The sequence below is a fragment of the Amphritea balenae genome, assembly GCF_003858655.1.
GTDB lineage: Bacteria > Pseudomonadota > Gammaproteobacteria > Pseudomonadales > Balneatricaceae > Amphritea > Amphritea balenae.
On the sequence record NZ_RQXV01000005.1, the window covers coordinates 1 to 115,343 of the forward strand.

The following is a 115,343-nucleotide window of genomic DNA, read 5'->3' on the forward strand; positions in this document are numbered from 1 at the left end:
TGATAACACCATTGCTGTCCATGCTCAATCCGGTTGGCAAGCCCGCCGCACTGAAGCTCAGAGTATCTGCATCCAGATCTGAGAAATTACCGCTCACATCCAGGTTAATGCTGTCACCATCAAGGTCGTTCTGATCGTCAATCTCAACATCAACAACCGGTACTGGGTTAGTAACTGTCCAGTCGAAGGTATCGGTGACGACACCCCCTTCACCATCGTCGGCAGTCACTGTTACGGTGTATGGTGAACTCTGAGAACTATCCGCAGGCAGATCACCCGTGATAACACCATTGCTGTCCATGCTCAATCCGGTTGGCAAGCCCGCCGCACTGAAGCTCAGAGTATCTGCATCCAGATCTGAGAAATTACCGCTCACATCCAGGTTAATGCTGTCACCATCCTGATCCGCCTGATCAGCAATTTCAGCATTAACGACCGGTGCCACGTTAGTAATCGCCCAGTCGAAGGTATCGGTTGTGGTTCCACCCTGACCATCATCTGCAGTCACAGTAACGGTATATGGGCTACTCTGAGACGCTGAATTGTCCAACGTACCGCTGATCTCGCCAGTCGCGCTATCGATAGCCAGCCCTGCTGGCAGGCCAGTAGCACTGTAGCTCAGGGTATCGGCATCAACATCGCTAAAGCTGGCTGCCACATTGAGACTGATGACTTCAGCATCCTGTGAACTCTGATCAGCAATCTCAGTCGCTACAACTGGAGCCGGGTTAGTGACAACCCAGTCGAAGCTATCGCTAACAGTTGAACCGCCATCGGTCACCGATACGGTGACAGTATGTGGAGAACCGACGGAAGCATCTGCATCCAGTGTACCGCTGATCTCTCCGGTAGCACTATCGATAGACAATCCACCTGGAAGGCCGGTAGCGCTGTAAGTCAGGGTATCGCCATCCGGATCGGAGAAGCTGCCACTGATATCCACAGCGATCAGATCACCATCCTGATCCGCCTGATCGACGATTGCCAGATCCAGTACCGGAGGTGCATTGGTACCGGTCAGGGTGAAGGTATCGGAAATGGTACCGCCCTCACCATCATCTGCTGTAACAGTAATACTATAAGGAGGCTGCTCGGAGGCATCCGCCGGTATAGTACCGCTGATCACACCGGTATTCGTATCGATAGCGAAACCTGCAGGCATGCCTGTCGCGCTGTAGGTCAGGGTATCGGTATCAACATCGCTGAAGTGTGAAGTCACATCCAGGCTAAAGGCTTCGCCATCTACACCTGTCTGATCAACAATCTCAGTTGCAACAATTGGTGCAGGGTTAGTGACAACCCAATCGAAGCTATCGACTACCAGACCACCTTCGCCATCACTGACGGTAACCGTCACAATGTAAGGGCTGCTCTGAGAAGCATCTGTTGGCAGAGTACCAGTGATAACACCGTTACTATCCATGGTCAGGTCGGTTGGCAGGCCAACGGCACTGAAGCTCAATGTATCAGCATCCAGGTCGCTGAAGTTGCCTGAGATATCCAGGCTAATGCTGTCACCATCCTGATCCGCCTGATCGACGATCTCGGTATCGACAGCCGGTGCCGGGTTAGTGATGCTCCAGTCGAAGCTGTCGATTACCAGCCCACCATCTGCATCGGTAACAGTAACCGTCACGCTGTATACGCCGCTTGCTCCCGCTTGAGACGCTGAATTATCAATGGTACCGGAGATAATGCCGGTATCCGCATCGATATCCAGTCCCGCAGGCAGACCCGCAATACTGAAGCCAAGGCTGTCAGCATCCATGTCGTTGAAGTTGCCGCTGATATCCAGCGCGATGGTTTCACCATCTTCAGATGCCTGATCAACAACTTCAGTTGCAACAACTGGCACTACGTTAGTGATAGTCCAGTCGAAGCTATCGGTAATCGTACCGCCCTGTCCATCATCGGCAGTTACCGTAACAGTGTAAGGAGAAGCCGTTGACGCGCTTTTATCGAGCGTACCGCTAATCTCGCCAGTTGCACTATCGATATCCAGTCCTGCCGGCAGGCCGCTGGCGCTGTAAGTCAGGGTATCTGCATCAACATCGGCAAAGTTCGCTGCCACATTCAGGCTGATAACTTCGGCATCTTCAGAACTCTGATCGGCAATCTCTGTATCGACAACCGGAGCCGGGTTAGTGATTACCCAGTCGAAGCTGTCGCTGACATCGCTGCTACCGTCGTTTGCAGTTACCGTAATAGTGTACGGGCTGGTCTGGGAAGCATTCGCATCCAGATCACCGCTAATCAAACCGGTAGCACTATCGATTGTCAGACCGTTTGGCAGACCGCTGGCGGTGAAACTCAGGGTATCGCCATCCGGATCGTTAAAGTTAGAAGAAACATCCAGGCTGATAGCATCGCCATCGACATCGGCCTGATCCGGAATTTCAACCGCGACAACCGGAGGCGCATCGGTAGCATTCATATCGAATGTATCGCTGACTACACCACCTTCACCATCATCAACAGTGACTGTAACGGTGTAAGGAGCCGCTGTAGACGCATCAGCCGGTGCAGTACCACTGATGATGCCGGTACCAGAGTCAATGGTAATACCGGTTGGCAAACCCGTTGCACTGTAGGTCAGGCTATCAGTATCGCTGTCGGTAAAGTTACCGCTCACATCCAGGTTAAAGGCTTCGCCATCCACCAGACTCTGATCGGCAATCTCGGTGACCACCGGAGCTGGGTTAGTGACGGTCCAGTCAAAGCTGTCAGTAACGGTACCGCCATGTCCATCATCGACGGTTACTTCAACAGTAAATGGTGAGCTGACGGAAGCACTGTTATCCAGAGTCCCCGAAATTTCACCGCTGGCGCTGTCGATTGTCAGGCCGGTTGGCAATCCGGTCGCGCTATAAGTCAGGCTATCGCTGTCCAGATCACTGAAGTTAGCTGCTACATCCAGAGAGATAACCTCGGCATCTTCACTGGTCTGATCAGCAATCTCAGAATCCAGAACAGGCACAGGGTTAGTTACCGCCCATTCGAAGGTATCGGTTACTGTACCGCCCTCGCCATCATCGGCGGTTACCATCACCACGTAACGACCACCGCTACCGCCCTGGGACGCATCGTTTGGCAAGGTTCCGGTGATAATGCCGGTGTTGGCATCGATATCCAGTCCTGTCGGCAAACCGGACACACTGTAGGTTACGCTATCGCTGTCTATATCATTAAAGTTGCTGCTGACATCCAGACTGACGCTATCGCCATCCTCATCTGCCTGATCGGCAACCGGGGTTGCTACTACAGGGGCCGGGTTAGTGACGGCCCAGTCGAAGGTATCGGTTACACTGCCACCTTCACCATCATCAACGGTAATGGTTACGCTGTGCACTCCGGCTGTACCACCCTGGGAAGCATCCGCATCCAGCGTACCGGTGATTACACCAGTAACACTATTGATATCCAGACCTGCTGGCAGGCCGGACGCGCTGTAAGTCAGAGTATCGGAATCAGCATCGCTGAAGTTACCGCTAACATCCAGATTGACTGTATCGCCATCGCTGTCGCTCTGATCGGTTACCACCATCTCCACAACCGGAGCCGGGTTAGTCACAGTCCAGTCGAAGCTGTCGGTAACTATACCGCCTTCACCATCATCAGCCGTTACTGTAACGGTGAATGGCGAAGTAGCAGAAGCGCTGTTATCGATAGTACCGCTGACAACACCGGTCGCACTGTCGATTGTCAGGCCGGTTGGCAGACTATCGGCAGAGTAAGTCAGAGTATCTGCATCGATATCATCGAAGTTGGCTGAAACATTCAGACTGACTGAATCGCCATCGGCAGCGGTCTGATCGGCAATCTCGGTATCCACTACCGGCGCCGGGTTAGTGACTGTCCAGTCGAAGCTGTCGGTAACAACACCACCCTGGCCATCGTTAACAGTGACATCAACACTATAAACACCGGCTGTGCCACCTTGCGAAGCATTCGCAGCCAGATCACCGCTGATCACGCCTGTCGCGCTATCGATGGTCAGACCAGAAGGCAGACCGGTAACACTAAAGCTCAGGGTATCGTTATCGGCATCGCTGAAGTTACCGCTCAGATCCAGGCTGACGCTGTCACCATCGCTATCACTCTGATCAGGTACTTCCAGATCGACCACCGGTACAGCGTTCTCTACTGTCAGGGTGAAGGTATCCACTACGGTACCACCCTGGCCATCATTGGCAGTAACGATAACAGTGTACGGACCGCCCTGAGAGGCATCATCCGCCAGGGTTCCGCTTAGTACACCGGTAGCCGGGTTAAGGCTCAGACCTGCCGGCAGACCAGCAGCGCCGTAAGAGATACTGTCGGAATCGATATCACCGAAGTTACCGCTTAGGTCCAGATTAACCGTCGCACTGTCGCTAAAGGTCTGATCGGCGATCTCGGTAATCACATTCGGAGCCGGGTTGGCTACAGTCCAGCTGAAGGTATCAGTAGTAGAGCCGCCTTCCCCATCAACAACGGTGACTGTCAGGTTATAAACGCCTGAACCAGGAACAGTACCGCCCTGGGAGGCATCGCTTGGCAGGTCACCAGAAATCACGCCGGTCGCAGTATCAAGAGTCAGACCTGCTGGTAATCCGGTAATGCTGTAGGTCAGATCATCTGCATCAGCATCACTGAAGTTACCGCTCAGATCCAGACTGACGCTATCGCTATCATTGTTGGTCTGATCAGGTACCACCAGATCCACAACCGGAGCCGGGTTGGTGACTGTCAGATCAAATGTATCTGCAACCGTTCCGCCCTGTCCGTCATCCACTGTCACCGCAATAGTGTAAACACCGGCAGTTCCACCTTGTGAAGCACTATTATCGATAGTACCGCTGATCACACCGGTAGCGCTATTGATATCCAGACCTGTTGGCAAGCCTGTCGCACTGTAAGTCAGGTCATCGCTGTCACTGTCGGCAAAGTTGCCAGACAGATCCAGGCTGATCACTTCACCATCTTCGGCGCTTTGATCAACAATGGCACTGTCCACAACCGGAGCCGGGTTAGTGACAACCCAGTCAAAGGTATCGGTAACAATTCCACCCTGACCATCGTCTGCAGTGACCGTCACACTGAATGGAGAGCCAACAGAAGCGTTGGTAGCGATAGTACCGCTAATCACACCGGTAGCACTGTCGATAGATAAGCCGTTTGGCAGGCTGCTGGCGCTGTAGCTCAGGGTATCCGCATCGCTATCACTGAAGCTGGATGCCACACTCAGGCTGACAGACTCACCATCCACCGCGCTCTGATCATCAATAACAGTATCGACTACAGGTGCAGGGTTAGTGACTGTCCAGTCAAAGCTATCGGTGACTGTACCACCCTGACCATCGTTTACCGTTACTGTGACGGCGTAAACGCCGGCAGCACCACCTTGCGAAGCATCGTTCGGCAGGTTACCGCTGATCACACCGGTTACCGCATCAATCGTCAGTCCCGCAGGCAAACCTGCAACAGAGTAGCTCAGGGTATCGCTATCGATATCACTGAAGTTACCACTGATATCCAGGTTCACCGCATCACCATCGACATCGGTCTGATCCGGAACAATAATATCAACTGTAGGCGCCGGGTTGGCTACATCCCAGCTAAATGTATCGCTGACTGTACCACCCTGACCATCATTGGCGGTCACTACAACGGTATATGGAGACCCCTGAGAGGCATTGGCATCCAGGTCACCGCTGATGACACCGGTATTGGTATCGATTGTCAGGCCAGCAGGCAGGCCGCTGACACTGTAGGTCAGGGTATCGCTGTCGCTGTCACTGAAGTTGGGCGCAACATTCAGGCTGACGCTGTCACCATCGTTGGAGCTCTGATCGGCAACCGCTGTTGCTTCCGGAGCCGGGTTAGAAACAACCCAATCGAAGGTATCAGTTACCAGAGTATCGATACCGTCCTGAGCAGTCACAGTGATGCTATAAACACCCCCGTTAGTCTGGGACGCATTAGCATCGATATCACCGCTAATCTCACCAGTCGTTGTATTGATAGTCAGACCGGCAGGCAGACCTGCTGCGCTATAGGTCAGGGTATCGCCTTCCGGATCACTAAAGTGTGCAGAGGCATCAAAGTTAACGGTTTCGCCATCATCACCGGTACGGTCTGGAATGTAGCTGGCCAGACCCGGAATGTTATAAGCAACATCCATAGTGAGATTGACAGTCGCATCGGCTGTAGCACCATCGGCATCGGTTATACGGTAGGTAAAGCTATCCGCACCGCTGTAGCCGGCTCCCGGCGTATAGTCGAAGGTGCCGTCAGCATTCAGAGTCAGGCTACCGTTGCTGACATCACTGAGCAGGCTAACGGTAATGGTATCCGAATCCGGATCGATATCGGCGTTGTTTCCGTTATCCACCAGCACACTAGCGTTCACCAGCGGCATATCGATACCCAGATTAAAGATATCATCCTGAGCTTGGGGCGCCGGGTTAGTCACGGTCCAGTCGAAGCTATCGGTTATGGTACCGCCCTGACCATCGTTGGCTGTTACGGTCACGCTGTAAGGTGAGTTATCCGCCACATCATTCGGCAGGGTGCCACTGATCACCCCGGTTGCCGCATCGATACTCAGTCCCTCTGGCAGGCCAGCTGCACTGTAGGTCAGGGTATCGTTATCGGCATCGCTGAAGTTGCCCGACAGATCCAGATTGATCGCGGCACCTTCCAGGCTGGCCTGATCAGCGACTTCGGTGTCAACAACCGGAGTCGGGTTGGTCACATCCCAGCTAAAGGTATCGGTTACTACACCACCATCGCCATCATCGGCGGTAACAGTCACGGTATAAGGCGAACCATTAGAGGCTGTTGCATCCAGGGTACCGCTAATCACTCCGCTGTTGGTATCGATAGTCAGCCCGGCTGGCAGGCCAGCTGCGCTGTAGGTCAGGCTGTCATCGGTATCGCTGAAGTTAGCGGATACATCCAGACTCACCAGATCACTGTCATCATTAGACTGATCGGCAATCTCAGCATCAACCTGAGGCAGTGGGTTAGCAACAGTCCAGCTGAAGCTATCGGTAATAGTACCGCCCTCACCGTCATCGACAGTAACAGTCACGCTGTATGGCGAGCCGGAAGAAGCGCTGGTATCCAGAGTACCTGTGATAACACCGGTGCTGGCATTGATATCAAGACCTGCCGGCAGGCCGGAAACACTATAGGTCAGGCTATCGTTATCCACATCGCTGAAGCTGGTAGATACATCCAGACTGATCAGTTCGGCATCATCGCTGTTCTGGTCGGCAATAACCGTATCAACCACTGGTGCCGGGTTTGCAACAGTCCAGCTAAAGGTATCGGTTTCACTGCCACCCTGACTGTCATCTGCGGTCACGGTGATAGTGTAAATACCATCGGAGCCAGGACCGCCCTGAGAAGCATCAGGATCGATAGAACCGCTAATTTCACCAGTACCGCTATCGATCGTCAGGCCAGAAGGCAGACCGCTGGCGCTATAGGTAATAGTATCGCTGTCAGGATCACTGAAGTTAGCCGCAACATTGAGGCTGATATCATCACCATCGTCACCGCTCTGGTCAGCAATTTCTGCATCCAGATTAGGTACCGGGTTTGCTACCCCCCAGCTGAAGCTATCGTTTACCGCACCGCCATCGCTATCGGTAGCCGTCACTATCACTGTGTAAGGGCCACTCACCGAAGCGTTGGTCGCGATAGTACCGGATATCTCACCGGTACTGCTGTTAATACTCAAACCGGCAGGCAGACCACTAACGCTGTAAGTCAGGGTGTCGCCATCCGGGTCGTTAAAGTTAGCAGTGATGTTAAGGCTGACAATATCGCCATCATCGCTGTTTTGATCATCAATCTCTGTGACGACAACCGGCAGGGCATTATCCACTGCCAACTCAAAGATATCGCTGACTGAGCCACCCTCAGCATCGTTGACGGTTACCGTAATACTGTACGGTGCGCCATCTGAAGCATCAGTCGCCAGGGTACCGCTGATCTCACCGGTATTAGCATCGATGCTCAGTCCGGTTGGCAAACCGGTCGCACTGTAAGTCAGGTCATCGCTGTCCGGATCGCTGAAGTTAGCTGAGGTATCCAGGCTGAAGGCTGCACCATCGGTACTGGTCTGATCAGCAATCGCCAGATCTACGACCGGTACCGGGTTAGTCACCGCCAGTGCAAAGCTGTCGCTGACGCTACCCCCCTGAGCATCACTCAGGGTTACCGTTACGGTATAAGGTGAGCCGACAGAAGCACTGTTATCCACAGTACCGTTGATCACGCCGGTTGCCGCATCAATGCTCAGTCCGGTAGGCAGGCCTGTGGCGCTGTAAACCGGGCTATCATTGTCTGCGTCGGAGAAGTTAGCCGATACATCCAGGCTGAAGGCGTTACCATCAACTGCATTCTGGTCGGCAATTGCGCCATCCAGTTCTGGCGCGACGTTAGCCACACTCCAGCTAAAGGTATCGGTGACAGTGCCACCCTGCAGATCGTCAGCAGTCACGGTAACAGTGTAAACACCGTCCGTACCACCTTGAGATGCATTGGCGGCAACCGTTCCACTGATCACACCGGTAACCGCATTCATCGTCAGGCCAGCTGGCAGACCGCTGGCACTGAAGTTCAGGGTATCGGCATCCGGATCGGTAAAGGTCGAAGATACATCCAGGTTTACTGCATCGCCATCATTACCGGACTGATCAACAATCACACTGCCCACGACCGGTGCAGGGTTAGTGATGGTCCAGTCAAAGCTATCGCTGATACTGCCACCCTGGCCGTCATCGGCGGTGACAGTCACACTGTAAACACCGGCATCACCACCCAGAGAAGCATCGGTATTCACCGTACCGGTAATCACACCGGTACTGGTATTAAGCGTCAGACCATTCGGTAATCCGCTGGCACTGTAAGTCAGGGTATCCGCATCAGAATCACTGAAATTACCGGACAGATCCAGACTGATATCATCACCATCCACATCGGCCTGATCAGGTACCACCGCATTAACCGCAGGGGCCGGGTTAGTCACTGCCAGATCGAAGGTCTCGCTAACAGTACCACCCTTACCATCGTCCGCTGTTACGGTGATTGTGTAAGGCCCACTCTGGGACGCATCCGCGCCAAGAGATCCGGTAATCAGACCAGTACTGGTGATGGACAAACCATCAGGCAGACCGGTTGCAGAGTAGCTCAGCGGATCGCCATCGGGATCGCTGAAATTAGCCGCCAGATCCAGACTGATGTCATCGCCATCTTCGGCACTTTGATCTGTAACCGGTGTAGCCACCAGCGGTGCCGTATTGGTAATGGTCAGGCTGAAGGTATCAGTTACCGTCGCACCGTCAGTATCGGTTGCCGTTACTTCGATGCTGTAAGGTGAACCACTATTGGCATCCAACGCCAGCGTACCGGAGATCACTCCGCTAACACTGTCGATAGTAATACCTGTCGGCAGACCGGTAGCGCTGAAGACCAGGCTATCATCAACATCGCTGAAGCTGCCGGAGACATCCAGATTGATAATCGCGCCGCCTTCAGCTTCCTGATCGACAATGGCTGTATCAACCACAGGAGCCGGGTTAGATACCGTCAGGGTAAAGCTGTCAGAAACAGTACCGCCCTGACCATCATCAGCAGTCACTTCGATGCTGTAAACACCATCAGTTCCTCCCTGAGATGCCGAACTTCCCAGATCACCGGAGATAAAGCCGGTGGCGGAATCGATTGTAATACCGGTCGGTAGACCCGTAGCGCTGTAAGTCAGATCATCACTATCCAGATCACTGAAGTTAGGCGCGACATCAACGCTGAAGCTATCGCTATCCTCTGCAATTTTATCTTCCAGTGCCAGATCCAACTGCGGAGCTGGGTTACTGACAGCCCAGCTAAAGGTATCGGTAATTTCCGCACCATCAGCATCGGTTGCGGTTACAGTCACAGTATACGGACCGGATAGTGACGCATTCGCGGTCAGTGTTCCGGAGATAATACCGCTGTTGATATCCAGGCTCAGGCCTGCTGGCAGGCCGGTGGCACTGTAGCTCAGGCTATCGCTGTCAGCGTCGCTGAAGCTAGTGCTGATATCCAGATTGATATCATCACCGTCATTACCACTCTGATCGGCTATCTCAGTAGCAACCACAGGTGCTGTATTGGTTACCGTCCAGTCGAAGCTCTCTGTAACAGAACCACCCTGGCCGTCATCAACCGTAACATTCACGGTATAGACGCCGCTGCCAGGAATAGTACCGCCTTGCGAAGCACTGCTATCCACAGTACCGCTGATAACACCGCTCGCGCTGTCAATCGACAATCCACCCGGCAGGCCGGTTGCGCTGTAGCTCAGGGTATCGCTATCGACATCGGAGAAGTTAGCCGCGGTCGCCAGAGACACATCATCGCTGTCCAGATTACTCTGATCGGTCAATGCTGCATCGACTACCGGAGCCGGGTTGCTGACATCCAGGGTAAAGGTATCGCTGATGCTTCCACCTTCACCGTCATCGACTGTTACTTCAATGCTGTAAACACCATCGGTGCCGCCGGTAGAGGCATCTGCAGGCAGGGTACCGGTAATTTCACCGGTATTAGCATCAATACTCAAACCTGTTGGCAGGCCGGTGGCACTGTAAGTCAGGCTATCATCGTCGCTGTCGCTGAAGTTGGCCGCCATGCTCAGGTTGATATCATCACCATCATCGGCACTGAAGTCGGCGATCGGTGTCGCGACAACAGGCGCCGGATTGGTCACGGTCAACTCAAAAGTATCACTAACCGTATCGACGCCATCATTAACACTCACAGTAACGGTGTAAGGTGAACCGGTAGACGCATTCGCCGCCAGAGCACCGCTGATTACACCCGTAGCGCTATTGATAGTGACACCCGCTGGCAAGCCAGTCGCACTGTAGGCCAGGGTATCATTATCACTGTCGCTGAAGTTAACCGAGGTATCCAGGGTAAAGTCCGCTGCATCAACCGTGCTCTGATCGCTGATCAGACTGGCGACTTCAGGCGCCGCGTTGCTGACCGTCCAGCTGAAGCTGTCAGTCACAGTACCACCCTGACCATCATCGGCAGTAACGACCACGGTATAAGGGGAACCTTCTGAAGCATCCTTATCAATAGTACCGCTGATCAGGCCAGTGGCACTGTCAATCGTCAGACCACCCGGTAGCCCGGTCGCGCTGTAGCTCAGGGTATCCGAATCCGGATCACTGAAGTTAGCCGCCACATTAAGACTGATCACATCGGTATCAGCGCTGCCCTGATCGGCAACAGGACCGGCAACAATCGGCGCAGGGTTATTCACGGTCAGGGTAAAGGTATCGGTTACCGTACCTCCCTGGCCATCATCGGCAGTGACGGTCACTGTATAAGGAGAAGACAGCGACGCATTGGTTGGCAAAGTACCGGTTATTTCACCGCTGGCTATATCGATACTCAGGCCCGGAGGCAGGCCTTCAGCAGAGTAGCTGAGAATATCCGCATCACTGTCGGTGAAGCTGCCACTAACATCCAGACTGAAGGCATCGCCCTCATTAGCTGACTGATCGGTTACTTCGGTTACCACCTCAGGGGTGGTATTAGTCACGTTCCAGACAAAGGTATCGGTCGCCGTAGTACCGGCCTGATCGGTCGCGGTTACGGTAATAGTGTAAACACCATCGGAACCCGGACCTCCCTGGGAAGCATCCGCCGCCAGGTCACCGGAGATAATACCGGTATTGGAATCAATACTCAGTCCACCCGGCAGGGCATCAACACTGTAGGTCAGTACATCGGCATTGGTGGCAATATCGACATCGGCAAAGTTACCGGACAGGTCGACGTTAATAGCATCACTGTCGTTAAAGCTGGCATCAACCTGCTCAGTTTCCAGTGTTGGGGTATCGTTAATCGCCTCAACATTGAAGTGTAACTTAGATACCACACTGTTCTTTGTCTCAGGCAGCTGATCCGCCGCCCAGGCAAAGATATTACCAACCAGACGGTCATTTGCCGTAGTCACGCCCGGATCAGCATCGCCGCCACGGGTGAAGATCGCATCATTGGAGACAAACAGAATCTGTCCATCACCCACTTCACGCAATACCATGGTTGGATTCGCACCATTCTGGGTGCTCATCAGCACAGTATCTGTTTCCAGTACACCGGCGGAAAAGTGGCGCACATTAGGATCTGCTGTTACCAGATCACCGACTTCACCCACCTTACCAAATGGGCCATCCATAATGGCGTGATCGGTTGTATCAATCCGAAGAGTAGAACCCAGAGGGGTAACATAATTAACGGTCAGACCATAGGCAGTTGACAGTCCATCATAGCTCTCATTCCAGTTAGTTGAGATCAGAATACCGCCGTCCTGAACCCAGGCATCAATTGCAGCTAGCTCTGCTGAACTCCAGCTTGCCGAAGTCTGACGACCATCAAAGAAGATAGAAGCCTGGCTCAGATAAGCCGCATCAACCGTATCGGTTTCAGCAATAACGTTAAAGTCGGTATTAACCGTACCAGAGGGGCCAAACAGGTCCTCATTAAACAGGATATCGTTAGTGTTCTGCAGGCCTGAGACTTCGCCTTCCGGCTCCAGCGTCTGAGCACTGGTAATACCGCCCAGGATATTGGTCTGCAGCTCAATGGTATAACCAAAGTCCGCATAATCCAGACCGTTCTGGTTTTCTGCACTGCTGAATACCAACAGACCGGCTTCAATGTCCTCAGTACTGATAAACTGGCCGTTGGTCACATCACTGCCGTTCAGCTGCAGGGTTGCACCGGTCGGCAGGTTCAGTGAGGTAACAGTAATACCGCCGTAGGTCAGATCCGACTCAAAATCGGTTACCTGTACGACGTAATCGATATCCTCCTGAACACTCGCCTCGCCTTCGACCACCAGGGATACAGAAGAGCTGGTGCTGTCGGTACCATCGCTAACCGTATAACTAACCGGGTGGATACCACTCTGATCAGCTGCCGGGGTGAAGGTAACCGTGCCATCCCCATTCAGGGTTGCAGTGCCACTACCATCACTCAGGGTAATGGTTTCACCGCTGGTAATCGCCTGCTCATCGATATGGGTGATGGTCAGGGTATCGCCTTCCACATCACTGTCATTAGCCAGCAGATCAACAGTTACCGGGGTTTCCGAAGTGGTGATTGCTTCATCCAGCGCTACAACCGGTGCATCATTTACCGGTGTCACGTTGAATACAACATCGCTATCGATAGCAGCAGGGATACCTTTATCCTGCTGTTGCACCGCCCAGGCCATAATGTTAGCCGCCAGGACTTCATTGCTGTTATCTACTACACCATCGGTGCCCAGGTTCAGATTCATAAACTGGTTATAGTCGGCGCTAAGCAGAATATATCCCTCGCCTACCTGACGCAGGATCATATTCGGACGGTCAGGGTTATTACCCTGAGTCATAAGTACCGTATCAGTTTCCAGTACACCAGCACTGAAATAACCTGTATTCAGAGCTGCAACGCTGTCACCAACACTGCCGAACGCACCATCAATAATCGGGTGGCTAGCATGGGCAATAACTGAGATATCATTATTGGTGTGTGTATAAGTCAGGCCAAACTTCTGTGCTACTGCATCGTAGTTCGTATTAATATCCGTTGCGCCAATCAGGATACCGCCTTCATTGACCCAGGTTTCCAACGCAGTCAGCTCTGCCGCAGTCCAGACACTGTCAGCCACCAGGGTATCGATAAACACAGAGCCCTGTGCCAGGTAGTCAGCATTGATTGTGGTGGTTGCATCAATCAAATCGATATCATTACCTGCAATACCGGACTGACTGAAATTATCGCTATTGTTAATAATAGACCGGAAGCCCGTAGTGCCTGATCCCGGGTTAGTATTATCAACATTGTAGGAAGCACCGGCACTGTTACCCGCCAACACGCCAATGGAAGTATTCGGAGTTACCGTAAAGGTAGCACCGGCATAATCATCACCGTTTTCATTCGCTGCCGGCGTAAACATCAGTAAACCGGATTCAACCTGAGCCTTAGTCAGGGTATCACCGATATTAAGCACAACCCCGTCCAGACTCAGGCTGGCACCCGCGGGCAGATCCAGCGTCTTAACAGCAACGCTGGTATAGTCGGCATCACCGACAATATCGGCAGAGGTCAGGGCATAAGCAGTATCTTCAGGTGTTTCTACCTGCTCAGCTACCGCCACCGCCAGGATGGAGTCGGTGCTACCACCGCCATCTCCGACGCTGATTTCGATATAGTTAATACCGTTGTAATCAGGATCAGGCGTGTAGGTAACGCTCTGATCCGGGTTCAGGGTTACGGTACCGCTACCGTTGCTCAGGGTAACAGTTTCACCCGGATTAACGATCTGGCCGTCGACTTTAACTACCGACAGATCGCCGCCTTCCAGGTCTGTATCATTTTCCAGTACCGCAACGGTGACCGGTCCAGGACCGGATGTAGTAACGGTATCGGCAACCACGATCGGTGCATCATCCACCGGTGTGATATCAAAGATCACCTCGCCACTGACACTGGCCGGAGGATTCTTCAGCTGCGTATCCATCGCCCAGGCCATAATATTGGCCACCAGCTTCTCATTGGCGGTTTCATCCAGAGTGCTATCGCCATCACCAAAATTTTGGTGGAACTGATTACTGTCAGCACTGAACAACACCCAGCCTTCACCCACCTGACGCAATAGCATGGTGGCCTGAGTTGGCTCACCGGTGGTGGCCAGTACGATATCGCTCTCCAACACCCCGCTGAAGTAACCCGTGTTAGAGGTGTCAAAGGTATCGCCTTGTGCACCTACGGCTCCGTATGGGCCATCCATAATTGGATGGCTGGCATCCTCAATGGTCATGGTATCCACGTTGGTCTGCACAAAAGTCAGACCATAATGAGCCGGCAGGGCATTATATGCCGTACTATCGCTCTGGGTCAGCAGGATGCCGCCATCATTCACCCAGCTATCTACCAGGGCAACTTCCCCGGCGGTCCATGAAGTCGCAGCAACCACCGAGTCAAAGAAGATAGAGCCCTGACCAAGGTAAGCCTGATCGATAGTGTTCTGAGAGCCCACCAGATCAAGCCCAGCGGTATAACCAGAAGTTGAGAACTCAGTCTCACTGTTAGCGACTACGGCATTGAGCGGATCCAGATTGCCGGCACTGGTCGTAGTATCGTTAATACTCCAGAGGTTGGAAGAGGTAGTATGGCCATTCAGCAAACCCACGTCGTAACGCGGATTAACGCTGTAGGTAAAGCCAGCATAATCATCGCCAAATTCGTTTTCATCACCGCTGAAAGTCAGCTTGCCAGCATCGATATCCGCCTTAGTGATGGTATCGCCAACACTGACCGCAACCCCATCCAGCAACAGCTGACCACCTTCGGTCAGATCAACCGTGGAAACAGTAATCTCGGTATAATCCCGCTCACCAAATATTTCACTGCTGGTCAGCGTATAGGTAGTATCCTCGGCAAACTCCGCATGGTTTGCAACAGACACAACCATGGTCGCGACTTCGCTGTCCTGAGAACCATCATTAGCGGTGTAATCGATGTAGACAGGGCCACTGGTATCAGCACCCGGGGTGACGGTTACTGTACCGTTGGCATTCAGAGTGGCCGTACCGCTGCCATCGGTTAGTGTGATCGTTTCACCGCTGGCAATGGCCTGGCCATCGATTGTACTGATTGTCAGGCTGTTATTTTCAGCGTCACTGTCATTAGCCAGCGGCGCAATAGTCACCGCCGTTGCCACATCGGTACTGGCAAAATCACCCACCACAACCGGTGCTTCATTAGCAGGGTTGACATCGAAGATCAGCTGACTGGATACCGACGTCGCATGCTCGGTATAGCCCTGATCCACCGCCCAGGCAAACATATTAGCGACCAGTTTATCATTGGCCGTATCAATAACCCCGGCAGTACCTGCACCGTCACGGAACAGATGCACATCGGCAACAAACAGGACGTAACCTTCACCCTGCTGACGCAAAATGGCCGCCGGATTACCATTTTCAGTTTGTAAAATCACCTTATCGGTTTCTAGTACTCCGCTACTGAAGTACATGCCTTTATCGGTGACAATAGTTTCTCCCAACTCACCTGCACTACCAAAAGCACCATTAACAATTGCATTATCAGTATCCGAAATCTGATAACCGCTATCGACAACAGTACTTAAGCTCAAGCCGTAACGGGTCGCAACATTATCGTAACCTGCAGCGTTATTGGTGGAGATCAGTACGCCACCATCGTTAACCCAGAGCTCCAGCTCATCCAGCTCTGCCGCTGACCAGCTGGCATTTGATGTATATCCGCTAAATAATACATTGCCCTGGGCCAGGTACTCGGCATCCACGGTGGTTTGCGCACCAATCACGTTGATATCAGTCTGTACCGTGCCATCAGCGCCAAAGTTATCAGCGTCATGAATGATGGCCTGAGTATTGGCCATAGTGCTGCTGCTACCTTCCGGCAAGATCGACCAGCTAGTTGTGATAGTCGTACCGGTAAGAATATTCTGCGCATGGGCCAGCTGCAGATCAAAACTGATGTCGGCAAAATCATCGCCGCTGTTATCCGTTGCCGGGGTAAACACAACCTTGCCGGATTCGATATCCGCTTTGGTGATGACATCACCGTTATTAACCGCGACACCATTATTGGTCAGGGTTGAGCCCACTGGCAGGTTCAGGTCGGTGATGGTCAACTGGGTAAAGTCCGGATCAGCGGTAAAGTCACTGACCTGTACCCGGTAGAAGCTGTTTTCATCCAATTGCACTTCGGCCGGCACCGCAATCGCGATACTGGCATCGGCAGAGCCAGTGCCATCGCTGATCACATAATCAACATCGGTCGTACCGCTGAAACCGGTAGTCGGATCGAAGGTTACCGTATTGTCAGCGTTCAGGGTGACACTACCGCTGCCATCGGTCAGGGTTACTGTCTGACCGGTATTGATCGCCTGACCATCGATCATAGTGATGCTCAGGGTATCCCCTTCTGCATCACTGTCATTAGCCAGAATATCGATCACTTTCGCCGTATCCATTGGCGTCAGCGCTGTATCCAACTGCGCATCCGGCGCATCGTTCAGCGGTGTTACATCGATGGTGATCTGGCCTTCGATAGCATCCGGCTTAGCTTCAGTTGCCTGTTCGGCAGCCCAGGCCATAATATTGCCGGCCAGTATTTCATTAGCTGTTTCAGACAGGTTCGCATCACTATCTACGTTATACAACGTATGTAGATCAGGCGTGATCAGCACCCAGCCACTGCCTACCTGACGCAGGATGGTGCTTGGCAGGCCGTCACCGTTAGTAGTTAACACCAGATCGGTTTCCAGAACACCGTCACTAAAGCCAGGTACACTGGAAGAACTTGTAATAGTATCTCCCACAGCGCCAACGCTGCCGAACGGTCCGTTCATAATACTATGACCGGCATCCACGATTGTTGCCGTTTTCACAACACTGGCGGTAGACAGCGTCAAACCGTAGTAATCTGATATCGCATCCAGAGAAGCCGTTTCTGCCGTCGTAATTATCACGCCGCCATCATTAACCCAGGTATTCAGGTTATCCAGGTCGCTCGCAGACCATTCGGTATCTGTGATATAGCCATTAAACAGCACATCACCCTGCGCCAGATAAGCGGCATCAATCGTATCCTGGGCTGGAATAATGGTAATTTCATCCGTTACAACACCATCACTGCCAAAACCGTTCAGAACAGTGTTTTTCAGACCATTCATATTTCCGCCGGTCAGATCCCAGGCGTTGTCGTTACCCTCCAGCAGGTTAATGTTGTACTGCGGTTTCAGGCTGTAGGTGAAATCCGCATAACCCGTGCCGTTTTCATCATCAGCAGGGTTGAAGTGCAACTTACCGGCTTCGATATCTGCTTTAGTGATCAGTTGACCATCAGCTACGGCTACCCCGTCTAAGGTCAGACTGGCGCCTGCTGGCAACGTCTGGGTATCAACGGTTACCGAGATCCAGTCACCGCTCTGTGCAAAGTCAGATGCAGTAAGAACCTGAGTACTGTCCTCCACCATCGTCAGTGTCTTATCAACATTCACGACCGCGGTTGCATCATTCTGATCACTGCCGTTAGTCACGGTGTAATCTATATAGGCTGGACCTGTATGGCCATCGGCTGCAGCATAGGTAATAGTGCTGTTGGCATTTAACGTGGCGGTACCGCTGCCATCACTCAGATTAACCGTATCACCACTATTCACAGTCTGACCATCGATGTGGGTAATTGTCAGCGGTTGACCAGTCGCGTCACTGTCATTAGCCAGCACATCGATTATGACCGGCGTATCTGCAGTCGTACGTGCAGTGTCGCCCACCACAGTCGGTACATCATCCAATGGCAGAATGTTGAAGCTGATCTCGTTGGCAATGGTATCCGGCTTATCCGGACCACTCTCACCCGCCTGATCGGTAGCCCAGGCAAAGATATTACCAATCAGCTTCTCTTCCGGTGTGTCCACATCGGTATTCGCGGCTCCAGCCATAAAGGAGGCATAACCGGCTACAAACAGAACATGACCTTCGCCCACTTCACGAAGGATCATAGTCGGGTGGCCGTTTGTGTGCTCCATCAGCACAATATCGCCAGCCTGGACATCGGCGCTGTTAAAGTAGCCGGTGTTGGATGAAGTAAGGCTGTCACCTGCGACACCCACCTGGCCGAACGGACCATTGATAATGGCGTGATCAGCGCCATCTGCAGCGATCGTCTGAGTATCTAGAGTTGAGGTTGTCGCCGGCAGACCATAATAGGTAGAGATCGGGTCAAAACTCTGATGATAGTTATTAGAGATCAGTACTCCGCCATCTTTTACCCAGGTATCGATAGCCGTTTTCTCGGCGGCCGTCCAGGTAGTCTGGATACCGTCAAAGAACACCTCACCCTGAGCCAGATAAGCTTCGTTCACCGTACCGGTTTCAGGGACAATATTGATATCGTGGGATACGGTACCAGCAGGACCAAAGTTACTATCGTTTTGAATCAGGTAGTTAGTGACATCCAGCAGTCCAGTAGTGGCTGTGTTCTCAATGGTATAATTAACTGAGGTATTACCAGCCAGGATATTGACCGGATCTCCAGCACGATTCACATCAAACTCAAATGCCGCATAATCGTTGCCATACGCATTAGTCTTTGAATTGAATACCAGTTTACCGGCTTCGATATCTGCACGGCTGATGGTATCGCCGATATTTACGGCAACACCATCATTTGTCAGGCCATCATCTTCATTGAAATTGAGTGCGGTAACAGTAATGCCTGTGTATTCAACCCCCGTACTGACATCGGCACTAGCCACTACGTAGCCACGATCTTCATAGAAAGTAACTTCGGTAGATACACCCACCATAGCATGGGCTGAAGTGCTATCCACACCGTCGGTAGCAGTGTATTGAATATCCGCAATACCACTGAAATCAGTGGTTGGATCAAACGTAATAGTACTGTCGGCATTCAGTGTTGCACTACCGGAACCATCCGCCAAGACAACAGTGTCACCAACATTCACCGCCTGACCTTCAATCTCGGTAATTGTCAGGCTATCACCTTCCGGATCGTAGTCATTGCTCAAAACATTCAGAGTGACCGGGGTGTTCTGATCGGTATTAGCGGTATCACCACTCAATACCGGTGCGCCCACCTGGCCGGTGCCCAGAATAGTAGTGATCAACGAGCCTGAAGGGGCGCTTTCATTACCCGCAGCATCGCTGAAGGTTGCCGTCACATTGTGTACACCTGGCACCATCACATCGGTAGTAACCGACCAGCTGCCATCCGGTTGAACTTCACCGGTGCCCAGCACAGTAGTGCCATCCGTATCGTACAAGGTCACCGTATCACCCGGCGTACCACCGGTGCCGGTAAAGTCCGGGGTATTCACGCTGGTAATATAGTCACGGGCATCGGAGTCGGAGCCCGGATCAAGATCCAGGTTAGTTGGTGCAGACGGACCGGTGCTGTCAATGGTGATAACCAACGGATCAGATTCATCACTTGGGTTACCGGTCGGATCGGTATAAGTGGCCGTAATCGCCAACTCACCTTCTGCCAATGGTGTTGTAGGAGTAAAGCTCCAGTTACCGGAACCATCCACCAGGGCGGTGCCGATCTCCTGGCCATCGGCGTACAAGGTAACCGTATCACCTGGCGTACCGCCGCTGCCGGTCAGCTCCGGCGTATTATCAGCCGTTACATCATCGGTAGAGGAGTCGCCCAGATCAGAGCCTGCTGCCAGATCGACCGGCAGCGGCTTATTCGGCGCCTGAGTATCAACATTCAGATCCAGATTGTCGCCGGTGCCCAGGTTACCTGCAGCATCACTGAACAGATTATCGGCAACCGAGATCGCCATGGTCGGATCAGTGTTATCCACCGCAGGGGTATAGGTTGCGGTATAGACCTTCGGATCGACGGTAGCCGCCAGTCCGGTCAGGGTACCGGATTCAACCGTCACATCGGTAACATCAAAGCCGCTTGGCACCTCATCAAAGGTAAAGCTGATTGTCGCCGTTTCACCTATCGCCAGATCGGTCTGGTCGGCACTGATGGTCAGTGCCGGCAATTTAGTGTCAACAGCGATAGACACTTCATCGCCATTACCCGGATACGCCTCGTCATTGGTGTATACGCCATCGGCCACAGTGATGGTGACAGCACCATCTTCGGTAGCAACAGCAGGAGTGTAATTAGCAGTGAATACCAGCGGATCAGACGTTGCCGTAAAGGCATCCAACGAGCCGGACTCCAGTACCACATCGTTAAGACCAAACCCGTTTGGTGCCTCACTGAAAGTAAAGGTTACCTGAGTGCTCTCTCCGGCTTTCAATACTGCACTGTCAGTGGTGATGCTCAGCTGCGGTCCAAAGTAGACAACCGTGACCGTTTCAACCGGAGACAACGGACTTTCATTACCCGCAGGATCGGTAAAGCTCGCCTTCACCTGGTGGGCTTCGGCGGTCAGCGGATCGGTAGTCACCGACCAGTTACCATCCGGATCTACTGTACCGGTTCCAATCACAGTAGTGCCATCGGTATCGTATAGCGTGACAGTATCGCCCGGCGTACCACCGGTGCCTGTGAAGGTCGGGGTATCGTCTTCCGTGGTTTTATCCTGCGCACCGGTATCGGAGGCTGGATCAAGGGTGATATTCGCCGGCGCATCCGGCGCTGAGGTATCAACCGTCAGCGTGACCGGATCAGACGGATTACTCTCGTTACCCGCAGGATCGGTCGAAGTGGTGGTGATATCATGATCACCTTCACTCAGCGGTGTCGTCGGTGTTACGGACCAGTTACCGTCCGGATCAACCGTCGCAGTACCCAGTACTTCACCGCCATTACCGTAAACAGTAATCGTTTCTCCCGGTGTCGCGCCACTTCCGGTCAGTTCCGGTGTCGTGTCGTTGGTTTCACCATCGGTGCCAACATTGGTCAGATCAACCGGTGCTGGCTTATTCGGTGCCTCGGTATCAACATCCAGATTAATGCTGTGACCCAGGCCGTTATTGCCCGCAGCATCCTGATAAACACTGTCAGTAACGGCGATATTCATGGCGCCATCGGTAGTGTCAGCAGCAGGGGTGTAGGTTGCTGTATAAACCTTCGGATCACCCGTGATCGACAGGTTGCTGATGCTGCCAGACTCAACACTGATGTCCTCTGCAGCAAAGCCAACCGGTACCTCATCAAAGGTAAAGGTCAGGGTTGCGCTATCACCACCACTCAGGGTGCTGACATCGCTGCTGATCGCCAGGGTAGGAACCTTAGTATCCAGATCCAGCGCGTAGCTGTCGCCACGGCCATCTTCACCACCAGCGGTATACAGATCATCAGCAACACTGATGCTGACACCGGTGGTTTCTGTATCGATCGGTGGCGTATAGGTCGCGGTATAAACCTTCGGATCACCGGTGGCGGTCAGGCTACCCAGGGTACCGTTTTCAACCACTACATCAGCCAGCGCAAAGCCGGTTGGCGCCTCACTGAAGGTAAAGGTGATCTCGGCGGTATCACCGGCCAGGATCATATCCTTATCACTGGTGATATCCAGAGTCGGGCCGGTATACAGGATCTCTACCGAAGCGGTAGGTGATTGCGGCCCCTCATTACCGGCAGGGTCAGTAAAGCTGGCTTTAACCTGATACACACCGGCATCCAGACGATCTGCTGTCACAGCCCAGTTACCATCGCCATCAACAACCGCTGTACCGATCGGTGTTGTACCATCGGTATCGTACAAGGTCACCGTATGGCCTGGCTCACCGGTACCGGTAAAGGTTGGGGTATCATCTTCTGTTACACCATCCTGGTCACCGGTATCCGACGCTGGATCCAGAGTTATGCTGGAAGGCGCAGGCGGATTAGTCGTATCAACAGTTACCGTAACCGGAATCGGATCCGACGGATCACTTTCGTTGCCATCCGGGTCGGTAAAGGTTGCGGTCACACCATGATCACCTTCCCCTAGTGGAGTGGTCGGTGTCACTGACCAGGTGCCATCCGGATTTACCGTACCGGTTGCGATGACTTCACCGCCGTTACCGTAAACTTTTACGGTATCGCCCGGGTTACCGTCCGTGCCTGTAAAGGTTGGCGTGGTATCGTTAGTTTCACCATCGGTACCGATGTTACTCAGATCAAGTGGTGCTGGCTTCGTAGGCGCCTCAGTATCAACATCAAGGTTAAGACTGCTGACCGGGTTAGGGTTACCTGCGGCATCGGTGAAGGTGCTGTTGGCTACAGATACCAGCATTGCTGCATCGGTAGTCGTCTCTGCCGGTGTATAGGTGGCGGTATACACTTTTGCATCGCCAGTCACTGCCAGATTGCTGATCGTGCCGGACTCAACACTGATATCTTCAGCGGCAAAGCCAACCGGCAACTCATCGAAACTAAAGGTCAGGGTGGCGGTATCACCACCGGTGAGCTTACTCATATCACTGGTGATGGTCAGGTTCGGCAGTTTGGTATCAACGGCCAGATCGGCACTGTCACCGCTACCCAGATTACCCACCGCATCGGTGTACTTATCGTTAGCCACGGTGATGTTCGCCGCCGCCAGCTCGGTATTCGTGGTCGGCGTATAGGTGGCCGTAAACACCTTAGGATCACCGGTTGCGGTGAGAATACCCAGGGTGCCGGCTTCAACGTTGATATCCCCCTTCACGAAGCCACTTGGCACTTCACTGAAGGTAAAGGTGATCTCAGCGGTTTCACCCGCTTTCACTGCGCTGACATCGCTGGTTATAGCCAGAGTCGGTGTCGTAGTATCCAATACCAGCTCGCCGCTGGTGGTATCACCTATAGGATTACCGGCGCTATCGGTACTAGTGACAGCCACCTCGTTTGGACCATTCAGGTCTGGCGCAAAAGTACCGCTATCCGGTGTTGCTGTGGCGGTATCCAGGCTCCAGTTACCGTCGGGGTCCGGGGTAACGGAATACGTTGCGCCACCAACTTCTACGGTAACGGTGGTATCAGGATCAGCGGTACCGCTGATCACCGGCGTAGCATTGGCACTGCTGATCGGATTGACGGTCGGCGCATTCGGCGCTTCGGTATCGATCGACAAAGTATGATTGTCGCCGGTACCCAGATTAGCGGCCAGATCAAAGTACTTGTTGTTAGCCACGGTGATATTCATCGCCGCATCAGTGCGGTTAGCAGCCGGGGTATAAGTCGCAGTATAAGCGGTGTTATCCCCATTAGGCGTCAGATTACTCAGCGCCCCACTCTCCACAGAGACATCGGACAGAGTGAAGCCATCCACAGGTTCACTGAAACTGAAGGTTACGGTAGTGGTTTCACCCGCTTTCAGCTCGGCATCTGCACTGCTGATCTCCAGTGTTGGCTTGGTCAGATCATAGGTGAAGGTCAGCTCGTTACTGGCTGGGCTAACATTGCCCTTCGCATCGGTCTGACGTACCTGTACGTTGTTTTCACCCTCTGTTGCAGTGAAACTACTGGTCCAGGTGCTGCCACCATCGGTGCTGTACTCTACTGTGGTACCCGGCTCAATGCCGGTCAGGGAGATACGGCCATCTTTGGTTATCTTATCGCTGTTACTGCTGCCGGTATCGGCCGTTAGAGATACCACTGGCGGATTCGGAATATCGGTATCGACATCGATCGCATCAGTATTGGAGGTGCCCTGGTTACCCGCCAGATCGGTAAAGCTGCCGTTGGTTACCCGAATCACCATCGAACTGTCGGTAACATCAGTGTCAGGCGTATAAGTTGCGGTCCATACTTTCGGATCGCCAGTGGCCTGCAGGTCACTGATGGCACCTGAGTCCAGTGTAATATCCCCGGTTTCAAAGCCGTATGGATCTTCACTGAAGGTAAAGGTCACCTCTGTCGTTTCGCCGGCTTTCAGGGTCGTTGCCGCAGCATCGACTGTAACCGTCGGTACAGTGGTATCGTAATAAAAGTCTAGCGCGGCACTGGCCGGGCTGGTGTTGCCCTGCAAACTCTGACGCACGTAAACCGTATTATCGCTGTTTGCCACCGGCGTGAATGTACTGCTCCAGTTGCTGCCATCGGTGCTGTATTCAATGGTAGCCCCCGGTGCCAGGCCATTCAGTTGCAAAGTCGCATCTTTCGAAATCAAGTCTATCGCCGAGTCACCGGCATCATTGGCTAGCAGGACTTCCGGCGCTTCAGGAATCTTGGTATAGATCGACAGATCCAACACCCCGTCGACACCGGTATTACCATAACTATCGGTAAAGCCTGCGCCAGCCACACTGATATTCATTGCCGTATCGATATGTTCATCCTGCGGCGTGTAGGTCGCAGTGTATACTTTCGGATCAGTATCACTGACAGCAAAATTACTCAAACCACCAGATTCGATACTGATATCAGTCTCAGTAAAGTCCGTTGGCGCTTCACTGAAGGTAAAGGTCAGGGTGGCGGTTTCACCGGAGACCAGACCACTGTCATCGCTGGTGATGGCCACCGTTGGCGCTTTAGTATCCAGATCCAGATCAACCGTATCACCGGTGCCCAGGTTACCTGCCACATCGGTATACTTGTTATTTGCGACGGTAATCGCCGACGCTGCATTCTCAATATTATTTGCTGGGGTATATACTGCTGTGAAAACTAACGGATCAACCGTTGCTGCAATGCCATCGATAGAACCATTTTCCAGAGCAACATCAGCTGCAGTGAAGCCGTAAGGCACCTCATCAAAGGTGAAGGTTACATTGGTGGTTTCACCGGCCTTCAAAACGCTCTTATCGGTCGCAATGCTTAATACCGGTGCGGTACTGTCGACATTGATCGACAACGTTTCAGACGCGGCACTTTCGTTACCCGCCTTATCAAAGAACTTGACCGTCAGATCATGATTGCCATCGCTCAGCTCAGGCGTTGTTACCGCCCAATTGCCGCTACTGTTGATAACGTATTCGCCCAGATAGGTATCACCTTCATAAAGCTTGGCAATATCTCTGTATTTACCTCCGGTACCAAAGATTCTTGGCGTAGTATCGTTGGTAATATTATCGTCGGTATCAATACCGCTATCCGATGCATTCACCAGATCCGGCAGATTCGGCGTTTCAATAGTCGTATCAATCACCGCCGCAAAACGAGCTGACCAACCACCGACGTTGCCGGCAGGGTCGCTATATTTGGCGTAGAAGTACTGGGTGCCCTCAGGTACCTGGTCAGACGTCACACTCCAGTTACCATCAACATCGACATCAGCAGTGCCCAGCACCGTGGTTTTATCGTTCGCATAAAGGGTGATGGTATCACCTGCTACGCCGGTTCCAGCGAAGGTCGGTGTGTCATCATTGGTCAGATTATCGGTATCCAGATCGCCGCTATCAGAGCTGGCAACCAGATCCAGCACCGGCTTACCGATCACCGTATCCACGGTTACATCCAATGCTGCAGACGGTGTCGCACTCTCGTTACCCGCAGCATCGAAGAACTTAGCGGTCAGGCTGTGTGGGCCATGAGCCAGCGTTGAACTGGTTACCGACCAGTTGCCGTCGGCATCAACAGTACCGGTACCCAGCACTGTCGTACCGTTGGTCGCGTACAGTTTAACCGTATCCCCTTCGGTACCACCGTCACCATTAATGATCGGCGTGGTGGTCTTTGTCAGGTTATCGGTGTCGGAATCACCCGTATCAGATGGGCTATCCAGATCCAGGTTAGTTGGCACCGGAATAGTCAGATCCACGGTAACGGTCAGTGGGTCGGATGCCTCACTCTCATTACCCGCCGGATCACTGTATTTGGTGGTCAGATTGTGAACACCTTCCAGCAAAGTATCACTGGTAATGGTCCAGGTGCCATTTGAGGCAACGGTGGTACTGCCGATAGGCGTTACACCATCATCCGCGTACAAGGTGACGGTATCACCAAACTTACCTCCGGTACCGCTGATATCCGGGGTCTGAGTTTTGGTCAGGTCATCGGTATTCGACGTACCTGTATCCGATGCAGTCACCAGATTTGGTACCGGCGGTTTCAGTGCAACCGTATCAACCGTCACGGCCAGTACCGGTGATGCTGCACCTTCAGCACCTGCAGGTGAGGTAAATTTAGCGGTCAGGTTGTTCACGCCATCGGGCAGCTCAGAACTGGTAACCGTCCAGTTACCGGAAGCATCAACCAGTCCGGTTCCCAGCGCGACATTGCCCTTGTAAAGGGTAACTGTATCGCCTTCAACACCGCCGCCACCGCTAATTTCAGGGGTGTTATCGTTAGTCAGATCATCACTACCGGAATCACCGCTATCGGAGGTTACAACCAGATCCGGCAGCGGAGGCGCAGACGGAATCCGGGTATCAATATCAATAGTCAGCTCAGTCGAGGCTGCACTGGTATTACCTGCACGGTCAGTGTATTTGGCGGTCAGATCATGCTGTCCATCGGTCAGCACGGTACTGGTTACGGTCCAGTTACCGGCCGAGTTGACAGTGCCGGTACCCAGCACGGTAGTGCCATCGGTATCGTACAGGGTCACCGTATCCAGGTAGTTACCACCCGTACCGGTGATCAGCGGCGTATTGTCGCTGGTGTAGTCATCGGTATTAGAGTCGCCCTTATCTGAAGTCGCATGCAGATCAGGCGTCAGCGGCGCAGTCGCCGTGGTATCGACGGTGATATTCAGGCTGCGCGGTGTGGTACTTTCGTTACCCGCGATATCACTGTACTTAGCTTTTATGGTGTGATCACCTTCGCTCAGATCCGGCGTAGTGACACTCCAGGTACCATCGCCATTAACGGTACCAGTGCCCAGCAGGGTTGTACCATCGGTGTCGTACAGACTCACCGTATCACCCGGTACACCGTTGATGCCGGTGAAGGTCGGAGTGGTTATATTGGTGATGTTATCGGTGGCTGAGCTGCCAGAATCATCCGCAGCGATCAGATCGATATTCTGCGGTGTCGCAATGGTGACATCCAGAGTGACAGTCAGAGCATCAGATTTCTCACTGATATTACCCGCCGCATCTTTATAGGTGGCGGTCAGGTCATTGTCACCGCTAGTCAGGTTTCGGTTCAGATCCACCGACCAGTTACCATCGACATCGACGGTACCGGTACCCATATTGGTCGTACCTTTATAGAGGGTGACGATCTCACCTTCATTACCGCCACTGCCTGTAATCGTAGGGCGCAGTACATTAGTGATATCGTCATTATCGAAATCACCGGAGTCGGAGCCGGCTTCCAGATCAGGGGTTGCAGGCTTAACAATAGTGGTATCGATAGTAATATTCAGCGGATCAGACAGACCCGACTGGTTACCGGCATTATCACCGTAAGTGGCCTTAATGGTGTAATCACCGTCAGCCATCGGTTCAGTCGGGGTATAGGTCCAGACACCATTAGATGCCACAGTAGTGTGGCCCAGCAATGTTTCTCCATCATCGGTATACAGGTAAACAACGTCCTGATAGCGACCACCAGTACCGCGCAAGGTTGGCGTTGTATCGTTGGTCAGGTCATCGGAGTTAGAGCTACCGCTATCGGATGTTACATACAGATCCGGCACCGGAATACCGTTGGGCACCAAGGTAGTATCGATATTAACCGTGGTGAATTTCCAGGCACTGGTATTGCCTGCCACATCGGTATAGCGAGAGTACACCCGCTGACTGCCCTCGGCTAATTCAGAGGTTGCGGTAACTTCCCAGTTGCCATCGGCATCTACCACCGCAGAACCTATAGCGGTAGTCGCATCTTTCTTGTACAGAGTAACAGTATCGCCCGGCACACCGCCGGTTCCGGCGAATGTCGGGGTGGTATCGTTGGTCAGGTTATCGCTATCGGAGATACCCATATCGGAGCTGGCCAGCAGATCCATATCCGCCGGTGCTGCCGCCACGGTATCGATATTGATATCGATCGCCACAGATGCCGGGCTGACATTGCCTGCCGCATCGGAGAACTTAGCAGTCAGGGTATGCTCACCGTGAGTCAGTGCCGAGGTGGTCACAGACCAGGTACCATCGGCCGCAACAACAGCCGTACCTTTCGCAGTTACCCCATCGGTATCGTAAATAGTGACCTTATCGCCTTCTTCACCGCCATCACCACTAATGGTCGGAGTTGTATCTTTAGTCAGATCATCGGTATCAGAAGTACCGGTATCAGTGCTGGCTTCCAGATCCAGATTGGTTGGCGTAGGAATACTCAGATCAATATCCACTTCCAGCGCCGGTGACGGATCACTCACATTACCCGCTGCATCAGAGTACCGAATGGTCAGATCATGAACATCTTCAGTCAGCTCTGTAGAAGTGATACTCCAGGTCATGTTCGCCGCAAGCGTGGTAGTACCTAGTACTGTTGTGCCATCGGTGTCATACAAGGTAACAGTGTCGCCCGCCTTTCGGCCCGCACCGTTTGCAATACCACTCACCGTTGGTGTGGTATCTGTCGTAATATCATCGGTACTTGAAGTACCAGTATCAGAGGCTCCGGTTAAACCCGGTGCATTCGCCGTGGAAATCTTCGTATCAACAGTGACCACCAGCGCATCGGAAACCGGGCTGACACCACCGGCTGGGGATACATAACGGGCAGTTAAGTTATGTACTGCATCCGCCAGCAGGGCACTCTCAACTTCCCAACTGCCATCAGCCTGCACCAGCGCAGAGCCCAGGAAGACATTTGCGCGGTACAGTTTAACTGTATCGCCCTCGACACCACCGTTACCAATGATCAGAGGTGTATTATCGTTGGTCAGGTTATCGGTATCGGAATCACCGCTATCTGAGCTGGCAGCCAGATCTGGAGTAATCGGTTTATCCGGCACAAAGTCATCGATCGTTACCGTAATCGCCGGTGACGGATCGCTGACGTTACCCGCTTTATCGGTATAGGTCGCGGTCAGATCGTGACTACCATTGGCAAGTCGGGTTGTCGGGGTTGCAGCCCATGTACCATCTGCGGCAACAGTGGCTGTGGCGACAACAGTCGTACCATCATCACCATAGAGTTTAACGGTATCACCCGGCGTACCACCGCTACCTGTAATAGTAGGTGTAACATCAGACGTCAGATTATCGCTGTCATCAGCACCCAGGTCCGATGTGGTTTTAAGATCCAGCGCCGTCGGAGCAGCCATCGTGGTATCGATGGTTAGGTTCAATTCCCGTGGGGTTGCACTTTCGTTTCCAGCAATATCGCTATAAACCGCTTTAACCGTATGATCACCTTCTGCCATATCGGCAACAGTGATCGACCAGGTTTTGTCCGCCGCAATCACGTCGGTACCCAACACAGTCGTGCCATCGGTATCGTACAAAGTAACCGTATCACCCGGCACACCATTCACGCCGGTAAAGATCGGCGAAGTCACCTTGGTAATATTGTCAGTAGCAGAAGAACCCGAATCATCAACCGTAATAAGATCGATATTCTGCGGTGTTGTTATCGCACCATCGTAGGTTACCGTCAGTGCATCAGATGCATCACTGATATTACCCGCAATATCGGTATATTTAGCGGTCAGGTCATTGGCCCCGGTTGCCAGGTTAGCGGTCAGATCGACCGCCCAGTTACCGTCAACATCGACGGTACCGGTACCCATGACACTTGCCCCTTTATACAAGGTAACCGTATCGCCCTGGTTACCGCCGCTACCGGTCAGCTCCGGACGGATCTCGTTGGTAATATCATCGGTATCAGATACACCGGAATCGGAAGTTGCCGCAAGATCCGGGGTCGGTGGTGCAATAGAGGCCGTTGTATCGATGGTAATATTCAATTCATCGGATGCATTAGTCTCATTGCCGGCCTTATCGGAGTACTTAGCCGTCAGGGTATGCCCGCCTTCTGCCATCGGTGTGGTTGGCGTAATGGTCCACTTACCCGCAGAGTTAACTATTGAGGTCCCCAACACCGTCGTACCATCGGTATCATAAAGAGTCACATAATCCTGATACTTTCCGCCCCCACCGGTAATGGTCGGGGTATCGTCGAAGGTAATATCATCGGTATTTGAAGCGCCGCTATCGGAGTTAACATGCAGATCGATATTTGTCGGGCCTGTTTCTGTCATGGCCGTATCAACGGTAATAACAGCCCGGCCTGACCAGGCACCGGTATTTCCTGCAGGATCGGTATAGCGGGAGTAGAAGTAATTTGCACCATCATTAAGTTCAGAGGAGGTAACGCTCCAGTCACCGTTTTCATCAACGGTGGCACTGCCCAGCTGCACAGTACGGCCGTTATTCCACAGCTCTATAGTATCGCCCGGCACACCACCGCTGCCGCTGAAGGTCGGAGTATTGTCCTTGGTGATTTTGTCGGTATTGGAAATACCGGTATCGGAGGCCGGATCAAGCGCCAGAACCGGACGCCCTACAACCGTATCAACCGTCACCGAAACCGGCTCTGAAGAACCGCTCTGGTTACCCGCCGCATCGGAGAATTTTGCGGTCAGGTCATGGGTTCCGTTACCCAGCGCCGCACTGGTTACCGTCCAGGTGCCATCCGGTTGCACTGTACCGGTAGCCAGTACAGTAGTGCCGTTCGGGTGATAGAGTTTTACGGTATCACCCGGATTACCGCCGTCACCGGTTATAGTCGGCGTAGTATCCTTAGTAAGATCATCGCTATCGGAGGTACCGGTATCCGAAGCCGCTACCACATCAAGGTTTGTGGGTGGCGTCGGGATATCAGTATCCACAGCGATATTATGATCATCACCGCTACCCAGATTCAGGCTTGCATCAGTATAACTGTCATCCGCAACAGAAATGAGCATCGCGGCATCTTCAGTATCCACCGCCGGAGTATAGGTCGCAGTAAAGACTTTATTAGTGCCATCGGTTGGGGTGACATCGCTCAGTGTGCCGGATTCCAGGCTGACATCGCTGCTATCAAAGCCCGCTACCGATTCATTAAATGTGAATGTAACTGTGGTGGTTTCACCCGCTTTCAGTGAATTATCCGCAGTGGTGATGTTCAGAGTTGGACCAACGGTATCAACAATCACATTCAACGCCGTCGATGCAGCACTGATGTTTCCGGCAGGATCGGTATATTTCGCCGTCAGGCTGTTATTGCCTTCGGTCAGATCGATACCAGTAGGAATTGCCCAGTTACCATCGACATCGACCGTTGCGGTACCCAATACTGTATTGCCTTTGTACAGAGTAACCGTATCACCCGGAACACCCGTCGCCCCTTCGATGGTCGGACGTTTTTCCTGGGTACGGTTATCAGACAGATCACCGGTATTCGATGTATCCGCCAAACTTGGCTGTGGTGGCGCCGTCGGCACCGTACGGTCGATAGTAATATCCAGCGCTTCGGATGGCGCACTTTCGTTACCCGCTTTATCAGAGTAAGTGGCAACCATCTTATAATCGCCATCCGCCAGACCACCGGTTGTCACTGTCCAGTTACCACCCGCGCCTACGGTCCCGCTTTTCAGCAGTGTCAGGGTACCGTCAACATCTTTATACAGGCGTACAGTATCGCCCTGATCACCACCGGTACCATTGATGGTTGGCGTGTAATCTTTAGTGATGTTATCGCTGTCGCTGCTACCGGTATCCGATGCACTGATCAGGTCCGGCTTAATGGGTGTGGATACCGTTTTATCGATGGTGACATTAAGCGCTTTAGGTGCCGCACTCTCATTACCAGCAATATCGGTATATTTCACATAAACGGTGTGTACACCTTCTGGCAACGGCTCGGTTGGCGTCACTTCCCAGTAGGTATTGCGACCATCATTACCGCCCGGCCCCACTATATCGGTACCAAGAATCACATCTTCGGTACCGTTGTTGTAGTAAACAACCGCAGTATCGCCATTAGTTCCCAATCGCCCTCCAAAAGTAGGAGTATCGTCGTTGGTATAATTATCGGTAGCACTGGTTCCGGAATCAGACGGGGTGCGCAAATCGAAGTTCCATGGATTAGCGATAGTCCGATCCACTGTAACCGCCAACACATCAGAAGGCGCACTCACATTACCCGCTACATCAGTATATTTGGCAGTCAGGTTATTAACACCGTTGGCCAATGCGGTAGTCAGATCCAGCGACCAGCTGCCATCGGCACCGACAATACCGCTACCCATTTTGGTAGCACCTTTATAGATATCAACGTAGTCACCTTCATTACCGCCGCTACCACTGATGGTAGGCAGGTTCTCACGGGTGATCAGGTCGCTGTCAGAGGTACCAGTATCGTCCGCGCTATCTAGCGTCAGGCCCGCTGGCTTATCAGACGCCGCGGTATCAACAGTCACTGAAAGCTGATTAGACGCAGCACTGATATTGCCCGCCTTATCGAAGTATTTGGCGGTCAGGTTATGGTCACCATCACTCAGTGCTGAGGATGTTACAGACCAGGTGCCATTTGCTGCGACGGTAGCGGTACCAATATCCGTATCACCATCGAACAGCACTATAGAGTCGCCTGCTTTACCACCGGTACCGCTGATAGTCGGCGTGTTATCGTAGGTGATGTAATCGTCTTGAGAGCGGCCGGAATCAGAGGCATTAGCCAGATCGATAATCGGCGTTGGGATAGCTGTATCTACGGTAATGGCAATAGATTTCGCAGCACTCACAGCACCCGAATCGCTGACATAGCGCACTGATAAAGTATTCGCACCCTCTTCCAGTTCAACACCGGAGGTCAGTGACCAGGTGCCATCCGCGGCAACCGTGCCTTCAGCCAGCTCGGTACCATCAGAATGGAACAATTTAACAACCTGACCTGGCTCACCATCGGTGCCGGTCAGGGTTGGTGTTGTATCTTTGGTCAGTTTATCTGAACTGTTGCCCAGATCAGTACCGGCGCTGTTAATATCTTCATTAAAGGTATCCGAGGTGCTCGCCAGCAATACATTGGCAGGCGTTGCCGGTGCTGCGGTATTTACATCAACAAATAAGGTACCAGACAGAGAGCTGCTCTGGTTTCCTGCCGGATCAGTATACTGAGCTTTTAGTCGATGAGTACCATCACTTAAAGTACTTGTAGTTACACTCCAGTTACCATCAGCAGCCACCGTACCGGTACCCACAACGGTAGTACCATTACTATCAAAGATAGTAATGGTATCGCCTTCGGTACCGCCACTACCAGTCAAAGTCGGAGTAGAATCTGCCGTCAGGTTATCCCCTGCACTGTTACCCAAATCGGAATCCGGGCTCAGGTCCGGTATATCCGGTGTCGCGATGGTAGTATCGATAGTAATTTCCAGCGCCGGGGATGCGGCACTGACGTTACCGGCAGGATCACGGTATTTCGCAGTGATCCAGTGTTTCCCCTCGCTCAGGGTATAGGAGTTAACGGTCCAGGTTCCATTAGCAGCAACAACAGCATTACCAATACTGGTTACGCCATCGCTGTCATAGAGGAAGATCTCATCACCTGGGGTACCACCCACACCACTAAAGCTTGGTGCTGTAATTCGGGTAATATCATCGCTATCAGATACACCACTGTCCGTTGGAGAGGTCATATCCGGCATTGGCGGCACCAAGACACTGCTATCGATAGTGATATCCAATGGCGCTGATGCAGGTGAAACGTTGCCCGCCACATCAGAATAGATCGCTGTCAGAGTATGATCGCCATCAATCAGTTCGTCGGTGGTAATCTCCCATTTACCCTGTGCATCGACTACCGACGTACCAATAACGGTCGTACCGTTGGTATCGTAAAGGGTTACCACATCATCCTCTGCACCACCACTACCGGTAATCACCGGGGTATTCACACTGGTGATATTATCGATGTTGGACATACCGGTATCGGAGCTGGTTTTCAGATCCAGCTCGGTGGGTGTTGGAATGGTGGTATTAACGTTAATACTCAGCACCGGTGACGGATCACTCTCGTTACCTACCGGGTCAGAGTAGGTCACGGTCATATCGTGAATACCATCCGGTAACTTAGTCGAAGTGATCTCCCAGTTACCATCTGCATCCACCACACCGGTACCCCGTACCAGGGTACCATTGGTATCGTACAAGGTTACCGAATCACCCGGTGTACCCCCGCTACCACGCAGAGTTGGGGTATCATCATTAGTAATATCATCGGTATTGGAATCACCGCTATCGGACTCATCGATCAGATCAAATGCGTTCGGCGCATCCGGTGGCGTCAGGTCAAGGTCGATCACACCGGCTAGGCCTTCAGTACCGGTGTTACCGGCAGAATCTGTGGCCGTCGCGGTAATATTATGACTGCCGGCGGCTAGCTCTTCGGTTAACTCCAGAGCCCAGTTACCGTAGGTATCCGCGGTGGTGGTGCCCAGATGGGTGCCGCCCTCATAGACATCCACCTGAACCAGTGGCGTTGCTTCACCGGTAATTTCCGGCGTGCTGTCCCCGGTAACCAGATCATTCACTGTCGGTTTGCCCGGCATCCCGATCAGGAAGCTATCGGTGGCGGTTGCCTGACCATCATCAATAGTCACTTCGACGGTATAAGGGTTATTCCGGGCAGCCCCTGCTGCCGGAGTACCACTGATAATACCGGTATTCGAATCGATAGACAGACCACCCGGCAGACCCGCTGCGCTATAGGTCACGGTATCGTTATCCGGATCATCAAAGTTCGATGTAATATCCAGGCTAAAGGGCACATCCGGATTGGCGACCGTATCATCGATCTCAGTGGTAACTTCCGGTGCAATGTTGGTGACCGACCAATAGAAACTATCACTGATCGTCTGACCACCACTATCTGTAGCTGTTACCTCTACGGTATAAAAGCCGTCTGAATCTACGCCGCCCTTGGAGGCATCATGGACCAGAGTACCTTCTAACAGACCGGTCGCCGAGTTCAGGGTAATACCTTCCGGCAGCAAGCTGGTAGTCGAGTAGGTCAGCACATCGCTGCTACCCGGATCTCCGATATCGCCGTCAAAGAAGTGATCTTTCAAATCAATACTGATCACCTCAGCATCGACTGAATCCTGGTTTGGAATGGCCGCATCAACCACCGGAATATCATCGACCGGGGTAACATCGATGGTCAGGCTTGAGCTTACCGCGCCAGCATGATCATCAACTAACGAAAGCGGTGTACTGATCTGATAATCAAATTTAGCGTAGTCGTCGCCACTGCGGTTCGGCTCCGGCGTAAACACCAGTTTTCCAGCGGAAATATCGCTGTAACTGATGATATCGCCATCTTCTACATCAACACCATCCAGCTTCAGGCTAGCGCCATCAGGCTTGGTCTGATCCGTAATCACTATCTGTTCAAACGGCTTATCGGAGATATCGCTGGCACCCAGAGTCCAGCTCTGCTCTTCCAACAAGGTAAGAGTGCTATCTACACCAACGGCAGCGTAAACAGTATCGCTATCGCCTTCGGCATCGGTAACCGTATAGCCAACGTAAGCAGTACCGTTATAATCAGTCGATGGCGTGTAAGTAACATTACCCAGGCTGTTATTCAGCTTAACGGTACCCGAGCCATCGGCCAGAGTGACGATATCACCAACACTAACGGCCTGACCGTCAATCTGAGTAATGCTAAACGCCCCGGCTTCAGGATTGCTGTCGTTATCCAGCAGATTAAAGCTTACCGGGGTTTCCTGTGTAGTCGTCGCGGTTTCTGGTTCAAGTTCCAGCCCGGTGGTGGGTGCAGCAGCCAAATTAATCGTTGCTGTTACTGCGACGCTATCTTTGTCGCCATCGCTGACGCTCAGCGTAAAGGTACGGGCACCCACAGTAGGGCTGCCGGCAATATTTTCATACTTGATCGCGTGGATCAGCTCTTCCATCGCCTCTTTACCCAACGGCGTACCATCGGTCGGCGTAATGCGAATTTGATCGCCATCAGCATGAGGGTCTATCAGATAAGTTTTGCCTGCTACAGTGACTTCAACGTTATCCGTAGTATCCAGCGGTACCTGCGTACCACCGATAGTGAGTACTTCATCACTACCATCGACGATGCCGGTAACGGTCAGGTTAACCTCGGTAAAGGTGGTGCTGTCGACGTCTGTGATGAACACATCGGTATCAGCCAGTGCAATGGCCGGATCACCAAAGCTCACATCCTGATTGGTACCACCATCCGCGCTGCCGCGCAGTGAATTATCCGGGTCAAGATTCAGGGTTGGTGCCAGGTTAGCCGGGTCTGTTGATTCAGAAACCGGCGTCCCGGTCACTGTGATAGTCGAGGTTAACGGGATACTTTCTACCCCGTCCTTCTCCGCCACTATCGTAATATCACGATCACCGTTCACGGTTTTCGTAGGTGTGGTATCCAATTGATACTTAACCGATTCCAGCAGATCGCCAGCATCGGTTGGATCCATCACACTGCCATCAGGTTTTGTAATGGTTATATCTGTTCCGTCGTAATCCACATCAAAGGTAGTACCGCCGATAGTTACCTGACGGGTAGGATCAGGGGTACCATCCAGCTCGATCAATTCCTGATCTGGAGCAGTACCGATACGGATCTTTTCATCGCCGCCATTACCCGTTCCGGTCACAGTCAGAGTCAGCTTATCCGCACCTTCTACCTGAGGATCAGTACCGACAACAGGAATACCTTCGCTGCCCCCCGGGCCGGTAGTCGCGGTGAATTCTCCGTCATCCGCTCCGCCACCGGAGTTGGTTGGGTCCAGGTTGACTAGTGGACGCTGAACCACATCAACCTTAGCTGTTGCCAGGTTACTTTCCAGCTCACCATCGCTGACTTTGAAGGTAATGGTACGCTCACCTTCAGTCAGCGTTTCAGCGTTATGCTGGTAACCGATGGTTTCGATCAGTGTTTCAATATCTGCCAGCGACATTTCACCGCCAAGCTGATTGGTAACTGTGATTACACCCGGCTCTGCGGTTGGATCAATTCTAAACAGGGTTCCACCGATAAAGGGGTTCAATACCGTATCTGAAACTTCATCAGCCCCAACAAAAAGCGCCTCAGAAGCGCCGTCAACATTCCCGGCAAGTTCAATCTTCAGATAGGTTAACGTGCTGTCATCAACATCACTAACGGTGGTATCGGTATCGGCAAGCAGCAGCACACCATCGCTGGACAGGAAGGTGCGATCAGTGCCTTTATCGTCTGCACCGCCGAGGGAGTTATCGGTATCCAGGTTAACCACCGGCGCATCATTTACCGGGGTAACATCGATAAGCAGCTGACCTTCAACCGTCGCTGGATCGCTGCCGTCCGGCAGGTTCAGGGTCCAGACAAAATCAGCATAACCGGTGCCGGATTCATCCTGAACCGGGGTAAATTTCACGATACCGCTGTCGATCTCGGCTTTAGTTACGGTATCGCCAACATTCAAATCGGTACCGTTGCGGGTCAGCGTTGCACCCACTGGCAGGTTCAGACTATCGACTGTAATAGAATCCCAGTTACCACTCTGCTTGATATCTGCAGCCGTCACCGTGCGGACATCATCCTCAGCAATAGTGATGGTGTTATCCACCCCCACTGCAGCCGATGTTGTCGCTGTCTTTGCACCATCAGTCACGGTGTAATCGAAGATAGCCGGGCCGTGAAAACCGTTAACCGGGGTAAAAGTGACGGTCTGATCCGCATTCAGGGTAACGGTGCCTTCGCCACCGGCAAGGGTCACAGTTTCACCAACGGCAATCGCCTGGCCATCCACCTGAGTAATCGTTAACGGCAGGCCTTCGGGGTCTGAATCATTGGCCAGCAGATCGATAGTTTTGGCGGTATCTGCGCTGGTCGTTGCGGTTTCACTGATGACCGTTGGGGCCTCGTTCACAACCGATATAACAGACTTGGCAACATTACTTTCGATCAGGCCATCGCTAACCGTGAAATTAACGGTCCGGTCACCCTCGGTGGCCGCTGCGCTTTTGTTCTGATAGGTGATGGTTTCAATCAATGCTTCCAGATCAGCCTGCAGAATCGGGCTGCCATTAGCATTGCTTATTCGCATATATTCGGCCTCCGCGAACGGATCGACCAGAAAAGTGGTAGCGCCTACAGTCACCTGCACATCTTCGGTGGTGCCCAGCGGAATTTCAGTACCGGCAATGGCTAACACTTCATCGGCACCATCAAGGGTACCCTGTAACGATAGCTTCACGTATTCAAACGCGGTGTGGTCGGCATCGGTGATGCTGACATCGGTATCAGCCAGTGTCAGCGGACCATCGCCCGCAGCAAAGTTCCGTTCAGTACCTTTATCATCCAGACCTCCGAGAGAATTATCGGCGTCCAGATTAAGCACAGGAACAGCATTACCTATCGACTGAACATCAGGATTGGAAAAACCGTCGTTACCACCGGCAGCACCGGCGGTTGCTACCTGAGTGACTGAAAGAGTATCCGGGTTAATTTGAAAAACCGCGCCATCACTGTTTCTGGCACCATAAATATAACCATCATAATCGGCGAAAACAGCACCGTAGCCATTTCCGATACCAACATTACCCAGTTTTGTTGCCACACCCGCTTTGGTGATAGACCAGAAATCACTGTTGCCATCGATGGTATAGAATAGATCCCGGGTGGAGCTATAGGCCATATCCGCCTGACCCGTAATAGTGGTGCTCAGGGTGACGGTGCCGACGACAGAGACTGAGTTAACATCAATTTTATAAATCGTATCGGTTGATGACCTGGTCGCATACAAAATACCGTCACCGCCAAAGTCACCCACATTGAACGCAACACCACCAGGCAATCCGGCAACATAACCCAGATCGTCAGTCAGACCATTTGCACCGGTCCGGATAAGATGACCCATCATCCCACCAACGCCCATGCCATAGGCAAAATCGTCGATAGTGTTATAACCGGTAGCATTGTACCCAAACCCAGCAGGATCTCCGTAGAACGAAAAGCCACCATCCTCAACATCGATCTCGGCAACCTGCCCCAGCATCGCCCCTTCAGTCAACACCTGATAAAACTCGCCACCGATAGGAAAACGCTGGACGCTAGAAATCTCGATTGTTGAAGTCACCGGCGCACTGTCGCCAGTACCATCGTTGACAAAAAAATCAACCGTACGGGTGCCAAGCTTGACCTTATCATCGGTGGTATCCAGCTGATAAGCCACGCTCTGTAACAGAGTATTCAGATCATTAGTGGCCATCTTTCCGCCAGCCACTTTAGAGACGATAATATCGGTGCCATCGTAATTAATCGCGAAATCGGTCGTGCCAATCGTAAACTGACGTTCGGCATCGGCGCTGCCATCAATCTCAACCGCAAAGCGATCGCCGCCCTCGCCGAGCCAGATATTTTCATCTCCAGCATTGGCAAAGCCATTGAAACTAAGTGTCATGGTTTCGATTTCATGGCCCGGTTCAACCGTAACGGCGGCATCATCAGACACAATTGAGATACCCCTGCTGCCACCTGGTCCAGCGGTGGTGCTGAAGCCATCATCATCAGCGCCACCGCCTGAGTTATCGGCGTCCAGGGTCAGACTAATTGAATCATTAACCGGAATAACATCGACACTCATTGAACCGGAAACAGTCGCCGGATCACTGCCATCTGGCAGTGTCAGTGTCCAGCCAAAATCAGCATAATCTACGCCTGATTGATCGAGCGTCGGTGTAAACTTAACCACCCCGCTATCGATTTCGGCTTTGGTGACGGTATCACCCACCTGCAGATCAACAGCGTTCCGGGTCAGGGTTGTGCCCACCGGAAAATTCAGGCTATCAATGGTGATCGACTGCCAGTCGCCGGTTTGTTTAATATCTTCAGCCGTCAGGGTGCGGATATCATCTTCATAGATTTCAACGGCGAGATCGACCCCCACCGCGGCGGTTGCTGCCGCAGTTTTCGCACCATCACTAACGGTATAATCAAAAATAGCCGGGCCATTAAAGCCCTCTGCTGGGGTATATGTGACGGTCTGATCGGCATTCAGGGTTACAGTACCCTCGCCTCCGGTTAAGGTAACTGTTTCACCTACTGCGATAGCCTGACTATCAACTTCGGTTATCGATAAAGGCTGCCCTTCCGGGTCAGAGTCATTGGCCAGCAAATCAATATTTTTAGGAGTTTGCGCGGCGGTTGTCGTCGTTTCACCCACCGCCGTTGGCGCTGCATTGATAACCGAAACAGTCGATTTAGCAATATTACTTTCGGTTTTGCCATCGCTGATAGAGAAGTTGACCGTGCGATCACCCTCGGTAGCACCCGTTGCCTTATTCTGATAGGTGACGGTTTCGATTAACGCTTCCAGATCAGCCTGCAATATTGGATTGCCATTACTATTGGTGACTCGAAGGTATTCAGCCCCGGCATAAGGATCGACCAGATAAGTAGTCGCCCCGACCGTTATTTGAACATCTTCTGTCGCCCCTAAAGGTATCTCCGTGCCAGCAATGGCAAGCACTTCGTCGGCACCATCAACTGAACCTGCAATGGATATTTTCAACCACTCAAACGCAGTGTGATCGGCGTCAGAAATACTAACATCGCTATCTGCCAGAGTGACCGCTGCGCCACCAACATTGAAAGTACGCTCGGTGCCGTTATCATCAACTCCACCCAGCGAGTTATCCGCATCCAGATTCAGAGTTGGTTTGGCATTACCCATTTTCTGTACATCAGGGTTGGAAAAACCATCGTTCTGGCTTGCTTTACCGGCTGTACCTACCTGGACGACTTCAAGATTATCCGGGTTTAATCGCCAGACTTTTCCAGTGTTATTATCACAGGCGTAAACATAACCATCATAATCAGCAAACATCGCACCATATGCCCCTGCAGCGATCGGCTTGCCGAGATGAGTAACGTTGCCGGTTTTATCCATCGAGTAAAAATTACCCGTATAGTCAATGGTATAAAACAACCCACGGGTAGAGCTATACGCCATATCCGCATTAAGGAATATCTTCTCGGTGGCTACCAGTGTTTCCACCACAGTAGCGCTTGCAACATCGATCACATAGACTTCGTATATTCCACCATTTGTGACATACAACCGCCCATCGCCGCCAAAATCACCGACATTGTAGTTAGTCTTAGTGGGGCTGGGCAGTCCTTCGATCAAGCCAAGGTCATCGACCATACCATTGGCCCCGAGCCGAACTAAGTGCCCTCTGTAATCGCCAGCAGCGGCTGTACCAATACCGTAGGCGAAGTCATCAAAAACGTTGTAACCGGTCGCATTATAAGGAAATCCAGCCGGATCGCCGTAGTGAACATACCCACCATTTTCAAGATCCAGCTCGGCTACCTGACCACCGGCGGTATACACCTGATAGAACTCGCCACCGATATCAAAACGCTGGACATCCGAAATATTGACAATGCTGTTAACCGAAACGCTATCTGTTGCGCCATCGTTAACGGTAAATGAAACCGTACGGGTACCGGCCACCACCAACTCAGGCGTAGTGTCCAGATGATACGCGATAGTCCGCAGCAAACTGTTGAGATCATTGGTGGCCATCTTGCCACCGCCCACTTTACTTACAACAATATCGGTGCCGTCGTAGTTAATCGCAAAGTCGGTGGCACCAATGGTAAAGCTACGCTCAGCATCGGCGCTGCCGTCGATCTCGACCGCAAACCGATCTCCGCCCAACCCCAGCCAGATATTTTCATCACCCGCATTGGCAAAGCCATTAAAGCTAAGCTTCAAACTTTCAATATCATCGCCATCACCATCTGCGACAGCAGCCGCCAAAGGGTCGACCAAGCCTATGCCTCGGCTGCCGCCGGGGCCTGCCGTAATCTCATATCCTCCGTCATTGGCACCGCCACTGTTATTGGCAGGGTCAAGCGTGATGGTTGGCGGCGCCAGCGAACCTTCAAAACCGGCCACCTCGATCTCTTCAGCTTCGATTGTGCCGGTCTTAGCCTCCAGATCCCAGTCGGCGCCTTTATCTGCCGCACCGGTATCATCGGTGGATGCAGCAATATCCGCCTCGGTAATTTCACTCAGACGGGTGATCAGATCAAAACCGATCTGACCGGCTGCGATATCACAACCATAAAAGAGAATATCGCCGTTTTCAGTCAGGGTCTGACCGATCTCGGTCAGTTCGTCGGTATAGCTGGAGAGAGAGTCAGCATTCAGGTCTGCCGTGCCGAGCAGAACCGAACCTTCACTACCATGACCAATAACGTGAATCGCTGTAATATCTGAACGGTTTTCGAGTGTCTGTGCCATGACCTCTAAACCATCCTGATCAGATTCGATCAGTATCACTTCGACATTATCCCGCATCCCTGCAATCAGGGAATCAGCATCGCTTATCGACGCATCAACAAAAGCAACTTCAGTAGAAGACTGCTCAAAGTCGACGGCAGGCGGAACCATAGTGCTCACATCAAACTGATCCGCATCTACCTGCTCAAATTCAGCCGTCAGGGTTTCAGCATCGACCACTGTTTCAACAATGGCGTCGACCGCCGCACCATCAAACATGATGCGAGGTTCCAGCGCCATTGGCTGTGGGCCGCGACGGTTTTGATTGTGATTCTTAGGGTTCTGATTTTTTACTTTATTCTTAGGCACGATATATCTCTCTCTTACAACACCGATAAAACGATCTGGCTTACACTAACGACAGCAGGATCACTGCTGCGACAAGCCTTCCGGCGGCGTTAACAACACCCTGCCGCTCATGCCAGGCATAAGCTCAGGATTGGCACTTTCAATTACTGCTACAATTTTTACGGACTGACTAATCGGGTCGACTCGGGCACCAGTGCGGGACACTGCGGCCTTATACTCTTTACCCGTTTCATCAATCAGAACATCAAACTTATGGTCTTTCTTAAGCCAGGCCAGCCACTTGGACGGCACGATAAATTCAAGCTCCAACACAGAATCATCGAGAATATCCAGTAGCGGTTCACCCGCCTGTACATACTGCTGTTGACGGGCATACTGATCCGCCACACGCCCGTTAAAAGGGGCTTTAATAGAACATTTAGACAAAGTTGCCCTTACCAGCGTCAGCTCCGCTTCCGCCTTACGCATTGCCGCCCAGGCAGTATCTAACTCAAGCTTACCCACCGCATTCAGCTGCGACAGTCGCTTGTTGGCCGCGTAAACTTTCTTTGCACCTGCCAGGTCAGCATTGGCTTTTGACTTCATCGCCTGCTGCACTTCGCAATCTAGCTTTATTAAGAGATCGCCTTTCTTAAATGAGTCGCCCTCTCTAAGCGCTATATTGCCGATCTTAGCGCCGATCTCAGCTGCTAGCGTGGTGTAATCATGGGGCGTTAATTGCGCCCGAATATTACCGGTCGGCAACGCTACTGGGTAAAGCTGCGGCTCTGGAAACGACTCAGATTCCGCCTGCGCAAGCAGGGGGAATCCAAGTAATCCGATCAGAATCCATACGGATCTATTGATCATTTAGCGCACCTCTTCAGAGCGTATTTTCCAACCGTCATCCTGGCGTTGCAGTACAAACACCTTGGTGGTGTTATCGCCAAAACGATCGGAGCGATAGCGCTGTTTAACCTGCACAGCTACTGAATCCTCAGATACCAGCTGATAATCCTGGTATTTCAGTTTCACACTGATTCGGGAAGGTTGAGCCAGACGCTCTGCACGCTGCACTTTCCAGTCAGCCAGAGCCATGCCATTAGCTGGCACAAAGTCAGCAGCATAGTGCGACAGATAAGCAGTCAGATCTTTAGCCGCCCAATCAGCCGCCCAACTATCCAACTCTGCATTCAACTCACCACGAAGCGCATCATTAAGCTCCAGTTTGGCAGGTACTTCAGCTTCGACTGCAGCAGCCGGTGCTTCGATCATCTGCCAGTTTTCCTGCGCTTCCTTAACCTTCATAGTCAACTCACTCAGACCGATAAGATCCAGGCTTGCAACCTGAGGCTCAAGACCCAACGTTGCCTGAACCTGACCAGAAGCGGCATGCATATCAGCCAGAGCCTGGTAACGGCGTAATAGAGACAAGATGGTTGTAGTCTTAGATGCGATAAGGTTCAGACCACTTTGAGTCTGTGCATCCTGAGCGGCCAGGGTGATCTGTAACATACGATCATCAACACGCCAGATATTGTCGGCACGATCAAACTGTTGACGCGAACTGTCAAACTGCTGAGCAGAGATATGCACCTGAGCCAACAGGTTCATCTGCATCGCCATACGACGCTGCTCAGATAAAACCTCCAGGGATTCAGCACGCGCCTTAACCGCACCGTAGGAGAACAGGTTAATCAGATTTGCGTTAACACTCAGACTTGCATCCTGCCAGCTCTCTTCAACCAGAAAGTTATCGTTATCGTGCTTCAGTCCATAGCTGAATTTAATCCCCGGAAACAGCTTCACCATACTCTTACGGGTTTCTAAAACAGCGTTATCAACGTTGTAGTTTTCTTCGCGCAGATCGGCGTTATTGGCGATCGCCAGTGTTTCCATCTGACCTAAAGACAACTGTAAAGCCGCCAGCTTCGCTGCACCTTCAGGCTCGACCAGCGCATAATCAGACGCAACCGGCAGGTTAATCAGCGCATTCAGCTCCAACTTGGCAACCTTCAGCTCATCTTCAACCGCCTCAAGGGTACGCAGGTTCTCTAACAACGAACGCTGATAGCTCAGAGACTCCATCGGCGTCTTAATGCGTTCTTTCTCAACCTGTACCGCATCTTCCAGCGCTTTATCCGCTTCACGAATAGTCTTACGTACTTCTGCTCGCAGCTTTTGTGCTGCCATAGCGCGCCAATAGGTACCCTGCACTTTCTGTGTTAACTGATGCATCGCCTTACGACGACGTTCAGTTGCGATAAGCGTCTGGTTCGCCTGCTGCTTGGCGTTATAGTAACTCACACCGTAATCCAGCAAGCTCCAGGTCAGCCCCAGCTGACTGACTGTATGCTCCTGAGCGGTACTTACCGTTGAAGGATCAAAAACGCCGCCACCACTAAGGGATTCATTTCTCCGCAGGTTTGGCTCACTACGATTGGTGTAATCTGCTCCCAGATTCAGTTGTGGCAACAGATCAAATCGCGACTCTTCCAGCTGAGCTACCGAGTAGGTCTGCTCCAGCATCCGGGTGCGATGCTCCAGGTTATATTTCAGAGCTCGGGCAATCGCCTCTTCAAGGGTCAAAGCCCCCTGAAGTGCTGGCACATCGTTAGCGTTTTTCTCTTTATCCAGCGCAGCTACCTGAGCGACCTGCTCAGATGTCAGCGACTCAGGTAAAATACTGGCGCAGCCTGACAGCAGCAGAACCGCCGCTACGCCAGCGACAGGTAAACCCGCCTTTTTCAACAAACCTACTGACTTATTCGCCATTGGTGTTTCTCCTTACAAATCCATCCGGGCTGCAGTCCCATCCGGGCAATACTTCATCAACCAACAAAATTCAGGGTTTTCCAGCTCCTGAACTTCCCCTTTGTGTTCAACACTATTTCAAAATCTGGAGAGAAAGGTTTTGGCATAGCAGATAGCAAACCTACACAACCGTAAAACAAAACAAACAACCCACTTTTTTTTAAGTCTCGACTCGGCATTAATTTTCAAGCAATGCCAAAATATAAAATCAATTTAAGGCTCAAAAACCAACCACCTTAGAATTCAATTCAATCAGCACAACAAAACCAATAAAAACGCAAAACCAAAGAGACTTTCTCTCAATACCACTATGTATAAGATTTATTTAATATAGACAATCAGTTCTGTACCCATTATGTGTCCCTGATAACCAACAACGACAACACCTACAGAGCAAAGCCCCATCATTGCTGACATACAGAAAGTCAACGCAAAAATAAATAATATGTCACAGGCAAAGTCACACTTGTTTCCATTTTGGAAACAAATGTTTATAAAAACGAATAAATTGACATATATCAATTTTGACACATTAATAACGTGCCTCAAACATTTGTTTAAATTCGATCAATATCTAATCAATTAGTAGTAAAAAATAATCACATTACATCTCATTCAGATAGATAAAAACGAAAAAAAACGCGACTAAACAGCCTTCAAAAACAACCCAAAACTGTTAATTTTGTCACACACAAACACCCCAACCCAAGCTACCAAAAAAGCTACATTCACTCTCAAAAAAGTAAGAAAAACCATCAAAAGGAGACTGACCAGACCTGTTTTTTTCGTGCTATTGAGCGATTATCTGAGCCCTGAAACACCGGATAGACGGTGTAAATAACCACCTATCTTTTACCCCCCCTTCCAGCCCCAACCTGAAATGTATAATTCCAGCACACAACAACCCTGCCTGGATCGACTGCAAAGGCTGTATTTACAAGTAAACAAGCAAAAAAAAGCCTCCAAACGGAGGCTTTAATTAACAGAGGAGCAGAGCAATAATCAGAGATTATCTAAGCCCTGCTTCACCATATCGACAGCTTTAAAAATCGCCCGTCCTTTGTTCATGGTTTCTTTCCACTCCAGCCGCGGAATAGAGTCGGCAACAACACCAGCGCCGGCCTGAATATGCAGCACATTATCTTTAATCACCGCCGTACGTATGGCGATTGCAGTATCCATATTGCCGTTCCAGGAGAGATAACCTACAGCACCACCGTAGACCCCTCTTTTTACCGGTTCCATCTCATCGATAATTTCCATCGCCCGCACCTTAGGCGCACCACTCAGGGTGCCTGCAGGCAACGTCGCTCGCAAAACATCCATGGCTGATACATCAGGCTTAAGCTGACCATTAACGTTAGAGACGATATGCATCACATGGGAATACCGTTCCACCGCCATTTTAGCGGTTAGTTCGACCTTACCAATTTCTGCTACACGACCGACATCATTACGCCCCAGATCAATCAGCATCAGATGCTCAGCAATCTCTTTAGGATCCGCCAGCAGTTCTTTTTCCAGCGCCAGATCTTCCTCTTCGGTCACACCCCGACGACGGGTACCGGCAATAGGCCGCACACTCACCACACCATCCTCGACCCGCGCCAGAATCTCAGGGGAAGAACCCACTACATGATGATCCCCCAGATGCAGTACATACATATAGGGCGATGGATTCAGACAGCGTAACGCCCGATAGAGATCCAGCGGACTATTCTCAAACGGAATCGACATCCGCTGAGAGATAACCGTCTGCATCACATCACCTGAAAGAATATATTCTTTAATACGGTCAACTGAATCTTTAAACTGCTGCTCACCAAAGCTGGACTTAAACTCACTTTCATCCACCTCTCGGCACTGCTCTTGAGGCGTGTCCTGATGTGGGATAGAAAAACGTAACCGGCTTACCAGTTCATCGAGTTTCAATTTTGCCTGATCCAGAGCCCCCTCTTCGCCCGGATCGGCATGACTGATTAATACCAGTTTGCCACTGAGGTTATCAAACACTACAACCTCGTCAGATACCATTAACAGGATATCCGGCGTACCAATCACATCCTCAGGCACCCCTTCAGCTAACCGCTTTTCAACATACCTGACACAGTCATAACCAAAGTAGCCTACCAAGCCACCATTAAAGCGAGGCAGACCATCAAGCTCAGGGGCCCGATAGCGCGTCTGAAACTGCTCAACAAAATCCAATGGATCATCCACTGTCGCCTGCTCAACGATTTCACCATCTGTTTCTATACGAATCTTATGACCAAACACTTTAAGCACGGTCCGACAGGGCAAGCCGATGATTGAATAACGGCCCCATTTCTCGCCACCTTCGACCGATTCCAACAAATAACTGTAGGGCTGATTAGCAAGCTTCATATAGGTAGAAAGCGGTGTATCAAGGTCCGCCAGGACTTCGCGTACGACAGGGATACGATTGTAGTTCTGAGCAGCCAGCTCAGTGAATTGATCAGGAGTCATTATCTGTTCTCATTCTGCCCATAATTTTATTCAGGGCTTTGAAATAAAGTCCGACATAGATTTATGCCAGTAGCATGTTCTGAAAAGCAGGGTTCAGTGACGCCATCGCCATCGCTCACCAACATAAGGCGAGCGCAGGATTATCTCAATCTGGGGTACAAGTTCAGACACTATATTTCCAAAAACGTAGCAAATTATGCCTTAACCTTATAGCAGCCCAGCCCCCGAATCAAGCGGGCTGCAGTTATGTCAAAATAGAACTTTCAAACCGTCAGTTTTCTACTCCTTTTTTCTGCGCCAGCATGACCTCCATGCGGTTTCAACAGATAACAGCAGAGCCCACAAAACCGATAAGAATAACCATTATAAATTCAGTCAAACAACAGTTTTTCCAACAGCAGACTAACCAGTGGCTCTGGCGTTAACAGATTAAAAAGTCATCGTTAGAAGACGATATTGGCGAACTTTAAAAAAGGCATTGCCGACAGCGACTATTTTCCAGCAACAGACTCTTACCTGTGAATAACAAAGCGTTTTTTCATTGCCCTCAAGAATTAGCTTCGTGCAGACAAAAAAAACCCGGCCTTGGGAGCCGGGTGAATATTTGGATGAGAGTCCATATTTTCAAGACTGGAGGAGAGTCTTTAAACTTACTACCTAATTACATTTCTTACCTAGTTAAACTTCTAACCTAGCCAAACAACAGCTACACAATCTACTTAAAGCAAGGTCCACTTACTTAACACAACAACTAAACTTTTTATGCCTTATCTGACTTCAATATGAATCCTGTTGGGGAGGATTCGGGAAGTCATGACAAAGTCGATAAGGAACAGTATAGTCAGACAACAGTTAAATAAAATTCGTATTTTTTATATAAACAGTAAGTTTTTTACGATTATTTAATCATCAACAGAGAACCCTGATGAACTTCAAGCACTTGCGTTATTTTATGGCTGTTGCTCAGGAAGGCAGCATCAACAGAGCCTGCAAAAAACTACATCTCACCCCGCAAACCATTAGCGGACAGATAAAGTTATTAGAACAGGAGCTGGGCACGCCACTGTTCAAAAAACGTGGCCGCAACCTCAAACTCACCAAAGCGGGCCAGTATGCACTTAATTATGCAGAAGAAATTTTCCTGCTGGGTGACGAACTGAAACAGAGTATTCAGGATCCAACCAGCCTCAAACAACAACGCTTCAATATTGGCATTGCTGATGTATTACCTAAGCTGATCACCTATCGTTTACTGGAACCTGCACTAAAGCTGGCTGACGCCAGCCGTTTGATTTGTGAAGAGGGCCCTCTACCCAGCCTACTGGCCGATCTTGCCACTCAGAAACTCGACCTGGTACTCGCCGATCGTCCGCTTGATGCCAGCTTTCATATCCGGGGCTATAACCACCTGCTAGGCGAATGCGGACTCAGTTTTTTTGCGACCACACAAGACGCTCCAACTTACCGCACAGACTTCCCCCATTCACTTGAAGGTGCTCCGATGCTTATGCCTTCTGCCGAAACCGAGCGTGGCACCGGCCTGATGCGCTGGTTTGATCGGCACAAAATAACCCCCGACATTCAGGTTGAATGCGCTGATACCGCATTGATTGAAGCTTTCGGTCTGTCCGGCGCAGGCATATTCTGCGCCCCCACCGTCATAGAGCAGCAGATGACACAACAATACGGTGTTGAGGTGATTGGGCGCATGGATGATATTCGCGAGCGGTTCTATGCAATCTCTCTGGAACGAAGAGTTAGCCATCCCGGAGTACTCGCAGTATGCAACACCGCACGAAGGGCCCTCTTTGATGAGGATAATGAAGAAGGTAATGAAGAAGACTAACAAGAAGGAAATGAAGAGCCAGATAAGACAGAACTGTAAACAAATGCCGATAAAACTATTATTCAGAGCAGTTCTAGCAAATTATCCACAATAATATCGGGTGCATAATCAGCAACCGGCTCACCGTGGTTGTAACCATAAGTAACCGCAACGACAGGACAGCCTGCGGCTTGTGCGGCCCGAATATCGCTCTTTGAATCACCGACCATCAGCGTCATATCTGGCATACTAGAAAACTCATTCATAGCATGCTGTAACGGCAGCGGGTCAGGCTTTTTCTGCTCAAGGCTATCGCCACCCAGCACCAGCCCGAAATAACGGTCCAGATTAAAGGTTTCAAGCAGGGGTATAGTAAAGCGAATCGGCTTATTCGTCACTAGCCCCATCTTTACATCCCTACTCGACAACCAGTCCAGATATTCCAATACCCCAGGGTAAAGCTGACTACGCTCGGCGCTGCACTTACCGTAGCAATCCAGAAACAAGGTAAAGGCCCGCTCGAACAGATCCGGATCTATGCTGGAAATATCGGGATCCTGCTGACCGGTCAAGGCTCGCTGCACCAGGACCTGAGCGCCATTACCGACCCAGCTGCGCACTGCAGTTTCTCCGGCCGGCTCAAGCCGCAATGCCTGAAGCATCTGATCCGTCGCCAGGGCGAGATCCGGCACACTATCGAGCAGTGTGCCATCAAGATCAAACAGAACCAGTTCGGGCAGCTGCCCCCTGAACAACGATTGCATAAGCTTAGCTGTCAGCCTTTATGCTTTAGCCAGTTCAGCACGCATCTGATCGATAGTTGCCTTGTAATCATCGGTATTGAATATCGCCGAACCTGCAACAAAGGTATCCGCACCCGCAGCAGCAATCTCACCGATATTAGCGGTACCAACACCACCATCCACTTCCAGACGGATATCAAACCCGCTGTCATCGATGATTTTACGCGCCTGCTGTAGTTTTTTCAGTGTCGATGGCAAAAACTTCTGACCACCAAAACCCGGATTAACCGACATCAATAGAACCATATCCACTTTATCCAGCACATGCTCCAGATAGGTTAGTGGTGTAGCCGGGTTAAACACCAGACCTGACTTACAGCCGCCATCACGGATCATCTGCAATGAGCGGTCGATATGATCAGAGGCTTCAGGGTGAAAAGTAATAAATGAAGCACCGGCGTCAACAAACTCACCTATCATCCGATCAACCGGGGATACCATCAGATGCACATCGATTGGCGCTTCGATGCCATGCTTACGCAGCGCTTTACAGACCATAGGCCCGATCGTCAGGTTTGGCACATAGTGATTATCCATCACATCAAAGTGCACATAGTCAGCGCCCGCGGCTAACACGTTTTCAACCTCTTCACCCAGGCGGGCAAAATCTGCAGAAAGGATAGAAGGTGCAATCTTAAAATCAGCCATGGGGATTCACTCTGAAGGTGGTAAATAGATAATTGCGGCCATTGTACTTTGCCTTAGATTAAACTCAACCTGCTTTATCCTTGCTTATCCCGCTCTGCTCTTTAATAATCGAAGCATGAAATTGATTAAGCCACTGTTTTACAGCCTGTTATTACTTAGCTCTGCGTTACTTAATGCCGCAGAAGACAGTAACACCGAAACAGCACCGTCTACTGATACTGCCAGTAAACCCACCGCTCAGAACGAGCGGATCGAGCCGTCGCCAGAACAACAACGTCAAGCCGATCTTGCGCTGGCACAAAACAGTGAAACCGAAGTCATCTGGCTGGAAAAAGACGGAGAACAATGGCTGGCGCTTTATCAGTCAGCTGTCGCCGCCGAAGCCCATGGCAGCATTATCATCTTTCCGGACCAGGCCACCAGCGCAGACTGGCCAGGCCTGATTCACCCGCTAAGAACACAGCTGACTGAACATGGTTGGAATACTCTGGCCATTACATTACCGCAACCACCACAACGAGGTATCCCCGCCAGAACCTTGCCAACCTTACAAAACCGTAACCAGGTACAAGAAAGTGCAACACCCGCCTCAGAAACTGTAACGGGAACTGAGGCTGAAGCCAGCCAGAACAGTTCAAGCACAGTTAGTGACGCAAATACATCCACTGAAGCGGCGGATACTTACGCCCTCAAAGTGCTTGAATTAGCCGCATCAGCCAGTAATCAGCTAAAGGATAAAGGCAGCCAGTTTGAGGTTGTACTAGGCGTTGGTGAAGGTGCTAACTGGGCCGTTAGCTATTTTATGCAGGATGAAACCAGAGCCGACAGAGCCTTAATGATAATAAACCCAACCATAGCCTCCAGCACCAGTACACCGAACCTACTTTCAATGATTAGCGAATTGAAGACACCGGTACTGGATCTGTGGTCAGATCCAGATCTAAGCAACAGGTCCTATGCAAAACAAAGACTTCGAGCCGCCAAACGTAGCGGTAACAATGGCTACCGCCAGATCCGCCTGAATCAGCGCTTAAACGATCCTCGCAGAATGCCACTATGGTTAACTAAACAGGTACGGGGTATTTTAAAAACCAATATTCTGGACAGGAAACCTACTCCAGATATCGCTGCGGAGCCTGTTGAACTAACCCCTGGAAGCTAGCATGTTGCCCCAAACACTGATGCTAACATTGCTCCACTGCCATCAGAAAGCAGCCTATTGGCTAGCTTTTTTTCGCGCCTCTCGTACCAGATCATAAGCACCTTGAATTTCCTGGGTTTTCTCTTTCGCCAGCTGCATCATCTCTTCCGGCAGGCCTTTAGCAACTAATTTATCGGGATGGTGCTGACTCATCAGTCTTCGGTAAGCTTTCTTAAGCTCTGCATCAGTTACTGATTCATTAACACCTAATACTCCATAGGCCTCTTTCAGCATTTGCTGCTGCGAGACAAAGCCACCCTGATGGGATTGGTAGCTATGTTGCTGATACGAGAAGTGAGATTGCATTCTTGCCATCAGCGCTGCCATCTCAGCCTGAGACATCTGCAACAATCCACAGACCTCTCGAATAATAATAGTTTCTGCCTCACTGACCTGACCATCAGCCATTGCCGCCTGAAGCTGAATCTCAACAAACATCAGTTTCAGGGGTATCCGATAGCGAATTAGCGCACTCAGCGGGCGCATCACCTCAGTAATATCAAAGTCACTCTCTTTGCCTTGAGAGAACAAGTCCATCGCTTCACGCCGACGATCTTCACTCAGCCCCATACGATTCATCACTTCGCGAGCGTACTGAATCTCCTCTTCACTGACCCGGCCATCGGCCTTTGCCAACTTACCCATCACCGTAAAGGTTGCTTTAAAAAACGCATCCTGCGGATTCAACGCTTTACCGAGTGCAGACTTCAATGCATTCGATAACACGACACCGACACCTGCCCCTAATAACAGACCAAAAAGTCCGCCACTAAACAAACCAATCAGGCCACCAATAACTAGCGCAGTACGATTATTGCGAACAACCTGTCCAAGGCTAAAACCCGTTTTTTCACTATTAAATGACATCTACACGTCCTTTTTCCACATCGCTACTGACTTCACTCAACCTTTCAGGCGTACCTATATCACGCCAGTATCCCCGGAAATGTTCACCGCTGACCCTGTTACTTTGCATCGCAGCACGTAATAAAGGCGCCAGAGGAAATTTACCCGCAGAACAGCCTTCAAACAAGCGCGGCGAAAGTAGACTAATACCACTAAACGTTAACTTATCACTACCACTTTCAATAACCTGCCCTTCTTGCAGGGCAAAATCACCTTCTGGGTTATGCCCGGGATTATCCACCAGAATAAGGTGTGCCAAGCGATCCGCTTCCAGACCCAGACCAGCATTCAGATCAGTAACATGCTTAAACGGGTAATTTGTAAACAAATCGCCATTCACCAATAAAAAATCGTCACCCTCAGGGCTCAGATCAGGTAATGCTTTCAAAATACCACCACCGGTTTCAAGGGGCTCCTGCTCTGGGGACCAGATAATTCTGGCACCGAAACGCTGACCATCACCCATCTGATTTTCCAGCTGTTCTCCCAACCAGGCATGGTTAATAACCAGTTCTGTTATCCCCGCTGCCACCAAACGCTCAATGTGATATTGAATCAGTGGTTTTCCTGCGACTAACAACAAAGGTTTGGGTGTTGTCAGTGTCAATGGCCGCATCCGGGTTCCTAATCCCGCCGCCAGAATCATTGCCCGCATTAGCTAAACCACCGGTCCAGATGTTGATTTTCAAAATGTTCACTCGCATACATCGCTGGTACAACGACATCCTGCAACCATGCGGCAAATGTCAGCAGTGAATCGTAGCGCCCGGCTACCCGTATAATGTAATTAAGGGTACGGGGAATATCTTCCAGATAACCCGGTTTACCATCACGCAGATTTAATCGAGCAAAGATACCCGCGGCTTTCAGATGTCGCTGGGCACCCATCAGATCAAACCAGCGATAAAAGTCGGCTCGATCGTAGTGCTGAAGAAGCCCATCTTCTACCAACATTTCACCAAACTGATCAACCCAGCCATACACCTGCATATCCGGCCATTCTATATAACAGTCGCGTAGTAAAGAGACCAGATCATAGGTTACTGGCCCTATTACCGCATCCTGAAAATCGATCACTCCCGGCGTATCGTCGCCATCTACCAGTAGATTCCTGGAATGATAATCCCGATGCACACAGACTGCAGGCTGCTCTAATGCTGAACCAATTAAAAACTCAGACACTTCGGTAAACAGATGCATCACACCTGGCTTGAGTTCAATTTTAAGCAAATCACCAATCAGCCAGTCACGAAACAGGTCCATCTCTCGCTGCAACAGTGCCCGGTCATAATGGGGAAGTGGATGACCCGCAATATCCTGACATTGCTGCAAACGGGTCAGTGCACTGAAAGCCCGCCCATATAGTTCATCAGCATTTGTCTCCGTCAGCTTATCCAGATACAAATCATCCCCCAGATCAGATAACAGCATATAACCCTGTTCAAGATCGACCGCATGAACCACCGGCGCATGAATTTCCAATGGTTCCCAGGCTTTTGCGATACAAACAAAAGGATGGCTATTTTCCTTTTCCGGTGGAGCATCCATCAGAATCCAGCTCATGCCATGGCTTAATAACCGAAAATAGCGCCTGAAACTGGCATCTCCAGACACAGGAACGCACTGCCAGTCTTCTGCCAGTTCAATATTCAACTCAGTGAACGTCTGCTCCACCCAGCACTTTAATCCGGCCAGTCTTTGCCCCATATCTATCAATCCCCTAGCGTTGTTATAGCCGAATGTTTTATCATGCGGTGCTTTATAGCTATGTTACTCGATTCAAGGTTTACCGATAAAGGAAATCGAAGCTTTTTCTACGCTTCATACTGGACAATCTGAATGCCGTTCTCAAGACGCTCATCCTACACACTTACTTTGGCTGTTATTGCAGCGCTGTCTAATTCCACACAGGCGGCAGAAACAGCCCCTGTCGCTAAACATGCGCTCTGGACCTGCACCATGCAACAAGGCCAGAACTGGGATTGTGACAATCAAAAACAAGCGGCAGCAGAAGATCAGGCATCTGTAACAGAAGATAGCAATACCGGTTCTGATAATTCTGACAAATTTGAGAACACGACCAAAACAACAGCTGCAACTATAACTGAACAAAATATCAATGGTCGCTGGCAATGCGATGCTGGCACTAACGGTAGCTGGAACTGTACAGATACGCTTAATTTAGGTACACCAACCACACCAGTAGAGATAACTAAGAGCGGTATACCAGCTTCTCAAAACAAGATTAAACCGCAACAGGCCACCATCTCAAGTCAGCCGACACTAAACATCCCGGCGGCCGATCTGACAATAACTGATTACGCTCAACAAGACTGGTATCCCATTAGCGGTGCCAGCAAAGCCTGTCACGGGGTGTATATTGAACCTGATTATCAAACCACTTCAGATGCCGAAACAGGCAAGCTTCGCATCGATGCCGATCAGTCTGATACTCAGTTAGGTGGACTCACTCAGCTTAAAGGTAATGTAGAACTCCGTCAGTCTGGACATTACTTACGCAGTGACTCGGCTGAAGTTGATCAGGTCTCCAACCAGATTCGGCTAACCGGTAATATCCGATACCGGGAACCCGGCTTACTACTACTGGGCAGCGAAGCTCAGACCAATGCACTTAGCGGTGAAACGGTTGTATCCAATGCTAACTATGTTGTACATGAGCAATCATTACGGGGCAAAGCCAAACGAATAATCCGATTACAGGATGACCGGGTTAGGATGGAACAGAGTACTTATACTACCTGCGCCCCTTCTGACGAAAGCTGGAAGATAGCTGCAGACTCGCTGGTTCTGGATCCAAACAGGGGCTTTGGCACAGCCAAACATGCAACACTGAAAGTAGCTGATATACCGGTCTTTTACTTTCCTTACCTGGAATTCCCGATCGATGATCAGCGCCATTCCGGCTTTCTGTTTCCCTCTATTGGCTATTCAAAGTCTGATGGTTTAGAGCTCGGCATTCCTTACTACTTTAATCTGGCAGCTAACTACGATGACACTCTAACACCTAGACTCTTCACTGAACGGGGACTGCTGTTAGAAAATGAATTTCGTCACATGGACAGCTATGGCCAACAATCGCTTAGTACCGGCCTGCTTTTCAATGACAATAAGTTCAACAAAGATCGCTGGTTGCTCGGTGTCGATCACTTAGGCGGCTCAGGTAGCTGGAGCAGTGAGATAGACTTTAATGCTGTCAGCGATAGTGATTACTTTGATGACCTTGGCTCTAGCCTGGAAGTCGACCGCACGACCCACCTTGACCGTTTAGCAAAAGCTAGGTTTCAACAGCAAAACTGGAATGCCACATTACGGGTACATGATTACCAAACCATCGATTCCAGCAAGAGCCCGTATCAACGCTTACCGCAACTTCAGGTTCGTGGTCAGTATAATATCGTTAAAGGACAAGAGTTTGCCTTTAAATACCTGACTGATGCAACTCAATTCGACCGCGACACTGAAGGTTTAACCGGAATCGATCGGGTTACCGGCAGCCGGCTACATGTCCAGCCTTCTGCCAGCATGCCGATCATTAGCTCATGGGGTTATCTGAAACCCGAAATCAGCTACTGGATGACTCAGTATAACCTGAACGATCAAATTAGTGGACAGGATGACAGCATCAGTCGCACCGCTACTGTTTTCAGCATGGACTCCGGCCTGTATTTTGAACGAGAGACTGACAACTACACCCAATCGCTGGAGCCGCGTCTGTTTGCACTATACAGTTCTAAAGAAGAGCAACAAGGTATTCCAGACTTTGATACTTCGCTGGCTGACTTTAGCTACAAAAGCCTGTTCCGTAGTAATCGTTTCTTTGGTCTGGACAAAATTGGTGATAGCCAACAAGTATCACTGGGCTTAAGCTCCGCGTTCTATCGGGCTGACGGTAGTGAATTAAGCCGTTTCAGTCTGGGCCAGGCGTTTTACTTTGCCGACCGTACCGTTCAACTTAATGGCATCACAACCGTCGATACCGATGAACAATCCAACTTTGCCGCGCAAGCATCATGGAACCCTTTCCGTGATCTGAGGGTCACACTGGATACAGAACTGGACCGCGATAATGTTAACCTGGTAGCAACTAATGCAAAAATTCATTACACCCCCTCGATTAATAAAACGATCAGCTTTGGCTACCGTCAGCGGGACGGTCTAAGAAATCAGACAGACCTGTCCTTCATCTGGCCTCTGGCGCCAGAATGGAGCATGATGGGTCGCTGGCAGGAAGACCTAGAAAATAAACAAACACCTGAAGCGTTACTCGGTGTGGAATACGCCAGCTGCTGTTGGAAAGTCCGGCTTGCTGCACGCCAGTGGATAGAGGATGATAGCATTGGCCAAAAAGATAGTGCCATCTATCTGCAGTTCGTCCTGAAGGGATTAGGTGAGGTGGGGAACGGAGATTCCGCCCTGAAAGATATTATCGGTTTTAAAGAACGTGAAGAGAACAATGACTATTAAGCTCGTAAACAAACTGAAACCGGGCCTGACTGCCCTACTGATCACAGCAAGCCTCAGCGTTCCTGCTGCTCCCGTTACTCTGGACCAGATTGTTGCCATTGTTAACGACGATATCGTTTTGCAAAGTGAATTGAATGACACCGAGCAATCGATAAGAAGTCGACTCGCAGCTCAGGGCCGGGCCATACCTGATGATCAGATATTACAGCGTCAGATTCTGGACCGCCTGATTCTGGAAAACATTCAGCTACAACTGGGTGAACAACAGGGCATCCGGGTATCCGATTCTGAACTCAACTCAGCACTTGAACGAATCGCTTCCCGTTCAGGACTTAGTCTGGAACAGTTCAGAGAAACGCTGATTGCCGAAGGCCAGAACTACACCGAGGCCCGTCAACAGATCCGTACCGAAATGCTGATTCAAAAGATCCAACAACGCATCGTAAGCAGTCGTATTCGGGTATCCCAGCAGGAGATAGATAATTTTCTGACATCAGAACAGGGCCAGCAACAAAATGCGGCTAACTATCGCCTGTCACAGATTCTGATTGGCGTTCCTCTTCAAGCAACACCAGAGATGATTCAGAAAGCGGAACAGCAGGCCAAAGTGGTAGCTGAACAGCTCAACGCTGGTGTTGATTTTTCTGCCACAGCAATTGCTCAGTCTCAGGGACCCAATGCTCTTAAAGGCGGAGACATCGGCTGGCGCAAACTCAACGAAATCCCGGAACAGTTTGCAGCTGTCGTAAAAGACCTTAATCCCGGACAGTTCAGCACCCCGGTCAGAAGCCCGAGTGGTTTTCATATACTGAAGGTTAATGACAAACAGGGCAGTTCAGTACAACTAGTTGAGCAGGTTAAGGTGCGTCATATCCTGTTAAGCCCCAATGAAATACGTTCACCTGCACAAACCCGTCGTGAGATCGAAACACTCTACCAACGTCTTCGTAACGGTGTTCCGTTTGAAGAAATCGCCAAACAATACAGCGATGATGCAGGCAGCGGTTCCCAAGGCGGCTCTTTAGGCTGGGCTCAGCCAGGCCAGATGGTACCTGAGTTTGAACAGGTGATGTTTAATACTGACCCTGGTCAGACCAGCGCACCATTTGAATCCCGTTTCGGCTGGCACATTCTGAAGGTAGAAGATCGCCGCCAACAAGATATGGGCGAAGAGATGCAGGCCAACCAGGCGCGTTCATCCATCCGGCAGCGAAAATATAACGAAGAACTGCAAAACTGGCTGCGTGAGATTCGTTCTCAAGCCTACATTGAGCTCAAGTAACTTTATGAGTATCTATAGACTGGCCCTGACGCCGGGAGAGCCTGCCGGCATCGGGCCAGATCTTTGTATTCAGATTGCTCAACAAGGCCACCCTCATCAACTGGTCGCCATTGCCGATCCGAGGCTACTGGAAGCCCGAGCGCAACAGCTCAACCTGCCAATAAAATTGCTGAGCTATGAGCCGGACCAACCTATTACAGCAACCCCACCGGGTTGTTTATGGGTAGATACTGTGCCGATGAAGCATACTTCTATAGCCGGGCAGTTAGACAGTCGCAACGCCCAGTACGTACTCGACACCCTCAGTCGGGCGACATCAGGCTGCCTGAGCAATGAGTTTTCCGCGCTGGTAACGGCACCGGTACATAAAGGCATTATTAATGATGCAGGAATCCAGTTCAGCGGCCACACTGAGTTTCTCGAGCAGCTAACCGGATCAGACAAAGTCGTCATGATGCTGGCAACGAAAGGCTTGCGTGTCGCCCTGGCAACCACTCATTTGCCACTTTCAGAGGTGCCAAAAGCAATCACTCAACCGTTGCTAGAGCAGGTATTAGAAGTTCTGCACCGGGATCTGCAGCGTAGCTTTGGCCTGGACAATCCTCGAATATTAATCGCCGGCCTCAACCCTCATGCGGGCGAAGGTGGCCATATGGGTCACGAAGAGATAGACACCATACAACCGGTTATTAATCGGTTGCGTCAACAAGGCCTCAATCTGAGTGATCCCCTGCCAGCTGACACGCTATTCAATCAAAAATACCTGGAAAGCGCCGATGCAGTTCTGGCGATGTATCATGATCAGGGCTTACCTGTTTTGAAGTACAAAGGTTTTGGTCAGGCTGTCAATATTACGCTTGGCATGCCAATTATCCGCACATCAGTCGATCATGGCACCGCGTTGGACCTTACTGCAACAGGCCAGGCTGATAGTGGTAGCCTGCTGACGGCTATAAATTATGCCGCCTTTATGGCAGGCAATCGCAACAACCGGAATATCCAATGAGTAAAAAACCTGTAGGCCATAAGGCCCGCAAACGTTTTGGCCAGAACTTTCTTCAGGACCAGGGCATTATCCGTCGCATTATCCGGGCTATTGCACCGGGTGAAGAGCATCACCTGGTCGAGATCGGTCCGGGCCTCGGCGCCATCACGGAAGAGATACTTCCACTATGCCAACGCTTAGATGTTGTTGAGCTAGATCGCGACCTGATACCAATCTTGCGAACTAAGTTCTTTAGCTATGAAGATAAGTTCACTATTCACGAAGGCGATGCGCTGAAATTTGATTTTAGTAGTCTGCAACAAGCTGATGAGCAACTACGGGTTGTCGGTAACCTGCCCTACAACATCTCCACTCCGCTAATCTTTCATCTGTTAAGCCATGCAGATCTGATTGAAGATATGCACTTTATGCTACAAAAAGAAGTGGTCGATCGTTTAGCCGCTCAACCAGGTGAAAGTGCCTATGGCCGACTCGGCATTATGGCTCAGTATTTCTGTCAGGTAGAACCGCTGTTTTTAGTTCCACCTTATGCTTTTGACCCTGCACCAAAAGTTGATTCTGCAATTGTGCGTCTGGTACCGTATAAGCAACTTCCCCATAAAGCTAAAGACTATACTAAGCTAGAAGTCGTTGTGCGCACCGCCTTCGGTCAACGTCGTAAGACTCTGCGAAATAACCTCAAGCCCCTGTTAAGCGGCGATGAGATTAACGACCTTGGTATTGATCCAGGCCTGCGCCCAGAACGTTTAGCGCTGGAGGATTTCATTAAAATCAGTGACTACCTGAGTGATAAGCAGTGAGTAGCAGCCAGACCACCATGATCGAATCGTTCACACAACACGCTATTATAATTAATGTCGAAACCGCTTATCTGCCGGAACAGTCTGATCCGGACAAAAAGCGTTATGTGTTCTCTTATCACATCACCATCACCAACAACGATCAGCAGCCAGTACAACTTTTAAGACGGCGCTGGCTAATTACCGATGGCGATGAGCAGGTACAGGAGGTTGAAGGTGAAGGGGTTATCGGTGAACAACCGGTGATCGCCCCGCAGCAGAGCTTCAGCTATACCAGCGGTACAGTTATCTCCACCAAGGTTGGCTCCATGCAAGGCCACTATCAGATGCAGACCGATGATGGGCAAACATTCAATGCTGATATCGAGCCCTTTACCCTGGCTCAGCCTAACGCTCTACATTAAGGAAAGCAGTCTATGGCAACTTATGCTATCGGTGATATCCAGGGCTGTTTCGATGAGTTCATGGCACTTCTGGAACAGATTAACTTCAGCGCAGATGACAAGTTATGGATTGCCGGAGACCTGGTTAACCGCGGCCCCAAATCCTTAGAAACAGTCCGTTTCCTTCGCAATATGGGTGACCAGGTATCAGTTGTTCTGGGTAATCATGATCTGCATATGCTGGCTGTTCACAGCGGTGTAATAAAAGCCAAGCGCGGTGATACCTTTCAAGACCTGCTACAAGCCCCTGATGCTGAAGCGCTTATAAACTGGCTACGTCACCAGTCTCTATTGGTAACCGATAAAAAACTTGGCTATACCATGGTCCATGCCGGTATTCCACCTCAATGGTCGGTAAAAAAGGCTCATAAACGAGCCCGTGAAGTTGAAACTATTATCCAGAGCACACTGGCAAAAGAGTTTTACCGCCATATGTATGGCAACTTGCCGGCAACCTGGTCGGGTAAACTAGAAGGCTGGGATCGATTACGCGCCATTACCAACTATTTTACCCGTATGCGTTTTTGTGACAGTAGTGGCAAGCTGGATCTGGCAGTAAAGAGTGGCTTATCTTCGCAACCTGAAGGTTTTGCTCCCTGGTTCAGTCATCAGGGAAAAATACTCGACCACCACAAAATAATATTTGGTCACTGGGCAGCACTGGAAGGTATAGCCGACCGGGACAACGTTTTTGCACTGGATACCGGTTGTGTCTGGGGCGATCGCCTGACGGCACTTCGACTTGAAGACCAAACTCTATACTCAGTAAAAAGTAATAAAAGGTATGGCCGCTAATGGATAACTTTGAATGCATTAACATTAAACAGGCTGAGCAACTCATTGCCGACGGTGCTATCATCGCTGATATCCGTGATCAACAAAGTTATCAACAAAACCATATAACAGATGCTATTCACCTCTCCAACGAGAACCTGCACACCTTCATTCAGGAGGCAGACCTGGATGCTCCGTTAATCGTATGCTGCTATCACGGTTTTAGTAGTCAGTCTGCGGCTGGAATCCTGATTCAACAAGGCTTTGAGCAGGTATACAGTCTGGATGGTGGCTTCGAGATGTGGCAGGCCACCCGCCCGGACCAGTGCAGCAGTAGTTAGTAACCCATGGAAATCTATCTGGTAGGCGGCGCAGTCCGGGATACGTTACTCAACTATCCTGTTTATGATCGCGACTGGGTAGTTGTGGGGGCAACCCCTGAACAGATGCTGCAACAGGGTTATAAGCCAGTAGGTAAGGATTTTCCGGTCTTTATACACCCTGATAGCGGTGAAGAATATGCGTTAGCCAGAACAGAACGTAAGTCGGGCAAAGGCTATACCGGCTTTCAGTATCACGCCAGCCCTGATGTCACCCTGGAACAGGACCTAATTCGCCGCGATCTCACTATCAATGCCATGGCCATGGCTGCCGATAAAATGATTATCGACCCCTATGACGGCCAGACAGATCTACATCACAAGATTCTACGCCATGTTTCCCCCGCTTTCGCCGAAGACCCGCTACGGGTACTAAGAGTCGCCCGCTTTCTGGCCCGCTATCATGAGCTTGGTTTTACTATCGCGCCGGAAACACTCCAGCTAATGGCAAAGCTCTCTGACAGTGATGAGCTTGAGCACCTGACGTCGGAACGAATCTGGCAAGAATTCCAGCGCGCCATGACTGAAACTTCGCCGGATCAGTTCCTACTGAGTCTTGAACAATGCGGCGCTCTAAAGAAGTTATTCCCTGAGCTTGGACAAACAGTAAGTGATGCAAAAACCCTGACAGCTCTTCAGCAACCGAGCGGTGCAGAAATTCGCTTTGCTCTGCTGATGCACAGAACCTTTGCTGACAAGCCAGTTAGCGAACGGGCCTCTGCTGTCACCTCATTCTGCCGACAATATCGCACACCTAACTCCTTTCGAGATCTCGGTTTGCAGCTCAGTTGTCAGGCAGATCAGCTGATCGGGTTTGCCACACTCAGTGCCAGTCAGCGGTTACAACTACTAAAGGACCTGGACCTGATACGTCGCCCAGCTAAGCTCAGCCCTCTGATTCAGGCCTGCAAAATCCTTACCGGCAAAGCTCTTCCGGCTGAGACGATGATTCCTGAGTTACTTAAAGCCCTTCAAGCGATCAGCCCCAAAAAAATGATGTTAAAAGGCTATCAGGGAAAAGCCCTGGGTCAGGCCATTACTGAGGCTCAAACTGCCATATGCCAACAGCAGATAGACGGAGCTCTCTGATGACTGCACCTGTCGCATTAGTTACAGGCGCAGCCCGACGAATTGGCGCATCTATTGCCCGCCTGCTACATAAGCAGGGCTACCAGATTATTATTCATCACAATCGCTCAACCGAAGCGGCTAACCTATTAGTAACTGAACTCAACCAGATCAGAGCAACGAGTGCTATAAGCCTTCAGGCCGATCTGAATAACCACACAGAAGTACAACAACTGTCGGACCAGGCGCTGAACTGGCAGGGCAAAGTAGACTTACTGGTTAACAACGCCTCATCGTTTTACCCTACACCAGTGGAACAGAGCAGTGAAAATCAATGGGAAGATCTGCTGAACAGCAACCTTAAAGCAGCTTATTTCCTGTCAGCACGCTTATCTGCAAGCCTGAAACAACATCAGGGCTGCATTATTAATCTGATCGATATTCACGCTCAACGAGGCCTACCTGACTACCCTATTTACTCGATAGCTAAAGCAGGACTACAGATGATGACCCTAAGCCTGGCCAAAGAACTGGCACCGAGCGTAAGAGTTAATGGTGTTTCTCCCGGACCGATTCTGTGGCCGGAAGCAGAAGCTGCTATCAATAATAATGAAAAGAACGCCATCATTGAAAAGACGTTACTAAAACGAACAGGGTGCCCCGAAGACATAGCTGAGGCGGTACTTTTTCTGGCACAGCAACAATTTATTACCGGCCAGATCCTAGCGGTAGATGGTGGGAAATCATTGTTCAGTCATTAACAAGTCTATGGTCCTTTTTGAATAAACGATCTTTTAAAATTAACTGTGCTTTGAGTTAATTATCCAATCCGATTAACGGGCTTTCCATCACGGCGGCAATAGCAGTCAGTAACTCTCTTTCAACAGCAACAACTTTTCCATCATGCTGTACCAGTGCGATTAAGCCTCTTAACATTCGCTGCTTTACATAAGGTGTAGCAAGGGACAATTCAGATACCGCTCCGGAAAATGCGTCACGCTGACATTCAGCTTCTGGCAGCAATCTCAGGTTATATAACCCCGTCGTCCCAGCCCCCCGATTAAACGCTTTATCCGCAGCCACTTCATCATCACTACCGTAATGGGCAAGAGTAGACAGCACTATCTGATAAGCAGCGCTTAACTGTGACAGATCAGAATAACGATTTTCTCTGATACGGAGTAAGCCAAAATGAGCATCGCAGAAACGACTAACCAACTGATACAAAACCCACTCAAACAGATCAATCCGCTGATCCGCACGCACCACCTTTATCAACAGCCGTTTAAAGGCTTTATATTGAGTCTGGGATTGTGTTTTTAGCGCAGGTAGCGATAGTTCAATTAATGACAAATACTCCTCGCGAGGCAGCTCTGCTAAATGCTGGTCACAACGATCTAAGCGCTCAACCATCGTTTGATCCTGCTGCCGGATCATCGCCACTTGCCTGGATCTTATCTCTGGCTCAGAATCCAACAATAATCCCAGTAATAATATCCGTGCATCATAAGGGTCACGAGCCATATCGCTCAGAACAGTACCGCAGTAAAGAGCCTGATCCTCAGGCACTGCAGAGCCCGCCAGGTAATCCTTCTCAGTCAGCAACTCTGCGGTTGCCAACGTTCCGATAAGACTATCAATTATCTTTTGATCCGGCTTTTGATCAATTTCTGGCAATACCGGCGCCGATACCGGTTCAAGGTAAGCGCCATCCCAACGCGGATCGATACGACGAATTCTAATTTCAAGAGGCGGATGGGTAGACCACCAGCGGGCAGGAGATACAGCAGAAAAAAACAGATGACTGGCTTCCTCACTTCCGGGATGGTTTACATACCCCATAAACCGGGTACCACCTATCACCTTAAGGGCGTCGGCAATGCCTTCCGGGTTACGGGTAAACTGCACCGCCGAAGCATCGGCCAGAAATTCCCGCTGTCGGCTGACAGCCGCCTTAATCAGATTACCCAGTAATACACCACACCATCCGATGATGATTAACCCCAAACCCAGCAGTACTAACGAGCCCCGGCTCGAGCTTTTTGACTTAGTTCCATCAACCCACCAACTGGTCCGGCTGCTGGCAAAGCTGCGTCCTAATTCACCAAAAAAAATCATGCCGTGTAGAATGACTATCATCCGCATATTCAAACGCATGTCGCCATTTAGAATATGACTAAATTCGTGGGCGATAACGCCCTGCAACTGATCCCGACTGAGACCCTCAATTGCCCCCCGGGTGACACAGATTGCCGCGTCCTTTAATCCCAGACCAGCCGCAAACGCATTGATGCCTGCCTCACTGCGCATGACATAGACCGGCGGCACCGGCACACCAGCCGCCAACGACATCTCTTCAACAATGTTAAGCAGACGCCGCTCTGAATCGCGACTAGTACTATGCAAGATCTGATCACCGCCCATCAGCTCTGCAACCGCACCGCCGCCCTGCTTTACATCCTGCCACTTGAGCCAGGCAGCAAACAGCAACAGCACAGCAATACCCGCACCCACTGCGAATAAGCGCTGCCAGCTAAGATAATCAAGAAAGATACGGTCAGCCATCGCCAACGGATCGTCATTGACCCACAAGTACCAGGCAAACAACAGATTGATTAAAACAACCAGAGCGATATTCAGAATTAAAAAGAGCAATAGAAGAAGTTTACTGCTCTTTCTGGCCCGATCCTGAGCCGTGTAGAAGTTCATCGCAAGATTAGCCTCAGATACTAACCAGAAGCTTACTTAAAGCTGACCACAGGTGCAGCTTCAAGTGCTTCACGATCGGCAAATTCGAGCAATGATGCATCAATGCTATGACCAAATACACCCGCTAACATGACCGGAGGGAAGCTTTGCTTGTAACCGTTATATTCCGTTACCGCATCATTGAACCCCTGACGTGAAAACGCCACTCGATTCTCAGTTGAGGTCAACTCTTCACTTAACTGACGCATATTCGAATCAGCTTTTAGCTCCGGATAGTCTTCCACTACCAGACTCAGTTTACCCAAAGCCCCCTGCAGCCCACCTTCAGCCTGGGCTAGTTGCGCCATCGCCTGAGCACTGGCAGGGTTAGCCGATGCAGCTTTAAGTCCTGCCATCGCTTCATTTCTGGCAGCAATGACCGCTTCCAGCGTCTCTCGCTCATGACTCAGATAAGCTTTCGCTGTTTCAACCAGGTTGGGTATCAGGTCATAACGCCGCTTTAGTTGAACATCAATCTGAGCAAAGGCATTTTGATATCGATTCTTCAACGCCACCAGCCGGTTATACAACGCTACTACGTACAACAACAGCGCTATAATAACTACCACAAGAACGGTAGTGCCGATATCCATATTGTTACTCCTGCTTATCTAAAATTAAAAAGCTAAAACTAAAATATTGAAACTAAAAACTAAGGCCACTTGAAACGAAACACATCAGAAGCAACAACTACTTTCCATAGGAAAACTCGATTACGCAGATAGATCCCGTTCCTGCCATTCAAAAGCGATACGTTCCAACTGCTGCTTGTCTTTATCAAAATCTAACCACAACTGCTGATAGGTTTCCGCCAGAACCGGATGACGTTCCTTAGGCGCAAGGTCAGCCAACGGCTGTAAGACAAAGGCGTTTTCAGTAATTTCACCCCGTGGCAGCGTCACACCCTCGATTTCACCGATCAGTGCATCATATGTCAGAATATCAATATCGAGAGTACGACCACTGAATTTCGGATCTTTACGACAGCGCCCGTTATCGTCTTCAATCTTTTTAAGTGTCCGGCTTAACTCCCCCACTTCAAGATCTGTCTCGAATACCGCGACCAGATTAAAGAAGTTATCCCCGCTAAACCCTACCGCTTCACTCTCATAAACCGGTGATAATTCAAGCTTTTCAAAGCGTTGCTGCAGAGCATCCAGGCCACGCCCAATATAAACTTCACGATCTGTATTACTACCAATACTAACAAATACACGAGCCATCAGAAGCGCTCTCCCCGTTCAATGATTACACCTACGTCAGTTGCTGCAGGCACCGCACCGGGCTTACCCAGTTTTAGCTTTACCCAGCGCACCTCAAACTCATCAAGTACTATCTGAGCAATCTCTTCTGCCATAGTTTCGACCAGCTGAAACTCACTCTCTTCAATAAAACTGATTAATCGCTCTGAAACCGTCTGATAACTAACACAATTATCAATATCTTCAGTGGAGGCAGCCTGACGAATATCAGTCCCCATTTGAAGATCCAGACAAACCGTCTGTTTTATTTCGCGCTCCCAGTCGTAGATCCCGATAACGGTTTCTACCTGCATCCCCTCAATGTATACAATATCCACTACAAAACCTTTATAACATGAGTCAATATCGCCAGGAGAATAGAACCTGACAACTTAAAAACGTTCTTTTAATCTTCTGGCAGAACGGGTCCAGCCAGTTTTAATAATCATTGAGCCACTCAACTGAACCATCAGATAGCGACCATCCCGCTGCCATATAAGCCGTTTTGTTGAGCAATATTCTTTCTTAAGCCTGATAATTTTATTGCAGGTACGCTCACTGCGAACCCGCTTCGCTTCCCGCCCCCAGCTGGCATAAATAAGACTGATATCATCGCCCGCCGAAGCCAGGCTACCATCATCCAATCTGATGCCCGCACTACTGTTACCGCTGATCAATAACAGCCACAACAGCATACTACAGATTCTCATATCACAGTCCTTTGTTTTAGTTTCAGCTTTCATCCTGAGCCGAAGTACGCTATACAAATCAGTAAGTTGATAACAATAACTGATCAGCAACCGGATATCAGCATGCTCGGCACTGAAACGATTACAATTTTGTCAGCGGTAGCAGTCGCCTATCTGCTAGGCTCAGTACCCACTGCTATTCTGGTTTGTCACTCTATGGGGATAGCTGATCCTCGTCAACAAGGTTCTGGCAACCCTGGCACCACCAACGTACTTCGAGCAGGAAACCGCCTTGCCGCACTAATAACACTGGTTGGCGACCTAAGCAAAGGCGCACTGTCTATTGCCATTGCCAACTGGCTGGAACTCAGCATTTATGAACAGGGGTTCGCAGGAATAGCAGCACTTGTCGGACATATCTGGTCCATATTTATGCGTTTCACTGGCGGTAAAGGTGTTGCGACAATGCTGGGGGGCTGCTTGGTTCTGGACTACCAACTAGGCCTGATTCAATGCACTGTTTGGTGTGGCCTGCTAATCTTCCGGCGCATATCTTCATTAGCAGCCATCGGCATGGCCCTGCTAAGCCCGGCTCTCTGCTGGTTGATGGTACCGCAACTAATCATCCCGATTGGGATCATGTGCCTGATTATAATAGCGACCCACCACCAAAATATCCGCAAGCTGATGGCGGGCCATGAAAGCCCGCTATAAAAGCAGACTACAAATACGTTTTACGCTGCTGTTAACAAATCTCTAACCCTTGAGTTCAAGGCTTCGTAATCGGCTCCAGCGTGTCTAATGGCCAGCGAGGCTGACACTGAATAAACAAGTCACTACTCTGGCCCGCGGCGAGCCGCTGACAGCCTGCATAGGCAATCATTGCCCCATTATCCGTACAGAAACGAGGACGAGCATAAAATAACTGAGCGCGCTCTTTGCTGACCATCGCTTCCAGTTTGTCCCGCAAACGCTGATTTGCACTCACTCCACCGGCGATCACTAACTGCTTAAAGCCGGTTTGCTGCAGTGCCCGCTTACATTTGATGGCCAGCGTATCAACCACCGCATCTTCAAACGCTGCCGCGATATCACGCTGATCCTTTGCTGATAACTCACCATCAATACGCAGATCATTTGACGTATTCAGGGTATAAGTTTTCAGACCACTGAAACTCATATCCAACCCAGGGCGGTCTGTCATCGGCCGCGGAAAGCGAAAGCGAGAGCGGTCCCCTTGCTCCGCCAGACGAGCAATTTCTGGCCCTCCCGGATAACTCATACCCAACATTTTAGCCGCTTTATCAAAAGCTTCGCCTGCTGCATCATCAAGGGATTCGCCCAGCAAACTGTACTCCCCGATAGCATCAACCTGAACCAGCTGGGTATGCCCTCCGGATACCAACAGAGCCACAAAAGGAAACTCCGGAGGCTGCTCTTCTAACATTGGTGCCAGCAAGTGACCTTCCATATGATGAACACCTAATGCCGGAATCCCCCAAGCCAATGCCATCGCCCTCCCGGTAGAAGCCCCTACCATCAAAGCGCCGATCAAACCCGGACCCGCAGTATAAGCAACAGCATCCAACTGATCTGTCGTCGTATTAGCTTCAGCTAAAACCTCTTTTACCAATGGTAGTAACTTACGCACGTGATCCCTTGAGGCCAGCTCAGGAACAACCCCTCCGTATTCAGCGTGCACCGCAATCTGACTATAAAGGGCATCACCTAACAGACCCGCCTCGCTATCATAGATAGCAACACCGGTTTCATCACAAGAGGTTTCGATTCCTAATACACGCATCGGGCTTTTTTCTCATCACTCAAATTGATACTGTACCCACGTATAATCACGCCGGGGCTCAAACTCACATCATTATCCTGCAATTTAACAATCTTTTCATCGTATTTAGGCTTTACACCAAAGAATCATAAGAATAAAATACCGGCCCTTATATTGGCCAACTGAGTCTAAACTCAGTTAACAGACATAAAAATTTCTAAAGGAAAGGTATTCTATGCCAGCAGTTAAAGTTAAAGAAAACGAGCCATTTGACGTAGCTCTTCGTCGTTTCAAGCGTTCTTGCGAAAAAGCAGGTGTTCTGGCTGAAGTACGTCGTCGTGAATTCTACGAGAAGCCAACCTCTGTTCGTAAGCGTAAAGCTGCTGCCGCTGTAAAGCGTCACCTGAAGAAAGTTCAGCGCGAAAACCAGCGTCGCGTTCGTCTGTACTAAGATCTTCACTACGCATTAAACAGCCCTAACAGCCAGGAGAGCGGAATGTCAGAACTGAAGCAACGACTCAGTGATGAGATGAAAGCAGCAATGCGCGCAAAAGCAAAATTGCGCCTTGCCACTATCCGCATGATGCTGGCTGAGCTCAAACGCATCGAAGTTGATGAGCGTATTGAGCTGGATGATGCTCGCGTACTCGCGACGCTGGATAAAATGCAAAAGCAGCGCCGTGATTCGATCGCGCAGTATGAAGCTGCCGGTCGTGATGATCTGGCCGATATTGAGAAAGCTGAACTCCTTGTTATCAAGGAGTTCCTTCCTCAGCCGCTTAGCGAAGCCGAATTAGCCGCAATGGTTGATGCTGCTGTCAGCAACTCTGGAGCACAGGGTATGCAGGATATGGGCAAAGTCATGGCACTGGTTAAGCCACAAGCACAAGGCCGCGCCGACATGGGTGCGATCAGCCAACTCGTCAAAGCCCGCCTGACATAGACCGACTGACATATTCCGACTAAGCAGTTAAGATAACCGCTGACCCTCTTTTTTTTATCAGCAGGTAACTGTTCTTCATGGCCGGACGTATTCCGCAAGCCTTTATCGATGACCTTCTGGCACGTGTAAGCGTACTGGATATTGTTGATGCCCGCGTTAAATTAAAACGCACCGGCAAAAACCATTCCGGACTATGTCCGTTTCACAAAGAAAAATCCCCTTCGTTTACCGTCAATAACGAAAAACAATTTTACTACTGCTTCGGCTGCGGTGCCGGCGGAAACTCCCTTAGTTTTTTGATGGAACATGATCGACTAAGCTTCCCTGAAGCCGTCGAGGAGCTCGCCAAACTGGCTGGCGTTGATATGCCCAAACAAGAAGGGCCTGTAGACCATCAACGTGAACAGCGAATTAAAGATATTTATGCGCTACTTGAAGATGCATCAGCATACTATCAACAACAGCTACGCGAACACCCCAATAAAGCAACTGCAGTAAACTACCTTAAAGACCGCGGACTAACCGGGCAGATAGCAGCCCGATTCGGCATAGGCTATGCTCCTCCCGGATGGGACAACCTGCTAAAAAAACTTGCTAAAGACGACGCCACCAAACAACGCCTTGAACAAGCCGGCATGCTGATCAACAAAGAAGATACCGACCGATTTTACGACCGGTTCAGGGAACGTATTATGTTTCCGATCCGGGATAGCCGGGGCCGGGTAATCGCGTTTGGCGGCCGGGTTCTGGGTGATGAAAAACCCAAATACCTTAACTCCCCTGAAACAGATACTTTTCATAAAGGCCGTGAGCTATACGGACTGTATGAGGCCCGAAAATTCAATCAAAAACTCGATCGACTTATTATTGTCGAAGGCTACATGGATGTTGTTGGACTCGCGCAATACGGTATTAATTATGCCGTCGCCACCTTAGGCACTGCCACCAGCGCCCAACATCTGGATCGAATATTCCGTACCGTACAAGAAGTGATCTTCTGCTTTGACGGTGACGCTGCCGGCAGAAAGGCAGCCAAACGCGCCCTGGACACAACACTGCCTGTTATTACCGACGGTAAACAAGCCCGATTTCTGTTTCTGCCTGAAGGGGAAGACCCGGATAGCCTGGTTCGCATCGAAGGCAACGAAGCCTTTGAAAAACGCCTCAATGAAGCCCTACCCTTGTCTGACTTCTTCTTTAAGACATTAGAAGAGGGGGCCGACATGACTTCTCTCGACGGCCGGGCCCGCTATAGCAATCAGGCATTGCCTATGATTGATGAGATGCAGCCCGGCATTCTGAAACAGATGATGCAGGAAAAGATCTCAGACCTTACCGGCCTCAGTCTCGAACAACTTAGCAGCGTCAATAACCTGCAGGAAGCGACCGCCGTACCACCTGCTGCAACCCAAGGTTACTATCAAGAAACATCTGGCTATTCTGATGATAGCTATTCCGATTTTCAAAGCTCTGAGTATAAAAGTGCTGACTATCAGAACCATGACTACCAAGACCATGATTACCAGAACTATGACTATCAGAGCGGGGACTTTCAAAGCAAAGGCAATAAACGTAAGTCCAGCCGCAAATTTGGCAAAGACAAAAGAAAGCCCCGCCCGGCACCACCGGGCGGCTCAGCCGTACATATCAACCCCAGCAGCAGTGCAGTGTCGATACTATTGCACATGCCCTCCCTGGCCAATCAGTGCGGCGATCTGAGCTTCCTTAAAGACTCCGACAACAACACTGACCAGCTACTTCTTCATCTTAGTAGCCACATGCTAGAGCACCCCGGCGTGACCCCGGGAATTCTGGCTATTGACTGGCAGGACGAAGACCACTTGCGCCCTCTCATCCACCAACTGAACGAGATTGCACATCAAGAACCCATTATCGACTCTGGTAACGCTCAAAAAGTACTGCAGGACTGCCTTATTAGACTTCAGGAGCGTCACCTCGACCGTGAAATTCTTAAACTTAAATCTCAACCTCACCTGAGCAGCGACGACAAAACCCGCCTCAATCAGCTGATTATGCAGCAGGCGACCAGCCGGATAAGAAAACCCACAGAAAAATAACCACTATCTATTGAAAACCATCAACAAAGAACTACCCCATAGAAAAATAACTAAAATCTATTGAAAACCATCAACAAAGAACACCCCCTAGAAAAATAACCAACACCTATTGAAAACCATCTACATAGCCCCCATTTAAACAGCTACAGAGCAAACTTTGACATTTTTTTATGTTTTCAGGCTGCGGTTTTACAATTCTGCCCCAGCACATTGAAAAATAGTCTATTTTTTATACATGAAATATCCGTTTAGGGTTCTGCAATCTGTAGAATTTACACCTCGCTATCGATATAATGGCGGGCTAATTTTCCACTACTGTCATCACTGAAGGGCACTTATGTCAGACACCTCACAGCAGCAGTCACGCCTCAAGGAATTGATCGCACGAGGTAAGGAGCAAGGCTACCTTACTTACGCTGAAGTTAATGACCACCTGCCCGAAGATATTGCTGATCCGGATCAGGTAGAAGATATCATCCGAATGATCAACGATATGGGCATTTCGGTTTCTGAAGTTGCCCCGGATGCAGAAACATTGCTGATGACAGAAGGGGATTCAGCTGAAGAAGCCGACGAAGAAGCCGTCGCAGCACTGGCAGCAGTTGAGTCTGACGCTGGTCGTACTACCGATCCGGTACGTATGTATATGCGTGAAATGGGTACAGTAGAACTATTGACCCGTCAGGGCGAAATCGAAATCGCTAAGCGAATCGAGGAAGGCCTGCGTGAAGTCATGTCCGGACTGGCAGCATTCCCAGGTTCCGTTGATGCCATCCTGACCGCGTACGACAGCACCATCGAAGAAGAAGGCCGTCTAAGTGACATCTTCAGTGGTTATATCGACCCTGACGACAGCACTGAGCTACCGACTGCAGCACCGCCTGCCGCAGCCAGCGATGACGATGATGAAGAAGAGAAAGAGCGCGGACCAGATCCGGAAGAAGCTAAACGTCGTTTTGAACTGATACGTAGTAACTACACTATTTATCTAAAGGCAGTACAAAGCGATGGCCGTAGCAGCAAAACCGCCGCTAAAGCCTTCAAAGAACTGGCCGAAGTATTTTCTCCGATAAAACTGGCACCCCGCTATTACGATATGCTGGTTACTAACGTGCGCAGTGCTATCGAACGCATCCGTAAACAAGAGCGTTTGATCATGCAGATCTGCACCCAGCGTGCAAAAATGCCTCGTCGCCAGTTCATCAAAGAATTCCCGGGCAATGAAACCAACAGTGAATGGCTGGAAAACCTGCTGACTTCCGATACGGAATATGCACCGCGACTAAGACGCCATGATATTGAACTGAGACGCGCCCAGAAAAAACTGGTTCAGGTTGAGCAGGACATCATGCTAACCCTGAACGAGATGAAAGAAGTTAACCGTCGCATGTCGATCGGTGAGGCTCGTGCCCGCCGCGCCAAGAAAGAGATGGTTGAAGCCAACCTTCGACTGGTTATCTCTATCGCGAAAAAGTACACCAACCGTGGCCTACAGTTCCTTGATCTAATTCAGGAAGGTAACATCGGTCTGATGAAAGCCGTTGATAAGTTTGAATATCGCCGTGGTTATAAGTTCTCGACTTATGCAACCTGGTGGATTCGTCAGGCGATCACCCGCTCCATTGCCGACCAGGCGCGTACTATCCGTATTCCGGTTCACATGATCGAGACGATCAACAAGCTGAACCGTATCTCACGTCAGATGCTTCAGGAAATGGGCCGCGAGCCTTCTCCGGAAGAGCTGGCAGAGCGTATGGATATGCCAGAGGATAAAATCCGCAAGGTTCTGAAGATTGCCAAAGAGCCAATCTCCATGGAAACGCCAATCGGCGATGATGAAGATTCCAGCCTGGGTGATTTCATTGAAGATATTACCATCGACTCTCCGGTTGATTCTGCAACAGGTGAAGGCCTGCGCGAAGCAACTAAGGAAGTCCTGGCCGGCCTGACCGCTCGTGAAGCTAAAGTTTTGCGTATGCGTTTCGGCATCAACATGAACACCGACCATACACTTGAAGAGGTTGGTAAGCAGTTTGATGTAACCCGTGAACGTATTCGTCAGATCGAAGCTAAAGCGCTGCGTAAGCTGCGCCACCCTAGCCGCTCAGACCATCTGCGCAGCTTCCTCGACGAGCATTAAAATCTTTTAAATCAGACCGTTGCGCCCATCAAATCCTATGGTATGATGGGCGCCTCTCTCGAGAGGCTGGCTTTAAATCAGAAGACAACACCACTAGCTGGTATCTGAAACTTTAGCCGGAATCTATTGGGGGCCTTTAGCTCAGTTGGTTAGAGCGCTCGACTCATAATCGATCGGTCGCAGGTTCAAGTCCTGCAAGGCCCACCACCCCTTCTAAATAAAATCATTAAAGAAAGAACGCGACTCAGCTCTTTAATAGAGACGGATCAATCGCAGGTTCAAGTCCTGCAAGGCCCACCCCTTCTAAATAAAATCATTAAAGAAAGAACACGACTCAGCTCTTTAATAGAGACGGATCGGTCGCATGTTAAAGTCCTGCAGGGCCCACCCCTTCTAAACAAAATCATTAAAGAAAGAACACGACTCAGCTGTTTAATAGAGACGGATCAGTCGCAGGTTGAAGTCCTGCAAGGCCCACCCCTTCTAAACAAAATCATTAAAGAAAGAACACGACTCAGCTCTTTAATAGAGACGGATCGGTCGCAGGTTCAAGTCCTGCAAGGCCCACCACCCCTTCTAAATAAAATCATTAAAGAAAGAACACGACTCAGCTCTTTAATAGAGACGGATCGGTTGCAGGCTCAAGTCCTGCAAGGCCCACCACCCCTTCTAAATAAAATCATTAAAGAAAGAACACGACTCAGCTCTTTAATAGAGACGGATCGGTTGCAGGCTCAAGTCCTGCAAGGCCCACCCCTTCTAAATAAAATCATTAAAGAAAGAACACGACTCTGCTCTTTAATAGAGACGGATCGGTCGCAGATTCAAGTCCTGCAAGGCCCACCACCCCTTCTAAATAAAATCATTAAAGAAAGAACACGACTCAGCTCTTTAATAGAGACGGATCGGTCGCAGGCTCAAGTCCTGCAAGCCCCCCCCCCTTCTAAATAAAATCATAAAGAAAGAACACGACTCAGCTCTTTAATAGAGACGGATCGGTCGTAGGTTCAAGTCCTGCAAGGCCCACCCCCTCTAAATAAAATCATTAAAGAAAGAACACGACTCAGCTCTTTAATAAAGACGGATCGGTCTCAGGTGAATTTGTTAGATAAAGGAGCGTTAGTCTGGAACGGAATAATTTTAACGACTAGCCCTTTGGATCGTAGCCATTAACCGAAGCTAGCAATAACTCCTGTATCTCTTCGTGATTAAATGTATCCAACGCTATAGAAAGCTGGTGAATAATCACTTCCAGATCTCTCCAGTCCAGCATCTCCTCTTGTGCACGCATCACTTTTGGATGGTCAGTTTCAAGTACATCACCACCAATCAGCAATTCCTCATAGAGCTTTTCACCATCCCGTAGTCCGGTAAACCGAATCTCTATATCTCCGTCGCGGCACTGCCTGTCTCTTACAGAAAGGCCGGTTAGATTAACCATCTGCCTGGCAAGATCATAAATCTTTACCGGTTCACCCATATCCAGTACATAGACATCACCGGAACTGCCCATGGAGCCGGCCTGAATAACCAACGACGCCGCTTCTGGGATAGTCATAAAGTAACGGGTAATCTCCGGATCGGTTACCGTTACAGGGCCACCCGCTTTTATCTGCCGCCTGAACAATGGGATAACTGAACCGGACGAGCCTAATACATTGCCAAACCGAACCATTGCAAACCGGATACCTGAACGGTCTACTTCACGCTTACTCAAGCCCTGAAGAATCAACTCTGCAAAGCGTTTGCTCGCGCCCATTACATTTGTTGGCCGCACCGCCTTATCGGTTGAAATAAGCACGAAATTTTTAACGCTGCTTCTAACTGCTGATTGAGCGAGAGTTAGCGTACCTATAACATTGTTACGCAATCCGGCTACAGTATTATTCTCAACTAAAGGCACATGCTTATAGGCCGCCGCATGATAAATGGTGTCGACGTTATATTGAGCTAAAACCCTATCAATCAAAGCCTCATCCAGCACCGACCCAAGCACAGGAACAATTTGTAACTCAGACCTCTGTGCCTGAGCTTCAGACAACTCAATTTCTATACTGTACAAGGCAAACTCAGACTGATCCAACAGAATCAGAACAGACGGCTTCTGACAGATTATCTGACGACATAACTCCGAGCCAATTGAGCCCCCTGCGCCACTAACAAGTACCGCCTGATCTTTGATACAGGCATCTAGTAACGATTGCTGCGGCTGAACCTCCTCCCGCCCAAGCAGGTCTGCTATATCGACCTCTTTTATATCATCAATACTGACCCGGCCACCGGCGAGGTCTGAAACAACCGGCAGAGTAAGAACCCTCACCTGAACACCCGCTAGCGCATCTATTATCTGCTTTTTTCGATACCTTGAAGCAGAAGGCATTGCCAACAGGAGCGTATCAATATCAAACCTATCAATCAGATCAAAAAGCCTGTCTGATCTATACACCCCAAGATTATGGATATCCAGACCCGTTAACTCAGGGTTATCATCAATAAAGCCTACCGGTAAAAATTCTGATGATTGCTCTAACGCATTAGCAAGCTGACGGCCTGCTGCACCAGCACCATAGATAAGTACCCTTTCAGCATCCGCCTTAACTTTCTGGAGCTTCCCCCCTGGAAACTGCTGCAAAATAACCCAACGGGCCAACATCCGGCTTCCACCGATAGTAAATACCGCAATAAACCAGAAGATAAAAAAAACAGAACGGGGAATATAAACCTCAAGACCTAACTGATAACTGACTAAGGTCCAAACAAGGAGAAACAGGGTTACCGCTTTAAGAACCGTCCATTGCGCCTTGTAACCGATGTAACGGATAACCGCCCTATAAAGACCCAACCTTATAAAAAACGGAATCGCTATAACCGGCGCTAACAGGTAAGTGGGCCAGTGCGCAAAATCGCGAGCAGTCCAATCCTCATAGCGCAAAGCAAAGCTAAGCCAACAGCAGATTGGTAAAACCAAAACATCAAAGCAGAGAAACAACGCTTTCTTTGTATTTCTGGATGAGTTAAGTAATAAGTTTAGCAAGTCATCGCCCCGGATTACTTAATACGATCACCGGAACCTTGCCCCAGCACTGTTTTAATAAGATAAATGAAATAGTTCTTAACTGACATTTCATCAATCATCTTTCTATCCCATTCAGCCAGATACTCAGGCTGAGACATATCTATTCCGTTAACCTGAGCCAACCCGGTAATCCCAGGCAGCACGTCAAAAACACCTAGTGCTTCACGTGCGGTGATAAGCTCAGTCTGATTAGGCAAACAAGGTCTTGGGCCAACCAGACTCATCTCTCCTTTAAAAACATTGATCAGTTGGGGCAGTTCATCCAATTTACTCCTGCGTAAAAAACAACCAAACCTTGTAACTGATGAACTGCAAGCAAGGTGAGTAGCAACTGAGGCTGTATCCAACTTCATTGTTCTGAATTTAACTAAGGTAAAGGTTTTTCGACGTCGCCCTACCCTTTCCTGCCGAAAAACCGGTGAGCCTGTATCCAAAAAACCAATAAGCGTAAGCAATAGCAGTACCGGAAAGCCTAATACCAGCCCTAGCAATGAAAAAACAAAATCAAATGCACGAATCACATTAACACCTGTAATTTAAGAAGCTGTACATGTAATTATCTCTTGGTGAAACAACGTTTCAAACCCTCGCTAACAGAAATAGGCGGCTCCCAGTCAAGTAGATTACGAGTTTTGGTAATATCTACCTGCAAAGACCCTAGCAACCGTTGCGTAACCTCTTTTTTCCCAAGCAGCGTTCCAGCCAACATCAAGATAAATGATGGTACTGGAAGTAACCGGGAACTCTTACCCATAGCACTAGCAACACCGCGCAGCAGATTTGTAGTAGATAAATCATGCCCATCACTAACCAGAAACACCTGATTGGCGGCAGCTGGATGATCAATACAAGTAATAATCAGATCCACCAGGTTATCAACAGCCACCAGTGAGCGCTGATTATGAACAGCACCAAGGGGGAGCGGCACCCCCTTCGTCACCAGCTTGATCATACTAGCCAAGTTACCTTTCACACCCGCGCCATAAACCAGTGGAGGACGGATGATTACCACCTCCATACCGGTTTCAGTAGCCAATTGCTTGAGTCCTTCTTCGGCCTCCCATTTAGAAATACCGTAAGCACCATGCGGTGCGGGCGCATCATCAGCCATAAATGGCTGATCCAAAGGAGTCTGTTCACCATTAACTTTGATCGAACTGATAAAGATAAAGCGCTGTACCCCTGCTATCGCAGCCTGTTGAGCCAGATTAATTGTCCCCTCAACATTGAGTCGACGATATTCCGCCAACGGCTCAGCTACTTCATCCTTCATGATATGGGCACGGGCAGCAGCGTGAATTACAACATCACTGTTTGCAAGCGCCATATCGAGCACAAACGCGGGGTCTACCGTAGACTGATCACTGTATACATCAGAGCCCACAGACGCATTTTTAATGTCTGATAAATCGGTTAAATCACCCAGAAGCTTCGTAACACCATCAGGAATACAAATCACGTCGGTACGATGTAACGCATAACTCTCAACGCTTTGAGCAACCAAACGATCCAAAATAACGCCACCTACAAATCCTGACGAACCGGTCAAAAAAATACGCATAATTACTTTACTCTTCGCCGAGGATCAAGTCGCTTAAGAACGATATACAACTTATGCTCTAACCTACCAGGCAAAAACGAGCGAATAAAAGGCAAAAAAGCACCTAAGCCCTTCCAAATTGGTTGTTTTAACTGCCAGACTCCGTTAAAACCAATTAAACCCTGACGTAAAAGCATTATTCTAGACTGTCTAGAATGAGTTCCTTCTGTAAAACGATATTGCAATAGAACCAACGGGAGATTAGAAAAACGTGCATTCTGTAACCCGCAACGGAACCATAGATCATAATCTTGACGGCGAGCTAGTTTTTCATCATAGCCTCCTATCGAATCTATAAAAGACTTCTTATACATAACGCTTGGATGGATAAAAGGACAACAGAATAAGTTTTTATATATCGACTTATGTGCTAACGGCATCTCGCGAATCATTCCAAGAACATTATCGTCACTAAGATCTTGCGCGTAAGAACCTAAAATATCCAAATCAGGATACTCTCTAAAATACTCTACCAGCTTTTCAAAGCGAAACGGCACTGCCAGGTCATCCGTATCCATCCGTGCTACAAGTTCATAAGTGCATATCTTCAAGCCTTCATTTAGGGCTGCAGCCAAGCCTACATTATTCGCTAAGCAAACAGATACAATATTTAACTGAGAACGATATTTTTCAATCACCAAGCTCAAATCAGAGGTAATAACCCCGTCTTCTACCAGTACTACTTCATCAGCCATCAAAGTTTGCTCAGAAAGACTCTTTAAACATGCTTCTAAGTATTCAGGTCTCTCTTTGATATATACCGACATCAATACTGAAAAACACATTGTTTAGCCCCCGTACAAAATACCTCACCCCTTAGGATCACTTTATCCATATAACTTACAATATCAATGACATTTAGGCTAGCATACAACTATCCACAACAATGACTAAAGCCCATCAATTCGTATTGGAAAAATTTATCTATGGGCGACATACACAAATAAAAAGCCATGTAATAATTTACTTAAAATCCTACAAATAACCCAAAACCATAAAACCATAAAACGGGCATAACCAGTAAGCACGAACTGAGAATAAAGTTAAAGTAACCAACGCTTAAAACCATCTTTCAACCCTTTAAAAGCGTATTTAATGCGGTCTCTCTTATCATCTAACACCAGCACTATAAGAAAAAATTTAATAACGACACTTCTAATCATGAGCAACTTTATCTTTTTTTCAATATAATCTTTAGAAATGAGATAAACTAAATTTCTAACTTGGTAATAAGTCCTAAATGGCGATGAAACACCAAAACTTAACCCCATAAAAGTACCATAGCCTTCGCCGAGATTATGAATAAGTGAAACATGTGGGTCGACACATACTAATAAGCCTTCGTGGCGGACTCGATGACATAAGTCATTATCTACTTGATCAATAAAGAGCCATTCATCATTCCCTCCCAGCCTGTCGAAAAGCTCCCTGGAAATCAGACTACTCGACGATAACGTATTACTAACCTCTCGAATATGACTGTCGCTTATTGCTCTCGATGACCGTAGGCGCTTAGAGTTTATAGCTTTTGTGCGCTCATCATAATCAATTGCACTCAACAATCCTATTTTCCGCGTTCTCCGATCATCACCATTAAAAGCGCAATAATCATTTAACAGAACATCAGCCAAGTCTGGTTTTACAAGCGAGTCTTGATCAAAGAACAAAAGAAACTCACCCCGAGCATTTTCTGCACCAATATTTTGCGCCGCGGCAATCCCAAGGTTATTATTATTCTGAATAAATTTAACATTAGAATTAACATATTCAAGCGAGTATAAATCTTCCAGCGGAGAATTAGCGATAATCACGAACTCTAAAACGCTATCATCAAGAGGCCGAATTATCCTTTCAAAGAAATTTGATTCACACCGATAAGTAACAATAATCACAGAAATATTGTTCATTTCACTAAATTTCCGACTTTAACAAAGCAATTATATAATTACAGGCTACTCTAGCCTCTAGCATAAAATTCAAAGTTTTACTCAAAAACCAAAAATTAAGCATCAGTTTATTCTCCAAGTGAAGCTTAACAACATAACTGGGAATCCCTTTCAAAAACCAAGAAAATCCTTTACAAAGCTTGAAAAGCCAGAAGAAAACTTATGATACCTTCCATAAATAAGTTCGCGAACAAATATAAAGCGATTCCTTTTGCCTTCAACCCTTGATTTAAAGTGTGTTACTGCGTCACCAACAAGATTTGAAAAAACTTCATCTTCACCAGAATTAACCAAATAGTCCAATAAGATTTTACGATCCGAAATTAAGCCAATGAAATAATCTTCAGATCTAAACTTCAACCGCGCGATCAACCGTCCGAAAGTTGATATTTGATTTAACCCTATCTGATTACCATCATGCTGACGATACTTAACAAGACATTCAGGAATACAGTGTATAGGTCCACTTCTGACAACGTTTATCGCAATCCATGCGTCATGAACCCACGACTCAGGAAATTTCTGACATGATTGGACATAGCGTTTCTTAAAAGCAAATGCTGCGCCTGTTATAACATTCCGAGCCAGTAACACAGAAAAAGCAGAATAACCACCAGTAGCAAGAGCTTTAAACTCATCATTCTTAATTGATAAGCTTGACCATAAATTCCTACCCAGATAATTACCATCCTGATCTATCAAGGACGCATTAGAGTAAACACCAACTCGTGAATAATCCTCTTCAAAGGCTGACTTTATCTTTTCTAATCTATCTTCAACCCAGAGGTCATCCTGATCGCAAAGAACAACGACATCTCCTTCACTCAGTGAGATAGCCTTGCAGAAAGTAAGGGTTGAACCGATATTTTTACTGTTTAAATGCAATCTGACAGGAAACGACACCTCTTCTGAATAACGTTTTACAATATTAACAGAAGCATCCTTTGAACAATCATCAATTATAATAAGTTCATAAGGCCTAAAAGTTTGATCATTTATACTCTCAAGCTGCTCTTCTAAAAACCTTTCACCATTATACATGGCCATAACGATTGAAATTCTAATAGCATCACCACATTTAATTAAGGAAAATACAAACTAGCCAGAAATCCTGAAAAGATTATGAAGCTTCGCATATAAAGCTTTAAGAACCATCTTAAAATGATTAACACCTAGCAACTCATTCGATATAGAAATAATTTCTTCAAGATAAAGAACAGCAATTTTATTCTGGCCTCTATTGAGCCTGAGCGAATACAATGACATAAGAGTTTGCAATCTCATTTCGAGCTGATGAAGCCTATTTTTGGATGAATGAAGGCTCTGATTATGAACACGATACATAGAGGGATTAACTTCAGGCAAATACTTCCCCTTGCCATGATCACCAAGCAGACTCCACAGCGCAATATCACCATACTTTACATTATATAATTCTGGTGGCCATTCATTGATAAGGTTTCTAAAAAAAGCAGTCAAAGTATATATCGAAGTAGCTTTTTGCAGTTCAACAGCTGAAAGATCATCATGTGCACCCCCGAAATCCGTATTTAAAACCCCTTCATTATTAAAAGGAATAATATCAGTATAACAAATCACGTATTCAAGGTTATTATCAAGAAAGTCTTTTTGAACCTGAAGTTTACTAGCATCATTCCAGTAATCGTCACCATCGCACAATGCAATATATTTACCAACAGCCCTTGGAAAATTAAATGCTGGATTAATTCTTATATTTTTTGAATATTTATTTTCTATCTGAAAAATTGGCTTTATAATCGAAGGATATAACATTTGATATTTACGAATTATATCAGCCGTTGAATCTGAAGAAGCATCATCATGCACAAGAACCTCAAATGAAAAATTGGTTTTTTGTGATAAGAAACCTATCAAAGCGTCCTCTATATATAACTCATGGTTATAAGTAATACAGCAAATACTTACTAAAGGCTTCTTCACTGAGCCTTCCCATGATCTTATGATTTCACTTTCAGTTAGTAATTCTTTCATATTTCTACTTTTTAAGTTTAACTTCCAAAAAATCACATAGACTACTAAAAGCCTTTACATTAAAAAAAACAGCACCTGTAACATACAATAATAGCGAGAGCACTCCTAGAAGAAAAAGCTCTACTAAGGCAGGCAAAACGATCCATAACTGTAACAAGTATATGCAGTAAGAAACTAAAAACGCCAATAGCAGACTTGGCATAAAATCTTGCAGCTGCTCTTTTACGCTATAACCAATTAAATTATAAGCAAAATAACTATTAGGTATATACAATAAAACAGAACTAACGATCTGCCCAATCAAAATACCTACAACACCGTAACCGAAACTTACTAAAAAAATTAGAACGATCAATATTTTTCGCAATATTTCCAAACCTAAAAACAGATCTGAACGACCTTTTACACTTAATATATTAAGATTAATAGCATGGACAGGGTATAACAATGAAGCTAACATCATTAGCTGTAAGTATAACATAGCCTCATTCCATCTTTCGGGTAGCAATGCATCAAAAATTGGTTTAGTCAAAGCCACTACAAACAACATAGCTGGAAAAACAACAAAAGCCGTTATCGAAATAACTTCACGATAGCTTGACTTTAAGCGCTCATTATCATCTTGCAAAGTAGCTAGTGCGGGATAAGTAACTTTTTGAATTGACGACACCAACAGATTAATTATAAAGTCTTTTATCTTTTCCGAAAAAAAGTAAAGACCCGCTGTGTATGAGCTGATGTATTTTGCTATTACCAGCACATACATATTTTTGAATAAAGTATTTATAACTTCAGCAAGAAATAGCTTATAACCAAAAACGTACATCGTCTTTGCTTCATTGAAAGAGAATTCAAATGTTGGAATCCAGGGTTTTACCATCCAAAGAAAAATCGTGTTCGTAAAAGAGAACAATAACATTTGAATCACTAAGGCCCAAACACCCCAACCTTCATAAGCAACTAATACAGCCCCAGCGCCTGAAACAACTGCAGCAGGAAGGTTTACCATAAATTGAGTTTTAAAATTCAGCTCGCGATTTAACTTCGAAAATTGAACAATTTTAAAAGAATTAACCACTAAAATAATCCCAGCAATACGAATCAACTCAATCAGATCAGGCTGCTGATAAAACAAAGAAACGTATGGTGCGACAAAAAAGAGAAACACATAGGCTAAAATCCCGAACAAGATATTTAAATAAAACGCTGTATTATAATGAACCTGTTTTATTCCTTTAATTCGGATTAAGCTTTGTGACAATCCTGAGTCCATCATCAATGAGCCTAATGTTAGGAATACACTCATCATTGCAATTAGACCAAAATCTTCTGGCGCTAAGTAATACGCAAGTAGGAGTGTCACAGCTACACTGAGCCCTCTGCGCAATAGCTGCTCTGAAAAATCCCATAAAATGGCTAGAGCAGTTCTCTTAGTTAACGACATAAAAAATTATTACCTCGTAGCCATATTTATCAAATCATTAATTTCAATTAAACCTAAAAAAGCAAATCAAACCTTCGTGACAACATAAAGGACTGAACGCTTATGAATACCTGCCTGTAAAAACAAATCAGAACCAAAATCGTTTTCGCCATATTCTGAAACTATAAACCCCCCCTCCTCTAGTCTCATAATATACCCCTCTTTAGAATACCTTCTTATATGATCCTCTTGGCCATAATACTTTAAACATAATTGAGGATTTTTTTTGATATGATTATCTTCTTTAATATCTTTAAAACCTAATGTTATTGGCACCATCAAAATTGCATAGCCTCTTTGCTTTAGAACACGATATAATTCTGAAATCGCTTTCATGTCATTCTCGACATGTTCCAAAACATGAGAACAAATAATCACATCAAACTTTTCATCCTCATAAATATCCATATTTGTTATATCTATTTTATCATCTACTTCTTCCATATACAGATCTGCAGAACGGTAGCTAATATATGATTTACTCTTGATAAAATCAGCCAGAGGCTTAGATGGAGCTATTTCCAGCATAGAGACATACCCATTTAATTCATTAAATAGCATATCCAAGTACAGGGTATAAAGCCTATCCCTGTCCGTAGCACCACACTCAGGGCATGTATACTGAGATATATTCAAAGTTTCAGCGTTAAAAACTGCATCAACAGCTTGAACATCAAACAACCTTTGCAGATTAATCATAGGAAAAGGAATGAAGTTTTCGACACGAGCCTTACAGCAAGGGCAGTAATAACTAATAAGAGAATGACTATTCTTCCTACCTTTAATTAATGATGAAATTGCTTTCCAAATAAAAGGAGGCATAACCTCCCTTAACAAATATTTAAATCCCATACCACCTCTAGAATTACACATTCATTTATTTAGATAATCAAATCTTAAGCATGACACATGATTTTATTAACAGCATAAAAACACACCAATCAAAATCAACAAGTTCACACTCATATTAAATCACTTTAAATCAGCACACCACAAATAAAAACTTCTTTCATTTCAATCACAAACATTAACATCACGCCCATAAATAGAAGAGAAATAAATAATAAAAACAATATCAATACTCAAATTCAAAAATAATTTTATTATATCCCAAAGATGACTTAACTCTATCTAACACTTCATTTACCCTAAAATATTACAATAGCATTTTCTTCAAAATTGTTTAGCTTTTGATAATACATAAAGCCCCTTACTTAATATTACTCAACAAAAACAAAGGCCGATTAAGAAACTCACCCAAATCATCAACACGCTCCCACCCTCCAACTTCTATGTCAACATAGGCGTTATGTTTTTTATCGTAAACAGCAATTTTTTCAATCTTAAACACTTCTTTGCAACACTGTTCAACAAATTCAACAATATCTTTCTTATATCCATTTTCAAACAAAGGAAAATCCACATCCCCCTTCCAATTAAATCCAATTTGAAACCACATCTTTCTACAAACATTTGACATAGACCTTAGGGAATCGCATATATTATTTTTTGCTTTCATAATATCAACAGAAGGATCTCCAAAATCATCACCTAAATGATGCAATACATTAAGGCACAAAGCCAAATCATAAAAACAAACCTTACTTCCAAAGAAATCATAATACTCATTACGAACAACCAGGATATCTTCAAAACCTAAAGCATTAGCAGCTATTTCAATGAATTTAGCATGTTCCTTATTTCCTTCAACACTAACAACCCTTACACTTCCTCCCTCTATAGCGGCAAAAGTAAAGTAACCAGTGTTTGCACCCACATCCAGTACACTTTTATTCTTATATGAAGTATGTTTCTGAATATAGTCATTTCTAAGCGATTCATTTTTACCTGCAGCCTTGTGTCCAGAACCTATGTAATCTTTCAGAAGTGGATGGACCTCTTGATAGTCACTATGCTTACTTTTCATTTCAATCAAGCTTATTAAGTCAGTCTTATTGCTTCTCATTCAAACACCTTCTTTAATAAAGCCCATGCAACTCTATGGTATCAGACTTAAAATATACGTCATTCTTCTTAAGAAGCTCTTCAATTTCATCTAGTGGAAGCTCCATTAACTCAGGATACTTCTTTATATTCTCTCCCCGAGATCCAAAATACCATGAGTACAATCCACCGTCATAGTTAATCTCTCTATTAACATTTAAATTTGGAACCTCATCAAACCCTAAGTCTTCAAGAAAAAGCTTTAATACTTCAGGATAAAAATCCACGCATAGTTGTAACGGCCCCCAAAAACGGGGATTAATTTCAACAAAATATAAATTATTACTCTCGCCCTTAATTACTTCCATCATAAAAGGTCCAAAGTACCCTTCTTCATATATATTTTGAAATAGTTTGTTTACATTAACCCCCGGATTTTTACCTATTTTGGCAAACACGATCGACTTTCCATCTGGCTGTTGCATTAAGTTAGTTTGCCAATAGCTTTTAAAAAAACCACTCCTAGATAAATAACCACATAAATAATAGCTTTGCCCATTTACATACGTCTCAACAAACCAGTCTTCTTTATTTATACTTTGACATACATCCTTAGCCTCACTTTCAGAGAAGCAAATACGTGGATATAAAACAACACCATCAATAATATTTTTTTTAGGCTTAAAAACACAAGGAGTATTTATTTTTTTAAAATCCATAACTTCAGGAAAAGAAAGCCCTAAAATAGAATCAATTATCCTTCTGCTAGACTCTTTATTAGTAAGTTTCATATAACCATCAACATCTGGCATAAAGCTATTTATACCAATAAAACTAAGCTCACTACTACTCCCTAACAAGTACTGATTTAAATATTCAGAAGTTTGACAAATTATCAACTCGTCAGGACTGGATATATTACTCGCAAGCCTTATACTCTTAAACAAACCAATATCAAGCTTCCTATCCACTCTACATATGACAACCCTATCAGACCAGTCTGTTTTAAATATCAGGTCTTCTCTCCCACTTGCCACAATCACAAAAGGAATATCACACTGAGAAAAATAGCGACACAAAGCAATAACAGCTCGATCATTATGCCCTGAAAAAAGCACCAACACTCTATTTCTCATATAAACAACCAGAAAATGTAAAAAAACAAATCACTTTATAATATCTGTAATTTTTGACTGAATATTCTCTTCTAAGTCGGCATAGATAGGGACACAAAGTATTCGCCTAGAAATATCTCTTGATACTTTACAACATTGATTATCCCCCAAGTACTTCAACATATCTAAACTTGGATAAAAATACCGTCTTGAAGTAATATTTTTTTCTTTTAGCGCCATCTCTACATCAATCAATTTAGATTCTTTTTCAAATAATAAAGGCGCATAAGCATAGTTTTCGTTACAATCAGGGTTCCAAATCTGAAAATCCACTAAGCCTGTTAATTCGCTTAAATATTTCTGCCACACCCTCGACCGCTGCTTATCAAGATCGTAAATGTCATCTAGTACGCATAATCCAACCGCAGCTTGAAGCTCATTCATTTTTGCGTTAATGCCAAGCAATTCAATACTCTCTGGTCCCGTTATTCCAAAATTGATCATCTTTTTAGCACATTCAAGATCCTCTTTTCTCTTAAATGCAATCGCACCACCCTCTGCTGTATGAAACAGTTTAGTCGCATGAAAGCTTAGAGTGGCGGCATCTCCATAGTTAAGCAAACTCTCACCTTTATATTCAACGCCAAAGGCATGAGAAGCATCATAGATAACTTTTAGATCATGTTTATGCGCTATTGCATTTATTGCATCAATGTCACAGGCGTTACCAAACACATGTACTGGCACAATTGCTCGTGTATTTGGAGTAATTGCCGCTTCAATATTTTTGGGATCAAGGCACCAGGTATCAGGATCAATATCGGTAAATACTGGCACTACACCATCCCATTTCAGTGAACTGGCTGTTGCTACAAAAGTAAAAGGGGTTGTGACAGCTTCTGGCTTAAGATCAGATTCGATACCACTGACACCAAGAACTCGATATGCTATCTGCAAGGCTAGGGTACCATTGGCTACTAAAAGCAGATTTTCTACACCCAGATATTCTTCAAGACGACGAGTTAGTTCTTGGACCAACTGTCCATTATTAGTAAACCACTGACGCTCATATATACCATCTATATATTTATTCAGCTTTTCCCGATCCGGCAAATAAGGCTTGGTTACAGGTATCATTCAATAATACTCTTTCAATTCTGCAAGTGCCTGCTCAAAACTTTGTGCTGTTCTATCTTTTTCTGATATCAGCAAGTTATCAGCATCAGTTACACCCCAGTCGATTTTTAAGCCTGGATCATTCCAATGAATCGATCGATCATTTTCAGGTGAATAAAAATCCGTACACTTATACTGAAAATCTGCAGTCTCTGAAGTAACGAGAAATCCATGTCCAAAGCCGGATGGTATCCACAGCATGCGATGATTATCTTCAGAAAGATGTTCACCCACCCATTGCCCAAAGGTTGGCGACTTTGGACGCAGATCGACAGCCACATCAAAGACTTCACCTTGGGTAACACGTACTAATTTTCCCTGAGGGTTCGTTATCTGGTAGTGAAGACCACGTAATGTCTTCTTAGCAGAGCGACTATGATTATCCTGAACGAAATAAGCATTAATGCCAACTTCACGGAAAGACTGTTCGTTCCAGGTTTCCATAAAAAAACCTCGTTCATCGCTAAATACAGTCGGCTCAATAAGTTTTACATCGGGTATTTGAGTCTCAATAATTTTCATAGCTACTTCTTATTTTGTGCTTTTCGCTAGTTTCATCAAATATTCACCATAGCTATTTTTTTTGAGTTTATCTGCTTCAACCAATAGTTGATCTTTATTTATGAACCCCATTCGGAACGCAATTTCCTCAAGACAGGCAATTTTTAAACCCTGCCGTTTCTCAAGAGTTTCGATAAAACTGGCCGCATCCTGCAGCGAGTCAATAGTTCCTGTATCCAGCCAGGCAAAACCACGACCTAACAGCTCTACATTCAGATCTCCTCTTTCAAGATAGGCCTGGTTCACTGTTGTAATTTCCAACTCACCCCGGTCTGAAGGCTTTACTTTTTTGGCAATTTCTACGACGTCGTTGTCATAGAAGTAAAGACCTGTCACTGCAAAATCAGATTTTGGAGTGGCTGGTTTTTCTTCAATAGAGACCGCTCTCTGATCATCATTAAATTCAACCACACCAAAACGTTCAGGATCAGTCACCTGATAACCAAATACAGTTGCCCCTTCTCCCCTTGCCGCTGCCGCTTGAAGAAGCTTACTCAACCCTTGCCCATAATAGATGTTATCACCCAGTACCAGGCAAACGTTATCATCGCCAATAAAATCTTCACCAATAATAAAGGCTTGTGCCAGACCATCAGGGTTTGGCTGAACAGCGTAGCTAAGATTAATACCCCACTGGTCACCTTCTCCCATAAGTCGTTTAAAGCCATCAATATCTTCAGGTGTAGTAATAACCAAAACATCCTTAATCCCTGCCAACATAAGAATAGAGAGTGGGTAGTAAATCATTGGTTTATCATAAACAGGTAAGAGTTGTTTCGATATACCACGAGTTATAGGGTACAAGCGAGTGCCGGATCCTCCGGCCAGGATAATGCCTTTCATAATTATTTCTCCAGATATTCATTTAGCGTCAACTCAAGTTGACTCTGCCAGGTTGGAAGTTGAATACTAAGAGCCTGCTCCAACTTACACACAGCAAGTCTTGAGTTAAGCGGTCTGGTTGCAATCGTTGGATAATCTACTGTAAGAACAGGACACACTTTTTCTGGGTTAATAGTAAGCTTAACGCCTGCTTCTTTAGCTTTACTGAAGATCAAAGCTGCGAAGCCACACCAGCTTACTTCACCTTTTGGTGATAAATGATAAAGCCCTTTCACTAACCGACTATGTATAGCCAGTGAAGTTATCTGAGCTATCAGACGTGCAGGTGTTGGTGCTCCTATCTGATCCGCAACAATATTCAGTTCAGACTTATTTTCAGCCAACCTAAACATTGTTTTCATAAAATTATTGCCACGAGCACTGTAGACCCAACTTGTTCGAAATATAAGATAGTCAGCACCACTATTCTCGATAGCCTGATCACCAGCAAGTTTGGTTTTACCATAATAGTTCTTAGGCCCCGGAGGACTTTCTTCATGCCAAGGTTGTTCTCCATTCCCTGGATACACGTAATCACTACTGTAATGAATTAGACGAGCGTCATTCTTCGCTGCATAATCGGCTAATTGTGCCGGCAAGCCTGAATTAAGGCGTTCACTGTCTTTTTGCTTTTCTTCTGCAGCGTCTACGGCTGTCCATGCAGCTGCATTTACAATTATATCCGGCTTGTTTTCTGCTAAATAACCACTAACAGCCTCTTCGCCCATCAAGTCCAATTTATTACGATCTGGTGATAAAACAGAACCTAATGCTGCTAACGTCCGCTGAAGTTCAAAGCCCACCTGACCACTTCCACCTAAAAGCAAGATGTTCATTGAGCCACACCCAATCGCTCCCGCTGGTAGCTACCATCCTGTACCCTTTGACACCAATCGATATTATTCAGATACCACTCCACTGTTTGACGTATACCTGTTTCAAAGGACTCTTCCGGAACCCAGCCCAGCTCTTTCTGAATTTTACTTGCATCTATTGCGTATCGCAGATCATGTCCCGGGCGATCTTCAACATATGTAATCAGGTCAGAATACCTTTTAGATTGCGGACGAAGCTCCTGAAGAATATCGCAAACAGTCTGAACTACTTCGATATTCATTTTTTCGTTATGCCCACCGATGTTATAGGTTTCTCCCGGAGCTCCTTCTGTAACAACTTTATATAGCGCCCGGACATGGTCTTCTACATACAGCCAGTCTCTAACCTGCTCACCCGTTCCATATACAGGTAATGATTTATTATCCAAAGCATTCAGGATTATCAATGGAATCAGCTTTTCCGGAAAATGGTATGGCCCATAATTATTTGAACAATTTGTAATTAAAGTAGGTAAACCATAGGTTCTCATCCAGGCTCGCACCAGATGATCAGAACTCGCTTTGCTCGCAGAATATGGTGAGCTGGGAGCATATGGCGTTGTTTCTGTAAAAAGCTCATCAGGCCCCCCCAGATCACCATACACTTCATCCGTTGATATATGATGAAATCGAAAACCAGCCTGTTTCTTTTCAGATAAACTGCTCCAGTATTTCCGGGCGACTTCAAGTAATGTATAAGTCCCTACTATATTCGTTTGAATAAAATCAGTTGGCCCATCGATAGAGCGGTCGACATGACTTTCCGCTGCTAAGTGCATGACGACATCCGGCTTATATTTTACAAACAATTTCTCTAACTTCGCACTATTACAAATATCAACCAACTCAAAATTGTATCGTTCACTAGCCTCTATAGACGATAAGGATTCCAGGTTGCCCGCATAGGTCAGCTTATCTACATTTACTACACTATTTTCTGTATTTTCAATAATATAGCGAACAACCGCTGAGCCTATAAAACCAGCACCACCTGTAATCAAAAACTTCATTCATCTCACCTTTAAAATTTTTTACTACAATCTGACTATCAACCAGCTACCATACTAACTCGTTTCATGTAGTGTAAGCACAGATCTAGTGTAATACATATATTACCCCTCTCAATCTCAGTATAATTTCATATAAATCCATCAATTATCACCACTATGACTAACTTAAAATGGGAATTCGATACTCCCATCTCTCCTCAGTTCGATGACTACTACTTCTCATCAGATGATGGCTTAGCTGAGTCCGAGTATGTCTATATCCAGGGCAACAACCTACAAGAGTGCTTTCATTCCTTAACTAGCCCAAGCTTTACCATTGCTGAAACGGGCTTTGGTACTGGCCTTAACTTCCTGACAACCTGGCAGCTATGGAAAAATTCGGCAACTGCCGACAAGACTCTTCATTTCATCAGTGTTGAAAAATACCCTATTAGCAAACAAGATCTTACCAGAGCACTTTCAGCCTGGCCGCAGCTTAAAGACGAGGCTGATCAGCTATTAGAAAAATACCCTCAACTCACCCCAGGCTTTCATAAGCTTACCTTTGATAGCGGGCAAGTAGAGCTGACCTTAATGCTGGGTGACGTGATAGATTGTTATAATCAATTAACCGTTAAAGCTGATTCATGGTTCTTAGATGGCTTCGCACCAGCCAAGAACCCGGACATGTGGACACCCGAGCTGTTTCAGCTAATGGCACGACTTAGTAAACCTGATACCACCTTTGCGACATTTACCTGTGCCCGAGTCGTCAGAGACGGGCTTAAGCAGGCAGGATTCAACATCCAGAAAAGAACGGGCTTTGGACTTAAGCGCGAGATGCTCTATGGGTCATTCACATGCACACCGGATAAAGCGACAGAACAAACAGTGACTTCTAAAAAAGACCATAAGGTGGATCTCGCCTGGTTTCGCCTTCCAGAAAAACATTCAGGCCCCAAGACAGCGCTCATCATTGGCGCTGGTATCGCCGGCTGCTCAACCGCCCGATCACTGGCTGAACGTGGTTGGCAGGTGACGTTAATCGATCGTCGACCGGAGATCGCGTCTGAAGGCTCAGGTAATCGCCAAGGGGCGCTGTATGCCAAGCTACCGGTCGAGCCAATTCCAGCTAGCCGCTTCCATCTGTCTGGTTTTCTCTTTAGCAGCCAATATTTGAAACAACACTTATCTGATGCTACAGATATCTGGTCACCTTGTGGACTTCTGCAAATTGCCTGCAGCGATAAAGAAAAGCAAAAACACAAAAAGCTTGCCGATTCTGACAACTACCCTGCTACGGTGGTGCGGTATGTCGATCAACAAGAAGCATCAGAGATTGCAGGCACAGCTGTTTCAAATTGCGGACTATTTTTCCCCGATGCCGGCTGGGTTACGCCACCTTTATTCTGCAAATGGTTGGTAGATCACCCCAACATCAGCATAAAAACTGATACTGAGATCACTCAACTAAGCCACATTCAAGACAATAGCCAATGCCAGTGGCAAGCGGAGTCCGCTGATAAACAACAATTTACTGCTGCAATAGCTGTTGTGGCATCCGCTGCTGAAAGCACTTTGTTTGAACAACTTAAGCATCTACCTACTCAGAAAATTCGCGGTCAGGTTTCATTGACCGAATCAAGCAGTGCTATTGATGAGACCGAAGCCAATATTCAGTTAGAATGCGACCTTAAAACCGTGTTATGCGGCGAAGGCTATATTTCGCCGCCAAAACAGGGGCAATACTGTTTTGGCGCTACGTTTGATCTTAAAGATGAAGCCTCCGATATTCGTGAATCCGGGCATCAGCACAACCTGACTAAGGTTAGCGAAATGGCTCCTGAAATAGGCGATAAGTTATCTGGCTACCATAGTAATACTGGTTTGACTGGCCGGGTCGGTTTCCGCTGCGCTTCACCTGATAAATTACCCATTATTGGCCCCGTTCCGGTCTATGATCAATTTTGTACTGACTATGCAGCACTGCGCCATGATGCAAAAATAAAGATCAATACAACTCCAACACATCACAATGGCTTGTTTGCCAATCTTGCACACGGATCAAAAGGGCTAATCAGTGGTCCAATTAGTGGTGAAATCATTGCAGCAATGTTAGAAGGCGAACCTCTTCCTCTTGAAAAAGAGCTAATAGAAAAGCTAAATCCTGCACGATTTATTATCAAGAATCTGATCCGTCGGACGATATAATACCAATAGATTCTATAGGGTTAGTGATATACAGATATGGCATTAGTTATTTACGATCAGGGATATCGTATTAAAACTCCCGTCAAGACATTGTTTACTCCAGGCGGAGTAGAACAGATGTCGAAACCTGCACATACGGCAGAGGCTGGAACCGAACAAGATCATGACAAGGATACGGTCAACCAGTTACTTGGTAAAGATTCCGGTTCATCCAGTCAGGGCCGTGCGCGTCAGGCCGCATCCGCTTACCAGAAAACTGGCGGAAGCAACCCTGTGCTTGAGCAACCCCGCTCCTATATTCCAGCGTCACTCATCATGTCTCATCCGGTCCAGTCGGTGTTACAGGGAACTAAAATTCAGGCAGCCCTGTACAAGATGAAACAGTTTGATATCAGCCATCTATTGGTACTCTCTAACTCAGGACGAATGATGGGGATTGTGACGGAGAAACTACTGCTTCAATATTTAAGTTCACAGGGTATTCAACCTCACTCTGTTGAAGACACCATTGAAGCCTGCTATTCAAATAAAGTGGTGACGGCAACACCGGATACCAATATCCGTCAACTTGCGGTGAGCTGCGTAGAAAATCAGCTTAGCTGTATCCCGATAGTACAAGAGAATGGCAACCTGACCGGTATCATCACCCGAACAGATCTGTTGCAGTCGTTGATTAACAATGAATGGCTGGACAGCCGCTCGCTCTGATTACACAGTCATATCGATTTACAAAGCACTAGTGTCAGCTAGTGCTTATTACCAGGTAGCGCCTTATCAGATTTAAGATCGATAGGGTCACTCTGTTTGCCGAACAGCCCTGCCAGAAAAGCGAATACTTTTTTCACGCCGCGCCAGATCTTCGGTAGCAACCAAACCACCAATGCAATAAACAGAGCCAAGCCAATTAGAAATGCGATTGGATAGTTGAGCGCAGCCCAAAGACCACCCACCACAGCAATATCCTCAGTCACCGATGCGGTCCAGTTTGTCACAGGCTCAGGCGAGGTGTTAATCATCACCCTACCACCCGCTTTCAAAGCATGGCTGGTAGCTGAAAGCGAACCACCGACTAATGCGGCAGCCAGCACTACCGCTTCATTCATATCACCGACAGCCCCTGCTGCCAGCGCAGCACCCGCGGGAATACGAATAAAGGTATGCAGGGTATCCCAGCCGGTATCAACACCTGGAATTTTATCTGCAAAGAACTCTACACAGTACATAAAGCCCGCCGCCATCAGCACCATGGGATCTCCCACGATATCAAGCCCGGCAGGTAATTCCAGATGCCCCATATTGGACATCAGGCCCAGCATAAGAATGGTGGCATACAGGTTAATACCACTGGCCCATCCCACGCCCATGGTCAGAGCAATAATAGCTGAAACTTGTTCTAACTGATCCATAACAATACCCTCTGGCAACTATAGATAAATTGCTGCCTTTACAAACTGTTACGGGATACTATATTGCAATGGCCTGTACTCTGGCTGAACAAAATTACAGCTTCACCCGTACGTAATAGATGTCTAACCTGCTCAACTTTCGTCTCCAGTCCCATCTCGATATCACCATAATCAGTACCATCGCGGGTCACATATTCTTCGAGCATACAGGTTAGCGTGTCCGCTTGTAGTTCATGCCAGGGGATGATCATTTAATCTTATGTCCCACTCTTTACTTTCAGGCTTAATTAACAAGCCTAGTCAATTCAACCAATAAGCTCATTACCAGGGCCAACGGAAAAAACTACCCGCTCGTTCCCTGATATTTGGACAGTATTTGAGGTCAGCCCGATACTGACGTGCCAGCTTATCTACAGCTTCACCCTGACGTTCTAATAATAGATTAGGGTAGTATTCCAGTCGATAGTATCCACCATGGCCAATCCGTGAAGCGATATAGAGTTGACCTGCCTGATCCATCGTCAGCACATTTCTATCGGTAGCCGTTTCTGCATGCCAGCCGATAAAATCTAATGCGGTCTCTATCTCTGATACCGAACCAGACCAGTTTTCACTCGCCAGACGGTACTCTTCCCAGTCACTATTGACCGGACGAATATATTCGGCAGCATCGGTGCCTATAGGCATATTCAGCTCAGCCAGAGAGATATGAATAGGCACTCCCCAGCGGTTTTCTGTATCTACCGCCGCATCGAGCCAGTCATTATGTTGATACAGAGCCCTGCAGAAAGGGTTATCCGGTGTGATCAAAAAGTCCGGCAGTACAGGCTTTGCTGTACTACAACCTTGTAGCATCGATATTAAACATAAGGTTACTACTGGAAATTTCATCGCCTGATATTCTCCCTAACTCAGTTGCTGTAATCAGCCACCAAATTCTGTGAGCAGCTCCAGTAACTGTGATTCATCCATTACCGGTATATCCAACTCTTCGGCTTTCTGTAGTTTAGAGCCTGCCCCCGGGCCTGCCACAACAGTATGGGTATTTTTTGATACACTACCGGCTACTTTAGCACCCAGTGCCTGCAACTGCTTCTTAGCCTCACTACGGGCCATCTGTTCTAAGGTTCCGGTTAATACCCAGGTCTGTCCCGCAAGAGGTTGCTGATCTACTTTAACCTCAACATCAGACCAGTGTACACCTTCAGCTCTCAAAGCATCGATAACTTCAACGTTATGCACCTGATGTATAAAGCTAACAATGTAGCGGGCTACGATCGGGCCTACATCCGAAGCTTGCTGTAACTCCTCTTCACTAGCGGCGAGAATCGCTTCAAGTGAACCGAAATGCAATGCCAGTGTTCTGGCTGTAGCTTCGCCTACTTCACGGATACCCAGCGCATAGATAAAATTTGCCAGCTCAGTTGCTTTACTGGTCTCGATACTCTGTAACAGTTTTGCTGCAGACTTATCCCCCATGCGTTCCATACTGGCAAGCTGCCGGTGATGTAACCGATAAAGATCCGCAGGGCTATGCACCAACTCTTTTTCAACTAAAGCATCTATCAGCTTTTCACCCAGACCATCAATATCCATCGCCTTACGGGATACATAATGCTTAAGCGCTTCCTTTCGCTGAGCAGCACAACTTAAACCGCCCGAACAGCGTGCTACCGCCTCATCTTCAATACGTACCACTTCGGAATCACATACCGGGCACAGAGCCGGCAACTGAACCGGCTCGGTGTTTTCAGGCCGTCGTTCAGTAACCACCGAAACAACCTGAGGAATAACATCACCGGCACGCCGAATGATAACGCTATCACCGGCTCTCACACCTAAACGTTCGACTTCATCCATATTATGCAGAGTTGCGTTGCTAACAGTTACGCCACCCACAAACACCGGTTCAAGCCTTGCGACCGGCGTAACAGCGCCGGTGCGGCCTACCTGGAACTCAATCGCATTAACGGTAGTTAACTCTTCCTGCGCAGGGAATTTGTGCGCAATAGCCCAGCGCGGTGCTCGGGAAACAAAGCCCAGTCGTTGCTGAAGCTGAGTAGCATTAACTTTAAAAACAATGCCATCTATCTCATAGTCTAACTGATTACGCAGCTCTGCCAGTTGATCGTAATACTTCAGACAACCCTCAACACCTTCGACCACTGCCATTTCTACATTGATCTTAAGCCCCCAGGTAGCCAGAGTATGTAATATTTCAGCATGGCTATCTGGTAACTCGCCGCCACTGACTACGCCTACAGAGTAACAGCACATTTCTAACTGCCTTTCTGCTGTAACTTTAGAATCGAGTTGACGCAAGCTGCCTGCTGCGGCATTCCGTGGATTCACGAACGGCTTTTCATCGCGTTTAATAGCCAGCTCATTTAACTTATCAAAGCCGCGTTTCGGCATATAAATTTCGCCACGCACTTCCAAGCGCTGTGGATAACCCTGCCCCATCAACCGCAATGGAATAGAGGGAATGGTCCTGACATTATGCGTGATATCTTCGCCTGTACTGCCATCCCCCCGGGTTGCCCCTCTGACCAGGATGCCTTTTTCATACATCAGACTGACCGCAATACCATCCAGCTTAGGCTCACAAGCAAACGCGAGCGACTCACTGTCTGAAATATTGAGTCTGTCCCGGACCCGCTTATCAAAACCACGCATATCATCCGCATCAAAAGCATTATCCAGCGACAGCATCGGCATTTCATGCTTAACCTGATTGAATGCCGCTAACGGTTTGTCTCCAACACGTTGCGTCGGAGAGTCTGTACTAACCAACTCAGGATATTGCTGTTCTAACTGTTTCAGCTGTTGAAAAATACGATCGTATTCAGCATCAGGTACCGTAGGATTATCCAGTACATAGTATTCATGGTTATAGTGACGTAATTGATCGCGCAGCTGTTCTAACAGCTGCGGCACAGAGGTTTCAGAGTTCATAGTTGGGTGGGAACTTAGGCAGTGGTGGACTGTTTTAGTTTACGCATTTCAAAACGACGAATACGTTCACGGTAATGTTCTTTAGTCTGGCTACGCATAGTCGAACGGTTTTCGTCCAGAAGGTCACCATGCAGATTTTTTGCTACCGCTTCAGCGGTCGCCAGCATACATTCATAGGCATTCATCACATCACGGGGTTCTTCCATCGACATAAAGAAAGTGACTCCGCGGGTTTCCAGCGTGTCCATAGTATCAATATCAAAGAAACCAGGCTCCATCGCATTGGTCATGCTAAACTGGATCGCCCCCTGATCAAGACCATCTTCATAACGGTGGAAAATTTTCATATCACCGTAGCGCATACCGCAAGCCAGCAATATCTGAAGTAAACTACGTCCCGAAAAACTATTATCATTTTCCGGCGCCACAACGGAGATAACCAGTACCTTATCCGCTTCTGGAATTTTTTGTAGCGATTGCCCCTGAATACCAGCGGAGGTCTCTTCAGACAGAGGTTTAGACTTTGGTTCAGTTTCCGGTTCTGAAAAGGACGACTTCTCAGGTTTAACATCGGACAGGACTAAATCATCAACAGGCTCATTATAGTGATCATGAGGATCGGCATAGAGCTCAGGTGTAATCAGCTCAACTTCATCACTTTGTTTGCCTGAAGCCTCCTGCTCAGATACCTCGTCTGCCAGCGTAAAGAATGGCTCGTGCTTTTCATCACGCCCTTGTATCGGCAACTCTTGTTCAGCTAATTTCTGGTCGAGAAGCTCCATCATCTCTTGTTGAGGCTCTGCTGCAGTTTTAGCAGTCGGACGCATTAATTCGGTAACCGGACGGGTCAGGTCAAGATCAGGTTCATCATCCTCAATGACCTTCTCATTCGCATTAGACAGTTGAAAACCATCAGGCAATGATGCGATCAGATCATCATCTTCGTCATGCTCCAGTTCCGCTTCAGTCTCAGAGTGGAGCTCTGGAATCAGCTGACCCTGAGACTCAGGTTCGAATTCTACAGGCGCATCCAGATTCTGATCGGTGACTGATACTTCTGCTTCGTCGGCTGCTGCATATAGTTCTGGCTCTGGCTCTGGCTCTGGCTCTGGTTCTGGCTCTGGCTCTGGCTCTGGCTCTGGCTCTGGCTCTGGCTCTGGCTCTGGCTCTGGCTCTGGCTCTGGCTCTGGCTCTGGCTCTGGCTCTGGCTCTGGCTTAACAATAGTCTTCTCAACCACCGGCATTTCAACAGTCTCAGAAGTATCCTGTTCGCTTTCGACAATGGACAACTCAGGATCAGTCACAATGCGTACAGCAGAAACCCCATCGCTATCCAGCTCGTCAAAAGAGGGTCCATCATGATGGGGAGGAAAGCTATCAAGGGGCTCAAACAACGGATCACGTTCTTCAGAGGGTGGAGTTTCTGAAGTAGTATCTTTCTGCTTTGAGTGACTCGCAGCCTGATTAGCGGCCCTGGCGACACTCAAGACTGGCTCATCATTACCAGGCAGCCCATCATCACTATCAAAAGCAGGCTCATGCCGTTCACTTACGACAGGATTACCATCACGATCAAGGACACGGGCTCCACCGCCCGGCAACTCGGGATTAAAATTTTCTTCTGGCAGATCTTCAAATGACTTATCAATATTCATTTTCAGATTATTGCCACTGCCACGCATCCTGCGCCAGCCATCAAGAAAAATCAGAACGACGACTACCGCACCACCGATAATCAGCCATTCACGTAAGCCTAATTCCATTGCCAGATGCTGCCCTTTATCTGTTTGTAATAACGATACCTAAAACGCTTCCCAATCAGGTCGTTATTCAACAACCTGATCGATAGATAGCTCTAATATATCAACTTGCCCCTGAACAGCAACAGAAGAAATTGTACCACTAAGATCACCAGCTACAGGACGGGGTTCACCGGAGGTCGAAACACGTGCAATCACCTCGACTTTATCTGCCGATGACAAGCGCGCTTCAGGGGACATTGCCAGACTATCATCCAGTGTTACTGCCGCCGGCAGATCAGCTACCGTCAGACGAACGGCTGCCAGTGGCATTCTCCCACCTACAGGACGAGCAAAGATAAATACCGGCTGATCGGCCGTCACTTTATCTTTTAACGATGGATCAAGATTGACCATTAGCTGGATACTAGCCTCTGCTAATTCCGGCATATCCGGCACAGACTCACCCGCAGCCAGCAACTTGTCTCTTGCAGAACGCATACCCGCTTTAAGTGAATCAGCCTGTTCGCCACTGGCGTTTATTAAACCCTTACCCCAGAATTCAAGTGCACTCCGGTAATCGGACCGCTCATAAGCTTCTATGCCTAACAGACCCAACGCTGTAATTTCAAACTCTTCACGGGCCAGTGTTTTTGCTACTTCTGCACGTATCTGATCGGTCATCTGGCCCTGATTAGCAAAGAACAATGCCTGCGCATATTGCCCGTTTACACCGGCGTACTGTTCTGCCTCTTCAGGCAGGTATTTTAGTGCATTAGCATAGCCTTCAGCCGCACCAGTATAATCTTGCATTCCCATCAGCGTATTCGCCAGCAGATACCAGCCTTCTGCATTTTCAGGTTCCTGCACTAGCCTGTTCTTAAGTTCAGCGACCGCCTCTTCAATCGTTGGCTTTTGCCCATTGAACGGATCAGCAGGTTGATTCAGCGCTTGCTGAAGTTCCTGTGAGTGACCATATTTACCATACACCGCCAGCCCCAAAACCGGCATCAAAAGCGCCAGTAACAATGCAATCACCACCGCCTGGCGGGTTATCTTAAGCTTGGCTTTACTGGTCTGCTCCGTATCATCAACATCCTGCAGCAGGTTTTTTTCAAGCTCTAGCTTTAAAGATTCGAAGTTTTCTTTATCCAGGTTGCCAGCAGAAAACTCCTGCTCAAGCTCCAGCAACCGCTCCTGATAAATCGAGATATTCAGGCTGCTTCGATCAATTTCAGGCTCAACGTTCGCCTGTTGCTGACTCGCCCGGTAAACAGGAAATAATACAAAGGCAATTGCCAACAAAGACAATAGTGCAATTCCTAGCCATAACGCGGTCATTTATCCTGATCCTGTTTCAATAGGTGATCTAAACGTTGCTTTTCCTGCTCACTGAGTCCAGTCGCAGAATCTTTCTTATTACCCGATTTTCGCTTCCCACTTACGACCAATACAACAACGATACCCAGAATAAGCAGCGCTGCCGGTCCATACCAAAGCAGGTAAGTCTGGGCAGACATCCGTGGACGGTATAAAACGAACTCACCGTAGCGGGTCACCATGAAGTCGACAATCTGATCGTCATCCGCACCTGTTTCAAGCATTCGGTGTAGCTCAAACCTCAGATCTTCTGCGATCGGCGAATTTGAGTCCGCAATATTCTGATTCTGACACTTAGGGCAACGAAGCTCCGCAGCCAGTACCTGAAACCTTGCCCGGTTTGCTTCATCGCTAAACTCATAAGTATCAATAGCGCTATAACTCACACTACTGATACATAGCAATAAAACCGCAAAACAATAGCGCAGCATCAGTTCACCTCCAGCTGCTGCATTTTTTCTTTCAGCTGCGCCCAGACCCGTTCATCCACTGCACCAATATGCTTATAACGAATAACGCCCTGTGCATCTAACAGATAGGTTTCCGGCGCGCCATAGACACCCAGATCCAGCCCTAGCTTACCTTCCGGATCAAAGATATTCAGAGCATAAGGGTCCAGGTATTTTTCTAACCAGATCTTTGCCTTAGCCCGGTCATCTTTATAGTTAATACCATAAATCACGACACCTTCATCCTGAGCAATACGGTTTAACTGTGCATGCTCCTGTTTACAGGTCGGACACCAGGTGGCCCACACATTTAACAGTGCAGGTCGTCCCTTCAGATCTTCCTGAGTCAGAAACCGCTGCTCGTTATAAAGAGAAGTAAGGCTAAATTCCGGCACTGGCTTATCTAATAATGGCGATGGAATAGACTGGGTATCTTTACCAATACCATTCCAAAGAAACAACCCAAGAGCGATACATAAAAACAGAGGTAACAGAACAATTAATCGACGCATCAGAATACCTTAACTTCAGGCCGCCGCCCGGGCAGCTTCCCGGCGGGCCTGTTTACGATAACGGGGATCAGTTGCAGCCAACAGGCCACCAAAGGTCATAAACAAGGATCCCAGCCATAGCCAACGCACAAAGGGCTTATGCTGAACCCGCACAGCCCAGGCACCACCTTCAAGCGGCTCACCCAATGCGACATAAAGATCCCTGAATAATCCCGGATCAATTGCCGCTTCAGTCATGACATTACCACGGGCGGGATAGAAACGTTTTTCAGGATGTAGCTCGCCATAGGCTTCGCCTTTATAGAGCACCCGAATTACCCCCATATCAGAGCTATAATTCGGCCCCTGTACTTTCTTTGCCCCATCAAAGACAAACTGATATTCACTAAAATTCAGCACATCACCCGGCGCCATCCGCAGGTCACGTTCTTCGTTATAGATGCTAACCATTAATGCGCCAACGATGATAACGGCCAGACCAGCATGTGCCAGCACCATACCGTAGTAACTACGGGACAGGCTCATTGCACCTTTTAACAAACCACTACGACCAGAAACCTTATTAAGGAAGTCCCTGAGTCCACTGAATACAACCCAGAACACCAAGACCATGATACCGGCAACCGTCAGGGTAAATTCTGCCGCGTAGAAGTACTGGAAAGCCAGTCCGGCAATAATACTTATGACTGCAGGTAACCAAAGCTGCTTTAACAAAAAGCTAACACTGGTATCACGCCAGCGGGATATTGCACCAATACCCAGGACTCCGGCCAGCATCAGCACTAGCGGAATGAAAAGGGAGTTAAAGTATGGTGGCCCAACAGATATTTTACCCCAACCCATAGCATCAACAATCAATGGGTAAATAGTACCCAATAGCACCATCATGGTTGCGACGACTAACAATATATTGTTAATCAGTAGCAGGCTTTCACGGGATAGCAGGGCAAAACTGGATTCACTTTTCACATTCACGGCTTTCACAGCGTAAAGAATCAGTGATCCGCCCACAGTGATCGCCAGCAATGCAAGAATAAAGTACCCCCGGTCAGGATCAGATGCGAAAGCATGTACCGAGGTCAGTACGCCTGAACGCACCAGGAAAGTTCCCAGCAGACTCAACGAGAAGGCAAATATTGCCAATAGTACTGTCCAGCTTTTAAATACGCCACGTTTCTCAGTCACTGCAAGAGAGTGAACCAGCGCTGTACCTACCAGCCAGGGCATAAACGATGCGTTCTCTACCGGATCCCAAAACCACCAGCCGCCCCAGCCAAGCTCGTAATACGCCCACCAGCTACCTAAAGCGATACCCAGGGTCAGAAATGCCCAGGCAACATTAGTCCAGGGGCGCGACCAGCGAGACCATGCCGAATCAAGTCGACCAGTTAACAGTGCAGCAATAGCAAAGGCAAAGGCAACCGAGAAGCCCACATACCCCATATACAACATAGGCGGATGAATTATCAGTCCAATGTCCTGTAACAGAGGGTTAAGGTCCCCTCCCTCGGCTGGAAAGTTTGGCAGGTGACGATCAAACGGGCTCGATGTCATCAGTGTAAACAGAATAAATCCAACACCCACAATACCCATCACCCCCAGCACTCTGGAGATAATCTCAGGGGGTAGATCCTTACTCTTCATCGCAACGGCAACGGTCCAGCCACCCAGAATAACAACCCAAAGCAGAAGTGATCCTTCATGGCCGCCCCAGATAGCACTGACCTTATAAAACCATGGCAGTGCGGTATTGGAGTTACTGGCTACGTAAACAACCGAAAAGTCATCTACAACAAAGCTGTAACCCAGGCAAAGGATACTGACTGCCAGAAAGAAAAATTTACCCACCGCCAATGGCCGGGCATAACTCATTAGCAGCGCATTATTATTTGAAGCACCGACCATTGGTACAATGGCCAGCAGCAGCGACATACAAAACGCCAGAATCAGCGCATATTGACCCAGTTCAGGAATCATTGCTGACCGGCCTCCTTAGCTCGTATCTGTTCAGGCATCTGCCCGGCTCTTTCAAGCGCATCGGCAACTTCCGGCGGCATGTAGTTCTCATCATGCTTAGCCAGCACTTCCACCGCTTCAAAAACACCCTCACTATTCATCTGACCCTGCGCCACTATACCTTGCCCTTCACGGAACAGATCAGGCAGGATGCCGTTGTAAACAACGGTGACATTATTCGCATAATCGGTCATACCAAACTCAACCTGCAAACTCTGTTGGTCGCGATTCACACTGCCTTCTACAACCATGCCTCCGGCACGAATTCGGGTGCCCTCAGGCGCCTTACCTTCAACGATATCCGTTGGCGAATAGAACAGGTTTATATTCTGATTTAGCGCATACATCACCAGTCCCACCGCAATAGCTGCGCCAAAGACAATGAAAAGCACGATGATTAATCGCTGTTTACGTTTCGGATTCATGAGGCCTGTTTCTCCCTGCGCAGTCGACGTGCCTGCTCGGTAAAGATCTGACGTTTCTGCATCAGTGGGTTAACAATATTCAGTACGATGACAACCAGTGCAATGGCATAACTCAGCCAGACATAGAGGCCATGCCCACCCATGTCTATAAACTCGGCAAATGTTTCAAAACTCACAATACAACCCTCAACCAGAAATCAGCTCACGAACCCAGCTGCTACGACGCTCACGCTGGATAATTTCATTACGAAGCCGAAGCATCATAACGACCGCAAAGAAACAGTAGAAACCTATGACCATGACCAATAAGGGCAACCACATCTCCATGGCCATTGCCGGTCGTTCGGTCAGTGTAAAGGTGGCTGGCTGGTGCAGAGTGTTCCACCAGTCAACGGAATATTTAATAATCGGGATATTTACCAGCCCTACCAGCGCCAGTACGGCCGTTGCCTGAGCTGCGGTCTGTTCACTTTCAATGGCAGAGTTAAGCGCAATTACACCCAGATAAAGGAACAGCAAAATCAGCATGGAGGTCAGTCGTGCATCCCAGACCCACCAGGCTCCCCAGGTCGGCTTACCCCAAATGGCACCTGTAGCCAGTGCCAGAATGGCGATAGAAGCGCCAATTGGTGCACAAGCTTTTGCCACCATATCCGCTACTTTCATCTTCCAGATCAGGCCTATCGCACCCGCAACCGCCATCATCATATAACAGGACTGCGCCAGAATTGCCGATGGCACATGGATATAAATAATACGGAAGCTGTTACCCTGTTGATAATCTGCCGGAGCATATATCAGAGCCCATGCCGTACCACCCACCAACAGAATCAACGCAGCGACAGCGAAGATTGGTAGCAATTTTCCGGTAATCTGATAACACCAGCGCGGCGAAGCTAACTGATAAAACCAACGCGGCATCCACTTCTTTTCAGCCATTATTCAACCTTATGGGACTTACCCACTTACACTTATTCTTAACGCTGCACTGATAGCCAGTGGCGCCATTATCAACCCTAATGCCAGCATCGCACCCAGAATTGCCATATAGCCTCCTACTGGCAATCCGGTCAACGCAGCTTGTATCGATGCTGTACCAAAAATCAGAACCGGTATATACAGCGGTAACACGAGTAACGAAATCAACACACCGCCTTTTCTCAACCCAACGGTCAGTGCCGCACCTATCGCTCCTACTAGACTCAGGGTTGGGGTGCCTAACAGTAGACTTAAAACCAACCCGGACATTCCGTCAGCAGGTAAAAACAACATCACACCCAGCAGCGGCGCCATCAGCGTCAATGGCAATCCGGTCAGCATCCAGTGTGCCAGCACTTTTGCCAGCACCACCATAAACAGCGGCTGAGGGCTTAACAGCAGTTGTTCAAGGGTGCCGTCCTCAAAATCAGATCGAAACAAACTGTCCATCGACAGCAGTGTTGCCAGTAACGCAGCCACCCAGACAACACCCGGAGCAACTTCGGCTAAAAAAACCGAATCCGGGCTTACACCCAGAGGAAACAAAGTTGCAACCATAAGGAAGAAGATCAGGGGATTGATCAGATCGCTCTTGCGCCGATAAGAGAGCAATAAATCTCTTTTTAAAGCCCCCCAAAAAGGGCCGTCGACCTTAAGATCACGCACTGCAATTTTCTCTGCCGGATGGTTAGTCATGATATCACTCAAGAAGTTCCCGCCAATTGATCAAGATTAACCCGGCGAATCAGATCGCCCATCGCCAGTTCGTGGTGAGTTGTTAACAGGACGGTCCCCCCCTGTTCAGCATGCTCGGCGATTAAGGCTTCATTTTGTGCCACACCTTTTTTATCTATCGCGGTAAAAGGCTCATCCAGAATCCATAATGGCGCATTACTCATATACAACCGGGCCAGACTTACACGCCGGTTTTGTCCAGCAGAAAGGGTATGACAAGGCACATCTTCATAACCGGTCAGGCCTACTTTTGCCAAAGCATAATCCAATTTACTCAGATCTATTGTCGGATGCATAGCAGCAAACCAACGCAGGTTCTCTTCCGGGGTCAGTACGGCTTTTACTCCCGGCTGATGGCCAAAATAAAGCAATGATTCCCGAAACGCCTCAGCACAACTATGAATTGGCACGTCCTGCCAGTAGATATCACCTTCATAATGACGAGACAGACCACTGAGAATGCGTAACAGCGTCGTTTTACCGCTACCGTTTTGCCCCTCAATCTGTACCACTTCACCCTCATTCACGTCGAAACTTAGCTGATCGAACAAAATACGATCATCTCGTTCACAGAACAGATTTTCAATTTTCAGTCTTGGAGTGGACAACAGAACAACCTCAAACAAACGAAAGGGGTGATTCAGGCTATATTTTTATCAATATCTGCCGAAAGCAAGGCATTATATACAAAATAATCAGCCATGGTGCATAGCTGAGTCAAAAGAACTAGGCCGCACCATTAAAACTGTAGGAAATCACGTCGTGCTTAACCCGCTAAGCATACAGAGTCTACAAACCAGCGCAGGCAAAACATTGTCCGCGGCTGAACTCGTACGCGCTTTGCCACTTAATACCCCGACTCCGATTACCGTACAACAAAGCACCGCAAATCCGGCTCAGGCACAGCAGTTCAAACTACAGGTTCAACTCAATAGCCAGCTATATCAACTCAATAGCAATCAACCTTTACCGCCGGGCAGTAGTGCCACTCTTACCCGTACCGCCGCAGGCCAGCTCATCCTCAGTAGCGCCACACTAGCGACTACACAAGGCAACCTTCAGTTCCAAACGATTAACCAGCCTGCGACCACCCAAACCAAACCTATTCAACAAAGCCTTGCAACCACACAGTCTGGTAACAGCCAGACAATCGCACCTGACCTAAAGCCGATCGTGCAGATCAGTGGTCAGCGTCAACAAGGCCAGCAATCTCAAGGAGAGTCACTACCCAGACCTGCCCCGGTACTTGCATCGCTAGCCCAGCGGCTACCTGCAGACCTAAGCCGGTTGCTACCGGTAAACCGACCGGTATTAGCCAACATAAGCATGTCCGCCAGTACTAATAGCCAACAGAATACAGCGGCAGCATCAATAAATGGCCGTTCACTGACTCTCAACCTTAGCCAGCCACTGCCCTTTGACGGCAAAGCGTTACTACTTCGCCTACCGGGTGGCGAGATACAGATACAAGCGGTCACCTCGCCGGTCCAAAATCAGGGGCTACAGCAAAGCATTAACGATGCGCTGAGATACACATTACCTACACAACAACCGGTTGCCGACAGTTTAGTCAAACTGCAACAGCTAAATTTGTCTGCAGGGGGAGAAAAAAGCCCGATTAATAGTATTTTAAGCTCACTCATTAATCTGTTTGGTGTAACACCATCCAACACCCCAGACAGCCAGGCTAGTATTCGGGGTAACCTGTTAAATGGCGGCCTTTTTACTGAGAGTAAACTCGCCAGCCCACAAGGCTCTGTCAGCAACGAGCTCAAACAACAATTAGGTCAGCTGTTACAACAGGCCGATCGGCTCCCGGAACAGCCTCGTCAACAATTACAAGATCTGGTTAAAGGACTACTCAACCGGGTTACCAGCCATCAGCTTGAAAGCATCCAGAATACAAAAGTAAGTAGTGATGGTGGCATTGAACGATTTTTTGCCCTGGACCTGCCCATACGTCATGGTCAACAGCTCGATAATGTCGAATTGAAAATATCTGAACACCGGCAACAGTTAAGCGAATATGAGTGGCAAAGCCTGTGGAAAGTCAGATTACATTTTGATCTTGATAAACAAGGCACTATCGATGCAGAACTGGTATTGGAGCAAGAGCATAGGATCACCGCCCACTTCTGGTGTAGCCACTCAGAAACAGCAACGGAGCTTAATCAGCAGCTACCCGATTTTAATCAGCAGTTACACAAAAATGGCTACTTTATTGATGCACTCAACTGCAGCGAAGGTCAGGCGCCTAAACCGGCCAATAAAGTTGAGCAGCTAATTGATGTTGTCACCTAAAGAGGTAAAGGCGGAGTTATGATTAAAAAGACAGAACCTTATGAGAAAGCGGTCGCTCTGAACTATGACCACCAGGGCGCCCCCAGAGTAACCGCTAAAGGACAAGGTTTAATCGCTGAACAAATTATTCGCCTGGCCCATGAAAATGATGTTCATATCCATGAAAGCCCGGAACTGGTAGAAGTTTTGTTACGACTGGAATTAGGGGATGAAATACCTGAAAGTCTATATCGGGCAATTGCTGAGGTTATCGCCTTCACTTACAGACTAAAAAATGAACCCAGCAGTGACTGATAACCAGGGAACCTAACTACGTTCCGGGGCTGCAACTTCTTTATGCAGCAGAGCCATTAACTCGGCTTCCGGCCGGCCAATACCACAGTTCTTCACCAGATCATCCACATCAGCACCCATCTCCATCAATCTGGCGGCCTGATTGTAGGCAAGCACACCCGGATCTCTGTTCGCCATTTCCTGCTGTTTTTCAGCGGTGATATTTAACTGGTTTTCCACATCCATCAAGCGATGCCCCATACCGATAGAGCTACTGGTTAGCGCCTGAATTTCATTGCGCAGAACATTAATAAGCGCTTCATACTGGCGCTGATGTTGTTGGAGTTTTTTTTGCGCATGTACAGCGTATCCAATTGCTATCAAAGCGATCACTGCCACTACGACCAGTGCTAACCAGATCATGTTGATTCCTTTTTAGTTCGTCTAAGCCTAATCACGGCAAAGACAATTCAGGCCATTTCAGGCGCATTATCCAGGCTTTGCAGCAATGCTGGTATATTTACCACAGCACACTGAAACTTCATACAGGTTCCCAGCAACCAGGGACGATTCTTAGGATTATTATTCCATGTAATCTGGCTCTCTTCTATTACCTGAGACCCTTCCATCGAATCAATAGCCAAGGCTTTATTGCTATCACGAAGTTTTACGATTTGCTCATAACCAGCCAAATCATGTTCGTAACGCTCAGGGATAATCCATAAACCGGTATCGATGACCAGATTATTCAGCCCACCATCTTCATAACTTCCTAACACCCAATCCGCTCCACCACTAATATCCAGGCTTAGCGCGTTCAGATATCGCGCTCCCTGAAGATACTTGATTGGCAAGGCTAGTTTTATACCATGCATCTTTACGATCAGGCATTTCAAAGGCTCGACTACCGGCGCTTGATTTAGCTCGGGTTCTGGCTCTGGCTCTGGCTCTGGCTCTGGCTCTGGCTCTGGCTCTGGCTCTGGCTCTGGCTCTGGCTCTGGCTCTGGCTCTGGCTCTGGCTGAATAGCTTCAATTTCGTCTTCGGGCAGGTCCAGCGTTATTTCCAGATCTTCAAGATCAAACTCTTCAATATCCGGCCCGGTTTTAGGTAGTTCTGCTGCACTTAAAGGGGTTTCAATCACCGTTTCAGTATTGGCACTAGCATCGGCCAGGGCAGCTTCAACACTATAATCCTCAGCCTTATTTGCTAAAAGATTATCGAGATAATCTTTAACAAGCTGCTGCTGTCGATTCAATATCTGCTCACTCATCGTCTGCCTCGCTCCGCCAGGCCACGTAGAATCCTGATATATGCCTGAACACCCGGACTACTTAAGTCCATCTCTGAGGGTGTAATACCCTGAGCACTGGCCGTAATAAACTTGCTATCGACCGGCACAACGGCAGTCGACATGTTTTCAGCAAAACGCTGATGTAGCTCTCGGAGACAATTTACCGAGGCCGGTATCGTACGATCGTAGAACGTTGGAATCAGGGTATAAGTCAGCTGGCGTTTTCGAGCCCTGTTGATCATTTTTATTGTCCGCAGCATCCTCTCCAGCCCCTTTAACGCAAGAAACTCCGTCTGCACCGGCACTAACAAATGACCACAGGCAGCCAACGCATTGATCATTAACACCCCCAATACTGGCGGGCTATCAATTACCACATAATCATACCGGTCTTTTACCAGGCGTAATGCCTTAGCTATTTGCAGGCCCATACCCTCCTGGCCAACCGCCTTACGTTCAAGCGTTGCGATCGAAGTCGTCGCCGGAATGATATCAATCTGAGGGTTTGATGTCGGCATTAACAATAGCTCAACCATCTTCATATCAAGCTCAGAATCCGGTTGAAAAAGATCATAAACACTATGTTCCAGCTCATCAGGGTCATACCTGAAATAGCTGGTCATTGAACCATGAGGATCAAGATCCACCACCAGCACACGCTGACCCGCGTCCGCCAGTAACCCTGCCAGGGCAACAGTCGTTGTCGTCTTACCCACACCACCTTTTTGATTCGCAACAGCCCATACCTGCATTATTCAGGCGTCCCCTCTGTCAGTGGCATAAAGTTTTCCGCATTTCTTAATGTATTAACATCGACCGGCTGAGTCTGATCTTTACGTTGAAATACAATACTGCCATCTTCTTTTTCAACAGACTCTATAACCGATTCTGGCAAACTGGTTTCAGTTAGAATACCACTTACCGCATCTTCACTGACCTGTTCACTACCAAATGCTGAGACAACGCGCTGAGTTTTCCGATCCCGGGTAACTACAATAACGATGCGACGATTCACCATTCGACCTACTTCAGAGCCGTTATCAGACTTAGGCTGATATTCACCGAAACCCACTGCAGCCATACGTTGAGGCGGCACACCATTCATTTCTAATATACGGACAATACCCGCAGCACGTGCTGCAGACAACTCCCAGTTAGATGGAAACTGATCAGTGGATATAAACTGATTATCCGTGTATCCCTCGACATGGATCGGATTATCATATTGCTTAAGAATTCTAGCGATCCGCTCAAACACGGGGTCAGATGTTATTGCTGGTAACGCACCACCTTCCGGATAAAGCAGGTTGGCACCTAACTCTAACGCAACCCACAGATTATTACTCTGCACGGCCACATGCCCATTGCTGATCAGTTTTTTGAACTGAACATTCATCTGCTCACCAATATCGTTGAGCACAGCACTATTTTCAGGCCTCGGTGGCACAATAGTGACTGTTGGTACATTACTGTCGGCTTCGCCGCCCCGGTAAACACCAATACCCGCAGGATCGGTTTCAGTCTCACCGTCTATCGGTCGCTCTGCATCACCTTCAGGGCCTGAAAAAACACCCGACAAAGATTCAGCAACCTGCTTGTACTTCTCTTCATTTACCGAGGATATTGCATACATTACAACGAAAAAAGCAAACAGCAGAGTGATGAAATCAGCATAGGACACGACCCATCTTTGCGAATGGAGATCCGTTTCTTCAACCCGACGTCTGGGCATCTCAGCGCCCCTGTTCCAGGTATCCCTGTAAGCGCAGCTGAATAATTCGTGGGTTTTGCCCTTCAGCTATAGACAGCAATCCTTCCAGCATCATTTCCTGATAATAAAAACGTTGCAATACCATACTGCGAATCTTACTCGCGACAGGTAAGAAAAGCAGATTCGCAAACGCCACACCATAAATAGTAGCCACAAAAGCCGTGGCTATTCCCGCACCTAAACTCGCGGGATTGGCCAGGTTACTCATCACATGCACTAAGCCCAGAACGGCACCAATAATTCCCATGGTTGGTGCATACCCACCCATGCTTTCCATCACCTTAGCGGCCTGAAGATCACGGTGTTCGCGGCTGATCAATTCAGTTTCAAGGGTGGCGCGAATAACATCAGGCGAACGTCCATCTACCAACAGTTGCAGTCCGTTTTTAACAAAGCCGTCTTCATGATCTTTGATATCATCTTCTAACGCTAACAGACCTTTACGTCGTGCCACCACGCACCAGCTTACTATCTGGTTAATACCTTCCATAAAATCAACCTGTGGCCGTCCAAATACAGCTAACGCAAGCCTGAACGATCGACCCAGTTCTTCAGAGGTTGATTGTACAAAGACCGCAGCCATAGTGCCGCCCAGCACGATAAGCAAAGCAGGAAGATTGAACAACTCCTCTATCGATCCTCCTTCCAGGTAATTTCCACCTACTACGGCTGTCACCGCCAGCAATATACCACTCAGACTAATCAGGTTCATTTGGACCACCGCCCAAGAATATTTTTTAACTCTTGCAAACCCAGCACCTCATCAGCAAGACCTGCTGTGATTACCGCTTTCGGCATACCAAAAATAGTACAGCTGGCCTGATCCTGTGCCCAGACAGTCGCACCCACTTTTTTGAGAACCCGGGCACCATCACAACCATCGGACCCCATACCTGTCAGCACCAGACCAAACGCATGGTTGCCATAGGCTTTTGCAACCGATGCAAAGGTAAGATCAACAGAAGGCTTATAATTAATACGATCATCACTTTCTCTAACTTTTAAGCGCTTAGGATCACCGGGATCGAGTATCATCTGCTGACCACCCGGCGCCAGATAAGCATGACCTGGCATAAGGTGATCACCATCTTCTGCTTCTTTTACCTGAATCTGACAAAGGTCGTTCAAACGCTTGGCAAACACCGAAGTAAAGGTTTTAGGCATATGCTGGGTAAGCAATATCGGAGCAGGAAAGTCCGCTTTCATCTCCGGTAAAATTTCCTGCAACGCTGCAGGGCCGCCGGTGGAGGAGCCAATTGTCAAAATCCGACAATCGGGTTTAACAACTTTTTTGGTATAACTTTGATGACGTGAAAGAGCAACGGTTGCCGTCTTTGCCTTGCTGTAAGCATTATCCGCTGACACTACTGAGCGCAGAGAGCAGGCTGCTTTCTTACTGCCCAACGCCAGGACCTTATCTGTTAACAATGCGCCTGTTTTTTCTGCTTGAGCCACCCAAAGCCGGGCATCTTTCTCCATATAATCGGCCGCACCACACTCTAGCGCTTCCAGAGTAGTCACCGCACTTCGCCGGGTCAGAGAAGATAACATCAGCACCTGACAGGGCGCTTTAATCATTATCTGTTTTAGCGCAGTAATGCCATCCATCTCTGGCATTTCAACATCCATGGTTACAACATCCGGATGCAACCGTTGAACTTTTTCAACCGCTTCAACACCATTTTTTGCCACATCGATCACTTCGATGCCCGGATGA

At 48.3% G+C, this 115,343-nt stretch carries 71 protein-coding genes and 1 tRNA gene (1 of these 72 running past the window's edge); 21 read left to right on the forward strand and 51 right to left on the reverse strand.

The window, feature by feature from the left end:
* The 4 genes from EHS89_RS09860 to trpE form a co-directional block, all read right to left on the reverse strand.
* The coding region (locus EHS89_RS09860) for a putative Ig domain-containing protein (protein ID WP_124925987.1) at positions 1–43,000 on the reverse strand (43,000 nt) is incomplete at its 3' end.
* Between the two features lie 60 nt (positions 43,001–43,060).
* On the reverse strand, positions 43,061–43,849 hold the full coding sequence (locus EHS89_RS09865) for an efflux RND transporter periplasmic adaptor subunit (RefSeq protein ID WP_124925988.1): 789 nt from the start codon (positions 43,847–43,849) through the stop codon (positions 43,061–43,063).
* The gene (locus EHS89_RS09870; RefSeq protein ID WP_124925989.1) at positions 43,850–45,754 is read right to left on the reverse strand and encodes a L,D-transpeptidase Cds6 family protein; all 1,905 of its coding nucleotides are present in this window, start codon (positions 45,752–45,754) and stop codon (positions 43,850–43,852) included.
* A 1,041-nt stretch (positions 45,755–46,795) separates the two neighbouring features.
* A complete protein-coding gene (trpE, locus tag EHS89_RS09875; RefSeq protein WP_124925990.1) occupies positions 46,796–48,280 on the reverse strand; it encodes an anthranilate synthase component I in 1,485 nt (494 codons plus the stop codon).
* A 925-nt stretch (positions 48,281–49,205) separates the two neighbouring features.
* Here trpE and nhaR point away from each other — a divergent pair.
* A complete protein-coding gene (nhaR, locus tag EHS89_RS09880) occupies positions 49,206–50,126 on the forward strand; it encodes a transcriptional activator NhaR (RefSeq protein ID WP_124925991.1) in 921 nt (306 codons plus the stop codon).
* Positions 50,127–50,188: 62 nt separating this feature from the next.
* Here nhaR and EHS89_RS09885 read toward each other — a convergent pair whose 3' ends face one another.
* Positions 50,189–50,869, reverse strand: coding sequence for a phosphoglycolate phosphatase (locus EHS89_RS09885; RefSeq protein ID WP_124925992.1), 681 nt, complete (start codon positions 50,867–50,869; stop codon positions 50,189–50,191).
* Between the two features lie 18 nt (positions 50,870–50,887).
* Entirely contained in the window at positions 50,888–51,556 is a 669-nt protein-coding gene (gene rpe, locus EHS89_RS09890; RefSeq protein ID WP_124925993.1) for a ribulose-phosphate 3-epimerase, read from the reverse strand.
* Between the two features lie 115 nt (positions 51,557–51,671).
* Between rpe and EHS89_RS09895 the strand changes: the two genes are divergently transcribed.
* Positions 51,672–52,718, forward strand: coding sequence for a DUF3530 family protein (locus EHS89_RS09895; RefSeq protein WP_124925994.1), 1,047 nt, complete (start codon positions 51,672–51,674; stop codon positions 52,716–52,718).
* A 54-nt stretch (positions 52,719–52,772) separates the two neighbouring features.
* Here the strand turns inward: EHS89_RS09895 and djlA are convergent, their stop codons facing one another.
* The 3 genes from djlA to EHS89_RS09910 are packed head-to-tail and all read right to left on the reverse strand — an operon-like array spanning position 52,773 to position 55,370.
* Positions 52,773–53,624, reverse strand: coding sequence for a co-chaperone DjlA (gene djlA / locus EHS89_RS09900; RefSeq protein ID WP_124925995.1), 852 nt, complete (start codon positions 53,622–53,624; stop codon positions 52,773–52,775).
* Positions 53,614–54,318, reverse strand: coding sequence for an N-acetylmuramate alpha-1-phosphate uridylyltransferase MurU (murU, locus tag EHS89_RS09905; RefSeq protein ID WP_124925996.1), 705 nt, complete (start codon positions 54,316–54,318; stop codon positions 53,614–53,616). The genes djlA and murU overlap by 11 nt, the downstream gene beginning before the upstream one ends.
* A complete protein-coding gene (locus tag EHS89_RS09910) occupies positions 54,318–55,370 on the reverse strand; it encodes an aminoglycoside phosphotransferase family protein (protein WP_124925997.1) in 1,053 nt (350 codons plus the stop codon). The genes murU and EHS89_RS09910 overlap by 1 nt, the downstream gene beginning before the upstream one ends.
* A gap of 132 nt (positions 55,371–55,502) precedes the next feature.
* Here EHS89_RS09910 and EHS89_RS09915 point away from each other — a divergent pair, with 132 nt between their 5' ends.
* From EHS89_RS09915 to EHS89_RS09955, 9 genes are read left to right on the forward strand one after another with little or no spacing between them, the layout of a single operon-like run.
* On the forward strand, positions 55,503–58,148 hold the full coding sequence (locus EHS89_RS09915; RefSeq protein ID WP_124925998.1) for an LPS-assembly protein LptD: 2,646 nt from the start codon (positions 55,503–55,505) through the stop codon (positions 58,146–58,148).
* Positions 58,138–59,430, forward strand: a complete 1,293-nt coding sequence (locus EHS89_RS09920) for a peptidylprolyl isomerase (protein WP_124925999.1) — start codon at positions 58,138–58,140, stop codon at positions 59,428–59,430. Before EHS89_RS09915 ends, EHS89_RS09920 begins: the two co-directional genes overlap by 11 nt.
* Positions 59,431–59,434: 4 nt before the next feature.
* Positions 59,435–60,436, forward strand: coding sequence for a 4-hydroxythreonine-4-phosphate dehydrogenase PdxA (gene pdxA / locus EHS89_RS09925; RefSeq protein ID WP_124926000.1), 1,002 nt, complete (start codon positions 59,435–59,437; stop codon positions 60,434–60,436).
* Positions 60,433–61,236, forward strand: a complete 804-nt coding sequence (gene rsmA / locus EHS89_RS09930; protein ID WP_124926001.1) for a 16S rRNA (adenine(1518)-N(6)/adenine(1519)-N(6))-dimethyltransferase RsmA — start codon at positions 60,433–60,435, stop codon at positions 61,234–61,236. The genes pdxA and rsmA overlap by 4 nt, the downstream gene beginning before the upstream one ends.
* 17 nt (positions 61,237–61,253) lie before the next feature.
* Entirely contained in the window at positions 61,254–61,640 is a 387-nt protein-coding gene (apaG, locus tag EHS89_RS09935; protein WP_124926252.1) for a Co2+/Mg2+ efflux protein ApaG, read from the forward strand.
* Positions 61,641–61,652: 12 nt separating this feature from the next.
* Positions 61,653–62,474: a symmetrical bis(5'-nucleosyl)-tetraphosphatase gene (locus tag EHS89_RS09940; RefSeq protein WP_124926002.1), complete on the forward strand. Its 822-nt coding sequence runs from the start codon at positions 61,653–61,655 to the stop codon at positions 62,472–62,474.
* Positions 62,474–62,794, forward strand: coding sequence for a thiosulfate sulfurtransferase GlpE (gene glpE, locus EHS89_RS09945; protein ID WP_124926003.1), 321 nt, complete (start codon positions 62,474–62,476; stop codon positions 62,792–62,794). Before EHS89_RS09940 ends, glpE begins: the two co-directional genes overlap by 1 nt.
* A gap of 6 nt (positions 62,795–62,800) precedes the next feature.
* Positions 62,801–63,922 carry a tRNA nucleotidyltransferase/poly(A) polymerase-related protein gene (locus EHS89_RS21490; protein WP_124926004.1) on the forward strand — a complete coding sequence of 374 codons (1,122 nt, stop codon included), beginning with the start codon at positions 62,801–62,803 and terminating at the stop codon, positions 63,920–63,922.
* On the forward strand, positions 63,922–64,662 hold the full coding sequence (locus EHS89_RS09955) for a pteridine reductase (protein ID WP_124926005.1): 741 nt from the start codon (positions 63,922–63,924) through the stop codon (positions 64,660–64,662). Before EHS89_RS21490 ends, EHS89_RS09955 begins: the two co-directional genes overlap by 1 nt.
* A gap of 55 nt (positions 64,663–64,717) precedes the next feature.
* Here EHS89_RS09955 and EHS89_RS09960 read toward each other — a convergent pair whose 3' ends face one another.
* The 5 genes from EHS89_RS09960 to EHS89_RS09980 all read right to left on the reverse strand — a co-directional run bounded on the left by EHS89_RS09960 (position 64,718) and on the right by EHS89_RS09980 (position 68,600).
* Positions 64,718–66,610, reverse strand: a complete 1,893-nt coding sequence (locus EHS89_RS09960; RefSeq protein WP_124926006.1) for a M48 family metallopeptidase — start codon at positions 66,608–66,610, stop codon at positions 64,718–64,720.
* A 32-nt stretch (positions 66,611–66,642) separates the two neighbouring features.
* On the reverse strand, positions 66,643–67,242 hold the full coding sequence (locus EHS89_RS09965; RefSeq protein ID WP_188885265.1) for a LemA family protein: 600 nt from the start codon (positions 67,240–67,242) through the stop codon (positions 66,643–66,645).
* 120 nt (positions 67,243–67,362) lie between these two features.
* The gene (gene folK / locus EHS89_RS09970; RefSeq protein ID WP_124926007.1) at positions 67,363–67,872 is read right to left on the reverse strand and encodes a 2-amino-4-hydroxy-6-hydroxymethyldihydropteridine diphosphokinase; all 510 of its coding nucleotides are present in this window, start codon (positions 67,870–67,872) and stop codon (positions 67,363–67,365) included.
* A complete protein-coding gene (folB, locus tag EHS89_RS09975) occupies positions 67,872–68,228 on the reverse strand; it encodes a dihydroneopterin aldolase (RefSeq protein WP_124926008.1) in 357 nt (118 codons plus the stop codon). The genes folK and folB overlap by 1 nt, the downstream gene beginning before the upstream one ends.
* Before the next feature lie 54 nt (positions 68,229–68,282).
* Positions 68,283–68,600 (reverse strand): hypothetical protein, encoded by a 318-nt coding sequence (locus EHS89_RS09980; RefSeq protein WP_124926009.1) that lies wholly within the window; start codon positions 68,598–68,600, stop codon positions 68,283–68,285.
* Positions 68,601–68,702: 102 nt separating this feature from the next.
* On the opposite strand from EHS89_RS09980, the gene plsY reads away from it, so the two are divergent.
* Complete coding sequence (gene plsY, locus EHS89_RS09985; RefSeq protein WP_124926010.1) at positions 68,703–69,293, forward strand: glycerol-3-phosphate 1-O-acyltransferase PlsY; 591 nt, start codon at positions 68,703–68,705, stop codon at positions 69,291–69,293.
* 55 nt (positions 69,294–69,348) lie between these two features.
* Here the strand turns inward: plsY and tsaD are convergent, their stop codons facing one another.
* On the reverse strand, positions 69,349–70,383 hold the full coding sequence (tsaD, locus tag EHS89_RS09990) for a tRNA (adenosine(37)-N6)-threonylcarbamoyltransferase complex transferase subunit TsaD (RefSeq protein ID WP_124926011.1): 1,035 nt from the start codon (positions 70,381–70,383) through the stop codon (positions 69,349–69,351).
* 214 nt (positions 70,384–70,597) lie between these two features.
* On the opposite strand from tsaD, the gene rpsU reads away from it, so the two are divergent.
* From rpsU to EHS89_RS10015, 5 genes are all read left to right on the forward strand, one after another.
* Positions 70,598–70,813: a 30S ribosomal protein S21 gene (gene rpsU / locus EHS89_RS09995; protein WP_124926012.1), complete on the forward strand. Its 216-nt coding sequence runs from the start codon at positions 70,598–70,600 to the stop codon at positions 70,811–70,813.
* Between the two features lie 45 nt (positions 70,814–70,858).
* Positions 70,859–71,305, forward strand: coding sequence for a GatB/YqeY domain-containing protein (locus EHS89_RS10000; protein WP_124926013.1), 447 nt, complete (start codon positions 70,859–70,861; stop codon positions 71,303–71,305).
* 77 nt (positions 71,306–71,382) lie between these two features.
* A complete protein-coding gene (dnaG, locus tag EHS89_RS10005; RefSeq protein ID WP_124926014.1) occupies positions 71,383–73,383 on the forward strand; it encodes a DNA primase in 2,001 nt (666 codons plus the stop codon).
* Between the two features lie 337 nt (positions 73,384–73,720).
* Positions 73,721–75,523, forward strand: coding sequence for an RNA polymerase sigma factor RpoD (gene rpoD, locus EHS89_RS10010; protein ID WP_124926015.1), 1,803 nt, complete (start codon positions 73,721–73,723; stop codon positions 75,521–75,523).
* 130 nt (positions 75,524–75,653) lie between these two features.
* Positions 75,654–75,730: transfer RNA gene (locus EHS89_RS10015), tRNA-Ile, on the forward strand.
* A gap of 940 nt (positions 75,731–76,670) precedes the next feature.
* On the opposite strand, the gene EHS89_RS10020 is transcribed toward EHS89_RS10015, so the two are convergent.
* The 16 genes from EHS89_RS10020 to rfbB all read right to left on the reverse strand — a co-directional run bounded on the left by EHS89_RS10020 (position 76,671) and on the right by rfbB (position 93,204).
* Complete coding sequence (locus tag EHS89_RS10020; RefSeq protein ID WP_124926016.1) at positions 76,671–78,557, reverse strand: polysaccharide biosynthesis protein; 1,887 nt, start codon at positions 78,555–78,557, stop codon at positions 76,671–76,673.
* 14 nt (positions 78,558–78,571) lie between these two features.
* Positions 78,572–79,120 (reverse strand): sugar transferase, encoded by a 549-nt coding sequence (locus EHS89_RS10025; protein WP_124926017.1) that lies wholly within the window; start codon positions 79,118–79,120, stop codon positions 78,572–78,574.
* Between the two features lie 35 nt (positions 79,121–79,155).
* A complete protein-coding gene (locus EHS89_RS10030) occupies positions 79,156–80,160 on the reverse strand; it encodes a UDP-glucose 4-epimerase family protein (protein WP_124926018.1) in 1,005 nt (334 codons plus the stop codon).
* A gap of 2 nt (positions 80,161–80,162) precedes the next feature.
* Positions 80,163–80,984 (reverse strand): glycosyltransferase, encoded by an 822-nt coding sequence (locus EHS89_RS10035; protein WP_124926019.1) that lies wholly within the window; start codon positions 80,982–80,984, stop codon positions 80,163–80,165.
* Positions 80,985–81,242: 258 nt separating this feature from the next.
* On the reverse strand, positions 81,243–82,106 hold the full coding sequence (locus tag EHS89_RS10040; RefSeq protein ID WP_124926020.1) for a glycosyltransferase: 864 nt from the start codon (positions 82,104–82,106) through the stop codon (positions 81,243–81,245).
* Between the two features lie 150 nt (positions 82,107–82,256).
* Positions 82,257–83,192 (reverse strand): glycosyltransferase family 2 protein, encoded by a 936-nt coding sequence (locus tag EHS89_RS10045; protein ID WP_124926021.1) that lies wholly within the window; start codon positions 83,190–83,192, stop codon positions 82,257–82,259.
* Between the two features lie 51 nt (positions 83,193–83,243).
* Positions 83,244–84,158 (reverse strand): glycosyltransferase family 2 protein, encoded by a 915-nt coding sequence (locus tag EHS89_RS10050; RefSeq protein WP_124926022.1) that lies wholly within the window; start codon positions 84,156–84,158, stop codon positions 83,244–83,246.
* Between the two features lie 4 nt (positions 84,159–84,162).
* Entirely contained in the window at positions 84,163–85,602 is a 1,440-nt protein-coding gene (locus tag EHS89_RS10055; RefSeq protein WP_124926023.1) for a lipopolysaccharide biosynthesis protein, read from the reverse strand.
* A 66-nt stretch (positions 85,603–85,668) separates the two neighbouring features.
* A complete protein-coding gene (locus EHS89_RS10060) occupies positions 85,669–86,493 on the reverse strand; it encodes a class I SAM-dependent methyltransferase (RefSeq protein WP_170167471.1) in 825 nt (274 codons plus the stop codon).
* Positions 86,494–86,851: 358 nt separating this feature from the next.
* Positions 86,852–87,607, reverse strand: coding sequence for a class I SAM-dependent methyltransferase (locus EHS89_RS10065; protein WP_124926025.1), 756 nt, complete (start codon positions 87,605–87,607; stop codon positions 86,852–86,854).
* A 13-nt stretch (positions 87,608–87,620) separates the two neighbouring features.
* The gene (locus tag EHS89_RS10070; protein ID WP_124926026.1) at positions 87,621–88,721 is read right to left on the reverse strand and encodes a hypothetical protein; all 1,101 of its coding nucleotides are present in this window, start codon (positions 88,719–88,721) and stop codon (positions 87,621–87,623) included.
* Between the two features lie 30 nt (positions 88,722–88,751).
* Positions 88,752–89,837 (reverse strand): DegT/DnrJ/EryC1/StrS family aminotransferase, encoded by a 1,086-nt coding sequence (locus EHS89_RS10075; RefSeq protein ID WP_124926027.1) that lies wholly within the window; start codon positions 89,835–89,837, stop codon positions 88,752–88,754.
* Positions 89,838–90,398, reverse strand: a complete 561-nt coding sequence (gene rfbC, locus EHS89_RS10080; RefSeq protein ID WP_124926028.1) for a dTDP-4-dehydrorhamnose 3,5-epimerase — start codon at positions 90,396–90,398, stop codon at positions 89,838–89,840.
* Positions 90,399–90,407: 9 nt separating this feature from the next.
* Positions 90,408–91,280 carry a glucose-1-phosphate thymidylyltransferase RfbA gene (rfbA, locus tag EHS89_RS10085; protein WP_124926029.1) on the reverse strand — a complete coding sequence of 291 codons (873 nt, stop codon included), beginning with the start codon at positions 91,278–91,280 and terminating at the stop codon, positions 90,408–90,410.
* Between the two features lie 2 nt (positions 91,281–91,282).
* Entirely contained in the window at positions 91,283–92,155 is an 873-nt protein-coding gene (rfbD, locus tag EHS89_RS10090; protein WP_124926030.1) for a dTDP-4-dehydrorhamnose reductase, read from the reverse strand.
* On the reverse strand, positions 92,152–93,204 hold the full coding sequence (gene rfbB / locus EHS89_RS10095; RefSeq protein WP_124926031.1) for a dTDP-glucose 4,6-dehydratase: 1,053 nt from the start codon (positions 93,202–93,204) through the stop codon (positions 92,152–92,154). Before rfbB ends, rfbD begins: the two co-directional genes overlap by 4 nt.
* 156 nt (positions 93,205–93,360) lie before the next feature.
* Here rfbB and mnmC point away from each other — a divergent pair, with 156 nt between their 5' ends.
* The gene (mnmC, locus tag EHS89_RS10100) at positions 93,361–95,394 is read left to right on the forward strand and encodes a bifunctional tRNA (5-methylaminomethyl-2-thiouridine)(34)-methyltransferase MnmC2/FAD-dependent 5-carboxymethylaminomethyl-2-thiouridine(34) oxidoreductase MnmC1 (RefSeq protein ID WP_124926032.1); all 2,034 of its coding nucleotides are present in this window, start codon (positions 93,361–93,363) and stop codon (positions 95,392–95,394) included.
* A gap of 117 nt (positions 95,395–95,511) precedes the next feature.
* A complete protein-coding gene (locus EHS89_RS10105; protein ID WP_170167472.1) occupies positions 95,512–96,102 on the forward strand; it encodes a CBS domain-containing protein in 591 nt (196 codons plus the stop codon).
* A gap of 38 nt (positions 96,103–96,140) precedes the next feature.
* Here the strand turns inward: EHS89_RS10105 and EHS89_RS10110 are convergent, their stop codons facing one another.
* The 14 genes from EHS89_RS10110 to ccmA form a co-directional block, all read right to left on the reverse strand.
* Positions 96,141–96,800, reverse strand: coding sequence for a DUF4126 domain-containing protein (locus EHS89_RS10110; RefSeq protein WP_124926034.1), 660 nt, complete (start codon positions 96,798–96,800; stop codon positions 96,141–96,143).
* A 38-nt stretch (positions 96,801–96,838) separates the two neighbouring features.
* The gene (locus EHS89_RS10115; RefSeq protein ID WP_124926035.1) at positions 96,839–97,051 is read right to left on the reverse strand and encodes a YheU family protein; all 213 of its coding nucleotides are present in this window, start codon (positions 97,049–97,051) and stop codon (positions 96,839–96,841) included.
* A gap of 70 nt (positions 97,052–97,121) precedes the next feature.
* Complete coding sequence (locus EHS89_RS10120) at positions 97,122–97,691, reverse strand: transglycosylase SLT domain-containing protein (RefSeq protein WP_124926036.1); 570 nt, start codon at positions 97,689–97,691, stop codon at positions 97,122–97,124.
* A gap of 33 nt (positions 97,692–97,724) precedes the next feature.
* On the reverse strand, positions 97,725–99,755 hold the full coding sequence (ligA, locus tag EHS89_RS10125) for an NAD-dependent DNA ligase LigA (protein WP_124926037.1): 2,031 nt from the start codon (positions 99,753–99,755) through the stop codon (positions 97,725–97,727).
* Positions 99,756–99,769: 14 nt separating this feature from the next.
* Complete coding sequence (gene zipA / locus EHS89_RS10130; RefSeq protein ID WP_124926038.1) at positions 99,770–101,518, reverse strand: cell division protein ZipA; 1,749 nt, start codon at positions 101,516–101,518, stop codon at positions 99,770–99,772.
* A 63-nt stretch (positions 101,519–101,581) separates the two neighbouring features.
* Complete coding sequence (gene ccmI, locus EHS89_RS10135) at positions 101,582–102,835, reverse strand: c-type cytochrome biogenesis protein CcmI (protein ID WP_124926039.1); 1,254 nt, start codon at positions 102,833–102,835, stop codon at positions 101,582–101,584.
* Positions 102,832–103,305, reverse strand: a complete 474-nt coding sequence (locus EHS89_RS10140; protein WP_124926040.1) for a cytochrome c-type biogenesis protein — start codon at positions 103,303–103,305, stop codon at positions 102,832–102,834. The genes ccmI and EHS89_RS10140 overlap by 4 nt, the downstream gene beginning before the upstream one ends.
* Positions 103,305–103,835, reverse strand: coding sequence for a DsbE family thiol:disulfide interchange protein (locus EHS89_RS10145; RefSeq protein WP_124926041.1), 531 nt, complete (start codon positions 103,833–103,835; stop codon positions 103,305–103,307). The genes EHS89_RS10140 and EHS89_RS10145 overlap by 1 nt, the downstream gene beginning before the upstream one ends.
* Before the next feature lie 15 nt (positions 103,836–103,850).
* Positions 103,851–105,812, reverse strand: a complete 1,962-nt coding sequence (locus EHS89_RS10150) for a heme lyase CcmF/NrfE family subunit (protein WP_124926042.1) — start codon at positions 105,810–105,812, stop codon at positions 103,851–103,853.
* Positions 105,809–106,276 (reverse strand): cytochrome c maturation protein CcmE, encoded by a 468-nt coding sequence (gene ccmE / locus EHS89_RS10155; protein WP_124926043.1) that lies wholly within the window; start codon positions 106,274–106,276, stop codon positions 105,809–105,811. Before ccmE ends, EHS89_RS10150 begins: the two co-directional genes overlap by 4 nt.
* A complete protein-coding gene (gene ccmD / locus EHS89_RS10160; protein ID WP_124926044.1) occupies positions 106,273–106,452 on the reverse strand; it encodes a heme exporter protein CcmD in 180 nt (59 codons plus the stop codon). The genes ccmE and ccmD overlap by 4 nt, the downstream gene beginning before the upstream one ends.
* A 10-nt stretch (positions 106,453–106,462) precedes the next feature.
* Positions 106,463–107,215: a heme ABC transporter permease gene (locus tag EHS89_RS10165; protein ID WP_124926045.1), complete on the reverse strand. Its 753-nt coding sequence runs from the start codon at positions 107,213–107,215 to the stop codon at positions 106,463–106,465.
* 18 nt (positions 107,216–107,233) lie between these two features.
* The gene (gene ccmB / locus EHS89_RS10170) at positions 107,234–107,950 is read right to left on the reverse strand and encodes a heme exporter protein CcmB (RefSeq protein ID WP_124926046.1); all 717 of its coding nucleotides are present in this window, start codon (positions 107,948–107,950) and stop codon (positions 107,234–107,236) included.
* An 8-nt stretch (positions 107,951–107,958) separates the two neighbouring features.
* Positions 107,959–108,597: a cytochrome c biogenesis heme-transporting ATPase CcmA gene (gene ccmA, locus EHS89_RS10175; protein WP_124926047.1), complete on the reverse strand. Its 639-nt coding sequence runs from the start codon at positions 108,595–108,597 to the stop codon at positions 107,959–107,961.
* A gap of 205 nt (positions 108,598–108,802) precedes the next feature.
* Between ccmA and fliK the strand changes: the two genes are divergently transcribed.
* The gene (gene fliK / locus EHS89_RS10180) at positions 108,803–110,290 is read left to right on the forward strand and encodes a flagellar hook-length control protein FliK (protein ID WP_124926048.1); all 1,488 of its coding nucleotides are present in this window, start codon (positions 108,803–108,805) and stop codon (positions 110,288–110,290) included.
* Positions 110,291–110,308: 18 nt separating this feature from the next.
* On the forward strand, positions 110,309–110,584 hold the full coding sequence (locus EHS89_RS10185; protein WP_124926049.1) for an EscU/YscU/HrcU family type III secretion system export apparatus switch protein: 276 nt from the start codon (positions 110,309–110,311) through the stop codon (positions 110,582–110,584).
* 12 nt (positions 110,585–110,596) lie between these two features.
* On the opposite strand, the gene EHS89_RS10190 is transcribed toward EHS89_RS10185, so the two are convergent.
* The 6 genes in view from EHS89_RS10190 to EHS89_RS10220 are tightly spaced (at most 47 nt apart) and all read right to left on the reverse strand, a layout consistent with a single transcriptional unit that may run on beyond the window.
* Positions 110,597–110,986, reverse strand: a complete 390-nt coding sequence (locus tag EHS89_RS10190; RefSeq protein WP_124926050.1) for a DUF2802 domain-containing protein — start codon at positions 110,984–110,986, stop codon at positions 110,597–110,599.
* A gap of 47 nt (positions 110,987–111,033) precedes the next feature.
* Positions 111,034–111,834, reverse strand: a complete 801-nt coding sequence (locus EHS89_RS21245) for a hypothetical protein (protein WP_188885264.1) — start codon at positions 111,832–111,834, stop codon at positions 111,034–111,036.
* A complete protein-coding gene (locus EHS89_RS10205; RefSeq protein ID WP_124926052.1) occupies positions 111,831–112,607 on the reverse strand; it encodes a ParA family protein in 777 nt (258 codons plus the stop codon). Before EHS89_RS10205 ends, EHS89_RS21245 begins: the two co-directional genes overlap by 4 nt.
* The gene (locus EHS89_RS10210) at positions 112,607–113,587 is read right to left on the reverse strand and encodes a flagellar motor protein MotB (RefSeq protein ID WP_124926053.1); all 981 of its coding nucleotides are present in this window, start codon (positions 113,585–113,587) and stop codon (positions 112,607–112,609) included. The genes EHS89_RS10205 and EHS89_RS10210 overlap by 1 nt, the downstream gene beginning before the upstream one ends.
* Position 113,588: 1 nt before the next feature.
* Positions 113,589–114,338: a flagellar motor protein gene (locus EHS89_RS10215; RefSeq protein ID WP_124926054.1), complete on the reverse strand. Its 750-nt coding sequence runs from the start codon at positions 114,336–114,338 to the stop codon at positions 113,589–113,591.
* Positions 114,335–115,343, reverse strand: partial view of a protein-glutamate methylesterase/protein-glutamine glutaminase gene (locus EHS89_RS10220; RefSeq protein WP_124926055.1) — the 3' portion only. It continues 71 nt past the right edge of the window; the window shows 1,009 of its 1,080 coding nt (coding positions 72–1,080); the start codon falls outside the window, past its right edge; its stop codon occupies positions 114,335–114,337. The genes EHS89_RS10215 and EHS89_RS10220 overlap by 4 nt, the downstream gene beginning before the upstream one ends.

Coding starts and splice junctions, on each gene's coding strand:
- EHS89_RS09865 (WP_124925988.1), bottom strand. CDS start 43,849: ATGATCAATAGATCCGTATGGATTCTGATCGGATTACTTGGATTCCCC.
- EHS89_RS09870 (WP_124925989.1), bottom strand. CDS start 45,754: ATGGCGAATAAGTCAGTAGGTTTGTTGAAAAAGGCGGGTTTACCTGTC.
- trpE (WP_124925990.1), bottom strand. CDS start 48,280: ATGACTCCTGATCAATTCACTGAGCTGGCTGCTCAGAACTACAATCGT.
- nhaR (WP_124925991.1), top strand. CDS start 49,206: ATGAACTTCAAGCACTTGCGTTATTTTATGGCTGTTGCTCAGGAAGGC.
- EHS89_RS09885 (WP_124925992.1), bottom strand. CDS start 50,869: ATGCAATCGTTGTTCAGGGGGCAGCTGCCCGAACTGGTTCTGTTTGAT.
- rpe (WP_124925993.1), bottom strand. CDS start 51,556: ATGGCTGATTTTAAGATTGCACCTTCTATCCTTTCTGCAGATTTTGCC.
- EHS89_RS09895 (WP_124925994.1), top strand. CDS start 51,672: ATGAAATTGATTAAGCCACTGTTTTACAGCCTGTTATTACTTAGCTCT.
- djlA (WP_124925995.1), bottom strand. CDS start 53,624: ATGTCATTTAATAGTGAAAAAACGGGTTTTAGCCTTGGACAGGTTGTT.
- murU (WP_124925996.1), bottom strand. CDS start 54,318: ATGCGGGCAATGATTCTGGCGGCGGGATTAGGAACCCGGATGCGGCCA.
- EHS89_RS09910 (WP_124925997.1), bottom strand. CDS start 55,370: ATGGGGCAAAGACTGGCCGGATTAAAGTGCTGGGTGGAGCAGACGTTC.
- EHS89_RS09915 (WP_124925998.1), top strand. CDS start 55,503: ATGCCGTTCTCAAGACGCTCATCCTACACACTTACTTTGGCTGTTATT.
- EHS89_RS09920 (WP_124925999.1), top strand. CDS start 58,138: ATGACTATTAAGCTCGTAAACAAACTGAAACCGGGCCTGACTGCCCTA.
- pdxA (WP_124926000.1), top strand. CDS start 59,435: ATGAGTATCTATAGACTGGCCCTGACGCCGGGAGAGCCTGCCGGCATC.
- rsmA (WP_124926001.1), top strand. CDS start 60,433: ATGAGTAAAAAACCTGTAGGCCATAAGGCCCGCAAACGTTTTGGCCAG.
- apaG (WP_124926252.1), top strand. CDS start 61,254: ATGATCGAATCGTTCACACAACACGCTATTATAATTAATGTCGAAACC.
- EHS89_RS09940 (WP_124926002.1), top strand. CDS start 61,653: ATGGCAACTTATGCTATCGGTGATATCCAGGGCTGTTTCGATGAGTTC.
- glpE (WP_124926003.1), top strand. CDS start 62,474: ATGGATAACTTTGAATGCATTAACATTAAACAGGCTGAGCAACTCATT.
- EHS89_RS21490 (WP_124926004.1), top strand. CDS start 62,801: ATGGAAATCTATCTGGTAGGCGGCGCAGTCCGGGATACGTTACTCAAC.
- EHS89_RS09955 (WP_124926005.1), top strand. CDS start 63,922: ATGACTGCACCTGTCGCATTAGTTACAGGCGCAGCCCGACGAATTGGC.
- EHS89_RS09960 (WP_124926006.1), bottom strand. CDS start 66,610: ATGAACTTCTACACGGCTCAGGATCGGGCCAGAAAGAGCAGTAAACTT.
- EHS89_RS09965 (WP_188885265.1), bottom strand. CDS start 67,242: ATGGATATCGGCACTACCGTTCTTGTGGTAGTTATTATAGCGCTGTTG.
- folK (WP_124926007.1), bottom strand. CDS start 67,872: ATGGCTCGTGTATTTGTTAGTATTGGTAGTAATACAGATCGTGAAGTT.
- EHS89_RS09980 (WP_124926009.1), bottom strand. CDS start 68,600: ATGAGAATCTGTAGTATGCTGTTGTGGCTGTTATTGATCAGCGGTAAC.
- plsY (WP_124926010.1), top strand. CDS start 68,703: ATGCTCGGCACTGAAACGATTACAATTTTGTCAGCGGTAGCAGTCGCC.
- tsaD (WP_124926011.1), bottom strand. CDS start 70,383: ATGCGTGTATTAGGAATCGAAACCTCTTGTGATGAAACCGGTGTTGCT.
- rpsU (WP_124926012.1), top strand. CDS start 70,598: ATGCCAGCAGTTAAAGTTAAAGAAAACGAGCCATTTGACGTAGCTCTT.
- EHS89_RS10000 (WP_124926013.1), top strand. CDS start 70,859: ATGTCAGAACTGAAGCAACGACTCAGTGATGAGATGAAAGCAGCAATG.
- dnaG (WP_124926014.1), top strand. CDS start 71,383: ATGGCCGGACGTATTCCGCAAGCCTTTATCGATGACCTTCTGGCACGT.
- rpoD (WP_124926015.1), top strand. CDS start 73,721: ATGTCAGACACCTCACAGCAGCAGTCACGCCTCAAGGAATTGATCGCA.
- EHS89_RS10030 (WP_124926018.1), bottom strand. CDS start 80,160: ATGCGTATTTTTTTGACCGGTTCGTCAGGATTTGTAGGTGGCGTTATT.
- EHS89_RS10035 (WP_124926019.1), bottom strand. CDS start 80,984: ATGTGTTTTTCAGTATTGATGTCGGTATATATCAAAGAGAGACCTGAA.
- EHS89_RS10040 (WP_124926020.1), bottom strand. CDS start 82,106: ATGAACAATATTTCTGTGATTATTGTTACTTATCGGTGTGAATCAAAT.
- EHS89_RS10045 (WP_124926021.1), bottom strand. CDS start 83,192: ATGGCCATGTATAATGGTGAAAGGTTTTTAGAAGAGCAGCTTGAGAGT.
- EHS89_RS10050 (WP_124926022.1), bottom strand. CDS start 84,158: ATGAAAGAATTACTAACTGAAAGTGAAATCATAAGATCATGGGAAGGC.
- EHS89_RS10055 (WP_124926023.1), bottom strand. CDS start 85,602: ATGTCGTTAACTAAGAGAACTGCTCTAGCCATTTTATGGGATTTTTCA.
- EHS89_RS10060 (WP_170167471.1), bottom strand. CDS start 86,493: ATGGGATTTAAATATTTGTTAAGGGAGGTTATGCCTCCTTTTATTTGG.
- EHS89_RS10065 (WP_124926025.1), bottom strand. CDS start 87,607: ATGAGAAGCAATAAGACTGACTTAATAAGCTTGATTGAAATGAAAAGT.
- EHS89_RS10070 (WP_124926026.1), bottom strand. CDS start 88,721: ATGAGAAATAGAGTGTTGGTGCTTTTTTCAGGGCATAATGATCGAGCT.
- EHS89_RS10075 (WP_124926027.1), bottom strand. CDS start 89,837: ATGATACCTGTAACCAAGCCTTATTTGCCGGATCGGGAAAAGCTGAAT.
- rfbC (WP_124926028.1), bottom strand. CDS start 90,398: ATGAAAATTATTGAGACTCAAATACCCGATGTAAAACTTATTGAGCCG.
- rfbA (WP_124926029.1), bottom strand. CDS start 91,280: ATGAAAGGCATTATCCTGGCCGGAGGATCCGGCACTCGCTTGTACCCT.
- rfbD (WP_124926030.1), bottom strand. CDS start 92,155: ATGAACATCTTGCTTTTAGGTGGAAGTGGTCAGGTGGGCTTTGAACTT.
- rfbB (WP_124926031.1), bottom strand. CDS start 93,204: ATGAAGTTTTTGATTACAGGTGGTGCTGGTTTTATAGGCTCAGCGGTT.
- mnmC (WP_124926032.1), top strand. CDS start 93,361: ATGACTAACTTAAAATGGGAATTCGATACTCCCATCTCTCCTCAGTTC.
- EHS89_RS10105 (WP_170167472.1), top strand. CDS start 95,512: ATGTCGAAACCTGCACATACGGCAGAGGCTGGAACCGAACAAGATCAT.
- EHS89_RS10110 (WP_124926034.1), bottom strand. CDS start 96,800: ATGGATCAGTTAGAACAAGTTTCAGCTATTATTGCTCTGACCATGGGC.
- EHS89_RS10115 (WP_124926035.1), bottom strand. CDS start 97,051: ATGATCATCCCCTGGCATGAACTACAAGCGGACACGCTAACCTGTATG.
- EHS89_RS10120 (WP_124926036.1), bottom strand. CDS start 97,691: ATGAAATTTCCAGTAGTAACCTTATGTTTAATATCGATGCTACAAGGT.
- ligA (WP_124926037.1), bottom strand. CDS start 99,755: ATGAACTCTGAAACCTCTGTGCCGCAGCTGTTAGAACAGCTGCGCGAT.
- zipA (WP_124926038.1), bottom strand. CDS start 101,518: ATGGAATTAGGCTTACGTGAATGGCTGATTATCGGTGGTGCGGTAGTC.
- ccmI (WP_124926039.1), bottom strand. CDS start 102,835: ATGACCGCGTTATGGCTAGGAATTGCACTATTGTCTTTGTTGGCAATT.
- EHS89_RS10140 (WP_124926040.1), bottom strand. CDS start 103,305: ATGCTGCGCTATTGTTTTGCGGTTTTATTGCTATGTATCAGTAGTGTG.
- EHS89_RS10145 (WP_124926041.1), bottom strand. CDS start 103,835: ATGCGTCGATTAATTGTTCTGTTACCTCTGTTTTTATGTATCGCTCTT.
- EHS89_RS10150 (WP_124926042.1), bottom strand. CDS start 105,812: ATGATTCCTGAACTGGGTCAATATGCGCTGATTCTGGCGTTTTGTATG.
- ccmE (WP_124926043.1), bottom strand. CDS start 106,276: ATGAATCCGAAACGTAAACAGCGATTAATCATCGTGCTTTTCATTGTC.
- EHS89_RS10165 (WP_124926045.1), bottom strand. CDS start 107,215: ATGGCTGAAAAGAAGTGGATGCCGCGTTGGTTTTATCAGTTAGCTTCG.
- ccmB (WP_124926046.1), bottom strand. CDS start 107,950: ATGACTAACCATCCGGCAGAGAAAATTGCAGTGCGTGATCTTAAGGTC.
- EHS89_RS10185 (WP_124926049.1), top strand. CDS start 110,309: ATGATTAAAAAGACAGAACCTTATGAGAAAGCGGTCGCTCTGAACTAT.
- EHS89_RS10190 (WP_124926050.1), bottom strand. CDS start 110,986: ATGATCTGGTTAGCACTGGTCGTAGTGGCAGTGATCGCTTTGATAGCA.
- EHS89_RS21245 (WP_188885264.1), bottom strand. CDS start 111,834: ATGAGTGAGCAGATATTGAATCGACAGCAGCAGCTTGTTAAAGATTAT.
- EHS89_RS10205 (WP_124926052.1), bottom strand. CDS start 112,607: ATGCAGGTATGGGCTGTTGCGAATCAAAAAGGTGGTGTGGGTAAGACG.
- EHS89_RS10210 (WP_124926053.1), bottom strand. CDS start 113,587: ATGCCCAGACGTCGGGTTGAAGAAACGGATCTCCATTCGCAAAGATGG.
- EHS89_RS10215 (WP_124926054.1), bottom strand. CDS start 114,338: ATGAACCTGATTAGTCTGAGTGGTATATTGCTGGCGGTGACAGCCGTA.